Origin of the sequence: Siculibacillus lacustris, from assembly GCF_004328075.1 — a bacterium.
In the GTDB taxonomy this organism is placed as follows: domain Bacteria; phylum Pseudomonadota; class Alphaproteobacteria; order Rhizobiales; family Ancalomicrobiaceae; genus Siculibacillus; species Siculibacillus lacustris.
In genome coordinates this window covers 1-111,365 of the sequence record NZ_SJFN01000014.1, presented here as the reverse complement: position 1 = coordinate 111,365, position 111,365 = coordinate 1, and the positions used below count along the sequence as shown (strand labels likewise).

The 111,365-nt window shown below is 69.5% G+C and carries 105 protein-coding genes and 2 tRNA genes (1 of these 107 running past the window's edge); 47 read left to right on the top strand and 60 right to left on the bottom strand.

The window, feature by feature from the left end:
• Positions 1–959, top strand: the 3' portion of a protein-coding gene (locus EYW49_RS11225) for a methyl-accepting chemotaxis protein (RefSeq protein WP_165498213.1). 577 nt of this gene lie to the left of the window's left edge; only the last 959 of its 1,536 coding nucleotides appear in the window; its start codon lies beyond the left edge, outside the window; the stop codon is at positions 957–959.
• Positions 960–1,068: 109 nt separating this feature from the next.
• Here the strand turns inward: EYW49_RS11225 and EYW49_RS11220 are convergent, their stop codons facing one another.
• A complete protein-coding gene (locus EYW49_RS11220; protein ID WP_131309625.1) occupies positions 1,069–1,347 on the bottom strand; it encodes a LysR substrate-binding domain-containing protein in 279 nt (92 codons plus the stop codon).
• 6 nt (positions 1,348–1,353) lie between these two features.
• Positions 1,354–1,980 carry a TetR/AcrR family transcriptional regulator gene (locus EYW49_RS11215; RefSeq protein WP_131309623.1) on the bottom strand — a complete coding sequence of 209 codons (627 nt, stop codon included), beginning with the start codon at positions 1,978–1,980 and terminating at the stop codon, positions 1,354–1,356.
• A gap of 157 nt (positions 1,981–2,137) precedes the next feature.
• Here EYW49_RS11215 and EYW49_RS11210 point away from each other — a divergent pair, with 157 nt between their 5' ends.
• The gene (locus tag EYW49_RS11210; protein WP_131309621.1) at positions 2,138–3,103 is read left to right on the top strand and encodes an alpha/beta hydrolase family protein; all 966 of its coding nucleotides are present in this window, start codon (positions 2,138–2,140) and stop codon (positions 3,101–3,103) included.
• A 112-nt stretch (positions 3,104–3,215) separates the two neighbouring features.
• Here the strand turns inward: EYW49_RS11210 and EYW49_RS11205 are convergent, their stop codons facing one another.
• From EYW49_RS11205 to EYW49_RS11195, 3 genes are all read right to left on the bottom strand, one after another.
• Entirely contained in the window at positions 3,216–4,106 is an 891-nt protein-coding gene (locus EYW49_RS11205; protein ID WP_131309619.1) for a LysR family transcriptional regulator, read from the bottom strand.
• Positions 4,107–4,163: 57 nt separating this feature from the next.
• Positions 4,164–5,126, bottom strand: coding sequence for a thioredoxin-disulfide reductase (trxB, locus tag EYW49_RS11200; protein ID WP_131309617.1), 963 nt, complete (start codon positions 5,124–5,126; stop codon positions 4,164–4,166).
• Positions 5,127–5,218: 92 nt separating this feature from the next.
• Positions 5,219–6,127, bottom strand: a complete 909-nt coding sequence (locus tag EYW49_RS11195) for a lysophospholipid acyltransferase family protein (protein ID WP_165498212.1) — start codon at positions 6,125–6,127, stop codon at positions 5,219–5,221.
• A gap of 221 nt (positions 6,128–6,348) precedes the next feature.
• On the opposite strand from EYW49_RS11195, the gene EYW49_RS11190 reads away from it, so the two are divergent.
• Genes EYW49_RS11190 through EYW49_RS11180 form a run of 3 tightly spaced genes read left to right on the top strand, consistent with a single transcriptional unit; the run spans position 6,349 to position 10,171 of the window.
• Complete coding sequence (locus EYW49_RS11190) at positions 6,349–7,161, top strand: glycosyl transferase (RefSeq protein WP_131309613.1); 813 nt, start codon at positions 6,349–6,351, stop codon at positions 7,159–7,161.
• The gene (locus EYW49_RS11185) at positions 7,158–8,201 is read left to right on the top strand and encodes an ELM1/GtrOC1 family putative glycosyltransferase (RefSeq protein ID WP_131309611.1); all 1,044 of its coding nucleotides are present in this window, start codon (positions 7,158–7,160) and stop codon (positions 8,199–8,201) included. Before EYW49_RS11190 ends, EYW49_RS11185 begins: the two co-directional genes overlap by 4 nt.
• Positions 8,198–10,171 (top strand): acyltransferase family protein, encoded by a 1,974-nt coding sequence (locus EYW49_RS11180; RefSeq protein WP_131309609.1) that lies wholly within the window; start codon positions 8,198–8,200, stop codon positions 10,169–10,171. The genes EYW49_RS11185 and EYW49_RS11180 overlap by 4 nt, the downstream gene beginning before the upstream one ends.
• Before the next feature lie 8 nt (positions 10,172–10,179).
• On the opposite strand, the gene EYW49_RS11175 is transcribed toward EYW49_RS11180, so the two are convergent.
• From EYW49_RS11175 to carB, 4 genes are all read right to left on the bottom strand, one after another.
• Entirely contained in the window at positions 10,180–10,986 is an 807-nt protein-coding gene (locus EYW49_RS11175) for a glycosyltransferase family 25 protein (RefSeq protein ID WP_131309607.1), read from the bottom strand.
• A gap of 68 nt (positions 10,987–11,054) precedes the next feature.
• Complete coding sequence (locus EYW49_RS11170; RefSeq protein WP_131309605.1) at positions 11,055–11,891, bottom strand: glycosyltransferase family 25 protein; 837 nt, start codon at positions 11,889–11,891, stop codon at positions 11,055–11,057.
• 178 nt (positions 11,892–12,069) lie between these two features.
• The gene (gene greA, locus EYW49_RS11165; protein WP_131309603.1) at positions 12,070–12,543 is read right to left on the bottom strand and encodes a transcription elongation factor GreA; all 474 of its coding nucleotides are present in this window, start codon (positions 12,541–12,543) and stop codon (positions 12,070–12,072) included.
• A 286-nt stretch (positions 12,544–12,829) separates the two neighbouring features.
• Positions 12,830–16,327 carry a carbamoyl-phosphate synthase large subunit gene (gene carB / locus EYW49_RS11160; RefSeq protein WP_131309601.1) on the bottom strand — a complete coding sequence of 1,166 codons (3,498 nt, stop codon included), beginning with the start codon at positions 16,325–16,327 and terminating at the stop codon, positions 12,830–12,832.
• A 272-nt stretch (positions 16,328–16,599) separates the two neighbouring features.
• Between carB and EYW49_RS11155 the strand changes: the two genes are divergently transcribed.
• The 3 genes from EYW49_RS11155 to EYW49_RS11145 all read left to right on the top strand — a co-directional run bounded on the left by EYW49_RS11155 (position 16,600) and on the right by EYW49_RS11145 (position 21,553).
• Positions 16,600–18,288 carry a methyl-accepting chemotaxis protein gene (locus EYW49_RS11155; RefSeq protein WP_165498211.1) on the top strand — a complete coding sequence of 563 codons (1,689 nt, stop codon included), beginning with the start codon at positions 16,600–16,602 and terminating at the stop codon, positions 18,286–18,288.
• Between the two features lie 172 nt (positions 18,289–18,460).
• A complete protein-coding gene (gene ypfJ, locus EYW49_RS11150; RefSeq protein WP_131309597.1) occupies positions 18,461–19,420 on the top strand; it encodes a KPN_02809 family neutral zinc metallopeptidase in 960 nt (319 codons plus the stop codon).
• A 261-nt stretch (positions 19,421–19,681) separates the two neighbouring features.
• Positions 19,682–21,553: a methyl-accepting chemotaxis protein gene (locus EYW49_RS11145; protein WP_165498210.1), complete on the top strand. Its 1,872-nt coding sequence runs from the start codon at positions 19,682–19,684 to the stop codon at positions 21,551–21,553.
• Between the two features lie 51 nt (positions 21,554–21,604).
• Here EYW49_RS11145 and carA read toward each other — a convergent pair whose 3' ends face one another.
• Positions 21,605–22,834: a glutamine-hydrolyzing carbamoyl-phosphate synthase small subunit gene (gene carA, locus EYW49_RS11140; protein WP_131309593.1), complete on the bottom strand. Its 1,230-nt coding sequence runs from the start codon at positions 22,832–22,834 to the stop codon at positions 21,605–21,607.
• A 291-nt stretch (positions 22,835–23,125) separates the two neighbouring features.
• Here carA and EYW49_RS11135 point away from each other — a divergent pair, with 291 nt between their 5' ends.
• Both EYW49_RS11135 and EYW49_RS11130 read left to right on the top strand, forming a co-directional pair.
• Positions 23,126–23,581, top strand: coding sequence for a GatB/YqeY domain-containing protein (locus EYW49_RS11135; RefSeq protein ID WP_131309654.1), 456 nt, complete (start codon positions 23,126–23,128; stop codon positions 23,579–23,581).
• Between the two features lie 431 nt (positions 23,582–24,012).
• Complete coding sequence (locus EYW49_RS11130) at positions 24,013–25,596, top strand: putative bifunctional diguanylate cyclase/phosphodiesterase (protein WP_131309591.1); 1,584 nt, start codon at positions 24,013–24,015, stop codon at positions 25,594–25,596.
• A 9-nt stretch (positions 25,597–25,605) separates the two neighbouring features.
• Here the strand turns inward: EYW49_RS11130 and EYW49_RS23725 are convergent, their stop codons facing one another.
• Positions 25,606–25,836 (bottom strand): BrnA antitoxin family protein, encoded by a 231-nt coding sequence (locus EYW49_RS23725; RefSeq protein ID WP_131309589.1) that lies wholly within the window; start codon positions 25,834–25,836, stop codon positions 25,606–25,608.
• On the opposite strand from EYW49_RS23725, the gene dnaG reads away from it, so the two are divergent.
• The 7 genes from dnaG to EYW49_RS11090 all read left to right on the top strand — a co-directional run bounded on the left by dnaG (position 25,797) and on the right by EYW49_RS11090 (position 33,490).
• Entirely contained in the window at positions 25,797–27,806 is a 2,010-nt protein-coding gene (gene dnaG / locus EYW49_RS11120) for a DNA primase (protein WP_131309587.1), read from the top strand. The two genes, EYW49_RS23725 and dnaG, sit on opposite strands and share 40 nt — an antisense overlap.
• 391 nt (positions 27,807–28,197) lie before the next feature.
• Positions 28,198–30,183, top strand: coding sequence for an RNA polymerase sigma factor RpoD (gene rpoD / locus EYW49_RS11115; protein WP_131309585.1), 1,986 nt, complete (start codon positions 28,198–28,200; stop codon positions 30,181–30,183).
• 138 nt (positions 30,184–30,321) lie between these two features.
• A complete protein-coding gene (locus EYW49_RS11110; protein WP_131309583.1) occupies positions 30,322–30,990 on the top strand; it encodes a hypothetical protein in 669 nt (222 codons plus the stop codon).
• A gap of 15 nt (positions 30,991–31,005) precedes the next feature.
• Complete coding sequence (locus EYW49_RS11105; RefSeq protein WP_131309581.1) at positions 31,006–31,302, top strand: HlyU family transcriptional regulator; 297 nt, start codon at positions 31,006–31,008, stop codon at positions 31,300–31,302.
• A gap of 128 nt (positions 31,303–31,430) precedes the next feature.
• Positions 31,431–32,297 (top strand): urea carboxylase-associated family protein, encoded by an 867-nt coding sequence (locus EYW49_RS11100; protein WP_131309579.1) that lies wholly within the window; start codon positions 31,431–31,433, stop codon positions 32,295–32,297.
• 183 nt (positions 32,298–32,480) lie between these two features.
• A complete protein-coding gene (locus tag EYW49_RS11095; RefSeq protein WP_206365448.1) occupies positions 32,481–32,819 on the top strand; it encodes an acyl-CoA thioesterase in 339 nt (112 codons plus the stop codon).
• Between the two features lie 59 nt (positions 32,820–32,878).
• Positions 32,879–33,490: a LysE family translocator gene (locus tag EYW49_RS11090; RefSeq protein WP_131309575.1), complete on the top strand. Its 612-nt coding sequence runs from the start codon at positions 32,879–32,881 to the stop codon at positions 33,488–33,490.
• Between the two features lie 83 nt (positions 33,491–33,573).
• On the opposite strand, the gene EYW49_RS11085 is transcribed toward EYW49_RS11090, so the two are convergent.
• Positions 33,574–34,131 carry a septal ring lytic transglycosylase RlpA family protein gene (locus EYW49_RS11085; RefSeq protein ID WP_131309573.1) on the bottom strand — a complete coding sequence of 186 codons (558 nt, stop codon included), beginning with the start codon at positions 34,129–34,131 and terminating at the stop codon, positions 33,574–33,576.
• A gap of 734 nt (positions 34,132–34,865) precedes the next feature.
• Between EYW49_RS11085 and EYW49_RS11080 the strand changes: the two genes are divergently transcribed.
• Positions 34,866–34,941 (top strand) — tRNA-Ile (locus tag EYW49_RS11080).
• A gap of 186 nt (positions 34,942–35,127) precedes the next feature.
• Here EYW49_RS11080 and uxaC read toward each other — a convergent pair.
• The 6 genes from uxaC to EYW49_RS11050 form a co-directional block, all read right to left on the bottom strand.
• Positions 35,128–36,546 (bottom strand): glucuronate isomerase, encoded by a 1,419-nt coding sequence (gene uxaC, locus EYW49_RS11075; RefSeq protein WP_131309571.1) that lies wholly within the window; start codon positions 36,544–36,546, stop codon positions 35,128–35,130.
• A gap of 35 nt (positions 36,547–36,581) precedes the next feature.
• Positions 36,582–37,355, bottom strand: a complete 774-nt coding sequence (locus tag EYW49_RS11070; protein ID WP_131309569.1) for an SDR family NAD(P)-dependent oxidoreductase — start codon at positions 37,353–37,355, stop codon at positions 36,582–36,584.
• Complete coding sequence (locus EYW49_RS11065) at positions 37,352–38,566, bottom strand: UxaA family hydrolase (protein ID WP_131309567.1); 1,215 nt, start codon at positions 38,564–38,566, stop codon at positions 37,352–37,354. Before EYW49_RS11065 ends, EYW49_RS11070 begins: the two co-directional genes overlap by 4 nt.
• The gene (locus tag EYW49_RS11060; RefSeq protein WP_131309565.1) at positions 38,559–38,888 is read right to left on the bottom strand and encodes a UxaA family hydrolase; all 330 of its coding nucleotides are present in this window, start codon (positions 38,886–38,888) and stop codon (positions 38,559–38,561) included. Before EYW49_RS11060 ends, EYW49_RS11065 begins: the two co-directional genes overlap by 8 nt.
• A gap of 13 nt (positions 38,889–38,901) precedes the next feature.
• On the bottom strand, positions 38,902–39,555 hold the full coding sequence (locus tag EYW49_RS11055; RefSeq protein ID WP_131309563.1) for an RraA family protein: 654 nt from the start codon (positions 39,553–39,555) through the stop codon (positions 38,902–38,904).
• A 169-nt stretch (positions 39,556–39,724) separates the two neighbouring features.
• Positions 39,725–41,032 (bottom strand): MFS transporter, encoded by a 1,308-nt coding sequence (locus EYW49_RS11050; protein ID WP_131309561.1) that lies wholly within the window; start codon positions 41,030–41,032, stop codon positions 39,725–39,727.
• Positions 41,033–41,297: 265 nt separating this feature from the next.
• On the opposite strand from EYW49_RS11050, the gene EYW49_RS11045 reads away from it, so the two are divergent.
• The 3 genes from EYW49_RS11045 to EYW49_RS11035 all read left to right on the top strand — a co-directional run bounded on the left by EYW49_RS11045 (position 41,298) and on the right by EYW49_RS11035 (position 43,064).
• Positions 41,298–42,074 (top strand): FadR/GntR family transcriptional regulator, encoded by a 777-nt coding sequence (locus EYW49_RS11045; RefSeq protein WP_165498209.1) that lies wholly within the window; start codon positions 41,298–41,300, stop codon positions 42,072–42,074.
• A gap of 85 nt (positions 42,075–42,159) precedes the next feature.
• The gene (gene nikR, locus EYW49_RS11040) at positions 42,160–42,570 is read left to right on the top strand and encodes a nickel-responsive transcriptional regulator NikR (protein WP_131309557.1); all 411 of its coding nucleotides are present in this window, start codon (positions 42,160–42,162) and stop codon (positions 42,568–42,570) included.
• 110 nt (positions 42,571–42,680) lie between these two features.
• Entirely contained in the window at positions 42,681–43,064 is a 384-nt protein-coding gene (locus EYW49_RS11035) for a hypothetical protein (protein ID WP_131309555.1), read from the top strand.
• 110 nt (positions 43,065–43,174) lie between these two features.
• Here EYW49_RS11035 and EYW49_RS11030 read toward each other — a convergent pair whose 3' ends face one another.
• The 8 genes from EYW49_RS11030 to EYW49_RS10995 form a co-directional block, all read right to left on the bottom strand.
• A complete protein-coding gene (locus EYW49_RS11030; RefSeq protein WP_131309553.1) occupies positions 43,175–43,777 on the bottom strand; it encodes a dihydroxyacetone kinase family protein in 603 nt (200 codons plus the stop codon).
• A gap of 2 nt (positions 43,778–43,779) precedes the next feature.
• Positions 43,780–44,778, bottom strand: coding sequence for a dihydroxyacetone kinase subunit DhaK (locus tag EYW49_RS11025; protein WP_131309551.1), 999 nt, complete (start codon positions 44,776–44,778; stop codon positions 43,780–43,782).
• Positions 44,779–44,831: 53 nt separating this feature from the next.
• Positions 44,832–45,869: an ABC transporter permease gene (locus EYW49_RS11020; protein WP_131309549.1), complete on the bottom strand. Its 1,038-nt coding sequence runs from the start codon at positions 45,867–45,869 to the stop codon at positions 44,832–44,834.
• A gap of 11 nt (positions 45,870–45,880) precedes the next feature.
• Positions 45,881–46,897: an ABC transporter permease gene (locus EYW49_RS11015; RefSeq protein ID WP_131309547.1), complete on the bottom strand. Its 1,017-nt coding sequence runs from the start codon at positions 46,895–46,897 to the stop codon at positions 45,881–45,883.
• Between the two features lie 17 nt (positions 46,898–46,914).
• Positions 46,915–48,411, bottom strand: coding sequence for a sugar ABC transporter ATP-binding protein (locus EYW49_RS11010; protein WP_131309545.1), 1,497 nt, complete (start codon positions 48,409–48,411; stop codon positions 46,915–46,917).
• A 93-nt stretch (positions 48,412–48,504) separates the two neighbouring features.
• Positions 48,505–49,494, bottom strand: coding sequence for an autoinducer 2 ABC transporter substrate-binding protein (locus EYW49_RS11005; protein WP_131309543.1), 990 nt, complete (start codon positions 49,492–49,494; stop codon positions 48,505–48,507).
• Between the two features lie 106 nt (positions 49,495–49,600).
• Complete coding sequence (locus EYW49_RS11000) at positions 49,601–50,488, bottom strand: NAD(P)-dependent oxidoreductase (RefSeq protein WP_131309541.1); 888 nt, start codon at positions 50,486–50,488, stop codon at positions 49,601–49,603.
• Positions 50,489–50,540: 52 nt separating this feature from the next.
• Positions 50,541–51,557: a sugar-binding transcriptional regulator gene (locus tag EYW49_RS10995; protein ID WP_228259576.1), complete on the bottom strand. Its 1,017-nt coding sequence runs from the start codon at positions 51,555–51,557 to the stop codon at positions 50,541–50,543.
• Positions 51,558–51,776: 219 nt separating this feature from the next.
• Between EYW49_RS10995 and EYW49_RS10990 the strand changes: the two genes are divergently transcribed.
• Genes EYW49_RS10990 through EYW49_RS10975 form a run of 4 tightly spaced genes read left to right on the top strand, consistent with a single transcriptional unit; the run spans position 51,777 to position 56,578 of the window.
• Positions 51,777–53,273, top strand: coding sequence for an FGGY-family carbohydrate kinase (locus tag EYW49_RS10990; RefSeq protein WP_131309539.1), 1,497 nt, complete (start codon positions 51,777–51,779; stop codon positions 53,271–53,273).
• Positions 53,274–53,296: 23 nt separating this feature from the next.
• Complete coding sequence (locus tag EYW49_RS10985) at positions 53,297–54,313, top strand: thiamine pyrophosphate-dependent dehydrogenase E1 component subunit alpha (RefSeq protein ID WP_228259575.1); 1,017 nt, start codon at positions 53,297–53,299, stop codon at positions 54,311–54,313.
• Positions 54,314–54,323: 10 nt separating this feature from the next.
• Positions 54,324–55,301: an alpha-ketoacid dehydrogenase subunit beta gene (locus EYW49_RS10980; RefSeq protein WP_131309537.1), complete on the top strand. Its 978-nt coding sequence runs from the start codon at positions 54,324–54,326 to the stop codon at positions 55,299–55,301.
• Complete coding sequence (locus EYW49_RS10975; protein ID WP_131309535.1) at positions 55,298–56,578, top strand: acetoin dehydrogenase dihydrolipoyllysine-residue acetyltransferase subunit; 1,281 nt, start codon at positions 55,298–55,300, stop codon at positions 56,576–56,578. Before EYW49_RS10980 ends, EYW49_RS10975 begins: the two co-directional genes overlap by 4 nt.
• Before the next feature lie 77 nt (positions 56,579–56,655).
• Here the strand turns inward: EYW49_RS10975 and EYW49_RS10970 are convergent, their stop codons facing one another.
• Both EYW49_RS10970 and EYW49_RS10965 read right to left on the bottom strand, forming a co-directional pair.
• Positions 56,656–57,639, bottom strand: a complete 984-nt coding sequence (locus EYW49_RS10970; protein WP_131309533.1) for a Gfo/Idh/MocA family protein — start codon at positions 57,637–57,639, stop codon at positions 56,656–56,658.
• Positions 57,640–57,655: 16 nt separating this feature from the next.
• Complete coding sequence (locus EYW49_RS10965) at positions 57,656–58,690, bottom strand: Gfo/Idh/MocA family protein (RefSeq protein ID WP_131309531.1); 1,035 nt, start codon at positions 58,688–58,690, stop codon at positions 57,656–57,658.
• Between the two features lie 245 nt (positions 58,691–58,935).
• On the opposite strand from EYW49_RS10965, the gene EYW49_RS10960 reads away from it, so the two are divergent.
• On the top strand, positions 58,936–59,658 hold the full coding sequence (locus tag EYW49_RS10960) for a CDP-alcohol phosphatidyltransferase family protein (protein WP_228259574.1): 723 nt from the start codon (positions 58,936–58,938) through the stop codon (positions 59,656–59,658).
• A 21-nt stretch (positions 59,659–59,679) separates the two neighbouring features.
• Here EYW49_RS10960 and EYW49_RS10955 read toward each other — a convergent pair whose 3' ends face one another.
• The gene (locus tag EYW49_RS10955; protein WP_131309529.1) at positions 59,680–60,660 is read right to left on the bottom strand and encodes an aldo/keto reductase; all 981 of its coding nucleotides are present in this window, start codon (positions 60,658–60,660) and stop codon (positions 59,680–59,682) included.
• Positions 60,661–60,835: 175 nt separating this feature from the next.
• Here EYW49_RS10955 and EYW49_RS10950 point away from each other — a divergent pair.
• Both EYW49_RS10950 and EYW49_RS10945 read left to right on the top strand, forming a co-directional pair.
• A tRNA-Lys gene (locus tag EYW49_RS10950) sits at positions 60,836–60,910 on the top strand.
• Positions 60,911–61,176: 266 nt separating this feature from the next.
• Positions 61,177–62,406: a GGDEF domain-containing protein gene (locus tag EYW49_RS10945; RefSeq protein WP_131309527.1), complete on the top strand. Its 1,230-nt coding sequence runs from the start codon at positions 61,177–61,179 to the stop codon at positions 62,404–62,406.
• 74 nt (positions 62,407–62,480) lie between these two features.
• Here the strand turns inward: EYW49_RS10945 and EYW49_RS10940 are convergent, their stop codons facing one another.
• Positions 62,481–63,590 carry a methyl-accepting chemotaxis protein gene (locus tag EYW49_RS10940; RefSeq protein WP_228259573.1) on the bottom strand — a complete coding sequence of 370 codons (1,110 nt, stop codon included), beginning with the start codon at positions 63,588–63,590 and terminating at the stop codon, positions 62,481–62,483.
• A gap of 403 nt (positions 63,591–63,993) precedes the next feature.
• Between EYW49_RS10940 and EYW49_RS10935 the strand changes: the two genes are divergently transcribed.
• From EYW49_RS10935 to EYW49_RS10890, 10 genes are all read left to right on the top strand, one after another.
• Positions 63,994–64,359 (top strand): STAS domain-containing protein, encoded by a 366-nt coding sequence (locus EYW49_RS10935; protein WP_131309523.1) that lies wholly within the window; start codon positions 63,994–63,996, stop codon positions 64,357–64,359.
• Positions 64,331–64,699 carry a response regulator gene (locus tag EYW49_RS10930; protein WP_131309521.1) on the top strand — a complete coding sequence of 123 codons (369 nt, stop codon included), beginning with the start codon at positions 64,331–64,333 and terminating at the stop codon, positions 64,697–64,699. The genes EYW49_RS10935 and EYW49_RS10930 overlap by 29 nt, the downstream gene beginning before the upstream one ends.
• Positions 64,696–66,723, top strand: coding sequence for a chemotaxis protein CheA (locus EYW49_RS10925; protein WP_131309519.1), 2,028 nt, complete (start codon positions 64,696–64,698; stop codon positions 66,721–66,723). The genes EYW49_RS10930 and EYW49_RS10925 overlap by 4 nt, the downstream gene beginning before the upstream one ends.
• A gap of 106 nt (positions 66,724–66,829) precedes the next feature.
• Complete coding sequence (locus EYW49_RS10920; protein WP_131309517.1) at positions 66,830–67,366, top strand: chemotaxis protein CheW; 537 nt, start codon at positions 66,830–66,832, stop codon at positions 67,364–67,366.
• Between the two features lie 4 nt (positions 67,367–67,370).
• The gene (locus EYW49_RS10915) at positions 67,371–69,110 is read left to right on the top strand and encodes a methyl-accepting chemotaxis protein (RefSeq protein WP_131309515.1); all 1,740 of its coding nucleotides are present in this window, start codon (positions 67,371–67,373) and stop codon (positions 69,108–69,110) included.
• A 3-nt stretch (positions 69,111–69,113) separates the two neighbouring features.
• Positions 69,114–69,635, top strand: a complete 522-nt coding sequence (locus EYW49_RS10910) for a chemotaxis protein CheW (RefSeq protein ID WP_131309513.1) — start codon at positions 69,114–69,116, stop codon at positions 69,633–69,635.
• Positions 69,636–69,661: 26 nt separating this feature from the next.
• Positions 69,662–71,533 (top strand): methyl-accepting chemotaxis protein, encoded by a 1,872-nt coding sequence (locus EYW49_RS10905; protein ID WP_131309511.1) that lies wholly within the window; start codon positions 69,662–69,664, stop codon positions 71,531–71,533.
• Between the two features lie 122 nt (positions 71,534–71,655).
• A complete protein-coding gene (locus EYW49_RS10900; RefSeq protein WP_228259572.1) occupies positions 71,656–72,513 on the top strand; it encodes a CheR family methyltransferase in 858 nt (285 codons plus the stop codon).
• The gene (locus tag EYW49_RS10895) at positions 72,510–73,604 is read left to right on the top strand and encodes a protein-glutamate methylesterase/protein-glutamine glutaminase (protein ID WP_131309507.1); all 1,095 of its coding nucleotides are present in this window, start codon (positions 72,510–72,512) and stop codon (positions 73,602–73,604) included. The genes EYW49_RS10900 and EYW49_RS10895 overlap by 4 nt, the downstream gene beginning before the upstream one ends.
• Entirely contained in the window at positions 73,601–74,188 is a 588-nt protein-coding gene (locus EYW49_RS10890; protein ID WP_131309505.1) for a chemotaxis protein CheD, read from the top strand. The genes EYW49_RS10895 and EYW49_RS10890 overlap by 4 nt, the downstream gene beginning before the upstream one ends.
• Before the next feature lie 132 nt (positions 74,189–74,320).
• On the opposite strand, the gene EYW49_RS10885 is transcribed toward EYW49_RS10890, so the two are convergent.
• The 3 genes from EYW49_RS10885 to EYW49_RS10875 form a co-directional block, all read right to left on the bottom strand.
• On the bottom strand, positions 74,321–76,114 hold the full coding sequence (locus tag EYW49_RS10885) for a rhomboid family intramembrane serine protease (RefSeq protein ID WP_131309503.1): 1,794 nt from the start codon (positions 76,112–76,114) through the stop codon (positions 74,321–74,323).
• 7 nt (positions 76,115–76,121) lie between these two features.
• Positions 76,122–76,802 (bottom strand): hypothetical protein, encoded by a 681-nt coding sequence (locus EYW49_RS10880; RefSeq protein ID WP_131309501.1) that lies wholly within the window; start codon positions 76,800–76,802, stop codon positions 76,122–76,124.
• 279 nt (positions 76,803–77,081) lie between these two features.
• Positions 77,082–77,288 carry a hypothetical protein gene (locus tag EYW49_RS10875; protein ID WP_131309499.1) on the bottom strand — a complete coding sequence of 69 codons (207 nt, stop codon included), beginning with the start codon at positions 77,286–77,288 and terminating at the stop codon, positions 77,082–77,084.
• Positions 77,289–77,662: 374 nt separating this feature from the next.
• On the opposite strand from EYW49_RS10875, the gene EYW49_RS10870 reads away from it, so the two are divergent.
• Entirely contained in the window at positions 77,663–78,070 is a 408-nt protein-coding gene (locus EYW49_RS10870) for a rhodanese-like domain-containing protein (protein WP_131309497.1), read from the top strand.
• A gap of 74 nt (positions 78,071–78,144) precedes the next feature.
• On the top strand, positions 78,145–78,777 hold the full coding sequence (locus EYW49_RS10865; RefSeq protein WP_131309495.1) for a cysteine hydrolase family protein: 633 nt from the start codon (positions 78,145–78,147) through the stop codon (positions 78,775–78,777).
• A gap of 75 nt (positions 78,778–78,852) precedes the next feature.
• Here the strand turns inward: EYW49_RS10865 and EYW49_RS10860 are convergent, their stop codons facing one another.
• Positions 78,853–80,070 carry a 6-phosphofructokinase gene (locus EYW49_RS10860; protein ID WP_131309493.1) on the bottom strand — a complete coding sequence of 406 codons (1,218 nt, stop codon included), beginning with the start codon at positions 80,068–80,070 and terminating at the stop codon, positions 78,853–78,855.
• A gap of 313 nt (positions 80,071–80,383) precedes the next feature.
• Here EYW49_RS10860 and EYW49_RS10855 point away from each other — a divergent pair, with 313 nt between their 5' ends.
• Positions 80,384–82,171 carry a DEAD/DEAH box helicase gene (locus EYW49_RS10855; RefSeq protein ID WP_131309491.1) on the top strand — a complete coding sequence of 596 codons (1,788 nt, stop codon included), beginning with the start codon at positions 80,384–80,386 and terminating at the stop codon, positions 82,169–82,171.
• A 47-nt stretch (positions 82,172–82,218) separates the two neighbouring features.
• Here the strand turns inward: EYW49_RS10855 and EYW49_RS10850 are convergent, their stop codons facing one another.
• From EYW49_RS10850 to phnG, 10 genes are all read right to left on the bottom strand, one after another.
• Positions 82,219–82,833, bottom strand: a complete 615-nt coding sequence (locus tag EYW49_RS10850; protein WP_131309489.1) for an LbetaH domain-containing protein — start codon at positions 82,831–82,833, stop codon at positions 82,219–82,221.
• Positions 82,830–83,567, bottom strand: a complete 738-nt coding sequence (locus tag EYW49_RS10845; protein ID WP_131309487.1) for a DUF1045 domain-containing protein — start codon at positions 83,565–83,567, stop codon at positions 82,830–82,832. The genes EYW49_RS10850 and EYW49_RS10845 overlap by 4 nt, the downstream gene beginning before the upstream one ends.
• Complete coding sequence (gene phnN, locus EYW49_RS10840; RefSeq protein ID WP_131309485.1) at positions 83,564–84,157, bottom strand: phosphonate metabolism protein/1,5-bisphosphokinase (PRPP-forming) PhnN; 594 nt, start codon at positions 84,155–84,157, stop codon at positions 83,564–83,566. Before phnN ends, EYW49_RS10845 begins: the two co-directional genes overlap by 4 nt.
• A gap of 10 nt (positions 84,158–84,167) precedes the next feature.
• The gene (locus EYW49_RS10835) at positions 84,168–85,355 is read right to left on the bottom strand and encodes an alpha-D-ribose 1-methylphosphonate 5-triphosphate diphosphatase (RefSeq protein WP_131309483.1); all 1,188 of its coding nucleotides are present in this window, start codon (positions 85,353–85,355) and stop codon (positions 84,168–84,170) included.
• A gap of 62 nt (positions 85,356–85,417) precedes the next feature.
• Positions 85,418–86,137: a phosphonate C-P lyase system protein PhnL gene (phnL, locus tag EYW49_RS10830; protein WP_228259571.1), complete on the bottom strand. Its 720-nt coding sequence runs from the start codon at positions 86,135–86,137 to the stop codon at positions 85,418–85,420.
• A gap of 22 nt (positions 86,138–86,159) precedes the next feature.
• Positions 86,160–86,945: a phosphonate C-P lyase system protein PhnK gene (gene phnK, locus EYW49_RS10825; RefSeq protein WP_131309479.1), complete on the bottom strand. Its 786-nt coding sequence runs from the start codon at positions 86,943–86,945 to the stop codon at positions 86,160–86,162.
• A complete protein-coding gene (locus EYW49_RS10820; protein WP_131309477.1) occupies positions 86,942–87,841 on the bottom strand; it encodes an alpha-D-ribose 1-methylphosphonate 5-phosphate C-P-lyase PhnJ in 900 nt (299 codons plus the stop codon). The genes phnK and EYW49_RS10820 overlap by 4 nt, the downstream gene beginning before the upstream one ends.
• Entirely contained in the window at positions 87,838–88,962 is a 1,125-nt protein-coding gene (locus EYW49_RS10815) for a carbon-phosphorus lyase complex subunit PhnI (protein ID WP_131309475.1), read from the bottom strand. The genes EYW49_RS10820 and EYW49_RS10815 overlap by 4 nt, the downstream gene beginning before the upstream one ends.
• Positions 88,963–88,965: 3 nt before the next feature.
• Positions 88,966–89,580, bottom strand: coding sequence for a phosphonate C-P lyase system protein PhnH (phnH, locus tag EYW49_RS10810; RefSeq protein WP_131309473.1), 615 nt, complete (start codon positions 89,578–89,580; stop codon positions 88,966–88,968).
• Positions 89,580–90,056, bottom strand: a complete 477-nt coding sequence (gene phnG, locus EYW49_RS10805; protein WP_228259570.1) for a phosphonate C-P lyase system protein PhnG — start codon at positions 90,054–90,056, stop codon at positions 89,580–89,582. Before phnG ends, phnH begins: the two co-directional genes overlap by 1 nt.
• A 476-nt stretch (positions 90,057–90,532) precedes the next feature.
• Between phnG and phnF the strand changes: the two genes are divergently transcribed.
• The gene (gene phnF, locus EYW49_RS10800; protein ID WP_131309471.1) at positions 90,533–91,249 is read left to right on the top strand and encodes a phosphonate metabolism transcriptional regulator PhnF; all 717 of its coding nucleotides are present in this window, start codon (positions 90,533–90,535) and stop codon (positions 91,247–91,249) included.
• Between the two features lie 5 nt (positions 91,250–91,254).
• On the opposite strand, the gene EYW49_RS10795 is transcribed toward phnF, so the two are convergent.
• From EYW49_RS10795 to EYW49_RS10770, 6 genes are all read right to left on the bottom strand, one after another.
• Positions 91,255–92,313: a glycosyltransferase gene (locus EYW49_RS10795; RefSeq protein ID WP_131309469.1), complete on the bottom strand. Its 1,059-nt coding sequence runs from the start codon at positions 92,311–92,313 to the stop codon at positions 91,255–91,257.
• An 82-nt stretch (positions 92,314–92,395) separates the two neighbouring features.
• Complete coding sequence (gene phnE, locus EYW49_RS10790) at positions 92,396–93,325, bottom strand: phosphonate ABC transporter, permease protein PhnE (RefSeq protein ID WP_131309467.1); 930 nt, start codon at positions 93,323–93,325, stop codon at positions 92,396–92,398.
• Complete coding sequence (phnE, locus tag EYW49_RS10785) at positions 93,322–94,218, bottom strand: phosphonate ABC transporter, permease protein PhnE (protein ID WP_131309465.1); 897 nt, start codon at positions 94,216–94,218, stop codon at positions 93,322–93,324. The genes phnE (EYW49_RS10790) and phnE (EYW49_RS10785) overlap by 4 nt, the downstream gene beginning before the upstream one ends.
• Positions 94,219–94,322: 104 nt before the next feature.
• Positions 94,323–95,234, bottom strand: coding sequence for a phosphonate ABC transporter substrate-binding protein (gene phnD, locus EYW49_RS10780; RefSeq protein ID WP_131309462.1), 912 nt, complete (start codon positions 95,232–95,234; stop codon positions 94,323–94,325).
• Positions 95,235–95,308: 74 nt separating this feature from the next.
• Positions 95,309–96,136, bottom strand: a complete 828-nt coding sequence (gene phnC, locus EYW49_RS10775; RefSeq protein ID WP_131309460.1) for a phosphonate ABC transporter ATP-binding protein — start codon at positions 96,134–96,136, stop codon at positions 95,309–95,311.
• A gap of 109 nt (positions 96,137–96,245) precedes the next feature.
• Positions 96,246–96,758 carry a hypothetical protein gene (locus tag EYW49_RS10770; protein WP_131309458.1) on the bottom strand — a complete coding sequence of 171 codons (513 nt, stop codon included), beginning with the start codon at positions 96,756–96,758 and terminating at the stop codon, positions 96,246–96,248.
• A 153-nt stretch (positions 96,759–96,911) separates the two neighbouring features.
• Between EYW49_RS10770 and EYW49_RS10765 the strand changes: the two genes are divergently transcribed.
• Positions 96,912–97,244: a (2Fe-2S) ferredoxin domain-containing protein gene (locus EYW49_RS10765; protein WP_131309456.1), complete on the top strand. Its 333-nt coding sequence runs from the start codon at positions 96,912–96,914 to the stop codon at positions 97,242–97,244.
• A 22-nt stretch (positions 97,245–97,266) separates the two neighbouring features.
• Here EYW49_RS10765 and EYW49_RS10760 read toward each other — a convergent pair whose 3' ends face one another.
• Both EYW49_RS10760 and EYW49_RS10755 read right to left on the bottom strand, forming a co-directional pair.
• Complete coding sequence (locus EYW49_RS10760; RefSeq protein ID WP_131309454.1) at positions 97,267–97,605, bottom strand: P-II family nitrogen regulator; 339 nt, start codon at positions 97,603–97,605, stop codon at positions 97,267–97,269.
• A 164-nt stretch (positions 97,606–97,769) separates the two neighbouring features.
• The gene (locus tag EYW49_RS10755) at positions 97,770–98,327 is read right to left on the bottom strand and encodes a GNAT family N-acetyltransferase (protein WP_131309452.1); all 558 of its coding nucleotides are present in this window, start codon (positions 98,325–98,327) and stop codon (positions 97,770–97,772) included.
• Positions 98,328–98,525: 198 nt separating this feature from the next.
• Here EYW49_RS10755 and EYW49_RS10750 point away from each other — a divergent pair, with 198 nt between their 5' ends.
• Positions 98,526–99,029 carry a hypothetical protein gene (locus EYW49_RS10750; protein WP_131309450.1) on the top strand — a complete coding sequence of 168 codons (504 nt, stop codon included), beginning with the start codon at positions 98,526–98,528 and terminating at the stop codon, positions 99,027–99,029.
• A gap of 13 nt (positions 99,030–99,042) precedes the next feature.
• On the opposite strand, the gene EYW49_RS10745 is transcribed toward EYW49_RS10750, so the two are convergent.
• The 7 genes from EYW49_RS10745 to EYW49_RS10715 all read right to left on the bottom strand — a co-directional run bounded on the left by EYW49_RS10745 (position 99,043) and on the right by EYW49_RS10715 (position 106,551).
• Positions 99,043–99,558, bottom strand: a complete 516-nt coding sequence (locus EYW49_RS10745) for an NADH-quinone oxidoreductase subunit B family protein (RefSeq protein ID WP_131309448.1) — start codon at positions 99,556–99,558, stop codon at positions 99,043–99,045.
• 12 nt (positions 99,559–99,570) lie between these two features.
• A complete protein-coding gene (locus tag EYW49_RS10740; protein WP_131309446.1) occupies positions 99,571–101,121 on the bottom strand; it encodes a hydrogenase large subunit in 1,551 nt (516 codons plus the stop codon).
• Between the two features lie 11 nt (positions 101,122–101,132).
• Positions 101,133–102,602, bottom strand: coding sequence for a hydrogenase 4 subunit F (locus EYW49_RS10735; protein WP_407695472.1), 1,470 nt, complete (start codon positions 102,600–102,602; stop codon positions 101,133–101,135).
• A complete protein-coding gene (locus EYW49_RS10730; RefSeq protein WP_131309444.1) occupies positions 102,599–103,261 on the bottom strand; it encodes a hydrogenase-4 component E in 663 nt (220 codons plus the stop codon). The genes EYW49_RS10735 and EYW49_RS10730 overlap by 4 nt, the downstream gene beginning before the upstream one ends.
• Positions 103,261–104,214, bottom strand: coding sequence for a respiratory chain complex I subunit 1 family protein (locus EYW49_RS10725; RefSeq protein ID WP_131309442.1), 954 nt, complete (start codon positions 104,212–104,214; stop codon positions 103,261–103,263). The genes EYW49_RS10730 and EYW49_RS10725 overlap by 1 nt, the downstream gene beginning before the upstream one ends.
• Positions 104,205–106,226 carry a hydrogenase 4 subunit B gene (gene hyfB / locus EYW49_RS10720; RefSeq protein WP_131309440.1) on the bottom strand — a complete coding sequence of 674 codons (2,022 nt, stop codon included), beginning with the start codon at positions 106,224–106,226 and terminating at the stop codon, positions 104,205–104,207. Before hyfB ends, EYW49_RS10725 begins: the two co-directional genes overlap by 10 nt.
• Before the next feature lie 64 nt (positions 106,227–106,290).
• Positions 106,291–106,551 (bottom strand): helix-turn-helix domain-containing protein, encoded by a 261-nt coding sequence (locus EYW49_RS10715; protein WP_131309438.1) that lies wholly within the window; start codon positions 106,549–106,551, stop codon positions 106,291–106,293.
• A 715-nt stretch (positions 106,552–107,266) separates the two neighbouring features.
• On the opposite strand from EYW49_RS10715, the gene EYW49_RS10710 reads away from it, so the two are divergent.
• From EYW49_RS10710 to EYW49_RS10700, 3 genes are all read left to right on the top strand, one after another.
• Positions 107,267–109,357 (top strand): carbon starvation CstA family protein, encoded by a 2,091-nt coding sequence (locus EYW49_RS10710; protein WP_131309436.1) that lies wholly within the window; start codon positions 107,267–107,269, stop codon positions 109,355–109,357.
• Positions 109,323–109,550, top strand: coding sequence for a YbdD/YjiX family protein (locus EYW49_RS10705; protein ID WP_131309434.1), 228 nt, complete (start codon positions 109,323–109,325; stop codon positions 109,548–109,550). The genes EYW49_RS10710 and EYW49_RS10705 overlap by 35 nt, the downstream gene beginning before the upstream one ends.
• A gap of 526 nt (positions 109,551–110,076) precedes the next feature.
• On the top strand, positions 110,077–111,033 hold the full coding sequence (locus EYW49_RS10700) for a 2-dehydro-3-deoxygalactonokinase (RefSeq protein WP_165498208.1): 957 nt from the start codon (positions 110,077–110,079) through the stop codon (positions 111,031–111,033).
• 118 nt (positions 111,034–111,151) lie between these two features.
• Here the strand turns inward: EYW49_RS10700 and EYW49_RS10695 are convergent.
• Positions 111,152–111,365: ABC transporter permease subunit (locus EYW49_RS10695; RefSeq protein WP_407695471.1), on the bottom strand; the 214-nt coding region annotated here is incomplete at its 5' end.

The window sequence follows — 111,365 nt, the reverse complement described above, 5'->3', positions numbered from 1 at the left end:
GCGACGAGATCGGCGGGATCGCCGGGGCGATGGAGACGCTGCGCGACAACGGCATCGCCATGCAGCGGATGCGCGCCGAGACGGCGCAGCGCGAAGAGGCCGAACGGCAGACCCTGGCGCGCCGGGAGAAACTCGCCACCGATTTCGTCGGGCGGATGCAGGTGCTGGCGGCGAGCTTCACCCAGTCGTCGGGCGAGGTCGCCGATTCCGCCCGCAATCTGTCGGCGACCGCCGAAGAGACCTCGCGACAGGCCCAGGCGGTGGCCGGTGCGGCCGAGCAGGCGGCGGTCAACGTCCAGACCGTCTCCGCGGCGTCGGAAGAACTGGCGGCTTCGGTCCGCGAGATCGGGACGCAAGTCGGCCATTCCGCCCGGGTCGCCGACACCGCGTTCTCGGAAGCCGAAACCTCGAACGAGCGGATCGGGTCGCTGGCGACCGCCGCCGCGGCGATCGGCGACGTGGTCGGTCTGATCCGCGACATCGCCGGCCAGACCAACCTGCTGGCCCTCAACGCGACGATCGAGGCGGCCCGCGCCGGTGCGGCCGGCAAGGGCTTCGCGGTGGTCGCGGCGGAGGTCAAGCAACTCGCCGACCAGACGTCGCAGGCGACCGGCGACATCGGCGCCAAGGTTCAGGAGATCCAGAAGGCCACCGGTGAGAGCGTCGCATCGATGAGCGAGATCCTGCGGGTGGTCGGCGACATCAAGGAGATCGCCGCGACGATCGCCGGTGCGGTCGAGGAGCAGGGCGCGGCGACCGCCGAGATCGCCCGCAACTGCCAACAGGCGGCGAGCGGCACGCAGCAGGTCACCGAGAACATCTCCGGCGTCGGCCAAGCCGCCGAAATGACCGGCGCCGCGTCGCATCAGCTGATGGCGCTGTCGACCGGGCTGTCGGGGCAGGCGGTCGATCTCGGCCGGGTGGTCGAGGGCTTCGTCGAGGCCTTCGCGGCGGCGTGAGCGGCGGTACCCGTTCGATCCGTGACCGACGCCCCCGAGCGACACTGCGGGGGCGTTCGGCTCCTGGGGGGCGAGGGGTTGTGGCGCGCGCGTCGCGGGCGCGCGTCGCTCAATAGGTCCAGCGTTCCGCCTTGGAGATCAGGAAGTCGCGGAACACCTTGACGCGGGCGGTGTTGCGCATCTCTTCGGGGTTGACGAAGAAGCAGTCGAAGGACGGCACGTCGGCTTCCGGGATCCGCTGGACGAGATCGTTGTCGGGCTCGATCAGATAGTCCGGCAGCAGCGCGATGCCGACGCCCGTCTGCACCGCGCGCTCGATGGCGATGGCGACGTCGAATTTCGGTGACGGACGGCGCGGCGCGTTGAGAGCGGGCGCGCGCGGCCACATGCCTTCTCAGAGGGCGGTGGGCTTTGCGGCGGCGGTCGCGCCGAAGCGCAATCCGTCGATCAGCAGGTCGACGATGCTCGCCGCGTGGGCGTCGGCGCCGTCGCCCTGGGCACTCGACAGGTTGCCGATCGCGCGTAGGAGGTCGTAGGGCGCGATGTCGCCGCGGACCTCGCCGGCCGTCGCGGCGGCGTCGAGAAGCGACTTCAGGGCGGGCTCGAAATGGGCTCGGAAATAGACGGGGAGCCCGTCGAAGGCCGGATCACCGGAATGCAGCGCGGCGGCGAGGCCGCGCTTGGTCGCGATGAACCCGGCATAGCGCCTCAGCCAGTGAGCCAGGGCCTCGCCGGGCGGGTTCGTCGCCGCCAATGAGGCCGCCTCGGCGGCACAGGCATCGACCTCGTGGCGGAAGACCGCCGCCACCAGATCCGATCGGGTGGGGAAGCGGCGATAGAGCGTGCCGACGCCGACGCCTGCCGCGGTGGCGATCGCGCGGGCCGGAGCGTCGACGCCGGCGGTCAGGAAAATCGCTTTGGCGGCTTCGAGAACAGCGTCCTGGTTGCGCCGGGCGTCGGCCCGGACGCGCCGCCTCGCCGGCATCTCGGCGTCTCGCATCCCTCTCGGATCTTCCGACATCTGCGTTCCTTCGTCGACCCGGTCGCCTTGATAAGTGGACCGATGTTCCGTATATGAAAAAAAGGAACAACGTTCCTCTTAATGGCGGATCAGCGTTCCGTTTCGCACCATATGAGCAGACCGCGCCGGTTTGCCAGCCGAAACCATGGGGTCATCGATGAACAACCTGATCGGCGCAGCGCGCCATATTCCGGTCGCCGCGGCGACCACCACCATCTCGATCAGTCCGGTCACCCTGTCCGCTCCGGGTCGAGGGCTGCCGCTCGAACTGCGGATCACCGCGCCGGTGAGTGGTCGCGACCTGCCGATCGTCCTGCTGTCGCACGGCCATGGTCCGTCGCTCTATCTTCCGTCGAAGGACGGCTACGGACCGATCGTGAATTTCTATGCGGAGCGCGGCTTCGCCGTTATCCAGCCGACCCATGCGAATTCGAGAGTGGCCGGACTGCCGGCGGATGCCCCCGGCGGCCCCCTGTTCTGGCGCTCGCGGGTCGCCGACATGACGCTGATTCTGGACCGGCTCGACGAAATCGAAGCCGCGGTTCCGGCGATCGCCGGCCGCCTCGACCACGGCCGGATTGCGGCGGTCGGGCATTCGATGGGCGGGCAGACCGTCGCCATGCTGCTGGGCGCGCGGCTGACCGATCCGAACGACGACACCGCGCGCGACGTGAACCTGATCGAGCCGCGCATCAAGGCCGGCGTGCTGCTCGCCGCCCCCGGCAATGGCGACGGCCTCAGCGACTTCGCCGCAAAGACCTATTCGGCGCTGAACCCGGACTATGCGCACATGACCACCTCGGTGCTGGTGGTGGTCGGCGACAGCGACGTCAATCCGCATCTGACGGTTCGTGGTGCCGATTGGCACGCCGATCCGTATCGCCACGGGCCGGGCAGTGATGCCCTTCTGACTCTGATCGGGGGAAAGCACGGGCTCGGCGGGATCGCCGGCTTCGATGCGAAGGAGACCGACGACGAGGATCCCGATCGCCTCGCGGTCACGCAGCGCATGACCTGGGCCTATCTTCGTTCGGCGCTCTACGCCGACGATCCCACTTGGTCGCGAGCCTGCCGGGCCTTGGCGGAGAACGCTGGTTCGCTCGGCCGCGTCGACTGCAAGTGACGCCGGGCCCTACGCTCGGAGGGCGCGACGAACGCACCGCGCCCGCCACCATCGCGGACGCGCACCGCCCGCTGCGGCATCCGCTCGGCGAGCGGCGCGCCTCGCACGTCGCTCAATAGGTCCAGCGTTCCGCCTTCGAGATCAGGAAGTCGCGGAACACCTTGACGCGGGCGGTGTTGCGCATCTCTTCGGGGTAGACGAAGAAGCAGTCGAAGGACGGCACGTCGGCTTCCGGGATCAGCTGGACGAGGTCGTTGTCGGGCTCGATCAGATAGTCCGGCAGCAGCGCTATACCGACGCCCTTCTGGACCGCGCGCTTGATGGCGATGACGCTGTTGATCTTCAGCGACGGGCGGCGCGGCGCGTTGAGCGGGCGACCGGCGGTCTCCAGCCAGTTCATGTCGCGCAGGTACACCGGGGCGGCCGAGCCGAAGGTGACGATGCGGTGGTCGTCGAGGCTCTCGATGGTCTCGGGGCTGCCGTGGCGCTTGAGATAGGCCGACGAGGCGTAGAGGTGGTAGTGGATCGAGAACAGCTTGCGCTGGATCAGATCCGGCTGCACCGGCTGGCGCACCCGCAGCGCCACGTCGGCTTCGCGCATCGCGAGGTCGAGTTCCTGATCGTCGAGGATCAGTTCCAGCTCGACGTCCGGGTAGGTCTCGACGAATTCGTGGATGCGCGAGGTCAGCCACGAGGTGCCGAGCCCGACGGTGGTGGTGACGCGCAGCGTGCCGGTCGGCTTCTCGCGGGTCTCGACCAGACGCGAGCGCGCCTGTTCGAGCTTGAGCATCACTTCGCGGGCGGTGCGGAACAGGAGCTCGCCCTGTTCGGTGAGGATCAGGCCGCGGGCATGACGATGGAACAGGGGCACGCCGAGGTCGGTCTCGAGGGCGCTGACCTGACGGCTGACCGCCGACTGGCTCATCTCGAGGAATTCACCGGCATGGGTGAAGCTGCCGGCGTCGGCGGCAGCGTGGAATATCCGCAGTTTGTCCCAGTCCAAGCGTCTCTCCCTCGTCTTCTGTCGCCAGCGCGCGGAGGCGGCGCGGCCGGCGTTCGATCATTCGGTGGCGATGTGGGTCGGAATCCCGGCCAGGAACTTCTCGGCCTCGAGGGCCGCCATGCAGCCCATGCCGGCGGCGGTCACCGCCTGCCGGAAGACGTCGTCGGTGACGTCGCCGGCGGCGAAGACCCCGGGCACCGAGGTGGCGGTGGAGTGGTGCTCGGTCCAGATGTAGCCGGACGGCTTCAGCCGCAGCGCGCCGGCGAACAGTTCGACCGCCGGGGTGTGGCCGATCGCCACGAACACGCCGTCGCAGGCGAGGTCGCGGACCGCGTCGGTGCGCACGTCCTGGATCCGCACGCCGGTCACCGACGGCGGCATGCCGGTCTCGCCGAGCACGTCGACGACGCGGGCGTTCCAGATCACCTCGATCTTGGGATGCTCGAACAGGCGCTTCTGCAGGATGCGCTCGGCGCGGAACGACTCGCGGCGGTGGATCACCGTGACCTTGGAGGCGTGATGGGTGAGGTAGAGGGCCTCCTCGACGGCGCTGTTGCCGCCACCGACCACCACGACTTCCTTGCCGCGGTAGAAGAAGCCGTCGCAGGTGGCGCAGGCCGAGACGCCGTAGCCGCGGAAGCTGTTTTCCGAGGCCAGCCCGAGCCAGCGCGCCTGGGCGCCGGTGGCGATGATCAGGGCGTCGGCGGTCCACACCGTGCCGCTGTCGCAGGTCAGGGTGAAGGGGCGCTTCGACAGGTCGACCGAGGTCACGGTGTCGTAGACGAGATTGGTGCCGCAGTGTTCGGCCTGCAGGCGCATCTGTTCGACCAGCCAGGGACCCTGGATCGGTTCGGCGAAGCCCGGATAGTTCTCGACTTCGGTGGTGACCGTGAGTTGGCCACCGATCTGGATGCCGGCGATCAGCGTCGGTTCGAGCATGGCGCGGGCGGCATAGATCGCCGCGGTGTAGCCGGCGGGGCCGGAACCGACGATCAGGACGCGGGTATGATGATGCGACATGGGACCTCTCGGCGGGCGGCGCGGCACGTTCTCCTCATATAGTCTAACTCGACCGCCGCACCCAAGAGGTCATTCAACGAAAACATCACTTTTCACAACCATTTACGGTGCGCCCACATCCATTGCTCGGGATATTGGCGAATCCATCCCTCGAACACGGTGTGGATGGTGCGGGTGAGCTCGGCGGCGTCGGCCTCGGCGTCGGGGCCGCGGGGGACGTCGAGCCAGTGGCCGTCGACCCGGAAATGGGCGCCGCCGGTGCGGATGCTGCGGCCGACGAACAAGGGCAGGCCGAGGCGACGGGCGAGCAGGGCGGGAAACGGCGTGGCGCGGGCCGGCCGGCCGAAGAAGGTGATGTCCATCGAGGTCGAATCGCGCAGATCCGAGAGGATCGCCAGGGTCGAGCCGGTACGGGCGAGGCTGCGCAGGCGCAGCGCCACGCCGCGGTCGCGGGCGATCAGGCCGCCGGCGTAGAGGCTGCGACGGCGCTCGGCGAGATAGCGGTCGACCAGCGGATTGGTCAGCGGCTTGTAGACGGCGCGCACGTCGAAGGCGAGGCGCACCAGGGGGACTGCGACGATCTCCCAGTTGCCGGTGTGCAGCGATACGAAGACCGCGCCGTGGCGAGCCTTCTCCAGGCTCTCCGGCGGCACGTCGCAGACCACCCGCTCGGGTTCGGCGAGCAGGCGCGGCAACAGCAGCGTCTCGGCGAAGGTGCGGCCGAGATTCTCCCACATGTCGCCGAGCAGACGGCGGCGCGCCGCGGCGTCGAGCTCGGGCATGGCGGCGGCGATGTGCCGGTCGGCGCGGGCGTGGCGCGGATTGAACGGCGCGAAGGTCCGCCACAGGGCGCCCATCAGCGCCGAGGCGCGATCGAGGCCGAGGGCGAGGAGCAGCCCTTCGACGCCGCGCAGTGCGACATATTGGACGCGATGGGAGACCCGCCGACGGATCTGGCGGGGCAGGTGGCGGCGCAGGAACAGGGCAAGGAATCGCAACAAGGCCGGGGACCGTGACGGCCCGGCTCGCCGGGGGGCGAGGGGGCGGGAGGGCAGGGCGTCGGGCCCGTGCTTAGCGAAAGCCGACCGCGAGCGGAAGAGGGCGCGGCGGCCACCGCCGCCGATTTCGCCGCGGCGTGGCCGATCGGCTGCCGAGTATCCTCCTCCGATCCGGCATGATAGGAAGCCGCCCAGGATGTCTCGCAAATTCGGGAAGGGCTCGAATGTCGGCCGCCAACCTGTCCCCGGTCAACGTGGTCTGTATCAAGTGGGGCGACAAGTACCCGGTCGACTACGTCAACCGCCTGTTCCGCGGCGTGTCGCGTCACCTCGCCCGGCCGTTCCGCTTCCTGTGCTTCACCGAACGCCCGGAAGGGCTGGTGCCCGGCATCGAGGTCCATCCCCTGCCGGTCGAGCCCTTCGAGGCGGCGATGGTCGCGGCGATGAACGCGGAGGGGCGCAAGGGCGCGTGGCGCAAGGTGTCGCTGTTCCGCCCGGGCCTCGCCGACATGACCGGGCCGGTGCTCGGCTTCGACATCGACGTGGTGGTGACCGGGCCGCTCGACGACCTCCTCGACTTCGCGCCGGGCAAGGTGGCGATGCGCCGCGAGTGGCGCTATGAGCGGCGCGGCAAGGACGGCGGCCACGGCTCGGTGTTCCTGTTCGATCCCGCCCGGCACGCCTATCTCTACGACGAATTCGCCGCCGATCCGGAAGGGTCGGTCGCCCGTCACAAGGGCTCCGAGCAGTACTACACGTCGATGACCGCGCTGCGCCACGGCGACCTCGCCTATTGGCCGGGTCCCTGGATCGCCTCGTTCAAGCGCGACGCGATGCGCTGGCCGCCGGTCAATCTGGTGCTCGAGCCCAAGTTGCCCGAGGACGCGCGCGTGGTGTGTTTCCACGGCACGCCGAAGATGGAGGAGGCGGTCGAGGGCTGGCGCGGCTCGCTGTGGCGCTCGACACGGGCCTCGACCTGGCTGCGCGATCTGTGGATCGGCGAGGACGGCGCGAAGGTCGAGGAGCGTGAGCCGTGACCCGCCTGCGGATCCTGGTCCTGCTGATCGACAAGACCGGCCATCGCCATCAGGCCGAGGGCGTGGCCCATGTGCTGGCCCGCGCCACCCCGGCGGAGAGCGTGCCGCTCGAAGTCCGTCCGCGGCGCTGGGCGCCGCCGTTCCTGCGCAACCGGACGGTGGCGGCGGCGCGGTGGTTCGGGATCCCGCGCGTGCTGAAGGCGGTCTACGGCATCGATCCCGACGCGCTCGCGCCGCCCGACGTGATCGTCGGATCGGGACGGCCGGCGGTGCCGGTCGGCATCCTGCTCGGCCGCCACTTCGGCGTGCCCCACGTCTATTCCGGCCTCGCCGACGGGATGCGGCTGGCGTCCGCGATCGATCTGCGGCTGGTCTCGGTCGCCGCCTTCGCCGACGAGGCCAATGCGGTGCTGACCCCGGTGCCGTGTCTGGTCGAACCCGACCGGCTACCGCGGCCGCGGCCGCTGCGCACCCGCGCCGATTTCACCGGGGCGCGGGTGGCCTTGATGCTCGGCGGCGACGCTCATTCCCACCGTTTCGACGACGACGACTGGGCGGGCATCGCCCGACTGATCGGCGAGATGCGGACGGGCTTCGGGGTGCGCTGGATCGTCACCAATTCGCGCCGCACCGCGGCGAGCGCCGGCGACCGCATGGCGGCTTTGGCCCGCGAGGGTTTGATCGAGCGCTTCATCGACGTGCGTCGGCCGGGATCGGGCACGCTCGCCGAGCTGTTCGCCGCGGACGCCATCGTCGTGACCGAGGATTCGGTGTCGATGATGTCGGAGGCGGTGGCGGCGCAGCGGCCGGTGGTGGCGCTCCGGCCGCGCCGGATGGTGCCGACCCTGGTCGACGCGATCGTCGGCGATCTTGAGCGGGGCGGGGCGCTGCGGGTGATGCCGATCGCCGGTCGCAGTGCCGATGATCTCGCCGCGGCGCTGCTCGCGGTGATGCCGATCGCCCTCGACCATCGCGACGCCATCGCCGCGGCGATCCGCGGGCGGCTGCCGGCGCTGTTTTCCGGCCGGGACCCCGCATGAGCACGCCCGCCGATCGCGGCTGGCGCGCCGACATCGACGGTCTGCGCGCCGTCTCGGTGGTGGTGGTGATCCTGTTCCATCTCGGCACCGGCCTGATGCCCGGCGGCTATGTCGGGGTCGATTCGTTCTTCGTGATCTCCGGCTTTCTGATCACCGGGATCATCGCGCGCGAGGCCGACGAGGGACGCTTCTCGTTCCTGCGCTTCTACGAGCGGCGCATCCGGCGGATCTATCCGGCGCTGATCGTGGTGCTGGCGGCGACCTTCGCGGCGGCCTGGGTGATCCAGATGCCGCGCGACTTCCTCGGCTTCTCGCGCACCCTGATCGCCGCGCCGCTGTTCGCCTCGAACTTCATGTTCCTCGGCGCCGACGGCTATTTCGATCCGACCAGCATCACCAAGCCGCTGCTCCACACCTGGTCGCTGGGGGTCGAGGAACAGTTCTACATCGTCCTGCCGTGGCTGATCCTGGGGCTCGGCCGGGTCTCGGCCGCGACGCGGGTCCGGGGCGTGGCGCTGGTCGTCGCGGCGTCGCTCGCCGCCAGCATCGCCTCGGCGGCGGTCGGCTTCGACAAGGCCTATTACCTCCTGCCGATGCGCTTCTGGGAGCTCGGCTTCGGCGCCTTGATCGCGCTCGCCCGGCCGCAGCTCGGCCCGGGCGCCCGCGCGATCGCCAGCGTCGGCGGGCTGGCGCTGTTGATCGGTGGCTGTCTCGGGCTCGATGCGGCGACGCCGTTCCCGGGCTGGGCGGCGCTGCTGCCGGTGGTCGGGGCCTGCGGCATCCTGCTCGGCGAGGGCGGGCCGGCCAATCGGCTGCTCGCCACCTGGCCCTTCGTGTTCGTCGGGCGGATCTCCTATCCGATGTATCTGTGGCACTGGCCGCCGATCGTGTTCACCCTCTACGTCACCGGCCGGCCGATCGATCCGCCGACCGCTGCGGCGCTGTTCGCACTGGTGGTGGTGCTGTCGACGGCGACGCTTCATCTCGTCGAGACGCCGATCCGCTCGCGCCGCTGGTTATCCGCCCGCACCCGGCTGTTCGGCGTGAGTGCGGTGGCGAGCGCAATCCTGGTGGCGCTGGGCATCGTCGCCTTCGCCACCGACGGCTGGCCGTCGCGTTTGTCGCCCGAGGTTCGGCGGCTCGCCGAGGTCGGGTTGGAGCGGACGTTGCTCGAGGACGTCTGTCCGCATCGCCGCCGCGACTGGGCGGCCGATCTGCCGCCCTGCGTGCTCGGCGATGCTTCGGCGCCGCGCTTCGGTTTCGCGATCCTCGGCGATTCCCATGGCCGGGCGATCGCCGGGGCGATCGGCGAACAGGCGGCGCGGCTCGGCATCAAGGGTCTGTGGCTGGGGCGGGTGGCCTGCGCGCCGCTCGCCGGGGTCGAACGGCTCGGCGACGCTTCGCGGCGTTGTGCCGAGCACCTCGACTGGGCGCTCGGGCGCATCCGCGAGGTCGATCCGAAGACGGTGCTGGTGATCGGCCGCTGGGGCTCGCTGGTCGATCGCCGGGCGGCGGCGCAGGAACGCGGCGCGCCGCCGGCCTATGCGGTCGACGGGCGCCCGGTGCCGGCGGCGGAGACCGAAGCGGCGGTGACCGCCGGACTCGGCCGAACGCTCGACGCGCTCGGCGGGCGGCCGGTCGCTCTGCTGCTGTCGATCCCCGAACCGGGTTTCGACGTGCCGACGGTCGGCGCGGCGTCGCATCTGTTCGGCCGCACCCCGCCGGAGGGGCCGAGCGCCGCGGAATGGCGGGCGCGGATGGCGCCGGTCAGGGCGATGCTCGCCCCGGCCTTGGCGCGCCATCCGGAGATCGAGGTCATCGATCCGGCACTGGAGCTGTGCGGCAGCGGCCGTTGCGCCTGGGGCCGCGACGGCGCGGCGCTGTTCGTCGATTCCGATCACCCGAGCCGCGCCGGCTCGCGGGTGATCGCGCCGCTGTTCGCCGATTTCCTGGCGCGCGAGGCGCGCTGAGCCGCCCGTCAATCGGCGGGCGGGCCGAAGGGGACGGTGGTGCGTTCCCAGTCCTCGCGGCGCAGTTCGATCGTCTGACGGATCTCGCGGATCTTGCGCTTCAGCGCGTCGCGCGACGACTTGGTGGCGCCGCGCAGGCGGCCGAGGAGGCCGGAATAGCGCTCGGCGCGGCGCTCGCGGCGATCGGGCTCGATGGCGCTGGCGAGCCGCACCTCTGCGGGGGTGAAGAGCTTGAACTCCTGGATGGCGATCGCCGGGACCATCTGCAGGGTGACCATGTTCGGGTCGATCAGGTGGCGCGGGTTGAACAGCAGCGTGTCGATCGGCACGTCGATCCCTCGCGGATCGAGCGCGGCGAGGCGGACGGCGAGCCGGGCCGAGACGATGTAGGCGCCGCCGCCGAGGTGCTTGGCGAGCAGGCGCTTCAGGTCGTGGCCGTCGACCGTGGCGGCGGCGACGCGGGCGAGGCAGGTGACGGTCGAGAAGGTCTCGAGCTTGACCAGATCGACCCCCGCCGGGATCCAGTCGGCGTCACGCAGGAAGCGCGCCGCGTCGGCGGAGAAATGCAGATCGTCCTCGAAGATCGCGCCCCACGGTTCGCCCGATTCGGCGATCCGCCGGCAGGCCGCGAGATGCGAGGCGAGGCAGCCATAGGTGCCGGGACCGAGGCGCGGGTGGGGGCCGGAACGCGCCACCAGATCGCTGCCGAGCAGGCCGTCGACCCGTTCGAAGGGCAGGCCGAGCCGGGCGAAGGCGCGCGCCATGTGGGCGAGGCGGTCCGGGGCGGCGGCGAGATTGACGACCAGGCACAGCAAGGGCGGGTCTCCGTCTTCCGGCACGTCCACTCGCACCGCAGGCCGGCGGCCCGCGCCGCGGCGCGCGCTCAGCGGGGGGCGGTGCGCGTCCCGAAGGGGACCAGTTCCATGAACATGGCGACGGTGGCATAGCGGCCGGCGAGGCGGACGAAGCGCATCCGCATCTTCAGCCAGTCGCGGAAGCCCTTGGTGGCCATGCGCAGGCGACCGATCGGGCCGGCGTATTTCTTCTGCTGGCGCGGATCGGGACGCCAGCCGAATTCCTTGGTGAAGGTGCCGATGTCCGAGGGCATCTGCCGTTCGGCCTCCGGCAGCAGCACCATCTCCTGGACGGCGATGGCCGGGCGCAGCTGGTAGACCTTGGCGGCGGGGTTCGGCCAGCAGCGCGGCGAGAACAGGAGCTCGTCGATCTTGTGGCGCGCGGTCATCGGGTCGAGATCGCGCGCGAAGTCGGCGGCGAAGTCGCGGGCGACGATGTAGGCGGCCGAGCCGGTGTGCTTGTGCAGGAACTCGTGGGTGGTGTGGCCGGCATGCGTGCTGGCGGGGCGCCGGCGGAAATAGCCCATGGTGGCGTAGGTCTCGAGCTTCACCAGATCGGCGCCGGGCGGGATCCAGTCGGTGTCGCCGAGGAAGGCGGCGGCATCGTCGGAGAGCAGCACGTCGTCCTCGAAGATCGCCACATAGGGGTCGTCGCCGGCACCGATGCGGCGCAAGAGGTCGAGGTGGGAATAGCTGCAGGCGATGTGGCCGATGGCGTTGCGCGGCAGATGGATGCCGCGGGCCTCGAGGGCTCGCCAGTCGACCGCCTCGAAGCGCTCGAAGGTCAGGCCGAAGCGCCCGAACTCGCGCTCCATGTGGGCGAGGCGATCGGGGCGGGCGGCGAGATTGATGACGTAGCGCTTCATGGCGGGAAGTCTCGAGAGAAGGTCGCATCGAACCGGAGGCCGTCCGGGGCCGCGCGGGCGGTCCGGGCCCCGCGGCGGCTCGCCCTCGTCGGATCGCCCGGGCTCGCGCCAGCGGACGAATCCAGAGAGGGCGGCCCGGATCTCGCGCGGCGGGCGCCGCTCGAGCCCGAGCTTCGCGTCAGCCGAAGCGGACGCCCTTCACTTCGTAGGAGCGGGCGCCGCCCGGGGCCATCACCTCGACGGTGTCGCCGATGGTCTTGCCGATCAGAGCGCGGGCGATCGGCGAGGAGATCGAGATCCGGCCCTTCTTCGGCTCGGCCTCCATGTCGCCGACGATCTGGTACATCTTCTCTTCTTCGGTGTCCTCGTCGATCAGAGTGACCGTCGCGCCGAACTTGATCTTGGTGCCGGAGAGCTTGGACACGTCGATGATCTCGGCCCGGCCGAGCTTGTCCTCGAGCTCGGCGATGCGCCCCTCGTTGTGGCTCTGGGCTTCCTTGGCGGAATGATATTCGGCGTTTTCCGACAGGTCGCCGTGGGCGCGCGCTTCGGATATCGCCTGAATGATGCGGGGGCGCTCGACCTGCTGACGCATCTTCAGCTCGACCTCGAGAGCGGCATGGCCCCCCGCCGTCATCGGAATCTTCTCCATGGGATTCTGACTTTCTCTTTTCTTATCTGCTCGCAGAAAAAGAAAGCGCGAGCCCCTTGCGGGGCCCGCCTCTCGAAATACCGGAGGCAAATTATACGCGTGACGCGGCCTGCCTTCAAGCTTCGCGCGCCTCAGCGGGTCGGATGCGAGTTTTCCCCACGTTCGGAACGAGCGCAAGAGGAACTTGGATCCGCACTGTGCCGCAGGGCTTACCTCGCGTCGCAGACGAAAGCGCCGCCGTGCGGGGGCGCACGGCGGCGGATTCGATGGACGGGCGACGGGCCGATCAGGCGGCGTCGTCGGTGAAATAGGATTGCAGCGGGCGCACCTGGAGGTCGCCGGCGGCATAGGCGACGATCGCCTCGCCGGCGGCGATCGCCCCGGCCAGCGTGGTGTAGTAGGGTACCTTGTGCAGCAGCGCGGCGCGGCGCAGCGAGCGGCTGTCGGCGAGCGCCTGGGCGCCCTCGGTGGTGTTGACCACCAGCTGCACGCCGCCGTTCTTGATGGCGTCGACGATGTGCGGGCGGCCTTCCAGGACCTTGTTGATCTTGGTCGCCGGAACGCCCTGCTCCTCGAGGTAGCGCTGGGTGCCGGAGGTGGCGATCACCTTGAAGCCGATGTCGACCAGCGCCCGGATCGACGGCAGGATGCGGATCTTGTCGTCGTCGCGCACCGAGATGAACAGCGTGCCGGAGGTCGGCACCCTCGTGCCCGAGCCGAGCTGCGACTTGGCGAAGGCGATGGCATAGTCGGTGTCGAGGCCCATGACCTCGCCGGTCGACTTCATCTCCGGGCCGAGCACGGTGTCGACCCCGGGGAAGCGGGCGAAGGGGAACACCGCCTCCTTCACCGCGATGTGCTTCAGGTTCTTCTTCTGCAACCCGAAGGAGGCGAGGCTCTCGCCGGCCATGATCCGGGCGGCGATCTTGGCGACCGGCTCGCCGATCGTCTTGGCGACGAAGGGCACGGTGCGTGAGGCGCGCGGATTGACCTCGAGGATGAACACCACGTCGTTCTGGACGGCGTATTGGACGTTCATCAGCCCGCCGACGTCGAGCGCCAGGGCGAGCGCCTTGGTCTGGCGTTCGATCTCGGCGACCACCTCGGGCTTGAGGCTGTGGGTCGGCAGCGAACAGGCCGAGTCGCCGGAGTGGATGCCGGCTTCCTCGATGTGTTCCATGATGCCGGCGATGTAGACGTCCTTGCCGTCGCACAGCGCGTCGACGTCGACTTCGATGGCGCCGGCGAGATAGCGGTCGAACAGCAAGGGCGACTTGCCGAGCACCATGTTGATCTGGCCGGTCTTGTCGTTGGGGTAGCGCGCCTTGACGTCGGCCGGGACCATGCCCGGCAGCGTGCCGTGCAGATAGGAATCGAGGCCGGCGTCTTCGCGGACGATCGCCATGGCGCGGCCGCCGAGCACGTAGGACGGCCGCACGACCAGCGGGAAGCCGAGCTTCTCGGCGACCAGGCGGGCCTGTTCGATCGAGTAGGCGATGCCGTTCTGGGGCTGGCGCAGGCCGAGCTTGTCGAGCAGGCGCTTGAAGCGGTCACGGTCCTCGGCGAGGTCGATGGCGTCGGGCGAGGTGCCGAGGATCGGGATCCCGGCGCGTTCCAGCGCATCGGCGAGCTTCAGCGGGGTCTGGCCGCCGAACTGGACGATCACGCCCTTGAGCGTGCCGTTCTGCTTTTCGGTCTCCAGGATCTCGAGCACGTCTTCGGCGGTCAGCGGTTCGAAATACAGCCGGTCGGAGGTGTCGTAGTCGGTCGACACGGTCTCCGGGTTGCAGTTGACCATGATCGTCTCGTAGCCGGCGTCGGACAGCGCGAAGGCGGCGTGACAGCAGCAGTAGTCGAACTCGATGCCCTGGCCGATGCGGTTGGGGCCGCCGCCGAGGATGACCACCTTGGTCGCCGCGGTGGGCCGGGCCTCGTCGGCGGGGGCGCCGGCGAAGGGAACCTCGTAGGTCGAGTACATGTAGGCGGTCGGCGCGGCGAATTCGGCGGCGCAGGTGTCGATGCGCTTGTAGACCGGGCGGACGCCGAGCCGGACGCGCAGCGCCTTGACCTCGGCCTCTTCGAGACCGGCGAGTTCGGCCAGACGCGCGTCGGAGAAGCCCATGGCCTTGAGGCCGCGCAAGGATCCGGCGGTGCCGGGCAGGCCGTGGGTGCGGACCTTGGCCTCGGCGTCGACGATCGCCTGGATCTGCTCGATGTACCAGAGGTCGATCTTGCACGAGGCGTGGATCTGGTCGTGGGTCACGCCGTAGCGCAGCGCCTGGGCGACGTAGCGCAGGCGGTCGGGGGTCGGCGTGCCGAGGGCGGCGCGGATGGCGTTCTTGTCGTCGCCCTGGCCGAGGCCGGGGATCTCGATCTCGTTGAGGCCGGAGAGACCGGTCTCGAGGCCGCGCAGCGCCTTCTGCAGGCTCTCCGCGAAGGTCCGGCCGATCGCCATGACCTCGCCCACCGACTTCATGGCGGTGGTCAGGGTCGGTTCGGCGCCGGGGAACTTCTCGAAGGCGAAGCGCGGGATCTTGGTGACGACGTAGTCGATGGTCGGCTCGAAGGACGCCGGCGTGGCGCCGCCGGTGATGTCGTTGGCCAGTTCGTCGAGGGTGTAGCCGACGGCCAGCCGCGCCGCGACCTTGGCGATCGGGAAGCCGGTGGCCTTCGACGCCAGCGCCGAGGAGCGCGAGACGCGCGGGTTCATCTCGATGACGATCATCCGGCCGGTCGCCGGATCGACCGCGAACTGGACGTTGGAACCGCCGGTCTCGACGCCGATCTCGCGCAGCACCGCCAGCGAGGCGTCGCGCATGATCTGGAATTCCTTGTCGGTCAGGGTCAGCGCCGGCGCGATGGTGATCGAATCGCCGGTGTGCACACCCATCGGATCGATGTTCTCGATCGAGCAGACGATGATGCAGTTGTCCGCTTTGTCGCGGACGACTTCCATTTCGTATTCCTTCCAGCCGAGCACCGATTCTTCGATCAGCACTTCGGTGGTCGGCGAGGCGTCGAGGCCGCGCTCGACGATGTCGAGGAATTCGTCGCGGTTGTAGGCGATGCCGCCGCCGGTGCCGCCCATGGTGAAGGACGGGCGGATGATCGCCGGCAGGCCGATGACGTCGAGGGCTTCCATCGCCTCGACCAGGCCGCGGGAGATGTAACGGCGCTTGCGCCCCTCCTCGCCCTTGGCCCAGGTGTGTTCGAACTCGCGCAGGGCCTTGTCGCGCTCGGCCGGCGTCGGCGCGGTCGCGCGGATGCGGGCGATCTCGGCGTCGTGGGTGAGCTTGTCGGCGTGTTTCAACTGGCCGGCGTCGGCGAAACGCGCCATCGGCGTCTCCAGACCGATCTTGGTCATGGCGGCGCGGAAGCGTTCGCGATCCTCGGCCTTGTCGATGGCGTCGGCGGTGGCGCCGATCATCTCGACGCCGAATTCTTCGAGCACGCCCATCTTGCGCAGCGACAGGGCGCAGTTCAGCGCCGTCTGGCCGCCCATGGTGGGCAGCAGCGCGAAGCCCTTGGAACGGTCGCCGCGTTCCTTTTCGATGATCTTGGCGACGACCTCGGGGGTGATCGGCTCGATATAGGTCGCGTCGGCCAGTTCCGGGTCGGTCATGATCGTCGCCGGATTGGAATTCACCAGGACGATCCGGTAGCCCTCGGCCTTCAGCGCCTTGCAGGCCTGAGTTCCCGAATAATCGAATTCGCAGGCCTGACCGATGACGATCGGGCCGGCGCCGATGATGAGGATGCTCTCGATGTCGGTGCGCTTGGGCATGCGTGCTCGCAAACATGCCGGCGCGGTCGCCGATCGCAGCGGACCACACCGGTTCGTTCCAGGAGATAGTCGGAAGTACGTCCAGACCGGCGCGGTTTATACGGGAAAAGGCGGCGGCGGGGAAGGGGCGGCGGGTTTTCCACCTGCGATCGGCGCGGCGAGGTGATGGCGGAGAGGAGGCTGCATTAGAGGAATGTTTATGCTTCGGCGGATAAAATAGACCCAACGGAATGCAAGTAAAAACCCCGACATCACGCCGAGAGCCACCGTCCATGCCCAACCTTCATTCGATTTCCGCCAAGATCGCGCTGATCGTGGTCCTCGCCGTGGCCTCGATCGCCGGTGGTGGTGCCCTCGCCTATCGCTCCTTGTCCACGGCGCTCTATACGCAGAAGGAAGCCGAGCTGCGCCACGAAGTGCAGACGGTGATGACCATCATCGACGGCTTCCGGGCGCGCGCCGCCAAGGGCGAGATGACCGACGCGGCGGCACAGGAGGCCGCCAAGGCGGCGATTCGGCCGGTGCGGTTCGGGGAAGATCTCAACTACTTCTTCGCCTACGACTTCTCCGGCAACAACATCATGCTGCCGGTGAAGCCCGAGCTCGAAGGCAAGAACCTGATCGAGATGAAGGACACCTCCGGGCGTCCGATCGTTCGCGACATGATCGACATCGCCAAGCGGGGCGGCGGCCTCTACACCTACGAGTGGGTCAAACCGGGCGACAAGGATCCGAGCGTCAAGCTCGCCTATGCCGACAAGGTCGACAATTGGAACTGGATGGTCGGCACCGGCTTCCACATCTCCGACATCGAAGCCTCGCTCGCCCGCAGCTCGCGCGACCTGATGATCGGCACCGCGGCGGTCCTGGTGCTGATCGCCCTGGTCGCGGCGGTGGTCACCCGTGGCATCGCCAAGCCGCTCGGCGGGCTGACCCATTCGATGAACCGCCTGCGCGACGGCGATCTCGACGCCGAGATCGAAGGCGCGCTGCGCCGCGACGAGATCGGGGTGATCGCCCGGTCGGTGGCGCTGTTCCGCGATCTCCAGCGGACCCGTCTGCACGAAGAGGCCGAGGCCGAGCAGGCCCGCCATCTCGACGCCGAACGGCGTCGCCGCGAAGTGCTCGCCGGCATCGCCGCCGACTTCGACGGCACGGTGAAGAAGACCGCGATCGGCATCGAGGCGACGGCCGTCGGCTTCGAATCGGTGGCCGAAGGCCTGACCGCGGTGTCGCACCACACCCGCGCCCAGGCCGAAGCCAGCGCCGAAGCCGGACGCACGGCGCGCGAGAACGTCCAGGCGGTGTCGAGTGCCGCGGAAGAACTCTCGGCGTCGATCGCCGAGATCGTCGGTCAGGTCGATCATGCCGCCGAACTCACCGGTGGTGCGGTGCGCGAGACGGCGCGGGCGACGGAAGTCATCCGCAGTCTCGACGCTGCGTCCGCCGAGATCGGCAAGGTCGTCGCGCTGATCCAGGAGATCGCCGACCAGACCAATCTGTTGGCGCTCAACGCGACCATCGAGGCGGCGCGGGCCGGCGACGCGGGCCGCGGCTTCGCGGTGGTGGCCGCCGAGGTCAAGGCGCTGGCCGGGCAGACCTCCAAGGCGACCGCCGAGATCTCGGCGCGGATCGGGGTGATCCAGACGGCGACCCGCGAAGCGGTGGCGGCGACCGGCACGGTGGAGCAGAGCATCGAGCGGGTCAGCGTGATCTCGACTTCGATCGCCGGCACCCTCGACCAGCAGAACGCCGCGGTGTCGGAGATCTCGCGGGCGATCGCCGGCACGCTTGCCGCGGTCGGCGGGCTCGCCGCCGAGATGGAAGGCTTGAAGCGCAACGCCGCTTCGACCGACGAGAAGTCGCAGGACGTCGCCCAGTCGGCGCGGCGGATGCGCGGCGACACCGACCTGCTCAAGGCCCAGGTCGACCGGCTGATGAACGAACTGAAGGTCGCCTGAGGCGATCCGACGACGATCCGATCGAACCGACGGCGGCGCGAGGGGAACCTCGAGCCGCCGTCGGCGCTTGCCCCCGAGGCGGCCGCACGACGTCTTCCGTGTGGCTGCCTCGGCGCGGTATAAGAGCGCGGTTCGGGCGCGCGACGTCCGGCGGCGGCGAAGGGGCACGGCGATGCGTTGGGACGGCCATCGGGAGAGCGGCAACATCGAGGATCGTCGCGACGAGGGTGGCGACGGCGGCGACGGGGGCCCGGGCGGCGGCTTCGGCGGCGGCGGTTTCGGCGGTCTGCCGATCAACCTCGGCGGCGGCGGCATCGGCACGATCGTCATCATGCTGATCGTCGCCTGGGTGCTGGGCATCAATCCGCTGACGCTCTTGTCGGGGATGCCGGTCGGCCCCGGCCAGCCGCGGATGGCCCAAGGCCCGTCGCACGGGAGCGCGCCGCGCAGCCCGGCGCGCACCGACCAGTTGACGCGCTTCGTGGCGGTGGTCCTCGGCGACACCGAAGATCGCTGGGCCGAGATCCTGCCGGCCCAGGCGGGTGAACTGGTGCCCAAGGCGGCCGGCATGCGCTACCGCGAGCCGACTCTGGTGATGTTCACGGGGTCGACGCGGTCGGGCTGCGGTCAGGCCGATCGCTCCTCCGGGCCGTTCTATTGCCCGGCCGACGGCAAGGTCTACATCGACCTCGCCTTCTACGACGAGCTCAAGACGCGCTTCAAGGCGCCGGGCGACTTCGCCCAGGCCTATGTCATCGCCCACGAGATCGGTCACCGGGTGCAGGATCTGATCGGCATCCTGCCGGCCTTCAATCAGGCGCGCGCCAAGATGAGCGAACGCGAGCAGAACCGCGCCTCGGTCAAGGTCGAGCTGCAGGCCGACTGTTTCGCCGGAGTGTGGGCGCACGAGGCGCAGAAGGAACGCGACTTCATCGAGCCGGGCGACATCGAGCAGGCACTCAATGCCGCCAGCCGGATCGGCGACGATTCGATCCAGAAGTCCACGCGCGGCTACGTCGTGCCCGACAGCTTCACCCACGGCTCGTCGGAACAGCGGGTGCGGTGGTTCAAGATCGGCTTCGAGAGCGGTCGCATGAAGTCCTGCGACACGTTCAAGGCGCCCAACCTGTGAGTGGCGGCGCAGGATCCGGTCGCGGCGCGCAGAGGACTCGTCGCGTCGACATGACCTTGGGTCAAGCATCGACCTGTCAGACGAGTTAACGGATATTTCTCGAATGGCAGACTAGGCTCTCTCCCAAAGATCACATGATTGGGAGTGGGTCCGTTGAATCTCTTATCCGGCGTGCGGCTGACCAGTATCCGTTGGAAGTTGTTGGCTTCGGTCATTACCGTTCTGATGCTGACGGCCGCCGCCGTGGGACTCGCGGGGTACTTGCAACAGAAGTCGCTCAGCGAAACGGCGATCGAAGGGGCCCTGACCCAGCGCTACGAGGCGGTGGTCGCGACGATCGGCGAACGCGGGGCGCGGGCGCTGGCCGCGAGCTCCATCGTCGCCAACGATCCGCGGGTGGCCAAGGCCTTCGTGACCAAGGACCGCGCCGGGCTGATCGAGGCGATGAAGGGGGTCTTCGCGAACGCCCGGGAGCGGCTGCGTCTCAGCACGATGAGCTTCCAGAACCTCGACGGCACCAATTTCGCCCGGGTCCATCTGCCGGCCAACTTCGGCGACGACGTGACGGCCCGCCGCCTGATGGTCCGCGACGTGATCGATTCCGGCCAGCCGCGGGTCGGCATCGAACCCGGTCTCGACAACCTCTCGATCTTCGCCTCCGTGCCGGTGCTCGCCGACGGCAAGCTGGTCGGCATCGCCGACGTCGGTTCGGCCTTCGACGCGAACTCGCTGGCCGATCTGAAACAGATCATCCACGTCGATCTGGCGGTGCATGTGGTCACCCCCGGAAAGCTGCAGACGATCGCTTCGACCTTCCCGGAAAAGAGCCTGCTCGACATCGGCACCCACACCGGGGCGATGACCCAGGTGTCGCAGTTGGTGATGACCGAGCTCGCGGGACGCCCCGTGGCGGTGGCCGCCGGGCCGCTCAAGAACTATTCCGGCAAGGTGATCGGCACGATCGAGATCGCCATGGACGCCACGACCTTCGTCGAGGCCCACAATACCGCGGTGCGGACGCTGCTGATCGTCCTCCTGGGCGTGGCGATCCTCGGGGTGGTGACGGCGCTGGCGCTGGCCAAGCACCTCGGCACGCCGATCCGGGCCCTCGACGTGTCGATGGACGAGTTGGCTGCCGGCCGCTACGACGGGGCGATCGCTTCGCTCGAGCGTCGCGACGAGATCGGCGAGATGGCGCGGTCGCTCGAGAAGCTGCGCATCGCCCTGGCCGAGGCCGCCGAGATGCGCGCCGCCCAGGAGCGCGGGCGGACCGAAGAGGCGACGCGTCTGCGGGTGCGCAACGAGGCGGCGCAGCACTTCGCCCTCCAGATGGCGGAGATCTCCAACAGCTTCGTCGAGTCCTCCAACGACGTGCAGGTCGCCGCCCAGAGCCTGTCGGCGACCGCGGAAGAGACGGCGCGCCAGACCCAGACGGTGGCCGGTGCGGCGGAAGAAGCCTCGGCCAACGTGCGCACGGTCGCCTCCGCGGCGGAAGCGATGAACGCCGCGGTGCACGACATCTCGACCAAGGTCGGGCAGGCGGCGCGGATCGCCAATCAGGCGGCCGAAGAGGCCGGGGCGACCAAGTCCAACATCGACGAGCTGTCGCAGTCGGCGGAAGCGATCGGTCAGGTCGTCGAGCTGATCAATTCGATCGCGGCGCAGACCAACCTGTTGGCGCTCAACGCGACGATCGAAGCGGCCCGGGCCGGCGACGCCGGCAAGGGCTTCGCGGTGGTCGCGGCGGAAGTGAAGCAGCTCGCCAATCAGACCACCAAGGCGACCGAGGTGATCGGCGCCAAGATCGGCGAGATCCAATCGGCGACCGAGCGGACCGTCGGATCGATCGGCACCATCGCCGCGACGGTCGAGCAGATCCGCGCGATCTCCGATCAGGTGGCCTCGGCGGTCGAGGCGCAAGGGTCGGCGTCGCGCGAGATCGCCGGCAACACGCTGCGGGCCGCGCAGGGTACCGAGATGGTGACCGACAACATCGCCGGGGTGGGTCAGGCCGCGGAGATGACCGGCGCCGCCTCGACCCAGCTGATGGATCTCTCCAACAGCCTGACCGCGCGGGCGGGCAAGCTCAAGGACGAGGTCGCCACCTTCGTCGCGACCCTCGGGGCGGCGTGATCGACGTTCGACCGGCGGCGGGCTTCGTGCCGGCCGCCGCTCTGCGGGGCTTCAGCCCCGCTCGGGCAGCGCCGGCTGACCCTTGCGCGCCCGAATCAGGTTCATGAAGCGGGTGAACAGGTAGTGGCTGTCGCGGGGGCCGGGCGAGGCCTCGGGGTGGTACTGCACCGAGAACACCGGCTTGCCCTCGACGGCGATGCCGCAGTTGGTGCCGTCGAACAGCGACACGTGGGTCTCGACGACGCCGGCCGGCAAGGTGTCGCGGTCGACCGCGAAGCCGTGGTTCATCGAGGTGATCTCGACCTTGTCGGTGGTGAAGTCCTTGACCGGGTGATTGGCGCCGTGATGGCCCTGATGCATCTTCAGGGTCTTGGCGCCGAGCGCCAGACCGAGCATCTGGTGGCCGAGGCAGATGCCGAAGGTCGGCAGGCCGGCATCGATCACCGCGCGGATGGTCGGCACGGCATATTTGCCGGTCTCGGCCGGGTCGCCGGGGCCGTTCGACAGGAACACGCCGTCGGGCGCGAGCGCGAACACCTCCTCGGCGGTGGCGGTGGCCGGCAGCACGGTGACGCGGGCGCCGGCGTCGGCGAGCAGCCGCAGGATGTTGCGCTTGACCCCGAAATCGATGGCGACGACGTGGGCGGTCTCGGCGCCGCGGTGCCCGTAGCCCTCGGGCCAGGCCCAGGTGGTCTCGTCCCAGGTGAAGGACTGGCCGCAGGTGACCATCGGCACCAGATCCATGCCCTCGAGGCCCGGCCAGGCCGCGGCTTCGGCCTTCAGCCGGTCGAGATCGAAGACGCCGTCGGGGGCGTGGGCGACCACCGCGTTGGGCATGCCCTTCTCGCGGATCAGCGCGGTCAGCGCCCGGGTGTCGATGCCCGACAGGCCGACGATGCCGCGGGCCTTCAGCCAGGCGTCGAGATTGCGGGCGGCGCGCCAGTTCGACGGCTCGGTGATCGACGCCTTGAGGATGCAGCCGCGCACCCCGGAGCTCGAGGCCATGTTGACGGTCTCGATGTCCTCGTCGTTGACGCCGATGTTGCCGACGTGGGGGAAGGTGAAGGTGATGATCTGTCCGGCGTAGGACGGATCGCTCAGGATCTCCTGGTAGCCGGTGATGGCGGTGTTGAAACACACCTCGCCGACCGCCTCGCCGACGGCGCCGAAGCCGACGCCCTCGATGACGGTTCCGTCGGCCAGGACCAGCACGGCGGTCGGCTTCGGCTCGGCCCAGGCGTCGCTCGCCGGAACGGTGCCGGCTCCGATGGTCTCGGTCATGTCTTCGTCCCGCCGGGGGTCGGCTCTTCGAGGGAGCCACGCGGATCGCCCGGGATCGATCCACCGATCTCCGGGCACACGACGTCCGACCCCGCGAAGGTCGTCGTCCGCTCATCGCCCGGGGTATATCGGGAAGGCCCCGGCGCGGTCAACACGGGCGCCGCGCTCGGCAGCCCCCTCGCTCCGGCGCGCTCGCGCGGGCGTCGCGTCGCCGACGGGCAAGGTGTAGACATCGAGCCTCGAACGACGACGAGGCGACCGTGCCCGGGGCAGGTCGGTGAAATGGAGGGTGTGATGCGCGACGAACTGAACGCGGCGGTGAAAGTGGCGATGAAGGCGGGCGAAAAGGCCCGCCTGTCGACGCTCCGGATGATCGGCGCGGCGATCAAGGACAAGGACATCGCCGGGCGGACCGGCGGCGCCGAGCACATTTCGGACGCCGAGATTGCCGAGTTGCTCGCCAAGCTGGTCAAGAGCCGCGAGGATTCGGCGCGGCTCTACGACGAGGGCGGGCGCCCGGAACTGGCGGCGAAGGAGCGCGAGGAGATCGCGGTGATCCGCGAATTCATGCCGCGCCAGATGGACGAGGCGGAAGCCGCGGCGGCGATCGCCGCGCTGGTCGGCGAACTCGGGGCGGCCGGCCCGAAGGACATGGGGCGGGTGATGGCGGCGCTCAAGGAGCGCTTCGCCGGACGCATGGACTTCGGAAAGGCCAGCGGTCTGGTCAAGGCGGCGCTGACCGCCTGAACGCCGCGCCGCGACGGGGCGCGCCCGCGATCATGCCCCGAACGGCGCCGACCGGTGCGACGGGAGGCGATTCGCCCGTCGCGACGCCGGTCTCGGCGAGCGCCCGTTCCGGTGGGTCGGCGGAGCTCACTGCAACGCAGTAGTTGCGGCGTCGGCGCGCACGGTCGGCAATACGTCCAAGTTTACGCTAGGTAATAAATAGATATACCTATGTGAGATCCTGCAAGTCCCATGCCTCATCGTGCAATCTTACGTAAATATTCGAATGCGACATCTTTTCAAAGCTGCCGTTGTGTGAAATCCTTCTCTTTACAACGTTCGACACGTAAGGCTTTCGTTTGCCGGCCAGTGTGGCATCCCGTGAGACCGAGCGCGGGGAGGACTGTAAACCCCCCGCCTCTGGGGTCTAGCGGCAGGAGAGCTGGCTACAGATGTCGGGCCGAACATCCGAACGAACCTTCTTGGGCTTCCGCCTGCGCACTCCGAGGCTCTATCTCTTGTTCGGTGCGGCGTTCGGCGGCAGCTTCGTCGTGTTGGGGGTGATGATCTCGCTCGCCGAGCGCGGACTGCCGGTCACCGCGCTGACCACCGAGGCGATGTTCGTCGGCAACCCGCTCCTGTGGATCATCGCTCTGTCGCCGCTGGTGCAGGGGGCGTCCTTTTATCTGGTGGGTCGGTCGCGGGCGTCGCTCGAGGACGAACTCGCCGCCCGCCGCGCGGCGGAAGCCGAGATGCGCCACCGCGCCTTCCACGACGACCTCACCGGCCTGCCCAACCGCGCCTTCCTGTTCGACGTGCTCGACGGCGGAACGGCCTGCGCCGGCGTGCTGATGATGTTCGACCTCGACAAGTTCAAGAACGTCAACGACACGCTCGGCCACGTGGTCGGCGACGCCCTGCTGAAGGAGATCGCCGGCGAATTGCGGCGGGTGTTCGAATGGCGCGGGTGGTTGCTGCATCGGCTCGGCGGCGACGAATTCGCGATGATCGTGCCGCCCGACACGCTGACCCCCGACAGCGAACCGGCCTCCGAAGTCGGGGCGCTGTTCGAACGGCCGTTCATGGTCGGCGATGCGGCGATTCAGATCGGCGTCAGCGTCGGCGTCTGCCGAATCACCGAAGATCTGTCGTCGCGTGAACTGTTGCGGCGGGCCGACGTGGCGCTCTATGTCGCCAAGGCTCGCACCGGCAACAGCTGGGTGCGGTTCGACGACGAGATGGACGCCGCGATGCGACGGCGCTCCGATCTCGAGCGCGATCTGGCGCGGGCGCTCGAGGCCGGCGAATTCGTCCTGCACTATCAGCCGATCTACGACATCGCCAGCGAGCGGGCGGTCGGCTGCGAGGCGCTGATCCGTTGGCGGTCGCCGTCGCGGGGGCTGGTGACGCCGATCGAGTTCATCGACATCGCCGAGGAGACCGGGCTGATCGTCGACATCGGCCGCTGGGTGCTGAACGAGGCCTGCGGCGTGGCGGCGGGGTGGCCGCGTTCGGTCGGGGTGGCGGTCAACGTCTCGCCGGTGCAGTTCCGCAACTGGGCGTTCCTGTCCGACCTCGGGCGGGCCCTGTCGGCTTCGGGGCTCGCGGCGGAACGGCTGACCCTGGAGATCACCGAGAGCCTGCTGATCGACGACATCGAGGAGACGGTGCGGATGCTCGAGCGGATCCGCGCTCTCGGCATCAAGGTGTCGCTCGACGACTTCGGCACCGGTTATTCCAACCTCGGCTATCTCCAGCGCATCCCGGTCGACCGAATCAAGGTCGATGCCTCCTTCGTCCGGCGGATGCTGGAGAACGAGGCCGACGCCCAGATCGTCGCGGCGGTGGTGCGGCTCAGCCGCGGCATCGGCAAGCGGGTGACCATCGAGGGCATCGAGCGGGTCGAGCAGCTCGAGCACGTGCGCGCCCTCGGCGCCGACGAGGCCCAGGGCTTCCTGTTCTCGCCCGGCGTGCCGGCCGACGAGCTCGCCGCGCTGCTCGCCCCCCGTGCCGGGTCGCGCCCGAGCTCAGCCTGAGGCGGACGGTCATTCGGCGACGTCGGAGTCCGGCGGAGTCCGCGCGCGGGCATGGGTCATGTAGGCGCGCAGCACGGCGTTGATGCGTTTCTGGTAGCCGGGCCCGGCCTCGCGAAAGAAGGCGAGGATGTCGTCGTCGAGGTGGACACCGGCGTCTCGCGCGTCGCATCGCGCCGCGTCCTCCCCTATACTCCCCCTCCATGAAGGTTCCTCCGCACATCCTCGACGAGATCCGCGCACGGCTTCCGGTTTCGGAAGTGGTGGGGCGGCGCGTCAAATTGCGGCGCCAGGGGCGCGAGTTCGCCGGGCTGTCGCCGTTCAACCCCGAGAAGACCCCGTCGTTCTTCGTCAACGATCAGAAGGGCTTCTACCACTGCTTCTCGTCGGGCAAGCACGGCGACCAGTTCCGCTTCCTGATGGAGACCGAAGGCCTGACCTTCCCGGAAGCGGTCGAGCGGCTGGCCGCCGAGACCGGGGTGACGCTGCCGCGCCCGGATGCCCGCGAGGAAGCGCGCGAGCGCCAGCGGGCGAGTCTCGCCGACGTGGTCGAGATGGCGGCGCGGTTCTATGAGGATACGCTGAAGATGTCGGCCGGCGCCGCGGCGCGGGCCTATGTCGAGCGGCGACGGCTCGAGCCGCGCACCGTCAAGGAATTCCGCATCGGTTGCGCGCCGGCCGAGCGCGACGGCCTGAAGCGCCATCTCCTGGGCAAGGGGGTCGACGAAGCGGCGATGATCGACGCCGGCCTGATCATCCAGCCGGAGGACGGGCGACCGTCCTATGATCGCTTCCGCAACCGCCTGATGATCCCGATCCAGGACGACAAGGGCCGGGTGATCGCCTTCGGCGGCCGGGCGATGGCCCCGGACGATCAGCCGAAGTACCTGAATTCGCCCGAGACCGAGCTGTTCCACAAGGGTCTCGGCCTGTTCAACGGCCATCGTGCCAAGGCCGCGGCCTATGACCAGGGCACGGTGGTGGTGGTCGAGGGCTATCTCGACGCCATCGCGGTGTGGCAGGCGGGAATGGCCGGGGTGGTGGCGACGCTCGGCACCGCCTTCACCGAGGAGCAGATCCAGCGGATGTGGCGCTTCGCCGCCGAGCCGCTGGTGTGTTTCGACGGCGACAAGGCCGGCATCAAGGCGGCGCATCGCTCGCTCGACCGCATCCTGCCGCATCTGAAGAGCGGCTTCTCGTTCAACTTCGTGTTCCTGCCCGACGGCAAGGACCCGGACGAACTGATTCAGCTCGGCGGGCGCGCCGCCTTCGAGCGCGAGATCGCCCGCGCCGTGCCGCTCGCCGACGTGCTGTGGGACCGCGAGACCCGCGAGGCGCCGATCGACACGCCCGAGCGCAAGGCGGCGCTGGAGAAGCGGCTCGACGATCTGGTCCGCGAGATCCGCGACGGCCGCGTCCAGCGCGCCTATCAGCTGCGCTACCGACTGCGGCTCTCCAATCTGTTCTGGACCTCGGAACGGCGCGGGCGCGACGCCGCCTTCACCGCCGGCCGCGGCAACGGCGCCTTCGGCCAGACCGCATTCGGGCAGGGCAAGGGCAACGGCCGCGACCGCCCCGAAGTCGGATCGATGCAGGTGCCGCCGATGCCCGGCGGCGATCTGGTCGGGCTCGAGCGGGTGGTGCTCGGCTTGTGCGTCGAGTTCCCCGACCTGTTCGAGGCGGCGGCCGAGCGAATCGTCGGCCTCGACTTCGCGCTGGACCAGCACGAGGCCTTCAAGCGCGAGCTCTACCGCATGGCGACCGAGGTCGCCGACCTCTCGGTGTCGTCCTTCTACGAGGGCATCGACCCGCGCTTCTTCTTTCTCCTCAAGGAGCTGCACGGCGAGGAGGTGGTCGATGCGAGCGGCCGGGTGATCGAGCAGCGCGGCGATCGGCTGCGCGAGCGCTTCCAGGTCTTGAAATTCCACCCCCCCGAGACCTATGTGGAGACCTGCTTCTGGCACTTCCTCGACCGCATCGAGCTGCGCCAGATGGAACGCGAGCTGAAGGCCGACGGCGAGATGGTCGGCACCGAGATCGACCAGCGGACCTGGGAGCGGGTGCTCGAACTGACCAAGGACATCGCCCGGCGCAAAGAGGAATTCGCCCGGCGGGAGCAGGAGTTGGCCGAGGAGGCCAAGGAGATCCGGGCCGTCCACGGGCCGGCGGCGACCGGCGGAATCGCGGTCGGCGGCATCCCGACCAAGGGCTGAGGGGCCGATCCGAGGCGCGGGGTCAACCGCATGATTCGCACGTCTCGGCGAATCATGCGACGAATCACCCTTGCGAAAACCGATTCGCTCGTTAAATAACCACGCTCCGGAACCCTTCCCGTATCGGCGCCGTCCCAGTTGCGCGATCGAAGGACCTTTCGCGAGGCGCGACCCACGCGCGCATCGACCGCAGGCCGTCATCCCGGATCGGCGCGACACCCTCGCGGCGATCACGACACAGTTAATCGGAGCTTAGGACAAGCGCCGTAAACCAACCTTTCGGACCTTCGCTCCGAGCGTTGCTTCCGCCCCTTCGTCGCGCGCCCCTCCCGGCGCCCGGGGGTGGTGGCGATGCCCGGCGCGGGGCCGGTTCCACGAGGAGATCTTTTCCATGGCGACGAAGACGGGCGAGCAGGAAGAGACCGAAGTGGTCGTCCCGGAGACCCAGGACGGACCGCTTCTCGATCTGTCGGATGCCGCCGTCAAGCGCATGATCAAGCTCGCCAAGAAGCGCGGCTTCGTGACCTACGACGAGCTCAACGACGTGCTGCCCTCCGAGCAGGTGGCCTCCGAGCAGATCGAGGACATCCTCGCCATGCTCAACGAGATGGGCATCAACGTCGTCGAGACGGAGGAGGCCGAGGAGCAGGAAGAGGGCGCGGCCAAGGCCGAGGACGACGAGCCGGAGAGCGCCGATCTGGTCGAGACGACCTCGGCGGTGCCGGCGCGCACCACCACCGCCCGCGAGCCCGCCGACCGCACCGACGATCCGGTCCGCATGTACCTGCGCGAGATGGGTTCGGTCGAGCTCCTGTCGCGCGAGGGCGAGATCGCCATCGCCAAGCGGATCGAAGCCGGCCGCGAGGCGATGATCGCCGGCCTGTGCGAGAGCCCGCTGACCCTCCAGGCGGTGATCATCTGGCGCGACGAACTCAACGACGGCAAGATTCTGCTGCGCGACATCATCGATCTCGAAGCGACCTACGCCGGGCCCGACGGCAAGAACGCCGGCCCGCCGATGGTGCCGGTCGACGAAGTCGCGGCCGAGACCGAGGAAGAAGTCCCCGAGCCCGAGACGGGCGAAGAGGGCGAGGACGACATGGAGGGCAACGTCTCCCTGTCGGCCATGGAAGCCGAGCTGAAGCCGAAGGTGCTCGAGACCTTCGACCGGATCGCCGACGACTACAAGAAGTTGCACCGCCTGCAGGAGCAGCTGGTCGAAGGCCGGCTGAAGAACGAGACCCTGTCGCCCTCCCAGGAGCGGCGCTACAAGAAGCTCAAGGACGACCTGATCACCGAGGTGAAGGGTCTGTCGCTCAATCAGGCGCGTATCGACAGCCTGGTCGAGCAGCTCTACGACATCAACAAGAAGCTGATGGGCTTCGAGGGGCGCCTCCTGCGTCTCGCCGAATCCTTCAGCGTCGGCCGCGAGGACTTCCTCAAGAACTACCAGGGCTCCGAGCTCGATCCGCACTGGCTGCGTCGCGTCGCCAATCTCGGCACGCGCGGCTGGCGCGACTTCGTCAAGAACGAAGGCGACACGATCAAGGAGTTCCGCGGAGCGATCCAGAATCTCGCCTCCGAGACCGGTCTCGAGATCGTCGAGTTCCGCCGCATCGTCCACATGGTGCAGAAGGGCGAGCGCGAAGCCCGGCAGGCCAAGAAGGAGATGGTCGAGGCCAACCTGCGTCTCGTCATCTCGATCGCCAAGAAATACACCAATCGTGGTCTGCAGTTCCTGGATCTGATCCAGGAGGGCAACATCGGCCTGATGAAGGCCGTCGACAAGTTCGAGTACCGCCGCGGCTACAAGTTCTCGACCTATGCCACCTGGTGGATCCGTCAGGCGATCACCCGCTCGATCGCCGATCAGGCGCGCACCATCCGCATTCCCGTCCACATGATCGAGACGATCAACAAGATCGTGCGGACGAGCCGCCAGATGCTGCACGAGATCGGCCGCGAGCCGACCCCGGAAGAACTGGCCGAGAAGCTCGCCATGCCGCTCGAGAAGGTCCGCAAGGTCCTCAAGATCGCCAAGGAGCCGATCAGCCTCGAAACCCCGATCGGCGACGAGGAGGACAGCCATCTCGGCGACTTCATCGAGGACAAGAACGCCATTCTGCCGATCGACGCGGCGATCCAGAGCAATCTGCGCGAGACGACGACCCGGGTTCTGGCCTCGCTGACCCCGCGCGAGGAGCGTGTGCTGCGCATGCGCTTCGGCATCGGCATGAATACCGATCACACGCTGGAAGAGGTCGGCCAGCAGTTCTCGGTGACCCGCGAACGCATCCGCCAGATCGAAGCCAAGGCGCTCAGGAAGCTCAAGCACCCGAGCCGCAGCCGGAAGCTGCGGAGCTTCCTGGACAACTGAGGCGGCGACGACGCCCACTTCGAAAAACCCCGGTCGAAAGGCCGGGGTTTTTCGGTTTTCGGAGGCGAGGGGGGGCGTCGTTGCAATTTCTGAGCGCATCGCCTACATCACCGCAGGACATCTCCGGGGGGCGGTGGCATGCGCGCGGGCGTGGTGGTTGCGGCGACGATGGCGCTGGCGATCGGTTCGGGGGCGGCACAGGCCGACCCTCAGTGCCGGTCAGGGCGCGACGCGGGAGTTCCCGCGACGACGGTTCCGTTCAAGTCGGGGGAATTTCGGCGGACCGGACCGGCGTTGGCCTGTTCCCTCGCGAAAGAGACCGTCGATCGGATCGGGTCGGGAAACCTCGAGCGATTGGGAAATGCCTGCAATCGCATTGGGCCCCTGGAAATCGCCATGGAACGGAACCAGGTTGCCCCGACCCTCGGAACCGCGCCCTGGAAGGTTCTCCGAAACGATGGTGCGGACGTCGACGTCTACCTCATCCGCGACTCCGCCCAGCCGATACCCGTCGGCTATTGGGTCGTCTCGTCCGTCGGCGGCCGGGTGACGGCGCTGCAGGAGACGGCGGTGCGCGAGGGTTGGGCATCCCCCCTGCCGCATGCCTTCTCATCGATACGGCCGGGGGATCCGGTCCAGCGCGCCCTCGATGTTCTGGGGACGCCGGCCAGAATCTGTACTGGACCCGAGATCAAAGGTGACCTATGGCGGTGGGATCCCTACGGCATCTCCATGGAGATGTCGTCGGGCCGTGTCTTTTCCATTCGGACACAACCGAGTGGCGCCGAACGGCGCCCTTCCATGTAATTCGGGGTCCTGCCCATGTCCTTCCTGAAACGACTGTTCGGCCTGGGTGGCGGTGCCGACGAGGCGGGTGCGGCGGCGCCGAAGGCCGCGGCGAGCCTCGAGCACGAGGGCTACGTGATCCGCGCCACGCCGTTCAAGGACGGCGGTCAGTGGCAATTGTGCGGCGTCATCGCCAAGGAGATCGACGGCACGCTGCGCGAATATCGCTTCGTGCGCGCCGATCGCTTCGGCGACGTCGACACCGCGGTCGAGATGGCCTTCGTCAAGGCGCGCCTGATCATCGCCGAACAGGGCGACCGCATCTTCGGCTGAGGTCCGCTCCTGCCAGCCCGCCGCGCCATCGCCGGAGGATCCTCTCCGCGCTCGAGGGCTCTTGCCGGCGGGGGAGGGGGCGGCCATGCTCGGGGCCCGCCCTCGCGCCGCCTTCCACGGAGACCCCCATGCCGCGCCTCACGCGCCCCGCGCCGCCGCCCGATGCCGATGCCCGCCGCGCCATGCCGCCGGTCGTCACCTATGCGGTCGAGAACCTGCCGCCGGTCGACTTCGCCTTCCTGGCCCGCCTCCGCGAGGGGATGGAGACGATCGACGAGGTGATCGTACCGCCGCGCGAGGCCGGCGCCTTCCGGGTGCCGGCCGGCCACGTCTTCCGGGTGGTGTCGATCGAGGGGCCGCAGGTCGGCGATCTGAACCTGTGGAACGCCGCGGATCCGACCGAGCACTTCTGGTCGGGCAAGACGCGGGCGCTGGCCGGCACTCACGTCGGGGTCGGCGATCGGCTGTGGAGCAATCTGCCGCATCTGAGGCCGCTCGCCACGATCCTCCACGACACGCTCGGCTGGTACGGGTTCGACGCCGACGGGGCGGGGGTCCACGACGTAATCGGCACGCGCTGCGATCCCTATACCAACCGCCTGCTGACCGGCACCGACTATCACCACTGCTGCCATTCGAACCTGACCCGGGCCTTTGCGGGCGCGACCGGGCGCAGCCTCGCCGAGGCCGAGCCCTTCGTCCACGACGTCCTCAACGTCTTCATGTGCACCGGCTTCACGGCCGACACCCATCGCTATTTCATGAAGGCGAGCCCGGTGCGGCCGGGGGATTTCCTGGAGATCTTCGCCGAGATCGATCTCCTGGGCGCGATTTCGGCCTGCCCGGGCGGCGATTGCGGCTCGACCCATTCGAGCGATGCGGTGCGCTGCCATCCCCTGCGCGTCGAGATCCTGCGGCCGCGCCCCGAGGCGCTGCGCGGCTGGGCACCGGCGGTCGCCAACCCCTACCCGCGCAGCCACGGGGTGACGGGGTGAGCCGGGGAACGGCGCGCGGCGAGGCCGCCGAGATGGCGATTTCGGCTGCAACCGATCTGTGTTACCCCTGACCCTGCGTCGCTCGACCATGGGGGGCGACGACAACCCGAGGTGGACGTCATCGTGGCCAGTGAAGTGAACACCGACGAACCGCGCGGCGAACTGACCGTCCGAGTGATTGCCATGCCCGCCGACACCAACGCCAACGGCGACATCTTCGGCGGCTGGGTGCTGAGCCAGATGGACTCGGCCGGCGGCATCGCCGGGGTCGAGCGGGCCAAGGGCCGGGTGGTGACGGTCAAGGTCGACGCCATGACCTTCCACCGGCCGGTCAAGATCGGCGACGTGCTCTGCGTCTACACCGAAGTGGAGAGCGTCGGGCGCACCTCGATGAAGATCCACATCGAAGCCTGGTCGAAGCGTTTCCTCACCCATGTGCGCGAGAAGGTCACCGACGCCACCTTCATCTTCGTGGCGATCGACGACGCCGGCCGGCCGCGGGTGATTCCGGCCGACGACTGATCGGCGGCGCGGCCGTCTTCCGCCCGCGGCGGTGCGGGCCTTTCCCGGAGGTTCGCGAGATGAGCTGGGAATTCCTCGTCACCACGCTGATCGTCGTCGCCTCGCCGGGCACCGGCGTCGTCTATACGCTGGCCGCCGGGCTGGCGCGGGGGCGGCGGGCGAGCCTCGTCGCGGCTCTCGGCTGCACGCTCGGCATCCTGCCCCATCTCGCCGCGGCGATGGTCGGGCTGGCGGCGGTGCTGCATGCCTCGGCGGTGGCCTTCGCGGTGGTGAAATATGCCGGCGTCGCCTACCTCCTGTGGATGGCCTGGCACACGCTCGGCGAACGCGGCGGCCTCACCGTCGCGGCAGGCGACGACCGGCGCTCGTCGGGCCGGGTGGTGATCGACGGGATCGTCGTCAATCTGCTCAATCCGAAGCTGTCGATCTTCTTCGTCGCCTTCCTGCCCCAGTTCATGGCGCCCGAGGATGTTCACCCGCTCGCCACCATGGCGGCGCTCGGCGGGATCTTCATGGGCGTCACCTTCGTGGTCTTCGCGATCTACGGCGCCTTCGCCGCCGCGATGCGCTCGCAGGTGATCGGCCGCCCGGCGGTGATGGCGTGGCTCCGGCGGTCGTTCGCCGCCGCCTTCGTGATGCTCGGGGCCAAACTGGCGATCACCGAGCGCTGAGGCCGCGGATCGCGCCCCTCGAGACACGAGAGCCCCGCACCTGGGGTGCGGGGCTCGGGGTCGTGGGTCGGTGTCACGGGGGCTCAGTGGCCGGTGGAGCGGGCATTGCGCTCGATCAGCAGACGATCGACGTCGGTGAGGCCGGGGGCGTCGGAGACGATCGCGCTCGGGGCCGGATCGGCTTCGGCGACGCGGATCGCCGTTTCGGCTTCGGCGGTGGCGGCTGGTTCGAGGCGCACCCGGGTGACCCCGGAGCGGATGAAGCCGAGGGCTTCGGCGGCGCTGCGCGACACGTCGATGATGCGCGAGCGCACGAAGGGTCCGCGATCGTTGACGCGGACCACGACGCTGCGGCCGTTGGCGAGATTGGTGACCTTCAGGCGAGACCCGAAGGCGGCGCTGCGATGGGCGGCGGTCAGGGCGTGCATGTCGAAGCGCTCGCCCGAAGCGGTCGGCCCGCCGTTGTGTTCGCGGCCGTAGAACGAGGCCATGCCTTCGACCGTTGTGCGGCCGGGCGATCCGGCGAGGGCGGCAGAGGCGCCGCAGGCGACGAAGCCGGAGGCCACGAAGCTCGAGGCCACGAAGGCGCGACGCAAAGCTCCGCCTCGCCGCAACGCGGCGCCGGTTTTGTGAAGTGTCATGCTATTCCCTCCGATGATGCGCCGGGCGGGTCACGCGGACCTTCTTTCCCGGTGCCATGGGCGACGGTGGCGACCCGGCATCACGCGCGGGGAATGGTCGCCGTCCGTCTCGTCGATGGCCGTCCTCGGGGTCGCACACCCACGAGCGGATCCATCGGCTCTGGGCCGGACCGGACGATTCGGACGTCCGCCGGCGCCTCGGAGCGCGCCTCGGCGCTCCCTTCGCCCCGGCCGCGGCCTGTGGCCGACGGTGGGCGGAAACTCGTGTGTGTCGCCCCGCCTAGGGGGCGACGATCGGACCCGAAGGGGCCGTGACGCGGAAGGATGTGGAGCGGTGGCGGGCGGGTTCGGCGGACGCGAGGACGCGGGAGGGGGAGAGCGCCCTCGGACGATGGCCACTGCCGACGACGGGCTGCCGTCGACGACGTTCGATCTCCGGATCTCGCATCCTCGCCTCTCCGTTCGCCGCCAATCCGTACCCTCGCGTTGCGGGCCCTCGCGCTGTGCGGGGGCCGAAATCTCTGATCCGAGCCCGGCGAAACCCTTTCGAAGGCTCCGCGGCGAACTCTCGACGCCCTTTTCGCCGTTTCTCGGCGGCGGAGGGCGGGATGTCGTTCTCGTGACGGTGGGTGAAGAAAGTGTCCTCAGCGTGGCACGGCCTTGTCGGCCCCGGGGGCTCATGCTAGGCACGGCGCGACTCGGAGGGCGCGCGACGCTGGCGCCGGCCCCCCGCCGGGCCCGTAGCTCAATGGTCAGAGCTGGCCGCTCATAACGGTCTGGTTGCAGGTTCGAGTCCTGCCGGGCCCACCAGAGTTCTTCCCATCCGATCACGGCACAGCGCTCGCGCGAGCGGGCGGGCGACGGGGGCGATCCCCTCGCGCCTATGCGACGACGCCCGCGCCGGCGGCCGGGGTGACGGCGGTCGGGCGGGCGTTCGGGGGAGAGCCGCGGCGGCAACCGGGCGACCGACGCGCAGGGCGCCGGCCGCCCGTCCGATCACAGGCGATAGGCCTTCTTGACCAGCCGGTAGGTCAGGTCGTGGGCGACCTCCAGGGCGTCGTCCATGTCGATGCGGTGCTCGGCGACGAGGCGGCCGAGATAACCGCAATCGATGCGGCGGGCGACGTCGTGGCGCGCCGGGATCGACAGGAAGGCGCGGGTGTCGTCGTTGAAGCCGACGGTGTTGTAGAAGCCGGCGGTCTCGGTGACCTGTTCGCGGTAGCGGCGGATGCCTTCCGGGCTGTCGTGGAACCACCACGCCGGCCCCAGCTTCAGCGCCGGATAGTGGCCGGCGAGCGGCGCGAGCTCACGCGAATAGGTGGTCTCGTCGAGGGTGAACAGGATGATGGTGAGGTCGCGCTCGTTGCCGAAGCGGTCGAGCAGCGGCTTCAGATCGTGGACATAGTCGGTCGCCGACGGCCAGTCGTCGCCCTTGGCCTCGCCGAACACCCGCTTGACCAGCTCGTTCTGGCTGCGCATCGCGCCGGGATGGATCTGCATCACCAAGCCGTCGACGAGGCTCATCGCCGCCATCTCGGTGAGCATCTGACCGCGGAACAGTTCGACGTCGTCGGGGGCGGCGTCCCCGGCCATGATCCGCCGGAACAGCGCCTCGGCCTCGTGCCGGGGCAGGTCGGCGGTGAAGGCGGTGGGATGGCCGTGGTCGGTCGAGGTGCAGCCGCCGTATTCGATGAAATAGCGGCGACGGTCGGCCAGCGCCGCGAGATAGCCGTCCCACGAGGCGACGTCGCGGCCGGTGATGCGGCCGAGCTCGGCGACGTCGGCGTGGAAGCGCGGCATGTCGGGATCGCACACGATGTCCGGGCGGAAGGCGGTGACCACCCGGCCGGTCCAGCCGCTGGCGGCGATCGCCCGGTGGTGGCGCAGATCGTCGAGGGGCGTCTCGGTGGTCGACAGGACCTCGATGCCGAAGCGCTCGAAGAGCGCGCGGGGGCGGAACTCGGGGCGCTTCAGGCAGGCGTCGATGTGGTCGTAGATGGCGTCGGCGTTGCCGGCCTCCAGCCGCTCGTCGATGCCGAGCACCTCGTGGAAGGCGTGGGCCAGCCACATGGCGCTGGGGGTGCCGCGCAGGACGTGGAAGTTCTCGGCGAAGCGGCGCCAGATGCGGCGCGGATCGGTCTCGATTCTGCCGCCGTCGATGCGCGGCACGCCGAGGTCCTCCATCTTGACGCCCTGGCTGTAGAGCATCCGGAAGACGTAGTGGTCCGGGACGATGAACAGGCTCGCCGGATCGGCGAAGGGCTGGTTCTCGGCGTACCACGCCGGGTTGGTGTGGCCGTGCGGGCTGACGATCGGCAGCTTCGCGACCGACTCGTAGAGGGTGCGGGCGGCGGCACGGGTGGTCGGATCGGCCGGCAGCAACCGGTCGGGATGGAGCGTGAGCGGACGGGACATGACGGAAACCGATTCCTCTTGGAGTGGAGAACGCCTCAGAAGCCCTGGCTGGCGCCGCCGTCGACCGGCAGCAGCACGCCGGTGACGAAGCGGGCGGCCGGCGACGACAGGAACACCGCCGCCCAGCCGATGTCGTCGGGCTCGCCGAAGCGGCCCATCGGGGTGCGCGACAGGATCTTGGCGGTGCGCTTCTCGTCGCCGGCCAGCGCCTTGCGCAGCATCGGCGACTCGATCCAGCCGGGGGCGACGGCGTTGACCCGCACGCCGTGCTCGGCGACTTCCGACGACAGCGCGCGGACCATGCCGAGATAGGCGGATTTGGCCGCCGAATAGGCGATCACCTGGGTCATGCCGATCAGCGAGGTCATCGAGGCGGTGAACAGCACCGAGCCGTGGCGGGCCGCGATCATGCCGGGCAGGACGTGGCGGGTCAGGTTGTGGGCGGCCAGCACGTGGGTGTTCATGACTTCGGCGAAGGCTTCGACGGTGGTGTCGACCGCCCATTTCTTCAGGTGCACGCCGGCGTTGTTGACCAGGATCGAAATCGGCCCGACCCGCTCGCGGACCCGCGCGACCAGCGCCTCGACCTTGTCGAATTCGGTGATGTCGGCGACCTCGTAGGACGCCGAAGGGCCGATCGCCGCGCAGGCTTCGGCGAGTGGCGCCTCGCGCCGGCCGACCACCACCACGCGCGCGCCGGCCGCGGCCATGCACTGCGCCACGGCGAGGCCGAGGCCGCTGCCGCCGCCGGTGATCAGCGCCACCTCGCCGTCGAGGCGGAACACGCGGCTCGCTTGATCTTCGCTCATTTCTCGCATTCCCGTCTCGTTTGGGGTTCATCCTGATGCTTGTACATCACGAAATATTCGCGGTGCCCGAGCGCCTCGGGGCGGCTCTGGGCGCCGGCGGCGACGGCGCCGATCATGTCGGCGAGTTCGAGGGCGGCGGCGTCGAGGGAGACCGCCCCGGTCAGCACCCGGCCGGCGTCGAAGTCCATGTCCTCGATCATCCGCCGGTAGGTGCGGCTGTTGCCGGTGACCTTGACCAGGGGTGCGACCGGCGAGCCGATGACGCTGCCGCGACCGGTGACGAACAGCACCACCTGGGAGCCGCCGCTGATCAGGTCCATGATCCCTTCGGTGTCGTTGGGATTGGTGTAGCCGAAGCCCATGAAATGCGGGTCGGGCACGCTGTCCATCACCCACAGGCCCGGCCACGGCGGCGTCTCGCCGACCTTGATCACCCCCTGGATCGGCCGGGAGCCGCTCTTGGCGAAGGCTCCCATGCTCTTTTCCTCGATGGTGGTGAGGCCGCCGGCGAAGTTGCCCGGCGACACCGAATATTGGCGCACCTCCTGGCAGTAGCGCACGGCCTTGGCATAGGCCGTCTCGAGCTCGCCGCGGGCGCGGACGTCGACGGCGCGGTCGAAGATGATGTCGGAAAGCCCGATCATCTCGACGATCTCCTCGACGATCGCCGTCCCGCCGGCATCGACCAGACGGTCGAAGAAGGCGCCGACGGTCGGGTTGCCGACCAGGCCCGAGGTGCCGTCCGAGCCGCCGCATTCGCAGCCGATGGTGAGATCGGCGAAGCCCATCGGCACCCGCGGCACTTCGCGGGCGATCTGGGCGCGCAGGTCGGCGACGATCGCCTTGCCCTTGTCGATCGAGCTGCGGGTGCCGCCGACGTCCTGGATGAAGAACGACGCGGCGGGGCGGCCGCTGCGCTCGACCACGTCGGCGATGCGGGCCGGCTGGGTGTATTCGCAGCCGAGTCCGACCGCCAGCACCGCCCCGACGTTGGGGTGGCGGGCGAGCGACAGGATCAGGCGGATCGCGTAAGGGTTGTCGTAGCAGCCGGGGAAGCCGATCACCTGGGTGTCGGGCTCGCCGGCGGCGATCGCCTGGGCGACATGGGCGGCGCATTCGACGGTGTAGATCACCAGCACCAGATTGCGGATGCCCTTGCGCCCGTCGCCGCGCAGGTGGCCGGTCCAGGTGGTTTCGCGCAAGTCATTCATAGCGGGTGTCCGTGGCGGCGCCGGTGTGGAGATCGAGGGTGCCCGAGCGGGCGTCGAAGGCACTGCGGCAATTGTGGAGATGGACCCAGTCGCCACGGCGGATCGGTCGGCTCGCGAGGCCGATGGCGACGCCGAACTTGACCACCGTCGCCCCCTCGGCGATGTCGGCGAGCGCGACCTTGTGACCGAGTTCGATCGGCTCGTTGGCGGTCACGGCGTCGGTCGTGCCGCCGCCCTGCACGGCGATCGGCCCGGCGGGGGCGTCGGCGAGCAAGGTGGCGACGTTGTCGTGCGTATGGATCCGGAAGGCCACGATCGCCATGGTCGCCTCCACCTCACAGGATCCCGTATTTGCGGAAGGCGTCGGTCGACGACAGACCGGCTTCGATCTCCTTGCGCACCAGTTTCTCGCCGCGCGCCTTGGTCAGCGCCCGCTCGATCACTTCGGCCTCGTGGCGCTTGGGCACCACCAGCACGCCGTCGAGATCGCCGAACACCAGATCGCCCGGCTCGATCCACACCGACCCGACCTCGATCGGGCAGCGGTAGTCGACGACCTTGGTGCGCACGCCGGAATCCTGGGCGAAGCGGCCGCGGCTGAACACCGGCCAGTCCTGTTCGAGCACCTGCGGCGTGTCGCGATGGAAACCGTTGATCACCGCGCCGGCGGCGCCGCGGGTGCGGGAAGTGGCGGTGAGGATCTCGCCCCAATAGGCGCAGCGCATGTCGCCGCCGCTGGCCAGATAGATCTCGCCGGGCTGCAACTGGTCGAGCGCCTCGGTGAGCTTGCCGAAGGGCTCTTCCTGGCGGCCGTAGACGTCGATCATCACCACCGGCATGGCGCGGCCGACCAGCTTCATCGTCTCGCGCATCGGCTGGATCGGCTGGGGCAGGAACTGATGGAACAGGCCGAGGTCGTCGAGGATGTCGCCGACCACCGGGGTGTAGAGCTCGGACTTCACGAGGGCGAAGAGTTCCGTATCGGTCATGTCGACTCCATGGATTGCAGAGGCCGGCGGGTCGCATCGGTGCCGCGCCGCTCCCCTCCCGGATCGCGGGCAGGGGGGATGAGGGCGGATCGGCGGCGCCCCGGGGGTCGCGCCACCGCCGTCCGGGGCGACGGACCGAGGGTATCCCCTCCGTCCGCCGCCGTCGCGGTCACTCCGTACCGGCTTCGGTACGGGCGTATTTGGGCAGGATCAGGTGCATGATGAACACCGCGGTCGGGTACATCACCGAGGCCCCGACGAACAGGACCATGTAGTTGCCGCCGGTGGCGTCGAGAATGCGGCCGACGGCCAGCGCCACGAACATGCCGGCGATGCCGGCGGCGAAGCCGCCGATGCCGACCACCGACGAGACGGCGTTGGCCGGGATGGTGTCGGAGACGATGGTGTAGAGGTTGGCGGCGAAGCCCTGATGGGCGGCGGCCGCGAGGCTGATGAGCAGCACCGCCGCCCACATGTTGGAGACCTGCGACACCAGCGCCACCGGCACCACGCAGCCGGCCATGCAGAACATGGCGATGCGGCGGGCCCGGAGGGTGCGCATGCCGCCCTTGATCAGATGCGAGGAGATCCAGCCGCCACCGATCGAACCGACGTCGGCGAGGAAGTAGATGGTGACCAGCGGCGCCATGGCGGCCATCAGATTGACGCCGTACTGCTTGTTCAGATAGCCCGGAACCCAGTTGAGATAGAACCACCACACCGGGCTCGACATCAACATGCCGACCAGATAGGCCCAGGTGCCGCGATAGGTCAGCAGCGACAGCCACGGAACCTTGGTCTCGGCGATGATCGGGTCGGAGCGGACATAGGCCAGCTCGGCGGCCGACAGCAGCTTCTGCTGCTCGGGGTGCTCATAGAGGATGCCCCAGGCCACCACCCAGATGAAGCCGAGGGCGCCGACGACGATGAAGGCGAGCTGCCAGCCGACCAGGGCGACGATCAGCGGCAGGATGATCGGCGTGACCACCGCGCCGATGTTGGAGCCGGCGTTGAACAGGCCGGTCGCCAGCGCCCGCTCCTTGGCCGGGAACCATTCGCGGATGGTGCTGATCGACGCCGGGAAGTTGCCGCCTTCCATCAGGCCGAGGCCGCCGCGGGCGACCTTGAAGCCGAGGACGGTCGACATCAGGCCCTGCAGGCAGGCGAAGATCGACCAGCCGACGACGGCGATCGGCAGGCCGATCTTGACGCCGACCTTGTCCATGAAGCGGCCCATGCCGACGTAGCCGAGCGCATACATCAGGGAGAAGGCCGCGACGATGTCACCGAAATCGGTCTCGGTCCACACCAGATCCTTCATCAAGAGCGGTTTCAGGAGACCGAGAACCTGGCGATCCATGTAGTTGATGGTGGTCGAAAAGAACAGAAGGGCGCAGATCGTCCATCTGTAGTGTCCAACTTTCTCGACCACCTTGGCGGTGAGGCCGGATGGCGCCAGACTCTCGATTCGAGACATTTCAGACTCCCTGTCGTTCGATCTTGAGATCTTGTTTCCTGGCGGCGCTCGCCGAACGGGAGGCGGTCTCACGGGGGATCCGAGTCCGGTGGCGCCAAAGGCTGTATGACAGGTTTGATCTCTAGGCCGTCCCAACCTGTCAGGCAAGTTGGTAATTCATCTATCTCCGCGACGGTTGGTCTGCGCTAAACTCCGAGGAGAGGGCTTGCGATCGGCGGCGGCTCGGGTTCGGATGGCGATCGCACAACGACAGGGAATTCATCGCGTGCTCGAACCCATCAAGACCCCCTCCGAGGACTCGGCGCCCGCCCGCCGCGAAGGCGGGGAATCGCGCGCCGATCAGGTGGTCGCCTACCTGCGCGACCACATCGCCGCCCACCGGTTGCGACCGGGATCGCGGCTGCCCAGCGAATCGGTGATCGGCGCCAGTCTCGGCATCAGCCGACCGATCGTCCGCGAGGCGATGCGGACGCTCGCCGCCACCGGTCTGATCGAGATGGCGGTCGGCAAGCGCGCGACGGTCAGCCCGCTCGACGGCGCGACCTTGCGCAACGTCATCGAGAACGCCGTGCTGATCGGTCAGGCCGACGTCGGTCACGTCATGGAGATGCGGCGCGGCATCGAGATCGCCATGGTCGCGGTCGCCGCCGAGCGCTGCACGCCGGAGACTGCCGCGGCGCTGGAGGCGATCGTCGCCGAGATGGCCGGCAAGCTCGACGACGTCGTGGCCTACACCACGCTCGACATGCGCCTGCATCTGACCTTGGCCGAAGCCGCCGACAATCCGCTCTATCTGATGCTGGTCGAGGCCTTCCGGCAGATCTTCCAGACGTCGATGATGATCGGCATCGAGCGCTGGGCCGAGACGCCCGAGTTGAACCGGGTGCAGCAACTGCACGAGGAGATCGTCGCGGCGGTGGTCGCCGGCGATCCGGCGGCGGCGAGCACCGCGATGGCCCAGCATTTCGACAACGCCATCCGGGTGATGTTCGCCACCACGGCGCAGGCGCCCGGCGGCGACGGGCCGACTTCGGGCGCCTGAGCGGTGGCGACGATGCCGCCTCGACGGCGCGGCGCGATCGGATAGGATCGGGCGATCGGGGCGCGCGCCTCGGGGAGACGCCACCGTGCAGCGACTGACCGTGACCTTCGACGACGATCTGATGGGCGAGATCGACCGGTTCATGGAGTCGCGCGGCTATTCCAACCGCTCCGAGGCGCTGCGCGACCTCGCCCGGGCCGGGTTGGTGCAGGCCGGCGAGGGGGTCGACGAGACCCGCGACTGTCTGGCGCTGCTGGTCTACGTCTACGAGCCCGACACCCGCGAATTGCCCAAGCGCCTCGCCGCGGCGCAGCTCGAGCGCCGCGATCTCGTCGTGACGACACTGCAGCGGCCGCTCGACGCCGACCGTTTCGTGCAGGTGGCCCTGCTCGAGGGGGCGACCACCGAGGTCCGGGCCTTTTCCGAACGGATCACCGCCGAGCGCGGAGTGAAGAACGGTCGGCTGGTGGTGGTGCCGAAGACCGGCGCCGACTGACCGGTTCGGCCACGCCTTCATCGCGATGGGGATGGCGAACCGATCCGAACCGGATAAGGTCGCCATCCGTAGTTTCCCGAGGAATCGGGACATCGCCAACGAGGTCGCCCATGTCACCCCACGCTCTGATCGAAGCCCATCGGGGGCTCGCCATGCTCGCCGTCCTCGCCACCGTCGGCTGGGCCGCCGCGGCCCTGTTCACGCCGCTCGCCAGCGGCGGGCTCGGGCGGCTCCACCGTCTGTCCTATGTCGCGGCGATGGCGACGACCGGTCTCGCCGGGCTGACCGGGCTCGTGGTGGTGGTGCTCGGCACCGCCCCGGCGGCGCTCTATCCGTGGTTCGGTCTGGTGGCGATCATCGGTCACGGCGTCGCCGGGGCGCGGGCGCGCCGGGCGCTGGTGGTCGGCCGGCGCGACACGGTGGTCGCCGGGGTGGCGGTCCAGGGCCTGCTGCTGCTCGCCGCCTATGGGGTCATGACCGTCAAGCCGTTCTGACCCGCGCCGCGTCTGTCCCGCGGCGTTTCGCCGCCGGGGCCGCGGTCCGAAATGCCGACGCCGGCCGGAGGGGGCTCCGCGCCGGCGTCGTCGTGTCGTCTCATGCAGGCTCAGCCGAGCCCTTCGAGGACGCGCAGCAGCGCGAGCTGGCCGGGATCGTCGAGGCCGACGCTCTTTTCCGCGAAGATCCGGGCGCGGCCGATCTTGGCCGGCCAGGTGCGGCAGGTCGCCATGGTCTCGGTGACCGCGGTGCGCGCCGCGGCGAGGATCGCATGGGGATCGTCGAGACCGGCGGTGGCCCTTGCGGCGGCATCGAGGGTGTCGAGCACCGTCTTGTCGCCGAGCGAGGCCTTGCCGCGGCTGCGCATCTGCTCGAAGGCGGCGGCGAGCAGCGCCGACATCTCGGTCCACGGCACTTCGGTGCGGCCGCGGGTCAGCTTGGCCGCAGCCATCAGGCCCGAGGCGACGAGGGTGCCGTAGCTCGATCCGGAGACACGGGTGAAGGCCTGGGCGACCTTCATCAGCGCTTCGCCGATCTCCGGCGGCAGCTCGCCGAGGATCGCCTTCACCTCGCGGCCGCCGCGCACCATGGTGATGCCGAGATCGCCGTCGCCGAGCTGGCCGTCGAGGGTGTTGAGCTCGTCGGCGACGATCTCCATGTGGTCGGCGATGCGGCCGAGGCCGGCGGCGAGTTCGGCTCTGGTCAAGGTCATCGTCACACTCTCCAGAAGGCGCAGGCGGCCGGCGCGGTGAGGTAGCCTTCCAGGCGCGGGTCGAGGCGGCACAGGGTGAAGGACACGCCGGTCATCTCCATCGAGGTGGCGTAGCGGCCGATCAGCGGCATGACGATGGTGCCGCCGGCGGCGTCGATGCGGGCCTTGACCCGGCGATAGAGGATGTAGAGCTCTTCCGGCGGGGTGGCGCCGAGCGAGTTGACCATCACCGACAGCCGTTCGCCCTTCTCGACCGGGCGGTCGGCGAGGAGGATGTCGAGCATCTCGTCGGCGATGGCGTCGGCGCCGACCAGCGGTCCGATGCGCACGCCCGGCTCGCCATGGATACCCATGCCGATCTCCATCTCGTTCTCGCCGATCGAGAAGGTCGGCTTGCCGGCCTGCGGCACGACGCAGGGAGTCAGCGCCACGCCGACCGAGCGGCAGGCGTCCGCCGCGGCCTGCGCCACCTCGGTGACGGCGTCGAGATCGAGCCCGGCTTCGGCGGCCGCGCCGGCGATCTTGAAGGCGTAGACCATGCCGGCGACGCCGCGGCGCTTGTGGGCTTCGGCGGTCGGGGCCGAGGCGACGTCGTCGGCGACGATCACCGTGGTGGTCCGGATGTCCTCCATCTCGACCACGTCGCCGGCCATGTCGAAGTTCATGATGTCGCCGCCGTAGTTGCCGTAGAGGCGGAGCACGCCGGCGCCGGCATTGGCCGCACGGATCGAGTCGGCCATCTGATCGACGCTCGGCGAAGCGAAGACGTCGCCGACCGCGCAGGCGTCGAGCAGGCCGGGGCCGACGTAGCCGGTGAACACCGGCAGATGGCCGGAACCGCCGCCGGTGACGATGCCGACCTTGCCGGGCTTCGGCGTGCCGGCGCGGGCGATGACGCGGCCGTTGGCGCCGAGGCGGCGGTAATATTCGGGATGGGCGGCGACCAGCCCCTCCAGCAGTTCGTCGACGTAAGAGTAGGGGTCGTTGAGGATCTTCTTCATGGGACGTTTCCTGTGGTTGGACGGCCGGGGTTCGCTCCCGGCATTCTTGTGGTTCAGCGACGGTGGCGGACGAGTTCGAAGGTGTTGACGACCATGACGATCAGCAGCAGGCCGCCCCAGATGAACTCGCGGGCGAAGTTGGAGACCTGCAACATGTTGAGCCCACTCGACAGGAACTGCAGCGACAGCACCGCCAGCACCAGACCGGAGACCTTGCCGAAGCCACCGTTCGGATTGATGCCGCCGAGCACGCAGATCAGGATCGACAGCAGCATGTAGGACGAGCCGTAGTCGGCCTTGGCGGAATTGGCGCGGCTCATCACCACGAGGCCGGCGAGCGCGGCGAGCATGCCCGACAGCACGTAGGTCTTCACGGTCACCATGAAGTCGTCGATGCCGGCGAAGCGGCTGGCGAGCGGGTTGGTGCCGAGCAGTTCGATGCGGATGCCGTAGGCGGTGCGGCCGAGCAGGAAGGCGACGCCGACGGCGGCGACGGCGAACAGGATCAGCGGCACCGGCACGATCCCGAGGCTGCCGTTGCCGATGATCGCGAAGGCGGCCGGGAAGCCGAGCACGGCGCTGCCGCCGGTGATGGCGACGCCGAGGCCGGTGTAGATCAGGCCCGAGCCGAGGGTGGCGAGGATCGGCGGCAGGGCGAAACGGCCGATGGTCAGGCCGTTGATCACCCCGCAGACCGCGCCGACGGCGAGCGACACGACGATCGCCGCGCCGATCGCCAGGGTCGCGGTGCCGGCCGAGGCCTCGGGGCCGGCGGCGTGGAGGGCGAGGCCGGCGAGAATCGCCGAGAGATTGGCGATGCCGACCACCGACAGGTCGATGCCGCCGGTCAACATCGCCAGCATCATCGCCAGCGACAACAATGCGAACTCCGGAAACTGGAAGGCCATCGAGGTCAGATTGCCGACCGAGACGAAGCGCGAGGGCGCGAGCAGCGCCAGGGCGACGAAGATCAGCACGGTGATCACCGCCAGGCGACCGATCGGCGAGGCGAGGAGGCGGAACGTCGGCGAGGCGGTCCGCCGCAGCGTGGCATCGGGGGTCGGTCCGGCGCCGTCGAGGGGCTCGTTCATGGCCATCTCCTTCACCCTGCCCGCAGCGCGGTCCGGCGCGCCTGCCAGGCGGGGACACCGGTGCCGACCAATATCAGAGCGCCGATCACCACCATCTGCCAAGTCGAGGGAATACCGAGCAGGATCAGGCTGGTGTTGACGAGCACGATGAGCACGACGCCGAGCAGCGTGCCGGTGATGGTGCCGTAGCCGCCGGCCAGCCGGGCGCCGCCGAGGACCACCGCGGCGATCACCGACATTTCGAGCCCGACCAGATCGAAGGGATTGGCGACGCGTGCGAGCGAGGCGTGGATGATGCCGGCGAGACCGGCGAGCGCGCCGACATAGGCATAGACGAAGGTCTGGACGGCGCGCACCGGGATGCCGATGCGCCGGGCGCTCTCCGGCGAGCCGCCGATCGCGAAGATCGAGCGGCCGAGGGTGGTGTACTGGAGCAGCACCCAGGTCACGGCGACGACGCCGACCAGCGCCGCGAAGGCCCAGGGCAGCGAGAAGAAATAGCCCTCCGCGGTGGTGCCGCGGATCATCACCAGACGGGCGAATTCCTTGAGGCCCACCGGCAGATTGGAGATCAGGGTCGAGCCGACGAAGGTGAGCAATACGCCGCGGATCACCGACAGGGTGCCGAGGGTGACGATCAGGGTCGGCAGACCGAAGCCGGCGATGAACAGGGCGTTGACCAGACCGAGCGCCGTGCCGATGGCGATCGACAGCAGGAACGCCGCCCACCACGGCACCGGCACGCCGAGGCGGGTGAGGATCAGGGTGGTGGTGTAGAGCGAGAACACCGCGATGCCGGTGAAGCTGACGTCGATGCCGCCGGAGATCAGCACCAACAGCACGCCGATGGCGAAGATGCCCATGACGATCGAGTTGCGCAGCAGATCGAACAGGGTCGGCAGCGACAGGAAGCTCGGCGCGACCAGCGCGGTGACCGCCGAGAAGGCGAGAATCACCAGGACCAACAGGGTCTCGTTGCGACCGAAGTCGATCCGGGCGAGGAGCGAGGGGCGGGACGTGCCGGGCATCGGGTCTTCCTTCCGGCTCAACTGGCGAGACGACGAGCGAGATCGGCCTCGCCGATCGCCCCGCCGGCGAAGGTGTCGACGATCCGTCCGGCCTTCATCACCAGGATGCGATGGCTGACGGCGAGGATCTCGGGCACGTCGTCGGAGATGACGATCAGCCCCATGCCGGCGGCCGCGAGGCCGGCGACGATGGCGTGGATGTCGCTCTTGGAGCCGACGTCGACGCCGACGGTCGGGCCGTTGAGGATCAGGATCTTGGGGTTGGTGGCGAGCCAGCGGGCGAGCACGACGCGCTGCTGGTTGCCGCCCGACAGGGACTGCACCGGGGTCGCGGCGTCGGGGGCGGCGATGCGCAGCCGCTCCAACCACTGGTCGATCTCGGTGGCATAGGCCGGGCGGTCGAGGATGCCGGCGAAACCGGCGTGGGCGTCGAGCCGGCCGACGGCGATGTTGCGGCCGATCGACTGGGCGAGGAACAGGCCCTCGGTGAGGCGATCTTCCGGCACGTAGCCGATGCCGGCGGCGATCGCCGCGCGCGGCGAGCGGATGGCGATGTCGCGGCCACAGATCCGGATCGTGCCGGAATCGATCGGGGTCAGGCCGAACAGCGCCTTGGCGAGTTGGGTGCGCCCCGAACCGAGCAGGCCGGTGATGCCGAGGACCTCGCCGGCGTGGAGGGTGAAGCCGACGTCGTCGAGCTGGCCGGCGCGGGTGAGGTGGGCGGCCTCCAGGATCGGCGGCGCATCGGTCGACCCGGGGGTCGGCGGTGCCGGTTCGAAGCGGCGGCCGGTCATGTGGAAGGCGAGGGTGGCGGGGTCGAATTCGGCGGCCGGGGCCTCGATCACCTTGCGACCGTTGCGCAGGACGACGATCTTCTCGCAGACCTCGAAGATCTCGGCGAGCTTGTGGCTGACGAACAGCACGGCGACGCCGTCGCCCTTGAGGCGGCGGATGATGGCGATCAGGGCGCGGACCTCGCGTTCGGTCAGCGCGCTGGTCGGTTCGTCCATGATGATCAGACGGGCGTCGGAGACCAGAGCGCGCGAGATCGCCACCAGTTGCTTGTCGGCGACCGCCAGTTTCTCGACCGGCGTGTCGAGGTCGATGGTCACGCCGACTCGGGCCAGCGCCGCGGCGGCGATTTCGCGCATGCGGCCGCGCCGGACCCAGCGGCTGCCGGCGGCGAGGCTGGTGGAGAAGGCGATGTTCTCGGCGACCGTCAGGTTGGGGAACAGCGAGAAGTCCTGGAAGATCACCTGGATGCCGGCGGCGACCGCGGCGCGGGGGCCGAGCCGGTGGTGGACGCGGCCGTCGATGGTGATGGTGCCGTCGTCGGGGGCCTGGGCCCCGGCGAGGATCTTGATCAGGGTGGACTTGCCGCTGCCGTTCTCGCCGGCGAGGCACACGACCTCCCCCGGCGCGATGGAGAAGCCCACGTCGGTCAGAGCCTTCACGCCGGCGAAGGTCTTGACGAGGTGATCGAGTACGATGAAGGGAGCCGGCACGTCGGGCATGGCTGTGGCGCATCCTCGGGCGGGACCAGGGACCATCCGACCGCGCGGGGTGCGCGGCCGGAGGCTCGTGGCGAGAGGGGTAGAGGCGATCCGTCAGAACGGATACTTCGACGCGTTCTCCTTGGTCACGTCGATCCACGCCTGACCGTAGATGACGTTGCCTTCGATGGTGATCTTGCCGTAGCCGGGCACCTTGAGGTCCTGGCCGGCGGCGGGCTTCTTGCCGTTCAGCAGGTCGACCGCGATCGTGTCCATGGCGTAGGCCGCGTCGGCCGGATCCCAGAACGAGATCATGTCGACGGCGCCGGTCTCGAGGTACTGGGTGGAGATCGAGGGCAGCGAGGTGCCGACCACGCAGGTGTCCTTCGACATGCCGCGTTCCTCGAGGGCGAGGCCGATGCCGGCGACGTCGGTCGAGGCGGAGCCTTCGAAGCCGCGGACGTTCGGGAAGGCGCGCAGCAGTTCCTGGGTCTTGGCATAGGCCTGCTGCTGGTCGTCGAAGGTCTCGTTCTTCGAACCGACCATCTTCATGTTGGGATAGTTCTTCTTCTGATAGGCGATCGCCGCGTCGACCCATTCGTTGTGCGACTTGGAGGTCAGCGAGCCGACGAAGGTGGCGTATTCGCCCTTCTCCTTCATGCAGGCGGCGAGCGCCTTCATGAAGTGCTCGCCATAGGCGGCGTTGGAGAAGGCTTCGAGGTCGTAGTCGACGTTCTTCAGGCCGGCGGCTTCGTGCGAGATCACCTTGATGCCCTTGTCACGGGCCTTCTTCAGCACCGGCTCGAGCGCTTCCGGCGAGAAGGGCACGACTGTCAGGGCATGGACGCCCTTGGCGATCTGATCTTCGATGATCTGGACCTGGATCTGGGCGTCGGCCTTCGGCGGGCCGACCTGATAGGCGTTCATGCCGGTGGCCTGGGCGAACTTCTTGACGCCCTGTTCCATGCGGTCGAACCACTGGATGCCGCTGATCTTGACGATCGTCGGGATGGTGTACTTGGTGTCGGCGGCGGAGGCGACCGAGCCGACCACGGCGACGGTGAGCGCGAGGGCACTCGAGGTGAGCAGGAGCTTCTTGAGCATGGCGTTTTCCTCGGCCGTTTCTGGATCGACGTCGTCCGTCCGGTGAAGGCGGTGCGCGTCTTGCGTCGGCGGCCCACGGCCACGGATCCGCGACGTTCTTCGTGGCTCAGGCGAGGCCGGACATCTCGAACATCATCCGGTGCAGCGCCGAAGCGTTGAGCTTGCCGAGGCCGCGGTTCATCGCGGCCTGGTAGAGTTCGCCGATCACCGCGGAATTGGGTGTCGGAACCGCCAGCGAGCGGGCGTAGGCGCCGATCAGGCGGGCGTCCTTGAGCATGTGCTCGAGGTAGAAGCTCGGGGCGAAGTCGCCCGCGAAGGAGGCGCGGCCGACGCCGCGGATCAGCGCCGAGGAAAAGTCGGTGACGTCGAGCACCGACATCACCGCGTCCGGCGCGAGCCCCGCTTTGCGGGCCATCGACAGGGCCTCGCCGAGCGAGGCCATTTGTGCTGCGACCAGCAGGTTGCCGACCAGCTTCATGCTGGCGCCGGCCGGGGAGGGACCGAGCCGGTGGACGGTGGCGGCCATGGTCGCGAGGATCGGGCGGATCTCTTCGAAGCGGGCTTCGTCGCCGCCGCACACGAAGTCGAGCCGGCCGTCCCAGGCCTCGCCCTTGGAGCCGAACACCGGCGTGTCGAAATAAATGAGCCCGCGGGCGGCCGCCGCCGCCGCCAGTTCGGCGGTGAGGTGGGGATCGGTGGTGGTGGCGTCGGCGATCAGGGTGCCGGGAGCGGCGCTCTCGAAGACGCCGCCGGGGGCGGTCAGCGTCGCCCGCTGAGCGTCGGGCCCGGTCAGGCAGATCATCACGAAGGGCTTGCCCGCCACCGCCTCGGCGATCGTGGCGGCGAGCGGCAGGCCGGCGAGTTGCGGCGGCAGAGCGCGGGCGGTGCGGTTCCACGCCGTCACCCGGTGCCCGGCGGCCACCAGGTTGCGGACCATGCCTCGGCCCATGATGCCGAGGCCGATGAACCCGATGTCCACGGCTGGTTGCGTCATCGTCGTTTCCTCCGTTGCCGCCCCCGATCTTGCGCCGGGGGTCGGCCGTCCTTCAGCGCCGGCCGTTCGAGGCGCGGCTGAATTCGTCGAGTTCGAGTGCGGTGTCGCCGTCGATCACCAGACCGTCGACGACGCCGGAGCGCAGCAGGGCGGTGATCGCCCGGACCTTGCAGATGCCGCCGGCGATCAGCACCACCGGTGTCTCGCGCAGGTCGGCGAGGCCGATCGCCAGCGTGCGCCGCGACAGCGGATGGTCGATCTCGCCGCCGTCGGCGTCGAAGAAGTGGCCGAGGGTGTCGGCGACGGCGCCGGCGGCGTGCAGGCTGGCGAGGTCCTCCTTGGACAACATGCCGCGTTCGGTGAGGAAGGCATCGGCGGCGAGCTCGCCCACGCCGATCATATGGAGGTCGGCGGCGCGGGCCACCGCGAGGGTGCCGGCGACGGTCCGCTGCGACATGAATACGTCGCGGTCGGACTCGGTGTCGGCGACGAAGGGGAGCGCGAGGAAATGACCCTGGCCGCCGACCCGTCCGGCCAGCAGCTGGATCACTTCGAAGGAATTGGAGGCGAGGTTGCGGTCGAGCGAGCCCATCAGCGAGACGAAGCGCGCCTCGGGGTTGCGCACCCCGGTGAGCTGCATCGCCATCTGCTCCAGCGTGCGGCCCCAGCCGACGCCGATGGTCGCCGGGCCCTTCTCGAGCTTGCCTTTCAGAAAATGCGCGGCGGCGGCACCGACGGCGCGGCGGGCCACGGCGGCCTGGAGGGCGGTGGTCTCGCGGCGGCGGCCGATCCGTTCGAAGCCGATCGGCGGGGTGGTGACGCAGAAGTCGAGCCCGAACTGCGCCTCCAGGCGATGCTCGACCTCGAGCAGGCGCACCAGATCGGATTGGATGGTGATGCTGACCAGACCCTTGTCACGGGCCTCCGACAGCAGCCGATTGACCCGCGAGCGATGCAGACCGAGACGTGCCGCGGTCTCCTCCTGATTCAGCCCGCCGACATAGTACAGCCACGCGGCCCGCACCATCAGGGCGTCGTCGGAATCGTGGTTGAGGTCGAGTGCGATCATCGATCGGTGTCCGGTCGGCGGCGCGGCGAGCGTGTCACCTTGACAAATGTCGCGGCTGACGGCAAGTGTTATGTCTATTGTCGTCGTCTACGACAAAAGTGCAGACGAAGCTTCCGGCCGGGTCGATCGCGATCGGCGCGCGCGGGGCGAGGCGACGACACGGAGGACGTGCAGAGACGGTCGCCGATGCGCGCGCGGCGCGACCGACGGGAGGAAGCCATGAGCCTGGTGATCGGCGTCGACGGTGGCACGGAGAGTCTGCGGGCGCGGGTGTTCGATCTTTCCGGGCGATGTCTCGGCACCGCGGCGTCGCCCTACGAGACCCGGTTTTCGGCCGGGGCCCGCGCCGAACAGGATCCCGACGACTGGTGGCGGGCGATCGGCGTGGCGGTCCGCGGCGCGGTCGCCGACGCGGGCGTCGCTCCGACCGAGATCGCCGCGATGTCGCTGGCCACCACCTGCTGCAGCGTCGTGGTGCTCGACGCCGCCGGCCGGGCTCTGCGCCCGGCGATCATCTGGATGGACGTGCGCGCCAGCGCCGAGGCCGACGCGGTGCTGGCCACCGGCGACGAGGCGCTGGCGGTCAACGGCGCCGGTCACGGGCCGGTGTCGGCGGAATGGATGATCCCCAAGGCGCTGTGGCTCGCCCGCAACGAGCTCGAGGTGTTCGCCCGCGCCGTGACGGTGTGCGAATATCAGGATTTCCTGAATCTGCATCTGACCGGACGACGGGTGGCGAGCCTCGACAACGCGTCGATCCGCTGGCACTGGTCGTCGCGGCGGCCCGGCGGGGCGCCGCTCGGCCTGCTGGAGAAACTCGGTTTGTCGGCCCTGGCCGTCAAGTGGCCGGCCGAAGTGCTGGCCCCGGGCGCGCCGATCGGCCCGCTGACCGCGGCCGCCGCGGCCCATCTCGGTCTGCCGCAGACCGTGCAGGTGGTGCAGGGCGGGGCCGACGCACTGATCGGCATGATCGGCCTCGGCGTCGCCCAACCCGGGCAACTGGCGCTGATCACCGGATCGTCGCATCTGCAGTTCGGCGTCGCCGATCGGCCGGTGTCGATCGCCGGCCTGTGGGGCGCCTATCCGGACGCGGTCTATCCCGGGCGCTTCGTGATCGAAGGCGGGCAGACCTCGACCGGATCGATCCTCGCCTGGCTCGGCCGCCTGTCGGGCGGCACCCTCGACTACGCCGCCCTCGAACCGCTGGCGGCGGCGCTCGAGCCGGGCTCGGACGGGCTGTTCGTGCTCGATCACTTCCAGGGCAACCGCACGCCGCACACCGATCCCCTGTCGCGCGGGGCGATCGTTGGGCTGACGCTGGCCCACGGCCTGCCGCATCTGATGCGGGCGGTGATGGAAGGCATCGCCTTCGGCACCCGCGCCATCCTCGACCGCATGGCCGAGGCCGGTTTCACCAGCCGCGAGCTGGTGGTCGGCGGCGGCGCCACCCAGTCGAACCTGTGGCTGCAGATCCACGCCGACGTCGCCGGTCTGCCGGTGGTGGTGCCGGAATCGACCGCGGCGCCGGCGCTCGGTTGCGCGGTGCTGGCCGGGGTCGGGATCGGTGCCTTCGCCACCATCGACGACGGTATCGCCGCGATGGTCCGCCCCGGCCGTCGCATCGAGCCGCGACCGCGGGAAGTCGCGCTCTACGACGCCCTCCATCGCCGCTGGCTCGGGCTCTATCCCGCGCTGAAGCCGTTCCGTCCGTCGTGACGGCGGAACCTCGAGAGGTCCCCATGCCGATCAATACCCCGCTCCTCGACTTTTATCGCACCATGCGCCGCATCCGCAGCTTCGAGGAGCACGTCGCCGATCTCTACGTCCGCGGCGGCACCGCCGGGTCGATGCTGCATCTGTCGATCGGCGAGGAGGCCGCCGCTGCCGGGGTCTCGGCGGCGATGAAGCCGGAAGACCGCTTCACCACCCACCATCGTGGTCACGGCATCTTCCTCGCCCGCGGCGCCGCGCCCGACCGGATGATGGCCGAGATCGCCGGCAAGGAGGTCGGCTACTGCCGCGGCAAAGGCGGCTCGATGCACATCGCCGACATGGCGCTCGGCCATCTCGGCGCCAACGCCATCGTCGGCGGCGGCATTCCCCACGTGGTCGGCGCCGGGCTGTCGGCCAAGCGCCTCGGTACCGGCGCGGTGGCGGTGGCCTTCTTCGGCGACGGCGCGATGCAGCAGGGCCTGCTCTACGAGAGCATGAACATGGCGGCGCTGTGGGAGCTGCCGGTGGTGTTCGTCTGCGTCAACAATCAATACGGCATGGCCACCCGCATCGACCACGCCACCAAGGTCACCGCCTTCGACCAGCGGGCGCGCGCCTTCGGCCTCGCCGCGGCGATGGTCGACGGCGAGGACGTCGAGGCGGTCCATGCCGCGGCGAGCGAGATCGTCGACGGCGCGCGGGCCGGGCAGCCGGGGTACCTTGCGGTGACTTGTTACCGCTTCTTCGGCCACGGCCGGATGGACAAGAGCCCCTATCGCTCGCCGGAGGAGGAGGCGGCGGGGCGCAAGCGCGACCCGATCGCCTTCGCCCGCGCTCGGCTGATCGAGCGCGGCCTCAGCGAGGCCGCCGCTCTCGACGCCATCGACACGGCGGCACGCGCCGAAATGGCGGCGACCGTCGACTTCGCCACCGCCGCGACCGCGCCGGCGCTCGCCTCGATGTTCCGCGACGTCTTCGCCGTCGGCGAACCCGAACCCGAATCCGTCCGCACCCGCATCGCGCGCGTGCTGGCCCGTAGTTGAGGAAGCGACGATGGTCGAGATCACTTATCGCGACGCCCTGCGCGACGCTCTGCGCGACGCCATGGCGGCCGACGACCGGGTCGTGGTGATCGGCGAGGAGGTCGGCGCCTATGGCGGGGCCTATGGCGTCACCAAGGGACTGATCGAGGAATTCGGACCCGAGCGGCTGATCGACACGCCGATCTCCGAGCCCGGCATCGTCGGCACCGCGGTCGGCGCGGCGATGACCGGGCTCCGGCCGGTCGCCGAGCTGATGTACGTCGACTTCCTCGGGCTGGTGATGGACCAGCTCGCCAATCAGGCGGCCAAGATCCGCTACATGTTCGGCGGCCAGATCGGCGTGCCGATGGTGCTGCGCACCCAGGGCGGCACTGGCCGCTCGGCGGGCGCCCAGCATTCCCAGAGTCTCGAGGCCTGGGTGATGCACACGCCGGGGCTGCGGCTGGCCATGCCGGCCACCGCGGAAGACGCCTATCACCTGCTGCGCCAGGCCCTGACGTTGTCCGACCCGGTGGTGTTCATCGAGCACAAGGCGCTCTACGCGCGCAAGGAAACCGCCGATCTGACCCGGGCTCCGGCGCCGTGGGGCAAGGCGATCGTGCGGCGTCCCGGCCGCGACGCGACGATCGTCACCTATTCGCGGATGGTCCATGTGGCGCTCGAGGCGGCAAACCGTCTCGCCGCCCTCGGCCACGACGTCGAGGTGATCGACTTGCGCACCCTGGCGCCGCTCGACATCGAGACGGTGATCGCTTCGGTCAATCGCACCGGCCGGGCGGTGGCCCTGTCGGAAGGGCCGTTGACCGCCGGGGTGGCGGCGGAACTGGCGGCGCGGATCTCGGAGGAGTGTTTCGACTACCTCGAAGATCCGGTGATCCGCATCGCCGGCGAGGACATTCCGATTCCAGTTTCGCCCGAGCTCGAAGCCGGGTCGGTGCCGTCGGTGGAACTGGTGGTCGAGACCCTGACGCGGATGTTGAGCCGATGAGCGAGATCCTGAGCCTGCCGCGCCTCGGCGAGACCATGGAGACCGGGCGCGTGGTCGCCTGGCTGAAGAAGCCGGGCGAGAGCTTCCGCCGCGGCGAAGTGATCGCCGAGATCGAGACCGACAAGACCACGGTCGAACTGCCGGCCTTCGAGGACGGGCGGCTCACCGAGATTTTGGTCGCCGAGGGCGACGACGCCGAGGTCGGCGCGCCGATCGGCCGCTGGGAACGCGCCGGTGGGGCCGCGACCGCGGTGCCGGCCGAAACCCCGGCCTCGGTCGAAGTGCCGGCGGTGGTGCCGACCGCCCCGTCCATGCCGGCCGCGGTGCCGGCGGTCGATCGACCCGAACCGCTCGCCGCCGAAGCCGCCCCGCGGCCGCGGGCGACGCCGCCGGCCCGCCGCCTCGCCCGCGAGGCCGGGCTCGGGCTCGACGCGATCGTCGGCAGCGGGCGGCGCGGCCGCATCGAACGCAGCGACGTGGCGGCGGCGATCGGGGGAACGCCGCTGCCCGCCGCCCCGGACGTCGCCTTCGTCGAGACCGCGGTCGGGCGCCTCGCCTGGCGCGGGGTCGGGCCGGTCGATGCGGCACGCCGGGTGGTGCTGGTGCACGGCTATGCCGGCGACGGTTCGGTCTGGGCCGGGCTCACCGCCGGGTTGGCGCGGCGTGGGGTGCGGGTGATCGCCGTCGATCTGCCGGGCCATGGCGCGACGCCGGTGGCGGCCGAAAATCTCGACGATCTGGTCGCGGCGCTCGGCGCCTTCGCGGCCGCCCTCGGCCTCGACGAGGCCGAGTTCGTCGGCCATTCGCTGGGCGGCGCGGTGGTGGCCCGCGCGGCGGCGGCGAAACTGATCCGGCCACGCTCGCTGACGCTGATCGCGCCGGCCGGGCTCGGCGGCGAGATCGACGCCGATTTCGTCGCGGGCGTGGCGCGGATCTCCTCGGGCGGCGGGCTGGCGCACTTGTTGCGGCGGGTGGCGCGGCGGCCGCCGGTGCTCTCAGCGATCGAGCTCGACCGGATGGCGGCGAGCCTCGGCGACGGGCGGCTCGATGCGCTCGCCGCCGCCTTCGTCGCCGACGGGCGCCAGCAGATCGACGTGATCGGCGATCTGGCGCGGATCGCCGTGCCGGTGCGGGTGATCTTCGGCCTCGACGACCGGATCATCCCGTGGACGCAGGTGACGGCGCTGCCGAGCCGGGTGGCGATCCATCTGATCGCCGATGCCGGCCATCTGCCGCAGTGGGACGCGCCTGCGGCGGTCGACGCGTTGCTCGGCTGACTCCGAGCGGGGCGAGTTCGGCGCCGGACAGGCGCATCGGATGGGCCGGCATCACGATCGGCATCGGCGCGTCCGGGTCAGGGGCGGGAATCGGCGAGGATGCGCTCGACCACCGCGGCGGTGCGGGCGGCGGAGCGGCCGGTGCTGGGACAGGTGCCGAGGCCGAGCAGTTCGTCGACGATGGTCTGAATCAGCGGTTGCTGGACATGGGCGGGGGAGGGGATCGCGAAGCGTTCGACCTCGCCGCGGCGCACCAGGGTGATCGGCGCGAAGGTGAAGGGGTGGAAGGTCAGGCTGCCGTCGCTGCCGATCACTTCGATGCCCTCGTCGGCGCGGTCGGCGGCAAACGCCCAGGTGCCCGAGCCGAGCGTGCCGTCGGCGAAGCGCCAGCAGGCGGCGACGGTGTCGGCGGCCGGCGAGAGACCGCGGCGGTTCGCCGCGAAGCCGTGGACGGCGTCGATCGGCCCGAACAGGAAGTCGAGGGCGTCGATCGCGTGGCAGGCGGTCTCGAAGAACAGGCCACCGCGGCCGAAGGCCGGATCGAGCCGCCACGGCAGGCGGCCGTCGGCGATCTCGGCTGCCGCCGGCGGCCGGGCGAACTGGGTCACCCGCACCGCGAGGACCCGGCCGATCGCCGCTTCCGCGAGAAGGTGGCGGACCTGAAGCAGATAGGGCATGGCGCGGCGATAATAGGCGACGAACAGCGGCACGCCGGCCGCCTCGCAGGTCGCGATCATGGCGAGTCCTTCGGCGTGATCGAGCGCCATCGGCTTTTCGACATAGACCGCCTTGCCGGCGGCGGCGGCGCGGCGGACGTAGTCGGCGTGGCTGTCGGGGCGGGTCGCGACATAGACCGCGTCGATGTCGGGGGCGCCGAGGATCGCCTCGGCGTCGTCGCTCCAGCGCGGCACACCGTGGCGGCGGGCGTAGTCCTCGGCGCGGGCGCCGTCGCGGCGCATCACCGCCACCAGCCGCGAGTGCGCCGCCTTCTGGAAGCCGGGGCCGCTCTTGACCTCGGTCACGTCGCCGCAACCGATGATGCCCCACCGAATTTCGCGCATGGATCGCTTCCTCTGTTCACGCCGCGGCGTGCGGCGCCACGGCGCGCCGCTCGGCGGCCGAGCGCAGCAACGCCTCGATCAGACGATGGACGGCGAGCGCCGAGCGTCCGCTGGTCTCGGGGTCGCGGCCGTCCGCGATCGCCGTGGCGAAGTCGGCGATCAGCGCGCGATGGGGGCCGTGGTCGAAGGCCATCGGGTCGGCGCCGCCGCCGGTCGCGCCGCTACCGTCGTGGATCTCGTCGCGGCCGTCGCTCCAGTGCAGGCGCAGGGCGTCGCCTTCGAGGGTGGCGGTGCCGCGGGTGCCGGTGATCTCGATGCGCTCGGGAAAGCCCGGGTCGGCGGCGGTGGTCGCGCCGAGGGTGCCGATCGCGCCGTTTCCGAAGCGCAGCGCCGCGGCGACCACGTTCTCGGTGTCGACGGCGCGGTTCGGGCTGGTCGCCGTGTAGGCGAACACCTCGGCCGGCAGCCCGACCAGGGTACAGAACACGTCGAGGGTATGGATCGCCTGGCTGAGCAGCACGCCGCCGCCGTCGCGCGCCCGGCTGCCGCGACCGTCGACGTAGTAGCTCGCCGGCCGCCACCAACGGACCTCGACGGAGGCCGCGATGAGATCGCCGAGCGCGCCTTCGGCCATCACCGCGCGCAGGCGCTGGACCACCGGGCGGAAGCGATGCTGGAACACCACGCCGAGGCGACGATCGGCGGCCTCCATCCGGGCGACCAGCGCAGAGGCGCGCGGCAGGGTCACCTCCAGCGGCTTTTCCAGCAACACGTGTTTGCCGACGCTGGCGCAGCGCGCGACCAGATCGAGATGGCTCGGCGGCGGCGTCAGGATCAGCATCGCCGCGACACTCGGATCGGCGATCAGCGCGTCGAGGTCGTCGGTGACGGGGAAGCCGGTGGTCGCGGCGAAGGTGGTGCGGCGGGCGGGCGAGGGTGCGTAGCCGCCGACCACGGTGATGCGATCGGCGAGATCGGCGAGCGCCGCGGCGTGCGGCTTGACCGCCATGCCGAGCCCGACGATGCCGAGACGGAGAGGGGCGGGCGACATGGCGGACTCCGGCGAGGCGAGGGCATCGGGCGGCGGGGCCTCTCGGAGGGGCCGAGCGGCGGCCGGGCAGCTTCGCCTCTCCGGGCGACTTCGTCCAGTCGACGACGCGCTTTTCCGCGGCCGACGGGGAAGATCGCGGTCGTCCCGGATTGCTCGAAGCGCCCGCGCGTGCTTTTTAGCCGCGGAGCCGATCCGGCTCGCAGGGGCGCACGGGGGTGCCGCCCGATCGGCAGGGGCTGAAGCGGATGACGATGGGGCACGACGGGCCGGCACCGGTGCGGCGAGCGGCCGGGTTCTCGGTCCATCTGTTCACCGCTTCGGGCGGCGCGGTGGCGCTGCTCGCCCTCTATGCGGCGATCGAACGGGATTTCGCGACCTGTTTCGCCTGGCTCGGCCTCGCCCTGTTCATCGACGGCATCGACGGGACGCTGGCGCGCGCCGCCAAGGTCACCGAGACGGCGCCGCGCATCGACGGGGTGGTGCTCGATCTGGTGGTCGACTTTTTGACCTATGTTCTGGTGCCGGTGATCGCCCTGTGGCGCTCCGATCTGATGCCGACGCCGGTGGCCTTCTGGCTCGGGCTGATCGTCACCCTGGCCTCGGCGCTCTATTTCGCCGACACCCGGATGAAGACCGCCGACCACTGGTTCCGCGGTTTCCCGGCGATCTGGAACGTCGCGGTGCTCTATCTCTTCGTGCTGCGGTTGCCCTGGCCGATCGCCGCCGGGCTGTTGGTGATCGGCACCGCGGCGATGTTCGCGCCGGTGGTGTTCGTTCATCCTTTGCGGGTCGAACGCGTGCGGGTGGCGACGGTGCTGGTCTCGGTCGCCTTCTTCGGCCTGTCGGCGGCGGCGATCCTCCAGGACCTCGCGGTCGGGTGGATGATCAAGGCCGGTTTCGTGGCGGTGGCGATCTATTTCCTGGCGCTGCCGCTGGTGGTGCGCGCCTCGCCCTGGGCGGAGGACTGAGCCCTCCGCCCGCGCGGGGCTTCAGCGGAATCCGGCGACGGCGTGGGGAAGGTAGGGCGCCTCCAGCGTGGCGATTTCTTCCGGCGTGAGGGCCAGCGACAGGGCGGCGACGGCGTCGTCGAGATGCTGCGGCTTCGAGGCGCCGACGATCGGCGCGGTGACCGGGCGCTTGGTGGCGACCCAGGCCAGCGCGACCTGGGCGCGCGGCACGCCGCGGGCGGCGGCGACCGCGGCGACCGCCTCGATCACCCGGCGATCGGATTCGACGGTGGCGTCATAGAGCGTATGGCCGAAGACGTCGGAGTTCTGGCGCTCGCTGGTCTCGGTCCAATCGCGGGTCAGGCGGCCGCGGGCGAGCGGGCTCCACGGCAGCACGGCGATGCGCTGATCGGCGCAGAGCGGCAGCATCTCGCGCTCCTCCTCGCGATAGAGCAGGTTGAGATGGTTCTGCATCGACACGAAGCGGCTCCAGCCCTCGGTGCGCTGGATGCCGAGCGCCTTGGCGAACTGCCAAGCGTACATCGACGAGGCGCCGAGGTAGCGCACCTTGCCGGACTTGACCACGTCGTTGAGCGCCTCCAGCGTCTCCTCGATCGGGGTGCCGTAGTCCCAGCGGTGGATCTGCCACAGGTCGATCCAGTCGGTGCCGAGGCGGCGCAGCGACGCGTCGATTTCGGCGAAGATGGCGCGGCGCGACAGGCCGGCGCCGTTGGGGCCGGGGCGCATGCGGGTGAACACCTTGGTGGCGATCACCACCTCGTCGCGGCGGGCGAAATCGCGCACCGCGCGGCCGACGATCTCTTCCGAGGTGCCGTCCGAATAGGCGTTGGCGGTGTCGAGGAAGGTGATGCCGAGCTCGAGCGCCCGGCGGATCAGCGGCCGGCTCGCCTCCTCGGGCAGCGTCCAGGGATGAGCGCCGCGCTCGGGCACGCCGTAGGTCATGCAGCCGAGGCACAGGCGCGAGACTTCGAGACCGGTCGAGCCGAGTTTGACGTAGTCCATGGGATCCTCCGAGAGGCGGGGCCGCATCGGGCCGCGAGGGGCGATGCGCGCGAGGGGTGCGGCATGGTGGGACGGCGCGCGCGCCGAGGCAAGCCCCGCGGAAGCGCACGCGCGGCGCGCGCGACGGCGGTCTTGACCCGCCCGACCCCTCCCCCTATGGTCCGCGCGCCTTCGGGGGCCGGTAGCTCAGTGGTAGAGCACGTGACTTTTAATCATGTGGTCGCGGGTTCGATCCCCGCCCGGCTCACCAAGAATGCGAATCGATCACTCCTGTTCCGGCACGAGACGACCCCGCGGCGATATCGCGTGGGACCCCGTCTCGGCACGACGTCGCGCCGCCGACGGCGGGCGAGCGACAGCCGGCCGCCGCCGTCCTCGGTTCGATTTGTGATGGATTTCATTACAGAAAATTCAGTCGTGTGGCCTAGGTTTCGAACTGAGGCGCCGTCGCATCGCTAGATACGCAATTCTGCTTGCGCGGCATGCGGCCGCATTCGGAACACGGGTCGGGTCATCGTGGGTGCGTTTCTCCATATTCCGACTCTGTTGATCACCATATCGGTGGCCTGCCTGTGTATCTGCATCAGTCTCGTGCTGATCTGGCGGGTTGCGCGCAGCGATGTCTTCATTCTCTACTGGAGCCTCGGCTATTTCTTCGCCACCGCGACGATGTTGATCGTGTCGCTGCGCCGTCTGCTCCCCGCACTCGTCGCGATCCCGGCGCCCGGGGCCCTGCTCCTCGCCAGCTTCGGCGCGCTGTGGCTCGGGTATCGGCGATTCGCCGGTCGCACCGGCCGGTTCGATCGCCTCGCGGCCGGTGCCGGTGCGCTGATCTGGCTCGCCGTCTCGCTGACCGGCGAGGCCTTCGCCGACATGACCCTGCGCGCGCTGGTCAATGCGGCGATCGAGCTGGTCTATCTCCTGGCGATCGTCTGGGGGCTGCTCGGCCTCCATCGCAAGACCCCGTCGACGGCGGTCGGGCTGACCATCGGTCTGGTCGTCGTCCACGCCGGAAAGCTGGTGCTCGAGATTGCGTCGAGCCTCGTCACCACCCTCGGCCCCGCGGCGATCGTCACGCCGTCGTCGTTGTTCGGCGGTCTCGGCCTGATCGAATCCTCGATCTTCGCGGTGTTCCTCGGGCTGCTGCAGCTGGTGCTGATCGGACAGCGCTCGCAGCAGCGCTTCCGCATCGCCGCCGAGACCGATCAACTGACCGGGCTCGCCAATCGTCGCCACTTCCTCGACCGCAGTCTGCCGCTCCTCGCCGAGGCCAGTGGCCTCGGCGCCCTGATCCTGTTCGACATCGACCATTTCAAGCGGGTCAACGACACCCATGGACATCCGATCGGCGACCGCGCGCTCGCCGAATTCGCCGCCACGCTGGCGGCGGCGGCGCCGGCCGGCAGCATCGCCGCACGCGTCGGCGGTGAGGAATTCGCGCTGTTCCTGCCCGATGCCGCGCTGATCGAGGCCGCCGATCTCGCCGAACGGATCCGCGGTGCGATCGCCGATCTGCGGATCGCCACCCCGGTCGGCGAATTGCGCATGACGGTCAGTTGCGGGGTCGCCGGCGTCGGCGAAGCCGGTCGCGACTACGACGGCCTGCATTGTGCCGCCGACGGTGCGCTCTACGCCGCCAAGAGCGGCGGTCGCGACCGGGTGGTGGTTCATCGGGGGCGTCGTGCTGCCCCGGCCAAGCCGGACGCCGCCGCCCCGCCGACTCCGGCGCTGGTCTCCGGGTTCTGACGGCACAGGGGGTGGGCGCGCGGTGGCGTGCCACCCGCGGGTCTCACCCGGAGCGGCGACGTGCGTCGTCGATCTCAGAAGAATTCGATGCCGTCGTCGTCGGCGATCGGCGCGGCGAGAGGGCCGGCGCGGGTCTCGACGAGCGGCGTGCCGAGCAGGGCGGCGCTCAGGCGCTTCTTGACCTCGCTCAGGGTGCAGCCGGCGAGGATCCGGTCGGCGAGGGCGCGATCGAGGGTCGCCGCGTCGCGGTCGAGGTCGGTGCCCTCGACGGTGTCCGCGGACAGGCCGGACTGGGCGTCGGCGAGCGTCCGCAGCACGCCGGCGACGTTCTCGAGCTGCTGCTTGGCGAGATCCTGGAACTGCATGCCGACCACCGCGGCGGAGACGTCGCCGGTGATCTTCTCCGTGGTCGCCGCGGTTTCGCGCAGTACGTCGGCGAAGCGACTGTTCTGGTCGATCAGGCTGCGCATCACCGTGCGCACGCGGACGTCGGCGGCGTGGTTCTCGGCCGACATGTCGACCGCGGCGATCTCTTCCAACAACCCGTGGCTCTTGCGCAGGCCGCCGGCGATCGAGCCGATCTGGCCGCGGATCACCGAGGACAGCGTATTGACCGCCTTGGCCAGATCGCGGACCTCGTCGGCGACGACGGCGAAGCCGAGCCCGGCGGTTCCGGCGCGGGCCGCCTCGATCTTGGCGTTGAGCGCCAGAAGGTTGGTCTGGCGGTTGATCTTGTCGATCTCGGCGACGCTGGTCTCGACCGACTTCAGTTCATCGAGGACACCGTCGAGCGCGCCGACCAGGGCGCCGCCGCGCGACGACAGGCCGGAGACCTTGTCGATCAGGCCGTGGAGCGTCGCGCCGAGCCCGGCGGCGACGTCGGCGAGCGGGATCTCGGCGCCGTCGATGCGGACCGTGCGGATCGAGGTGACCATGTCGTGGACGGTGGTCGCCTGCTGGCGGGTGGTCGCGGCGATCTGCTGGAAGCGGACCGACAGGTCCTGAACATTGCTCTCGGTGTGATCCGAGGTCAGGCCGACCTCGTCGATCAGCGCCCGCAGGGCCCGCTGCTGAGTCAGCGACAACCCGAGCCAGCGCTCCAGGAAGGCGGTGCCATCGGGGGGCGGGTTCCAGTCCGGCGCGGCGCGGATCGGATCGGCGGGACGTGTGCTCGGCGTGACCATGACTTCCAATTCTCGCATCACGAACGATGAAGCCCGCCGCCGTCGTGGCCTGCGCTTCGATGGCGAGCGCCGCCGGGGCCTCGTCCGCCCACGGCGTAGGTCTGCCGATCCACCGGGAGGATGCGGCCGCAGGGGTAAATGTCGCGTCAATACCCGGGCGTATGGCCATGCGGTGTCATGCGTAAGAGTACCCCCTCGGGCCGCCTGCGACGATTGATCGGCATCGCGCGAATACCTCGCTTAAACAGTGAGCCCCGAATCAAACTGATATTTAACTTTTTCAGGTTGTATCTCAGTAACAAGGCCGGTCGCCTTTGAAGCAAAACCCGGCATATGTAGAAATACGAGAGTCAGAAATGACAATTGTCTGAAACCGATCCGCGGGCCGAAACGAGGAAAAGACATGTCGGAATCCAAAGAGAGACACCGGATATCTTTGGCCGGAAATCTGACGATTCGGAATTCGGCAGAAATTCACGCGACCATTTCAGAATTTCTTGAGTCGAATCAAACGGTCGATCTCGATTGTACCGACGCGACCGAGGTCGATTTCAGCTTTCTTCAGCTGCTCCTGGCGGCTCGCAAGACCGCTTCTCTGACGGGCCGCAGCCTGTCGATCACCCACACTCGCCATGGTGTCCTGCACGATGCGGCAACGCGCGCCGGCCTGGTCGGCACGGCCGCCGTCGCGTCCGATGCCGATCGCGCCTTCTGGGCCACCCTCGACAAGGAGACGGACGATGCCCAAGACCATCCTCACCGTGGATGACTCCGCGAGCATGCGGCAGATGATCAAGATGACGCTGTCGGGTGCCGGCTACGCCGTGCTCGAGGCCGCCGACGGCGCCCAGGGGCTGGCCGCGGCGCGCGGCGCCAAGGTCGACATGGTCCTGACCGATCTGAACATGCCGGTCATGGACGGCGTCACCCTGGTGCGGGCGCTGCGCAAATTGCCGGCCCTGACCGGCGTGCCGATCGTCCTGGTCACCACCGAATCCGACGGTGACAAGAAGGCCGAGGCCAAGGCGGCCGGTGCGACCGGCTGGATCACCAAGCCGTTCCAACCCGCGCAATTGTTGTCTCTCGCCAAGAAGGTGTTGGGCCAGTGAACATTTCCGACCCCAAAGAGATCTTTCGCCAGGAGGCGCAGGATCTGCTGGCACTGCTCGAAACCACCCTGCTCGATCTCGAGCGGGCCCCCGGCGACGGCGCTCTGATCGACACCGCCTTCCGCGCCCTGCACACCATCAAGGGATCCGGATCGATGTTCGGATTCGAAGTGGTGGCCGGGTTCACCCACCACGTCGAGACCGCCTTCGACAAGGTCCGCCAAGGCACTCTGGCGCCCAACCGCGAGCTGATCGCGGTGGCGCTCCGGGCCCGCGACCATATGCGCATCCTGATCGAAGAGCCCGAAGCCGCCGATTCGGCGGCGGGCGACGCGGTGCTCGACGACCTGCGGCGGATCATCGCACCTGCCGGTGCTGGTGCCGCCACCGTGGCCACCACCGTGGTCGCGGCGGCGCCGAGCGGCGCGCCTGAGGTCGCGGCGACGTGGCGCATCCGTATGAAACTGCCGGCCGACGCCATGGCCAACGGCACCAACCCGCTGTTGATTCTCGACGAATTGCGCAGCCTCGGTGCCGCCACGGTCACCGCCGTCACCGATGCCGTCCCCGGCCTCGCCGATATCGACCCCTCGGTCTGCCACGTCACCTGGGAGGTCGACCTCACCACGTCGGAGCCGCTGTCGACGATCGAAGACGTCTTCATGTTCATTCGCGACGAAATGACGCTGGAGATTTCGCCGCTCGAGGTCGCCGCGGCCACGCCGTCCGAGGGGGCGACCGTCCCGGCGCCGGGCCCCGCCGCGTCGGCGAAGATCGCCGCGCCGGCCCCGGCCACCGCTCCGTCGACCGCCACGCCCGATGCGCGCCGCGATGCCGCCGCCGCCCGCGCCAATTCCAGCGTCCGCGTTCCCGCCGAACGGCTCGACGAGCTGATGGAGCGGGTCGGCGAACTGGTGATCACCCAATCGCGCCTGCGCCAGATCTCGGTCGCGTCGAGCGATCCGTCGGTCAAGGCGGTCGCCGAAGAAATCGAACGGCTGGTGCTGGAACTGCGCGACACGACGATGGGCATCCGCATGGTGCCGATCGGTTCGCTGTTCGGGCGGTTCCGCCGCGTCGTCCACGACCTGTCCCGCGATCTCGGCAAGCAGGTCGAATTGATCATGCAGGGCGAGGAGACCGAACTCGACAAGACGGTCATCGAGCAGCTCAACGACCCGCTGGTCCACATGATCCGCAACGCCATCGACCACGGTCTGGAAGATCCGCAGGAGCGTCTCGCCGCCGGCAAGAGCCACAGCGGACGGATGGTGCTGTCGGCCGAACATGCCGGGACCGAAGTGCTGATCCGTCTCTCCGACGACGGCCGCGGACTCGATCGCGATCGGATCCGCGAACGGGCGGTCCAGCGCGGCCTCATCGCCGCCGATGCGGTGCTGAGCGACGCCGAGTTGTTCCAGGTGTTGTTCCTCCCCGGCTTCTCGACGGCCGCGACGGTGACCAGCATGTCGGGCCGCGGCGTCGGCATGGACGTGGTCAAGCGCACCATCGAGGGCCTGCGCGGCAGCATCGATCTGGCGAGCACCGCCGGACAGGGGACTCGGGTGACGCTGCGTCTGCCGCTGACCCTGGCGATCATCGACGGGCTCCTGGTCCGGGTCGGCAACGGCCGCTACGTCGTGCCGCTCAACGCGGTCGAGGAATGCGTCGAGTTGTCGAGCGAAGAGGACGCGCGGTCGCGGGGCCTGAGCTTCCTCAACATCCGCGGCGATCTGGTGCCGTTCCTGCGGCTGCGCGAGCTGTTCGCGGCCAAGGTCCCGGCCGACCGCTATCAGAAGGTGGTGGTGGTGTCGTCGGGCGACCTCAAGGTCGGCCTGGTCGTCGACCAGGTGATCGGCGACCACCAGACGGTGATCAAGTCGCTGTCGAAGCTGCACGCCGACATCCAGATGTTCTCGGGCGCCACGATCCTCGGCGACGGGGCCGTCGCCCTCATTCTCGACGTCGCGCAACTGGTCGGCTTCGGCCAGGCCCAGGAAGAGCGCCTGAAGGCGGTGGGGTGAGCGGGCCGACGGCGGCCGCGATCTCCCGCGACCGACACGATGGATCGACGGTCCGTGCCACGGCGCGGACGGGCTCCGGTGGAGCGAACAGGCCCTGGGGGCAACGATGAACGAAACGACCGATCGCAGCGCATTGGAAGTCCTCACCTTGAGCCTGGACGACAACGTCTTCGCTCTGGAGGCCAAATACGTCCGAGAGATTCTCGATCTCGTGCCGATCACCGAAGTGCCGACGAGCAATCCCTTCGTCGGCGGGCTGATCAACGTCCGCGGCAAGGTCGTGCCGCTCGCCGACCTGCGCCACAAGTTCGGCATGACCAAGCGGCCGGACTCCCTCGACACCCGGATCGTCGTCCTCGAGATCGATCTCGACGGCGATCAGACGACGGTCGGCCTGCTCGCCGACAAGGTCTACGAGGTCACCGAGATGGCCGCCTCCTCGCTCGAAGAAACGCCGCGGATCGGCATGATGTGGCGCCATGAATTCATCCACTGCATCGCCAAACGCGACGACGCCTTCGTCGTCGTGCTCGACCTCGCGGCGGTGTTCTCGTCGATCGGACGGGACCGGCCGGAGTTCGCGAACGACGTCGCCGCCGGGCGGAGTACCGCTCGTCAATCCGATACGAGCCTGAGGGACTGAGACCATGCGCGTGACCATCAAACAGAAACTCGCCGCCACCTTCGCGATCGTCATTCTGCTCGCCGGTGCGATGGCTTGGCTCGGCATCTCCAGCCTCGGCTCCCTCAATACCGCCATGGGTGACTTGTTGAGCGGCCCGGTCGAACGTTCGACGCTGGCGTCTTCGTTGCAAAACGACATGCTGACGATCCTGCGGGCCGAAAAGAACATGTTGCTGTCCGACACCGCGACGGACGTCGCCAAATATGCGGCGCAGGAACTGGAGAGCCGCAACAAGTTCGTCGATCGTCTCGACAAGCTGAATGCGATCGCCTCTCCCGAGGGCAAGAAGAAGATCGCGATCATGCAGGGTCCCTGGCAGAAGTGGGTCGCGGTGCAGGATCGTGCTCGGGAGCTCATGAAGACCGGCCAGTTGGCCGAAGCCAAGGATCTCGCCATCGGTCAGGCGCGGATCTTTACCGCCGAGATCGACAAGGAACTCGTCGAAATCATCGATTTGAACAATCAGGTCGTGCAGCAGACGCGGGAAAAGACGTCGTCCGACTTCGCATCGATGCGCCAGCTGTTGGTGATCGCCTGCGGGCTGGTGCTGGTGGTCGGTATCGGCGCCGGGGTGTGGATCTCCTACACGATCAGCCGCGGTCTCTCGAGCGCCGTGACGCTCGCCAATGCCGTCGCCGGCGGCGACCTCAATCAGACGATCACGGTGAGCAGTCGCGACGAGATCCGCGATCTCGTCGACGCGCTCAATGTCATGACCGGGAAGCTTCGGACGATCGTCGGGGAGACTCTCGCGGCGGCGGAGAACGTGTCGGCGGGCAGCCAGGAGCTGTCGGCCGGGGCCGAGGAACTGTCGGCCGGTGCCACCGAGCAGGCGAGCGCCGCGGAAGAGGCCTCGTCGTCGATGGAAGAGATGGCCGCCAACATCAAGCAGACCGCCGACAACGCCACTCAGACCGAGAAGATCGCCCGCCAGTCGTCGGCCGATGCCCAGGCCTCGGGGACCGCGGTCAATCGCGCGGTCCAGGCGATGCAGACGATCGCCGAGAAGATCGGTTTCGTCCAGGAGATCGCCCGTCAGACCGACCTTCTGGCGCTCAACGCCGCGGTCGAAGCGGCGCGGGCCGGCGAACACGGCCGCGGTTTCGCGGTGGTCGCCTCGGAAGTGCGCAAGCTCGCCGAACGCAGCCAGACGGCGGCGGCGGAGATCAGCACGCTGTCGACCCAGACCGTCACGGTCGCCCGCGAAGCCGGCGAGATGCTGGCCAAGCTGGTGCCCGACATCAAGAAGACCGCCGAATTGGTCGAAGAGATCAGCGCCGCCTGCCGCGAGCAGGACATCGGCGCCGATCAGGTCAATCAGGCGATCCAGCAGCTCGACAAGGTGATCCAGCAGAACGCCGGCGCCTCCGAGCAGATGTCGGCGACCTCGGAAGAGCTCGCCGCCCAGGCCGAGCAGTTGCAGTCGTCGATCGCCTACTTCCGCATCGACGGCACCGACGCCGCCCCGGCGCGTGCGCCGGTGCGGGCCGCGGCTCCGGCTCCGGTGCGGGCGCCGGTGCGCACCGCGGCGTCGGCCGGGCTCGCCACCAAGCTCGGCTTCACCTCGGCGGCGCCGGCGGCCAAGTCGTCGCGCCCGACCGTCGCGACCAAGCGGCCGGGCTCGGCGCGCATCGCCGGGGTCGCGCTCGACCTCGGTTCGGCCGGTGCCGACGCCCGTGACGCCGAATTCGAACGGTATTGAGCCATGAGCAAAGCCCCCACGACGCTGCGGACCTCCAGTGAGAGCCAATTCGTGTCGCTCGGCATCGGCGCGGAGGTCTTCGCCGTGCCGGTCGACACGGTGCTCGAGATCCTCGACATGCAGCCGGTGTTCCGGGTTCCCGAGACCCCGACCCATGTCCTCGGCCTGATCGATCTGCGCGGCCGCAGCGTGCCGGTGCTGGATCTCAGGACCAAACTCGGCCTGCCGGCGATTCCGGCGACCGAGACCACCCGCATCCTGGTGTTGGAGGTCGCCGTCGCCGGACGTCGCCTGGTACTCGGCCTGGTGGCCGACCGGGTGATCGAGGTGATGGCCCTCGACGCCGCCGACATCGAGCCGCCGCCGGACGTCGGCGTCGGTTGGCGCTCGGCCTATATCGCCGGCGTCGGCCATCGCGACGGGAAATTCGTCGTCATCTTCGACCTCGCCCAACTCTTCTCGACCGAGGACACCAACGCCCTCGGAGTCGTCTCCCCCTCGCCCGAAGTTCGGGCCGTCGCCTGAGCGTCCTCTCAAGAAGGTGTGTTCCCATGCGTCTGACCATCAAACTCAAGTTGGGGCTCACCTTCGTGTTGCTCATATTGCTGGCCGCCGGAATGGCGGTCCTGGGCATCCAGAGTCTCGGCATTCAGAATCATCTCTCCGATACGATGATGGAGGGACCGGTCAAACGCGTCGAGCAGACGACCGCCCTGCAAGATGCGCTGCTGCGCACCCATCGGGCCGAGAAGAACCTGATCCTGTCGCGCAACGCCGACGAGATCCAGAGCAATGCGGCCGAGCTCACCAAGATCCGGGCCGACTTCCTCGCCCAGATCGAGAAATTCCGCTCGACCACCGGCCCCGAAGGCAAGGTGATCCTGACCGACGTCGACGAATGGCTGAAGGTCTGGCAAGGGGCACAGGCGCAGATCCTGGCGCTGGTCGCCAAGAACGATCCGGCAGCGCAGGACGAGGCCACCGGAATTTCAAAGACCAAGGCTGAAGAAGCCACCGTCGTCATCACCAAGGATTTCGACAAGCTCATCGCCATCAACCATGGTCGCATGACCACGGCGCAGGCGCAGATGGACGAGACCTTCGAGGGCGCTCAGCGCCTGCTGATCCTGTCGGCGATCGGATCGGTGCTGATCGCCATCGGTGCCGGCCTGTGGATCCTGTTGTCGATCAGCCGCGGCCTCAAGCGGGCCGGCGCGCTCGCCGATGCGGTTGCGCTCGGGGATCTCGGCCAGACCGTCGATCACGGCGCCAACGACGAAATCAAGGATCTCGTCGTCGCGATGAACCGGATGGTCGCGAACCTCAAGGCGACCTCGGACATTGCCGATGCGATCGCCGCCGGAGATCTGAGCGTCGAGCCGACGCCGCTGTCCGACAAGGACACGCTCGGCCATGCCTTGAGCCGCATGGTGGAAAAGCTGCGCAGCGTGGTCGGCGATGCCTTGGCCGCGGCGGAGAACGTGTCGGCGGGCAGTCAGGAGCTGTCGGCCGGGGCCGAGGAACTGTCGGCCGGCGCCACCGAACAGGCGAGCGCGGCGGAAGAGGCCTCGTCGTCGATGGAAGAGATGGCCGCCAACATCAAACAGACCGCCGACAACGCCACCCAGACCGAGAAGATCGCCCGCCAGTCGTCGGCCGATGCCCAGGCCTCGGGGACCGCGGTCAACCGCGCCGTCCAGGCGATGCAGACGATCGCCGAGAAGATCGGCTTCGTCCAGGAGATCGCCCGTCAGACCGACCTGTTGGCGCTCAACGCGGCGGTCGAAGCGGCGCGGGCCGGCGAACACGGCCGCGGTTTCGCGGTGGTCGCCTCGGAAGTGCGCAAGCTCGCCGAACGCAGCCAGACGGCCGCGGCGGAGATCAGCACGCTGTCGACCCAGACCGTCACGGTCGCCCGCGAGGCCGGCGAGATGCTGGCCAAGCTGGTGCCCGACATCAAGAAGACCGCCGAGTTGGTCGAAGAGATCAGCGCCGCCTGTCGCGAGCAGGACATCGGCGCCGATCAGGTCAATCAGGCGATCCAGCAGCTCGACAAGGTGATCCAGCAGAACGCCGGCGCCTCCGAGCAGATGTCGGCGACCTCGGAAGAACTCGCCGCCCAGGCCGAGCAGCTGCAGTCGTCGATCGCCTACTTCCGCATCGACGGCACAGAGGCCGCCCCGGTCCGCGCGCCGGTGCATGCCCCGGTCGCGGTCCGATCGACGGGTGCGCCGAAAGGCTCGTCCTATGCGACCGAGCGGGCGGCGATCGCCGTCAAGCTCGGCTTGGCCCCGGCGTCGGAGGGACGGACGCCGGGTTCGGCCGCGGTCTCCCGCCATCGTCCGGCGGCCCGGCGGGCCAACGGCATCGCCCTCGATCTCGGCGGCAACGACTCCCGCGACGCCGAATTCGAACGCTATTGAGCTCCGACGTCTCCGGCGCTGCGGCGCCGGGGACGCCGATCCCACCTGCCGGGGGGGGCGCCGCACGGCGGCTCCCTTGCGCCGTTCCTACCCGCCATCACCCAGCAGGCCAGGCGATGACCATGACGCTCGAATCCCTCGATCATCTGAGTGCGCGTGACTTCCAGCGTCTGTCGGAGTTCATCCACAGCTACAGCGGCATCAAGATGCCGGTGTCGAAACAGTCGATGGTCGAAGGCCGTCTGCGTCGGCGGGTGCGGGCCCTGGGGGTCGCGACGCTCGGCGACTACTGCCGCTATCTCTTCGACCAGGATGGGCTCGAGAGCGAAGCGGTCGGTCTGATCGACGCGGTCTCGACCAACAAGACCGATTTCTTCCGCGAACCCGACCACTTCGAGTTCCTCGCCGAGCAGGCCGTCCCGGCGCTGCTCGCCGCCCAGCAGGTGTCGCGGCGCGCGCCGCTGAAGATCTGGAGCGCGGCCTGTTCGATCGGCGCCGAGCCCTATACGCTGGCGATGGTGGCGGCCGAGATCGCTCGCGCCAATCCGGACGTGCGGACGTCGATCCTGGCGACCGACATCTGCACCGAAGTGATCGAAACGGCGACGCTCGGGATCTATCCCGAGAGCATGATCATGCCGGTGCCGGTCGATCTGCGCCATCGCTACGTGATGCGCGCCAAGTCGGGCGCCCGCGACCGCGTCCGCATCGTGCCGGAGTTGCGGGCGATGGTCGGGTTCGGCCGGCTCAACCTGATGGACCGGACTTATCCGGTCGATCACGACATGCATGTGATCTTTTGCCGCAATATTCTGATATACTTCGACAAGAAGACGCAGCAGCAGGTGCTGTCGCAACTCTGCGATCATCTTCGGCCGGGTGGCTATCTGTTCCTCGGCCATTCGGAGACACTGGCGGGATTCGGCCTGCCGCTGCGTGCCGTCGCAACCACGGTGTTTCAACGCCTCGGTGACACATGATCCGCCCTGTCCGCGTGCTGATCGTCGACGACTCGGCATCGGTCCGGCAGACCCTGACCGAAATCCTCTCGGCCGATCCGGACATCGAGGTGTTGGGGGCCGCCGCCGATCCCTTCGTCGCCGCCAAACGCATCCAGCAGGAACTGCCCGACGTCATCACCCTCGACGTCGAGATGCCGCGCATGGACGGCATCACCTTCCTGCGCAAGCTGATGGCGCAGCGACCGATCCCCGTGGTGATGTGTTCGAGCCTGACCGAGGAGGGGTCGCAGACCCTGATCGAGGCGCTCGAGGCCGGCGCTCTCGACATCATCCTGAAGCCGCGGGTCGACACCAAACAGTTCCTGCTCGAATCGAGCGTGCGGATCTGCGATGCGGTCAAGGCCGCCGCACGTGCCGATCTCCGCCGTCTGCCGCGCCGCGGTCACGCGGGGGCGCCGTCGCGGCTCGAGGCGCGGCCGAAACTCACCGCCGACGCGATGCTGGCGGCGCCGGTGCGTCGCGACGCCATGGCGCGGACCACCGAGACGGTGGTGTGCATCGGCGCCTCGACCGGCGGCACCGAGTCGCTGCGGGTGGTGCTCGAGGCCCTGCCGGCCGACTGTCCCGGGATCGTCATCGTCCAACACATGCCCGAACATTTCACCGCGGCCTTCGCCAAGCGTCTCGACGGGCTGTGTCGCGTCGACGTCAAGGAGGCGGCCGACGGGGACACGGTGTTGCCGGGCCGGGTGTTGATCGCCCCGGGCAATCGCCACACCCTGCTGCGCCGCAGCGGCGCGCGCTATCACGTGACGGTCGAAGACGGTCCGCTGGTGTCGCGCCACCGCCCCTCGGTCGACGTGCTGTTCCGCTCGGCGGCGCGCTTCGCCGGCAGCAACGCCACCGGGATCATCATGACCGGGATGGGGGACGACGGTGCCCAGGGCCTGAAGGAGATGCAGACCGCCGGCGCCCTGACCATCGCCCAGGACGAAGAGACCTCGGTGGTGTTCGGAATGCCGCGCGAGGCGATTCTCCTCGGCGCCGCCGATCGCGTGCTGCCGCTCGATCTCCTGGCGATGCAGATCATGCAGGCGAGGCGCCGGTGACCGGCCCCCCCGACGAGGATCCGGCGGCGGTTGCGAGGCCGCGGGCCCGTGCCTTCCTGCTGCCCGGGATGATGCACTGCAACAGGCGGCGGGCCGAAGTGTCGACCGTGCTCGGGTCCTGCGTGGCGGTGTGTCTGACCGACCGCTGCCGCGGCATCAGCGGGATCAACCATTTCGTGCTGCCGACCTGCGACGGCGACGGCACCAGTCTGCGCTACGGCGACGTGTCGATCGCTCGGTTGGTCGCGTCGATGAAACGCCTGTGCGGGACTCTCGAGACGGTCGAGGCCAAGGTCTTCGGGGGCGCCGAGATCCTGGCGCCGCTGGCCAGTCCCGGTATCGGCGTCGGCGCGCGCAATGTCGCTCTGGCGCTGGAACGGCTCGACCAGTTGGGTCTGCCGGTGGTGGCCCGGCGGACCGGCGACGTCCATGGTCTGCTCATTCGTCTCCACACCGATACCGGCGAGGTCATGGTTCGACCGGTTCAGTCGACCTGGCCCGCCGGTCGGGTGCAGGCGCGCGCGGCGATCGCCGCCGCGGCGCGACGTATGGCGGTGTGGCCGTTCACGGTCGACCCCCACTGATCACGGCCGACGTGCCGCGGCGCGGACGGTGCGACGCGACTCGCGATCACGACCGGTCGTCGCGCCGATCGGGTCGGTCGGAACGCGGCTCCGGGATGTCGCCGGAGCCGGCGGCCCATGGCAAATCGCCGCTCAGTTGCACAGGCCTTCCGCTCGCGCCTTGGGGCCGATATTGGGCGAACCGCAGATGTCGGGGAGGTATGGCGCGATCTGATCTCTTCGCCCTTGAGCGATCAGGACGGCGACGAGGAGGGCTTCCGCGGCCGTATGGAGTTCCTTGGGAGCCTCGAAGGCCGCGTAGACGTCGTCCAACGCCAGAGCCTTCCGCGCTTCGCGCTCGGCCTCGGCGAAGCGCTTCTGCTCGACGAGATAGTCCCCGACGTAGATGTGGCCCCGTGGGTCCCGTGGATATTCGGTCGTGAAGCGCTCGCCGCCGGCGTAGGCGTCCAACCGAAGCGTTGGTAAAATGGTGTTGGGCGCGAGCGCCCGTACCAGCATGACGGCGCGGTACTCTCGCTGCAGGCTGGGCGCCCCGATCACGACGACCGCGAGCGCGGCCGCCACGACACCGATCGCCGCGCGGCGCATCGGCGGCAGCGGTTCGTCGCGCGACCAGAACCGGAGCATCAGGGCGGCGAACGCGATTCCCGTCAGGGCGCCGCCGAGATGCGCGGCGAAATCGACGATCGAACCGTCACGCGCCTGGTTGCCGGTCATCAGGGTCGGGACCAGCATGTAGAGCGAGCCCGTCATCATCCGGCTCCGCACCGGCCCGGGTGGAAACCGGAAGGCCATGACGACCAGACTTCCGGCTTCGGCCATGATCGCGCCCGAGGCGCCGACACCGACGACGTTCGGCGGATTGAAGACCATCGAAATCAACGAGGCACCGATCGCGCCGATCACATAGATCGCGAGGGTCCATACCCCCCCGACGACCCGCTCGAGCGCCTTGCCGCCGATGTAGAGGGCGATGAGGTTGAACGCGAGGTGGATCAGACTGAGGTGCAGGAAGGCGGCGGTCAAAAGGCGGAGCCACTGGCCGCTCTCGACGACCAGCATGCGGGCGGATCCACCCATCGCCGCCAAGGTCGCGCCGTCGAAGCCCGTAAAGATACGCCGTGCGGGGTCGAGCCAGATCTGCACGACGAAGACCGCGACGAGGACGGCCATGAGCCCATAGGTCGCCCAGGGCGGGCGCGGGCTCGGCATGGCGACGTGGCGCCGCGCCTCGATCTCCGCTTCGGTGAGCGGCGCCGCGGCGACCGCGCGGGTGAGAAATCTCTGCCAGATCTTGTTGTTTGCCCAGACCCGCCCCGTCGTCGACTCGACCACGGAGGCCGAGAGAAACCGGCGGTCGAAGATATGGGCGCGCCGGAAGGGAGCGAGGGACGCGGCCCGTTCGTCGAGCGCCGTCGGCCCCACTTCGACGACGTGGACACGAACCGGGTGCGACCCTCGGCGCAGGTCGTCGGCGAGAAGCTGCAATTCGTAGAGGGACGTCGTGAACTGCTTGCCGGGATGACGGTCGCCGTCCACCAGCCCCACGAAGGACCGGGTCAATCCGTCGTCGGCGACCAGGAGCTCGTCGAAACGGGCGGCGAGCGGCGCCGCGTCCGCATCCTCGCAGCGGACATAGCCCATCTCGAGCCGACAGCGCAGCGCGATCTTGTCCGCCAGCGTCTGTTCTGCGTCATCTGCCATGGCGACCCCATCCCCTTCCGAAGCGGTCATCGCGTCGCTCGGCCGGGGGCGACACCGCGCGTTCAACGCTCGATTGCAGGTCGGTCTCGGCCCGCACGAAACTGAAATCATCGATTGTCGGCGGCCACAATACAGCCCGAATACGGAGGCCGGCGGGTGGGGCTGGTGGAGCAGGGAATGTGCCCCGGGATCGGGGGATGACCGCGCCGACCCTTTCGGCACGGCAGCCTCACGCCACCACCGCCCATCCGGTGCCCGGATTGCCGATGGTGCCGCCGCCGATCAGGCTGGTGCCCGAGAGATCCCAGGACGCCAGCGTGCCGTCGGTGTTCCGGAACAGCAGGTCGGACTTGCCGTCGCCGTCGAAGTCCTTGCCCTCGCTGAGGAGGCCCATGCGCTGGCCCCCGGTCGGCAGACGGATGGTGCCGTCGGTGAAGGACAGGACTTCGACGTCGACCAGTGTGTCGGTGCCGTCGGTACCGGCCAGGACGGTGAAGCTGCCGTCGGCGCTGCGGCTCCAGGACGCTGCGCTCTCGGCGACGTCATGAACCGTGGTGTCGCGCCCGGCACCGCCGAGCGGGATGTCGTTGCCGGTGCCGCCCTTCTGGGTGTCGTTGCCGAGGCCGACCACCGAGTAGGGAACCTGGACCGTCGTCCCCAGTTCGGTCGGGCCGAGGTCGCCGACCCGTGCCTGCCCGGTGATCCCCCAGGTCTCGGTCACCAGCGGATCGCCGGTCGAGGACGCCGCGGCAGCTGCGGCGTAAGCGGCGTCGTCGACGAAGACATCGGCGATCAGCGCATCCCCGCTCCAGCCGTAGCTCTTCGGCCGGTACCAATGGACGGAGGCCGAGCCACCGACCGACGTGCGGTGGAAGATCGACGCAGATCCGGACCACAGGTCGAACGCCATGGCGGTATCCCCGGAGCGCATATGTTTTGCTGGAAATGCGCCGCGACGTAATCATGTGTCGAATTGCACACAACTAGAGACTGTCTTCTGTCCGGGCCTTCCGTGCAGGGCTGCCTTGCCGTCGCGACGGGGGGCGAAGGTCGCCGCAATCGGCGTCACGCGGGAACCGCGGCAGCTCGCCCGGCGTCGGGAGGGTTCGGCCGATCGGCGGGGGCGGTGGTTCGATCGTGTGGGCGACGTGTCCGCCGGCGCGTCAGGCCGCTGTCCGGCCGCGCGTCCTCACCCCGCCTTCAGCGCGGTCTTGAGGTCGGCGAGTTCGTGCAGGGTCAGGGGCTGGTCGTCGTGGAAACGGGCGAGCAGACGGGCCTGCCGAGACGGCAGACGGGTGGCGGGATCGGCGTCGTGCCAGCCGGCACGGCACAGATCGGCGACCATCTCGTCGCGCAGTTCGTCGGTCCAGGCGTCGATGTCGGCGGCTCCGAGCATCCTCGAACTCCTTCTCTCCTCCGGTCCCCAAGGCGGCGGGAGACCGTCGTCGGTTCGGGTCGTGGCCGGTCGCAGGGCGCGGGCCGGTCGGGTGCGGCGGGTCCCTCGGGACCCGATGCGGCGCGCGCAGGCCGGTGCCGAGGTACGGACCTCGAGCGGATGCCTGAGATATTTCTGACAATGCTGCACTGCAATGTCAATGCTGCTTTGCACAATTCACCGGGTCGTGATGCCGCAGAGACGGCGGGGCAGGTGACCAGCGGGCGTTCTCGAGCCAAGCTCGCGGCTCGAAGCGACAACGCCCGGGGCCGCCCTATGTTCCCTCGCGGGCCGAGGATGCGGCAAAGCGCGCGACACGAGCGGAGGTGAAGGCCATGACGGGGCATCGAACGGGCGGCCGGGGCTTCGCGGTCGCGGTGACGTTGGCGGTGATCGCCGGGCTCGGCGTGCCGCAGCGAACGGCGGCGGCCGAACGGACCACCTACGAGGCGGTCGGCGCCGGGCTGGCGGCGGGGCGGATCGTGCTGATCGACGTGCGCGAGCCGGAAGAATTCCGCACCGGTCATGTGCCCGGGGCGGTCAACATGCCGCTCTCGGCGTTCAAGCCGGCGGCGGTGCCGGCCCCCGGCGACAAGACGGTGGTGGTGATGTGCCGCTCGGGCGCGCGCTCGGCGCGGGCGATCTCGGCGCTGGCCACCATCGGCCGTACCGACGTCGTCGACTATTCCGGCAGCCTCAACGACTGGACCGCCCATGGCGGCGCGCTGGTCGGGGAGCCGTGACGACACCAACGAACCGAGGCGCCGCCGGCCGCCGCGGCGCAAACCACGACCGGCGTCCAAGGGGGAGAAACGCAATGACATCCAGGTTCGCGCGGCTGCGCCTCGCGGCATTCGCAGGCCTCGCCTTCGCCGCCGGCCCGCTCTCGGCCGAGACCATCGTCGACGATTGGGCGAAGATCGCCGTCCCTCCGGCGCCGGTACTGTCGCGGGTGACGCTCGATCCGGCGACCACGGCGCTCCTGGTCCTCGACATCTCCAAACAGACCTGCAACGCGCAACAGCGGCCGCGCTGCATCGCCATGCTGCCCGGAGTCGCGTCGCTCTTGAAGCTCGCCCGCGCCAAGGGGGTGTTCGTGGTCTACACGCTGGCGGGCACCGCCAAGCCGGCCGACATCCTGCCCGAGGCGGCGATGCTCGGCGACGAGCCGCTGTTCGTCTCGGGTCCCGACAAATACGTCGACACGACGCTCGAGAAGACCTTGAAGGACAAGGGCATCAAGACCGTGGTGACGATCGGCGCGGCGGCCCACGGGGCGGTGTTGCACACCGCGGCGGGGTCGGTGTTCCGCGGCTTCGATGTGGTGGTGCCGGTCGACGCGATGGCCTCGGAGACGCCCTATCCCGAGCAATATACCGCCTGGCACCTGACCAATGCGCCGCGCATGGCCGGCAAGGTCAAGTTGACCAGCGTCGGCCAGATCGACTGACGGGCCCTGGATACGACGACGGCGCGGAGCCGGGCTCCGCGCCGATCGAGGGGCGTTCGACGGGGGCGCCCGCGCTCAGTCGGGATTGAGGATCTTCGGCACGCGGTTGAGGCGCAGGCGGTAGGCATCGGGCATGCGCGAGCCGAGCAGCGGCCGCAGATAGAGGCGGAAGGCGTCGGTGACGTCGTTGCCGGACGCGGCGATGAACTCGTCGGGCATGTGGCGGGTCTTGCCGGCGACCTCGAGCAGCGGGGTCAGCTGGTAGTCGACCGAATAGAAGCCGGTGCGGTGGATGGTCACCGATCCGTCGGTCTTGTCCCACATGGCGTATTGCACCGCCTTCTCGCCGACTTCGCGGGCCTCGCGCTGGTCGACGTCGGAGACGCAGCCGATGAACGAGCGCTGCAGGTAGCCGAAGGTGTCGCCGCGCACGCGGGAGATCTTGAGCTTGGTCTTGATCTCTTCGCAGAGCAGATCGGCGAGCGCGCCGGTGCCCGAGAGCTGAACGTTGCCGTGGGCGTCGCGTTCGATCTCGGCGGCGAGCTTGGTGATGATCGGCACGCCCTTCTCGTCGTGGATGCCTTCGGAGACGGCGACGACGCAGCGGCCGTACTTCTCGTAGGTCGACTTGACGTCGGCGAGGAACTTGTCGAGCACGAACACCCGTTCCGGGATGTAGATCAGGTGCGGGCCGTCGTCGGGGAACTTCTTGCCGAGCGCCGAGGCGGCGGTCAGGAAGCCGGCGTGACGCCCCATCACCACGGCGATGTAGACGCCGGGGAGCGCCGCATTGTCGAGATTGACGCCCATGAAGGCCTGGGCGACGAAGCGCGCCGCCGAGGGGAAGCCGGGGGTGTGGTCGTTGACGGTCAGATCGTTGTCGATCGTCTTGGGGATGTGGATGCAGCGCAGGTCGTAATTGGCCTTCTTGGCCTCTTCCGAGACGATCCGCACCGTATCCGACGAGTCGTTGCCGCCGACGTAGTAGAAGTGGCCGATCTCGTGGGCCTTCAGGACCTTGAAGATCTCCTGGCAATATTTCAGGTCGGGCTTGTCGCGGGTCGAGCCGAGGCCGGACGACGGCGTGTTGCCGACCATCTCCAGGTTGTGGCTGGTCTCCTGGGTCAGATCGAGAAAGTCCTCGTCGACGATGCCGCGCACCCCGTGATAGGCGCCGTAGACCAGATCGACGTTGCGGAACTTGCGGGCCTCGAGGACCGCGCCGACGATCGATTGATTGATGACGGCGGTGGGGCCGCCACCCTGGGCGACGAGAATCTTGGTGACGGACATGGGAACGTCTCTCTCTTGCGAGGACCCGGACCGACCGCGGCACGATCGGCGGCACCCCTTGGAACTAACATGAATTCCTGCTGTCCGGCCATGGCGATGTCCTACGACGGTGGTCGTAGAGCGATGCCGTAATTGCAGTGCAGCACGGCTTCGGTCGAGCGACTGGGCCGGGAAGCCCCGCACCGCGGACGGCGTCGCGGCTTCCCCCCTCGACCCTCGGGCCCGGACGCGGTATAGGCAGGGAACCTCCCGCGCGAGCGCCGTCGGACATCCGATCGGGACGCGCGCCCCGGATCATCAGGACATTCATCCCTTGGCCTTTCCTTCCGCGAGCCCGGCGCTCGATCGCGCGCTCGTCGCGCGCAACTACGACGAACCGACTCCCGTCCAGGCGGCGGTGCTCGAGGCGGTCGCGCATGAACGCGATCTCCTCGTCTCGGCCCAGACCGGTTCGGGCAAGACCGTCGCCTACGGGCTGGCGATCGCTTCGACCCTGCTCGGCGGCGCCGAGATGCTGCCAGAGGCGACCGCGCCCCTGGCGCTGGTGGTCGCCCCGACCCGCGAACTCGCCCTGCAGGTCGAGCGCGAGCTCGCTTGGCTGTGGGAGGGCGCCGGGGCGCGCATCGTCTCCTGCGTCGGCGGCATGGACCCGCGTGCCGAACGGCGCAAGCTGGCGGCGGGCGCCCATATCGTGGTCGGCACGCCCGGCCGGTTGCGCGACCATCTCGAGCGGCACGGGCTCGACGCCTCGCAGCTGCGCGCGGTGGTGCTCGACGAGGCCGACGAGATGCTCGACCTGGGCTTCCGCGAGGATCTCGAATTCATCCTCGACGCCACGCCGGTCGAGCGGCGCACGCTGCTGTTCTCGGCGACCCTGCCCAAGGCGATCGTGACGCTGGCCTCGCGCTATCAGCGCGACGCGCTGCGCATCGCGGTGGCCGGTGGCGAACGCGGCCACGCCGACATCGAGCATCGGGCGATCCGGGTCTCGGCCAAGGAAGTGGAATCGGCGGTGGTCAACCTGCTGCGTTTCCACGAGTCACCGGCGACCCTGGTGTTCGCCAACACCCGCGAGGCGGTGCGCCATCTCCAGGCGACGCTGCAGGAGCGCGGCTTCGCGGTGGTGGCGCTGTCGGGCGAGCTCGGCCAGCACGAACGCAATCAGGCGCTCCAGGCGCTGCGCGACGGGCGCGCCCGGGTGTGCGTGGCGACCGACGTGGCGGCGCGCGGCATCGATCTGCCCAATCTCGATCTGGTGATCCACGCCGAACTGCCGCACGACCGCGAAGTGTTCCAGCACCGCTCGGGCCGCACCGGCCGGGCCGGGCGCAAGGGCGTCAGCTGCCTCCTGGTGCCGCATCCGCGCCGGCGCCGCGCCGAGCGGCTGTTGATGGACGCCGGGCTGAAGCCGGAATGGTCGGGCCCGCCGACCGTCGAAGAAATCCGCGATCTCGACCGCCTGCGCTTCCTCGCCGATCCGATCGTCACCGAGCCGGTCGACGAGGAAGATCACGAATTGGCGCGCCTGCTGGTCGCCGAACGCAGCCCCGAGGAGATCGCCGGCGCCCTGGCGCGGATCTGGCGGATGCGTCTGCCGCCGGCCGAAGAGGTCACCGATCCGGGTTCCGACGAGGGCCGGCGCGAGCGCCGGCGCGAGTTCGATCCGATCGCCGCCGATCGTCCGAGCCACGGCGGCCATGGCGGCGGCGGCACCGGCGTGTGGTTCCGCGCCGACGTCGGCCGGCGCCAGAACGCCGATCCCAAGTGGGTGCTGCCGATGCTGTGTCGGCGCGGCGGCATCGATCGCGGCGACATCGGCAGCATCCGCATCTTCGATCAGGAGACGCGGTTCGAAGTGTCGGCGGGCGCGGCGGCGACCTTCTGGGCCAATGCGCGCAAGCCGGACGACGAGAACATCCAGATCATCCCCGCCGACGGTGCGCCAGAAGGGGCACCCGCGCCGCGCCGGGGCCCGCGTGGGCCGCGACCGGAGGGCGCCGGCGAGTCCCGGGGTCCGCGGCCGGCCGGCGGCGAATCCCGCGGTCCGCGGCCGGGCGGCGAGAAGCCGGCGCGGCCGCCGCGGCGGCGCGATCGCGGCTGAGCGACCGCACACGAAACGACATCACGGCGCCGACCGGGCTCTCCCGGTCAGGCGCCGTATTTGTCCAGGAAGGCCGGAACGCCGAGCGACCGGAAGTCGGGCAGGCGGGCGCGCAAGGTGGCGTGGTCCCAGTCCCACCACGCGAGCCGTTCGATGCGCGCGGCGGTCGCCTCGTCGAAGCGGCGGCGGATCGGCCGGGCCGGATTGCCGGCGACGATGGTGTAGGGCGCGACGTCCTTGGTGACCACCGCGCCGCCGGCGACCACCGCGCCGGTGCCGATCGCCCGGCCGGCCAGCACGATCGCCCCGTGGCCGATCCACACGTCGTGGCCGATGGTCACCGCATGATCGCGGCGCCAATCGAAGAAGGCGTCGTCGTCGGATTCGCCGTCGAAATAGGCCGAGGCGCGATAGGTGAAATGGGCCTGGGTGATGCGCTCCATCGGATGATTGCCGGGATTGATCCGGGTGTGCGCGGCGATCGAGCAGAACTTGCCGACGGTCGTGTAGATGATCTGGGCGTCCTGGACGACGTAGGAATAGTCGCCCATCTCGGTCTCGACCACCGAGGTACGGGCGCCGACCTCGGTGTAGCGGCCGAGGCGGCTGGCGCGCACCGTGGCGGTCGGATCGATGGTCGGGGTCTCGGAGAGCTTGGTCATCGGGTGAGGCCTGCGTGAGGGAAATCCGGCGCTCGGGCGCCGAAGGGGCAACGTTCGACGATGTGGAACGGGCCGTCGCGGTCGTCCTGACGGAAGATCGCCAGCGCATCGATCGTGAGTGGTCGAATGGTGTCGCCGAGGAGCTCGGCGAGCGCCGCGCGCACGCTCTCGCGGCGCTCGGCCGGCAGCGGTCCGGTCAGCGTCATGTGGAAGCGGAAGTCCTCGAACACGTAGGGATAGCCCCAGCGGTGCACCGCCGCGGCCTGGCGCTCGGTGAGGTTGGCGGCGAGCCGACGGGCGAGGTCGGCGGGGGCGAGCGGCGCGCGGAACGGTTCGAAGGCGACGACGGCGTCGGCGGCGAGGGACGCGAGTTCGGCGCTCGCCGCCCCCGGCTGGACGGCGACGAAGGACCCGAGGGTGGCGACGGTCGGCTGCGGCAGATCGAAGGGCCGGCGAGTGGCGGCGAAGGCGCGGGCGGCGGCGATCAGCATCGCTTCGTCGGCGGCCGCGTCGAGTTCGAACGGCGCCTTCAGCGTGGCGTGGAAGCCGTAGCGGCGCGGCTCGGCGGTCAGCGCCGGCCAATCCGCGGCATTGCACGGTTCGGAATCGGGGAAGGGCAGGGCGCGGGCCGCGGCGGCGTCCCAGCCGATGATCGCCGAGGCGAGGGACCACAGCGGACCGTCCGAGGGCGGCGCGAAATAGATCGCATGGCGCGGGCGCGGCATCGCGGTCATGGCCGGGGGGCTCCTTCGGTGCCGCTGCCGAGGGCGGCGAGAAAAGCGGCGACCGCCTCGTCGAGCGGACCGGCGTTGTCGACGCGATGGTCGGGGACGAGGCCGGCGTCGTTGGGCAGGCGCCGGGTCAGGCGTTCGGCACCGGCGGCGTCCGAGCCGCGGGCGCGGGCGGCGATGCGGGCAGCGAGGATCTCGGTCGGCGCCGTCACCTCGACCACCGCGACGCGGTGCCAACGGGCGCGTGCCGCGGCGACCACGGTGCGCGAGACGTTGACCACCACGGTGGCGCCGCGGGCGAGATCGGCGTCGATCGCCGCGGGGATGCCGTAGGCGTGGCCATGGGCGGTCCAGGCGAGGGCGAAGGCGCCGCGTTCCTGCGCGGCGGCGAAGGCCTCGGCATCGACGGTGTCGTTGTCTTCGGCCGGGCTCGGCGGCCGGGTCACCACCCGGCGCGGGAAGGCGAAGCGCGGATCGCCGGCGAGCTCGCGCCGCGCCGCGTCGATCAGCGTGTCCTTGCCGGCCCCCGACGGGCCGACCACCAGCACCAGGCGGCCGGGGGCGGGGTCATCGCAACGGTCGTTCGCGGGCATGATCGGCTCCTCACGACACGCGGCGGCCGAGGCGGTAGACCTCGCGCACCACCGGATGGCCATCGAATTCGGCGACGCGGACCACGTCGCCGCGGCGGCCGACGACGATCTCGCCGCGATCGGTCATGCCGGTGGCTTCGGCCGGGTTCTTCGAAACGGTGCGGATGGCGCCGGCGAGCCCGCCGACCGCGGCGATCGGCGCAAGGGCGAAGGCGCCTTCGATCAGGCTGATCGGCACGTAGTCGGAGGACAGGATGTCGAGGACGCCGGCCTCGGCGAGATCGATCGCCGAGACGTTGCCGGAATGCGACCCGCCGCGCACCACGTTGGGGGCGCCCATCAGCACCGCGAGGCCGCGGGCGTGGGAGGCGCGGGCGGCCTCGACGGTGGTCGGGAACTCGGCGACGGCGACCCGATCGGCGACCGACTCCAGCACGTGCTCGACGGTGGTGTCGTCGTGGCTGGCCATGGCGATGGCGTGTTCATGGGCGAGATCGACCAGGGCGCGGCGGAACTCGACGGCGTGGGCGCGGTGCAACTCGCGGCGGCTCTCGAAATAGGCCTCGAGCTGCTCCTCGTTCTTCAGGCTCTTCTTGCCGCGATAATAGTCCTTGAGCTTCTCGACGTCGCGGAACTGGCGCTGGCCGGGGGTGTGGTCCATCAGCGACAGGAGGCGCACGTCGAAGCGCGCGACATAGTCGCGGGCGTGCTCGACGACGTCGTGGGAGCAGATCTCGCAGCGCAGATGGGTGTGGTGGTCGACGCGCAGGAAGCCGCTGGAGCGGGCGCGGTCGATCGCCTCGCCGAGTTTGAACAGGCCGGAGCCGAGCGAATGGCGGTCGCCGTCGGAGCCGGCGCGCAAACTGTCGAAGACGGTGGTGATGCCGGCGCCGGCGATCTGGGCGTCATAGGCGAAGACCGCCGAGAAGGGGTCCCAGAACACCTTGGGGCGCGGCGAATAATGCGGCTCGAGGTGGTCGGTGTGGAGCTCGACGAGGCCGGGGATGACCAGATCGTCGCCCCAGTCGAGGGCCTCCGGCCGCATCCGATCCTCTTCGATCGCCACGATCAGGCCGTCCTCGATCACCACCGTGCCGGGGACGATGCGGTCCGCGAGCACGATGCGGCGCGAGGCGACGGCGAGGCTGCCGGTCGCCTCGGGCGGGGCGGGGTGCGGGCTGGGACGGGGGTCGGTCATGGGGCTTCGATGGTCTCCGGTGGCGGCGGTGTCGGCGAAGTCGCGGGGGTCGGTCGATTCGGTCATGCGGCGATCCGTCCGGCGGCGAAGGTGGTGACGTCGACGATGCGGGTGGCGACGCGGTCGCGCACGTCGGTGTCGTGGAAGATGCCGAGCAGCGCCACGCCGGCGGCCTTTTCGGCCTCGATCAACTCGACCACGGCGGCGCGATTGGCGGCGTCGAGCGAGGCGGTGGGCTCGTCGAGGAGCAGCAGGGCGCGGCGCGCCACCAGCCCGCGGGCGATGTTGACGCGCTGCTGTTCGCCGCCGGAGAAGGTGGCCGGCGCGAGGCCCCACAGCCGTTCCGGCACGTGCAGACGGGTGAGGAGATCGCCGGCGCGGGCCCGCGCCGTCGCCGCGTCGTCGCCCTGGGCCAGCGCCGGCTCCATCACCACGTCGATGGTCGCGACGCGCGGCACGGCGCGCAGGAACTGGCTGACGTAGCCGATGGTCGAGCGCCTGAGCGCCAGGATCTCGCGCGGCGTGGCGGTGGCGACGTCGACGACGCCGGCGGGGCCGCCGATGCGGATCGCGCCGCGGTCGACGCCGTAATTGCCGAACACCATCTTGAGGATCGACGACTTGCCGGCGCCCGAGGGGCCGCCGAGCACCACGCATTCGCCGCCGCGGACGTCGAAGGACACGTGGTCGACCACCGGGATCTCCAGGCCGTCGCGCAGGTGCATGACGAAGCGCTTGGCGACGTCGCGGACCGCCAGGACGGGTTCGGCGGACAGGGTCATGGCTTCGGACATCGGGCGCCGCTCACGGTTGCAGGATCGAGGAGACGAGGAGCTGGGTATAGGCCTCGCGCGGGTCGTCGAGGACCCGGTCGGTCAGGCCCTGCTCGATCACCCGGCCATCCTTCATCACCATGGTCCGGTGTGACAACAGCCTTGCGACGGCGAGGTCGTGGGTGACGACGATCACCGCCAGACCGAGATCGGCGACCAGCCCGCGCACCAGATCGAGCAGGCGCGCCTGGACCGAGACGTCGAGACCGCCGGTCGGCTCGTCCATGAACACCAGACGCGGCGCGGTGACCAGATTGCGGGCGATCTGCAGGCGCTGGCGCATGCCGCCGGAATAGGCCGTCGGCTTTTCGTCGATGCGGGTGGTGTCGATCTCGACGCGGCCGAGCCAATCCTCGGCGGCGGCGCGGATGCGGCCGTAGTGGCGCTCGCCGACCGCCATCAGCCGCTCGCCGACGTTGCCGCCGGCCGAGACGCCCATGCGCAACCCGCGGGTGGCGTCCTGGTGGACGAAGCCCCAGTCGGTGCGGAACAGGAAGCGACGCTCGGCTTCCGAGAGGCTGCCGAGATCGCGGGTGGCGCCGTCGCGCATGCGATAGGCGACGCGGCCGGCGGTCGGCGCCAGTTGCCCCGACAGCAGGTTGAGCAGCGTCGACTTGCCCGAGCCGGATTCGCCGACGATCGCCAGGACTTCGCCCTCGAAGAGGTCGAAGGCGACGTCGCGACAGCCGATGCGGGCGCCGTAGTCGCGGCCGAGGTTTTCCGCCGAGAGCAGCGGCGTGGAGAGGGTGTCGGTCACGCGGTCGCCTCCGTCGCTTCGCCGGCCCACTCGGTGCCGTGATGGCCCTCGGCACGGCGGGTTTCGCAATGGTCGGTGTCGGAGCAGACGAACATCCGCCCGCCGGCGTCGTCGGTCACCACCTCGTCGAGATAGACGCCGGTCGCGCCGCACAGCGCGCAGGGCGCGTCGAAGCGGGTCGGCTCGAAGGGATGATCCTCGAAGTCGAGGCTGACGACGTGGGTGAAGGGCGGCAGCGCATAGATGCGCTTCTCGCGGCCGGCGCCGAACAGCTGCAGGGCCGGGGAGAGGTGCATCTTGGGATTGTCGAACTTCGGGGTCGGCGAGGGATCCATCACGTAGCGACCCTCGACCTTGACCGGATAGGCATAGGTCTTGGCGATGCGGCCGTGGGTGGCGATGTCCTCGTAGAGTTTGACGTGCATCAGGCCGTAGTCGGCGAGCGCATGCATCACCCGGGTCTCGGTCTCGCGCGGCTCGAGGAAGCGCAAGGGCTCGGGGATCGGCACCTGATAGACCAGGATCTGCCCGGGCCCGAGCGGCGTCTCGGGGATGCGGTGGCGGGTCTGGATGACGGTCGCTTCGGTCGTGCGGGTGGTCACCGCGACGTTGGCGGTGGTCTTGAAGAACTTGCGGATCGACACGGCATTGGTGGTGTCGTCGGCGCCCTGGTCGATGACCTTGAGGACGTCGGCGGGACCGAGGATCGCCGCGGTGACCTGGATGCCGCCGGTGCCCCAGCCGTAGGGCATGGGCATGTCGCGGGCGGCGAAGGGCACCTGATGGCCGGGGATGGCGATCGCCTTGAGGATCGCCCGGCGGATCATCCGCTTGGTCTGGTCGTCGAGATAGGCGAAGGCATAGCCGCCGGCGGCGGTGGCGGTGGATGCGGTCATTCGGCGGCCTCCCGGTCGGCGAGGGTGTCGGCGGCGGCGTCGCGGGCCTCGCGGCGGGCGGTCCATTCGGCGCGCAGCTTGCGGACGAGCCCGAGCTCGGCCTGGAAATCGACGTAATGAGGCAGCTTCAGGTGCTCGACGAAGCCGGTCGCCTGGATGTTGTCGGCGTGGGACAGGACGAATTCCTGATCCTGGACCGGGGCGACCACCTCGCCGCCGAGTTCCTGCGTTCTGAGCGCCCGGTCGACCAGGGCCATGGCCATGACCTTGCGCTCGGCGTGGCCGAAGGCGAGGCCGTAGCCGCGGGTGAAGGCCGGGGCGGCGTCGGCCGAGCCGGCGAACTGATTGACCATCTGGCATTCGGTGACGGTGATCGACCCGAGCGGCACGGCGAAGCCGAGATCGGCGCAATCGAACTCCAACTCGACCTCGCCCATGCGGATCTCGCCGGCGAAGGGATGGGTCGAGCCGAAGCCGCGCTGGCTGGAATAGGCCAACGCCAGCAGGAAACCTTCGTCGCCGCGCGCCAGTTGCTGCAGGCGCAGGTCGCGGGCGGCGGGGTAGGTCACCGGCTCGCGGGTGAGATCGCCGACCGGCGCCTCGGGGTCGTACGGGGAATCGGCCTCGAGCAGGCCCTCGCCGGCGAGGAGGTCGGTGACCCGTGGCATCGCGGCCGCGTCGGCGGGGGCGGTCGGGGCGCGCGGCGGCTCGCCGTCGGCGGCGAGCGCGAAGTCGATCAGGCGATGGGTGTAATCGAAGGTCGGCCCGAGGATCTGGCCACCGGGCAGATCCTTGTAGGTCGCCGAGATGCGGCGGGCGACGGCCATCGCCCCGGTGTCGAGCGGTTCGGTGGCGCCGAAGCGCGGCAGCGTGGTGCGATAGGCGCGGACCAGGAAGGCCGCTTCGATCAGATCGCCGCGGGATTGTTTGATCGCCAGCGCCGCGAGATCGCGGTCGTAGAGCGAACCCTCGTTCATCACCCGGTCGACCGCCAGCGTCAGCTGTTCGCGGATCTGGTCGGGGGCGATTTCGGCCACGGCGCGGTCGCCGCGGCGGCGATCGGCGAGCCAGGCATGGGCATTGTCGATGGCGGCCTCGCCACCCTTCACCGCGACATACATGGATCAGATCCTCTCGATGCGGGTGGTGCGGGGCAGTCCGAGGACGGCGTTCGGTCCGGCGAGCAGCAGATCGAGGCCGCGCGGATAGAGTGCGAGATCGGCGGCGCGGCGTTCGGCGAGATCGACGGGGGCGCCGGCGATCGTGACGTCGCGGGTGCCGTCGATGCCGGGGCCGGCGAGGCGGAAGGCGACGCCGCCCGTGTCCGCACCGAAGCCGGCGACGGTCAGGATCACCGTGGTCGAAGCCTCGGGCGCGAGGTCGCTGCCGTGGGAGAAGCGGTCGAGATCGCCGAGGGCCTCGGCGCCGGAGACCAGGGCGAAGGCGGCGGCGTCGGGCGCGTCCGAGAAGGGCGCGCCGGTGTGGAAACGCAGCCAGGCGTCGATCTCCGGCGTCGCGAGGAGCGCGTCGCGCCACAGCGGCGTCTCGTAGTCGGCGAGCGCCAGGATCAGCGCCGCGGCGATGGACCCGAGCGGCGCGGGGGCGTGGTCGAGGCCGGCGAGCGAGCGGATCGTGCCGGGCTCGGCGAGGGCGCTCATGGCGGCGCGGAAGGCGGCTTGGGCGTCGAACACCGGATCGGCGAAGCCGGGGCGCAGGGTCGCGGCGAGAGGGGCGGGCATCAGTCGTCTCCGCGCACGAGGGTGAAGAAGTCGACGCGGGTGGCCGCGGCCTTCTCGGCCTCGGCGCGTCGCGCAGCGTCGAGGCGGGCGGCGAGCGGCGCCAGGATCTCGGCCTCGAGGGTCGGGCGCAGGGCTTCGCGCGCCCACAGGGCATCGAGCAGGGCGGCGCGGCGGGCCTTGAGGCGGTCGCGGCCGAGGACATGAGCAAAGCCGGTTTCACCCGCGGCGAGCCGCACCGCGGCGCGGGTGACGGTGGCTTCGCCGAGGTTGAACGGTCGGCCCGAGCCGCCGGCGCGGCCGCGGACCATGACCAGGCCGATCTCTGGGACGCGCAGATCGGTGACGCCGGGGCCGGCGAGGGCCTCGACCGGGGCGAGCTCGTCGACACGGGCCGCGGCGGCGAGCGCCATCACGGCGCGGCGCGCATCGGTCGCGGGATCGGCGGCGGGGCGGGGCGGTACGGCGCGCGTCGGCATCGGCGACCTCGGGGCGAGAGGGAAGCGGTCGGGAGCGCCCGATCGGGCGGCGGCGGTGATGCCGGAAGCGGCGGCGATCGGCGGGTTGGAAACGCCGTCGGCGGGTGTGATTTGTCTATAGATCTAGATGACTACACTTTTGTGACGCGGTCCACGCGAAGAGGCTTCGCCCGGGATCACGAACATGCGATGACGAGGCGAACGGGGCGGGCCGGGGGGCGAGGACGACGCGGCGCCGGATCGGGGCATCCCTTCTCCCCTCGTGGGAGAAGGTGGCCGAAGGCCGGATGAGGGGTTGGGCCTCTCCGCCGGCAGGGTGTCGAAGACGCAACGCCGCGCCCCCTCATCCGCCCCCTTCGGGGGCACCTTCTCCCACGAGGGGAGAAGGGAAGGGCGCCGTGCCTCGGGTCGGGTGACCGGCGAGGGGCAAGGGAAGACGCCGGGCTTCGGGCGGCGGCGCAACGTGGGGAAATCGCATGCTGGCGCGCGGGACGGGCATCGCGGTGTGGCGACAGGTGGCGGAGATCCTGGAGACGGGAATCGCCGACGGCGAATGGCGCGCCGGCGGGCGCCTGCCGACCGAGGCCGAGATGGCGCTGCGCTTCGGGGTCAATCGCCACACGGTGCGCCAGGCGATCAAGGATCTGGTCGAGCGTGGGTTGGTACGCTCGGTGCAGGGTTCGGGGACCTTCGTCGAAGCGCCGCCGCTCGCCTATCCGATCGCCGAGCGCACCCGATTCTCCGACATCGTCATGGCCCAGGCGCGCGAACCGTCGGGGCGGCTGATCTCGGCGACGCGCGAGGTCGCCAATCCGGCGGTGGGCGCCGCTCTGGAGCTGGCGGCGGGCGCCGAAGTGATCCGGCTGGAGACGGTGCGGGCGGCCGACGGGGTGCCGATCTCCTGGGCGCTGTCCGCCTTCCCGGCGGCGCGATTTGCCGACGTGGCGGAGAGTTTCGCGACGACCTCGTCGTTCACGGCGGCGTTTCGGGCGGCCGGGGTCGCCGACTATGTCCGCGCCTTCACCCGGATCGGGGCGCGCAACGCCGATGCGATCGACGCCGAACGGCTGGAGATCGCCCTCGGCCGGCCGGTGATCGAGATCGAAGGCGTCAACACCGATCTCGACGGGCGGCCGATCCAATGGGCGCGCGCCCGCTTCGCCGGCGATCGGGTGCGGGTGACGGTCGGCTGAGGGGATCAGAGCGCGCGGTAGTCGGCGAGCAGCGCGGCGGTGGCGAGCGACTTGGCGCGCGGCGCGACCGCATCGGCGATGGTCGCGGCGTCGAGGCCGGCGTCGAGATCGGCGCGCAGGGCGGCGATGGCATCGAGGAAGGCGTCGGCGTCGAAGCTCGCGACGAAGCGCACGCCGGGATTGCCGCCATAGGCACCGGTCAGGGTCGGCAGGCTCGACAGCACATAGGGCCGGCCGCAGGCCAGCGTCTCGACCACGATGAAGGGCGAGCCCTCGCCGAAATGCGAGCACATCAGCCCCATGTGGCAGCCGGCGATCGCCGCGGCGAGGCCGGGGGCGTCGAGCAGGCCGCCGAAGGTGACGAGCGGCGCGACCCCGGCTTCGACCAGCCGGTCGCCGTCCTTGCCGAAATAGCGGAATTCGATTGCCTCTCCGAAACGCGCCTTGCCGCGGCGGATGATTTCGAACAGCAACTCGGGGTTCTTCTGCTCGACGATGCGGCCGGCGTAGAACACCACGGTCGGCCCGCCGGCGGGCACCGGTTTCGCGCGGAAATGGTCGTCGTACCAGGCGTCGACATGGGCGAGGCGGGACCCGAGGCGGCGGCGGACGCTCGGCGACAGGCCGGAATCGTCGCGGCCGACCACCTGGACGCGGTCGGCGACCCAGGGCAGGAACCAGCAGGCGAGGTCGTGGATGCGGCGCTTGGCGCCTTCGCTCGCCCCCGGGCCGGTGCCGTGGATGGTGAAGACGCGTTTGCCGGGCAGGGCCCAGGCGAAGACCACATATTCGGGCCGGCTGAACTCCAGGACGGCGGCGGTTGTGGCGGCGAGGCGCCGGCGGATCGCTCCGAGCCGGGCGAAGACCGCGAGCGCGTAAGGGATCCACTTCGGCCCCGGCAGGCGCGGCAGGGAGAGCGCCATCCGGCGCGCATCGGCCGGGCGATCGCTCGCCTCGGTGACCAGCAGGCCGTCGTCGCCCGATGCCGCGAGGAGCGTCGCGACATAGCGCTCGATGCCGCCCTGCGCGCCGTCGACCTCGTTCTGGTGGAAGAAGACGATCATGATCCCGCCCCGTCGGCGCGCCCGTGCCGATGCGCTCCGTTCTAACCGGGCGGTCTGAAGATCGGGTTGACGCGCGCTCGGCTCACAGGTCGAGGCGGCGGTCGCCGATGATCGCGAAGCGGATGCGCGCCGAGATCTGGTCGATCGCCGCGACGGCGACCAGGATCATCAGGACGAGGAGCGAGACCTGCTGCCATTCGAGGGTGCGGATCGCTTCGGTCAACCACAGTCCGATGCCGCCGGCGCCGACGATGCCGATGATCGTCGCCGAGCGGGTGTTGCTCTCGAAATAGTAGAGCACCTGACCGGCGATCACCGGCAGGATCTGCGGCAGGATGGCGAAGCGGATCTGGGCGAGGCGGGAGCCGCCGGTCGAGACGACCCCCTCGATCGGCTTGCCGTCGACCGATTCGATGGCTTCCGAGAACAGTTTGCCGAAGGCGCCGAAGTCGGAGCACATGATCGCCAGGATGCCGGCGAAGGGGCCGAGCCCGACCACGTTGATCCAGATCAGCGCCCAGATCAGGGTGTCGACGCCGCGGATGGTGTCGAGGCCGCGGCGGGTGAAGAAATGCACCAGCGGCTGCGGCACGACGTTCTTGGCGGCGAGGAACCCGAAGGGAAAGGCGAAGGTCGCCGCGGCGAGGGTGCCGAGGAAGGCGATCGCCAAGGTCTCGCCGAGGGAGTTCAGAAACAGCCAGAAGCGCGCGACGGTGCCCGACGAGGGCGGCAGCATCAGCGTGGTGAAATGGGCGAGCTGGACGAGGCCCGAGCCGATCCGCGCGAAGGAAAAGTCGAGCCGCCACAGCGCGAAGGCGAACAGGCCGACCAATCCGACCACCACGCCGATGGTGGTCAGGCGGTCGCGGCGCGAGCCGGCGAAGATCTCGGGGTACTGTCGCTCGAGGTCGGGGCGGGCGGCCCGTGCCGCGGGGCCGAGCGCGCTGCGCACCCGGCGGGTGTTGGAGATCGGCCCGTCGGGATGGCCGGCGGTCTGCACGACGACGCTCATGCGTGGGCCTCCCGGGCGATGAAGCGATGGCGCAGGCGTTCGGTTCCGAGATCGATGACCATCACGGTGAGGATGATCAGCACCAGGATCGCCGAGACGTCGGCATAATAGAACTTGCGGATCGCCTCGATCAGGTCCTGGCCGATGCCGCCGGCGCCGACGAAGCCCATCACCGAGGCACCGCGCACGTTGATCTCGAAGCGCAGCAACGTGTAGCTGGCGAAGTTCGACAGCACCTGCGGCACCACCGCGAAGCGCACGGTCTGCCACCACGAGCCGCCGGCGGCGGTGGTGCCCTCGACCGGCTTCATGTCGATGTTCTCGACCACTTCGGCGAACAGCTTGCCGAGCGCGCCGGTGGTGTGGATGGCGATGGCCAGCACGCCGGGCAGGGCGCCGAGGCCGAAGGCGATGACGAAGACCAGCGCGAACACCAGTTCCGGCACGGTGCGGCAGATCTCCAGCAGGCGCTTGACGCCGCCGCGCATCAGCGGCGCGCGGCCGAGGTTGCGGGCGGACATGAAGGACAGGACGAAGCCGCCGATCGCGCCGAGGATGGTGCCGGAATAGGCGATCAGCAGGGTCTCGAGGATCAGCTTCGACCAGTGGGCGAGGCCCCACATCCATTCGCCCGGCGCCACCAGCACGAAACGGCCGACGTTGTCGCCGTTGTCGAAGACGAAGATGCGGCCGATGTAGTCGGTGAAGGTGCCGATGCGGCCGAACATGCGGACGAGGTCGACCTCGGCGAACCAGCCCGACACCAGCACCAGGGCGACGATCCCCCCGGCACCGATCCAGATGCGGGTCCGCGCCGCGGCGAGCGAGGTCGCATAGGCGGCGGCGAGCGGGCGCAGGCGGTCGTCGGAGAGGCGCGGCAGGGCGGTCGGCATGGGCGCGGGCGCTCCTCGCGGGTCGGTCGTCGGAAGGCGGCGGTCGGGACGACGGAAGCTCCGCCGACGCGCGCGGCGCCGGCGGAGCCTTCGGAAGCCGAGGCTCAGGACTTCTTCTTGCGCAGCTCGTCGACGAACTTGTTCAGTTCGACGACCGGCTTGTAGGCGTCGTGGGTGACCGGCTGCCACGGACGCTGCTTGCCGTCGGTCATCTTCTTGAAGGCTTCCGGCTCCTTGATCGGGAAGGCGAGGATCGCGTCGGCGATCTTCTTCTTCAGGTCGGCGGGCAGGTCGGACATCACGGCGATCGGCGAGTTCACGATCTGCTCGGACTTGAAGATGATCCGGTAGTCGTCGTACTTGGCCATGCCCTTGCGCTCCATGCGCTTGAGCATCGACTCGTTCTCGTCGTTCCACCAGTTGGCGGCGACGTCGACGGTGCCCTGACCGAGGGCGATCACGGCGTTCTCATGGGATCCGGTGTAGACCACCTTGGAGAAGAAGGTCTCCGGGTCGATGCCCATCTTGTTCAGCGAGAAGCGCGGCACGTTGTTGCCCGAGGTCGAGTTCGGGTCGACGAGACCGAGGTTCTTGCCCTTCAGGTCTTCGATCTTCTGATAGGGACTGTCCTTCTTCACGTAGAAGACCGAGTAGTAGCCCTTGGTGCCGTCTTCGTTGACTTCGATGGCCACCGGCTCGATCTTGGCGCCGACCATGGTCGCGCGGGCATAGGACGCCGGGCCGTAGTAGCCGATCTGGATCTGACCGGCGCGCTGGCCCTCGATCACCGCGGCGTAGTCCTGGGCGATGCGCAGGGTCACCTTGGTGCCGATCTCCTTGGACAGGAAGTCCATGAAGGGGCCGTAGCGGTCGGTGGTGCCCGAGGCGTTCTCGTCGGGGATCTTGCCGAAGACGATCTCGGGATACTTGGCCTTCCAATCCTGCGCCATGGCGCCGGAGGCGGAGAGCGCGACGGCGCCGGCGACGAGGCCGAGGACGGAACGACGGACGATCATGGGCAGAGCTCCTCTCGAGGGGCGCGCGCCGCGAGGGAGCGGTCGCGCGGGAAGGGACATCGAAACGATGGGGGTCACACCGGCTCCCGGGCGCGGGCGGCGTCCCAGGCGGCGCGGATCTCGTCGGGGGTCGGGTCGGCCGCGCTCGGGATCTCGATGACGTCGGCGGCCTCGAGCCCGTAGAGTTCGGTCACCGCGGCGTCGGTGAGTTCGGCCGGGGTGCCGTCGAAGACGATCCGCCCGGCCTTCATGCCGATCAGGCGGTCGCAATAACGCTTGGCCAGCTCGATCGAATGGAGATTGGTCAGCACGGTGATGCCGAAGTCGCGGTTGACCCTGAGCAGGGCGTCCATCACCAGCTGGGTGTTGCGCGGGTCGAGCGAGGCGATCGGCTCGTCGGCGAGGATCATCCGCGGTTCCTGGACCAGGGCGCGGGCGATCGCCACGCGCTGCTGCTGGCCGCCGGAGAGCGCCCCGGCGCGGTTGGCGGCGAGGCTGCCGATGTCGAACAGTTCCAACGCCGACAGCGCGATGGCCTTGTCGTCGCCGGTCCACAGCTTGAGCAGCGAGCGCCACACCGGGGTGTGGTCGAGGCGGCCCATCAGCACGTTGGTCAGCACGTCGAGGCGATCGACCAGCGCGAACTGCTGGAAGACCATGGCGCAGTCGCGCCGCCAATGGCGCAGGGACGCACCCTTCAGGGCGGTGATGTCTCGGTCTTCGAAGCGGATGCGGCCCTCGCTCGGCTCGATCAGGCGATCGATCATGCGCAGGAGCGTCGACTTGCCGGCCCCGGAACGCCCGATCACCGCGACCATCTGGCCGGTGGGAATCGTCAGATCGACGCGATCGACCGCGGTGAAATCGCCGAATCGTCGGGTCAGGGCCTCGATCGCGAGCATGAGTCTCTCCGTTTCCGGACACGGCGAACCGCATCCGGAGTCCCGACGGAGGCCGCAGCGGCCTCCGCCCTCGCAAGATCTTCGATGCTCTTCGAATAGGCGGGGGAGGCTACGGTTTTGTGACGTCGGTCGCCCGGGCGAGGTCGTCGACCACCCGCGCCCCGACCCCGTCGTCGGGATCGAGGGCGGCGAGACGGTCGAGAATGCGGCGCGCCGCTTCGCCGTCGCCGCGGCGCAGGGCGACGAAGGCCAGCGCCTTGGCGGTGTAGAGCGCAAAGCGCACCGGGCCGTCGAGCACGAGATCGTCGGCCGACCAGGTGGTCCAGTCGGGATCGCGGCCGGCCTGTCGGGCGGCTTCGACGATGCCGGCTTCGGCCGCGGCGCGGGCGGCGTCGAGATCGCCGGAATAGGCGTGGATCTTGTAGAGACAGAAATAGGCCGCCAGACAGGTCGGATCGATCGCCAGGGCGCGGCGGAAGGCGACGTCGGCGGCCGCCCGATCCAGTCGGTAGAGGGCGACACCGGCCTGTAGGATATCGTTCACGGCGTCGGGAAGATCACCGAAGTCGATCGCGTCGTGGTCGCGCGCCCGCTCGGCGCCGTCCCGTCCCTGCGTTTCCATGGTCGCCCCGCCCCCTCGCACAATCCGCGGAATTCTGCCGCCGCGCGGGCGCGGTGCAGCAAGAAGCCCACCGATAGTGCGGTGCGGCACGCGCTTTGAATAGGAAAAATTTCAGAGGCCGTCCCGGCCCGAACCGACAGGAGCGTCGCCGCGATGCAGACGGACATTCCGCAGGTCTATCGACACCACGTCTTCGCCTGTTTTCAGAGCCGACCGGCCGGTCATCCGCGCGGTTCTTGCGGCCAACAGGGGTCCGAACCGTTGTGGAAGCGGCTCGGCCAGGCGATCGAGGGCTTACGCGATCCGCGCGTCGCGATGACCGCGACCGGCTGCCTCGGCTTCTGTCGGGCGGGGCCCCTGATGGTGATCTACCCCGCCGGGGTGTGGTACGCGGTCCGCACCGAGGCCGACGTCGACGAGATCGTCGCGAGCCATCTCGGCCGCGGCGAGATCGTCGAACGGCTGGCGATCGTGCCGCAACCGTGAGCCGAGGGATCGACGGATCCGCTCAGAGGGCGGATTCGCCGGATTCGCCGGTGCGGATGCGCATCGCCTGTTCGACCGGGGTCACGAAGATCTTGCCGTCGCCGATCTGGCCGGAATGGGCGGCCGAGCGGATCGCCTCGACGGTCGCTTCGACCAGTTCGTCGGCGACCGCGACTTCGACGCGCACCTTGGGGATGAAGCTGACCACATATTCGGCGCCGCGGTAGATCTCGGCGTGGCCCTTCTGGCGGCCGTAGCCCTTGACCTCGGTGATGGTCATGCCGTGGATCTCGAGGCGGGTGAGCGCATCGCGGACTTCGTCGAGTTTGAACGGCTTGATGACGGCGATGACGAGCTTCATGGAATCCCCCGACGAGCGGCGACTGGGTGGCGACGGTCGTGGGGCCGTCGCGGGCGTCGAGCTTGCACGGCTCGCCCCCGCTCGGCAAGCGGGCGCAGGCGTCGGAGAGGCGGTTGATGGCGGTGTTTCCCCTCGACCTTCGCAGGGGAGGGGGCGACGGCGGCTCAGCGCGCGGTCGGCGGGGCGTCGGGGGCGGTCTCGTCGCCCGGTCCGAGGGCGCGTTGCATCAGCACGCTGTCGAGCCAGCGGCCGTGCTTGTAGCCGACCGAGGTGAAGACGCCGGCATGGCGGAAGCCGAGGGCGGCGTGGAGGCCGATCGAGCCGGTGTTGGCGCTGTCGCCGATCACCGCGATCATCTGGCGGGCGCCGCGCGCCTCCTCGGCCGAGATCAACGCCGCGAGCAGCCAGCGGCCGAGGCCGCGACCCTGGGCCTCTTCGGCGACGTAGATCGAATCCTCGACGGTGTGGCGATAGGCCGGGCGGGGCCGATAGGGGCCGGCATAGGCATAGCCGACCACCGCGCCGTCGAGCTCGGCGACCAACCAGGGGTGCCCGGCGTCGACGATCTTGGCGATGCGGGCGGCCATCTCGGCGGCGTCGGGCGGGTCGATCTCGAAGGAGGCGCAGCCGGTCAGCACCGCGCGGCCGTAGATCGCGGCGATCGCCGGGGCGTCGGCGAGGGTGACCAGACGGAGGCGGGGCAGCGAAGCGGCGGTGGTCATGGGGACTCCTCAGCGACGGGCGGGGCGGCCCATGTTGCGCGATGCGCCGCGCCGATCAAGCCGGGCGCGCGCCGGCGTGATGTGCGCGAGCGGGACACCTCGGCGGCTGCGACCGGGCGGCCGGCGACGCGCAACGCTCCCGTGTGCTAGGAAGAGGCGAGGCGGCGCCTCGGCGCCGGTGTGCTTCGGGAGGCGACGATGACGACGACGAGACGGGCGGGTGCAGGGGTCGCGATCGCGGCGGCGATCGCGGTGACGTCGGTGCTCTGTGGCGGACTACCCGCGGCGGCCAAGGATGCGACGCCGGTGTCGGCGGCGTTCACGGTCGACGTGTCGCTGTCGCCGCGGGCGCTGGCCCGGCTGACGCAATTGCGCGAGGGCATCGTGGTCTCGGCGCTCTATTACGGCGAGGCGACGCGGGCGGCGCGCAAGAAGGCCGACGAGATGGGCCAGATCGCGCTCGGCGACGAGAAGGCGCTGTTGCCGGCCACCGGCGGGCGGGCGGCGATCCGCGGCGCCAATTTCGATCCGCGCAAGGTCGACTGGGTGGTCGACCGCAAGGCGATGGTCAACATCAACGTGTTCACCGCGCGGCGCAGCGATCCCAACAACCTGTTGTCCTGCGATCTGTTCGACGACGCACTGACGCTCGCGGTCGCCGGGCCGATCCCGATCTCCTGCAAGCTGATCGAGGAACACTGAAGGGCGGCCCGGTTCAGGCGCTGGTCTCGATCAGCGCCACCAGGCCTTCGAGCAGGGCGACCGGGGCGGGCGGGCAGCCGCGGACGTGGAGATCGACCGGGATCACCGTCGAGACGCCGCCGAGCACCGCGTAGCTGCCGGCGAACTCGCCGCCGTCGAAGCCGCATTCGCCGACCGCCACCACCCATTTCGGCTCGGGCGTGGCGACATAGGTGCGCTCCAGGGCCTCGCGCATGTTGCGGGTGACCGGGCCGGTGACCAGCAGCACGTCGGCGTGGCGCGGCGAGGCGACGAAGCGCAGGCCGAAGCGCTCGAGGTCGTAGAAGGAATTGCCGAGCGCGTGGATCTCGAGCTCGCAGCCGTTGCACGAGCCGGCGTCGACCTGCCGGATCGACAGGCTGCGGCCGAGGCGGAAGCGCGCCACCGCATCGAGGCGGCCGGCGAGGGTCGCCAGCACCGCGTCGTCGAGGCGCGGGGGCGCTTCGGTCAGCGGGCGGCGGAGGAGGCTCTCGAACAGGAGCTTGCGCATGGGGAGCCGATCTCAGAGGTCGTGGCCGGAATAGGAACAGTTGAACGACTTGTTGCACAGCGGGAAGTCGGCGACGATGTTGCCTTCGATCACCGCCTCGAGCAGCGGCCACTGGAACACCGAGGGGTCGCGCAGATGGCAGCGGGCGATGTGCCCGTCGTCGTCGACCCGCACCCACACCAGGACGTCGCCGCGGAAGCCTTCGACCAGGGCGATGCCTTCGCGGGAGCGCGCGGCAGAATCGCCCTCGTCCTCGCCGCTGGTGCGGCCGACCACGGTCGGGTCGAAGGGGCGCAGCACCGGTCCGGGCGGCAGGCGGTCGAGGATCTGTTCGATCAGGCCGAGCGAGACGCCGATCTCCTCGATGCGGATCCAGATGCGGGCGTCGACGTCGCCTTCGGTGCGCACCGGCACGGTGAAGTCGAGTTCGTCGTAGGGCGCGTAGCCGGGGCTGCGGCGGGCGTCGAAGCTGCGGCCGGAGGCGCGGCCGATCGGTCCGCCGACCGCCCAGTGGCGGGCGAGGTCGCGATCGAGGACGCCGGTCGACACGGTGCGGTTCTGCAGCGAGGCGGTGGCGTCGTAGAGCTCGATCAGTTCGGGGAAGGCGTCGCGCAGGTCGGCGATCAGCGCGCGCAGCGGCGCCGGGTCGGCGAGATCGACGGCGGCGCCGCCGGGCACGATGCGGTCCATCATCAGACGGTGGCCGAAGGTAGTGCGGGCGGCGCGCAGCACCCGTTCGCGTAAGATGCCGCACTGGGCGAGCATCAGCGAGAAGGCGGCGTCGTTGCAGATCGCGCCGAAGTCGCCGAGGTGATTGGCCAGTCGCTCCAACTCGGCCATCAGGGCACGCAGCCACACCGCACGGCGCGGCACGGCGACGCCGAGCGCGGCCTCGGCGGCACGCGCAAAGGCCAGCGAGAAGGCGACGGTCGAGTCGCCGGAGACGCGGGCGGCGAGACGTGCGGCGCGGTCGAGGGAGGCGCCGATCATCAGGCCCTCGATGCCCTTGTGGACATAGCCGAGGCGCTCCTCCAGGCGGACCACGGTCTCGCCGTTGGCGGTGAAGCGGAAATGGCCGGGTTCGATGATCCCGGCATGGACCGGCCCGACCGGGATCTGGTGCATCGGCGGGCCTTCGGCGCGCAGGAACGGATAGGCGTCGGGCGTGGTGTCGTGGGGGGCGCGATCGCCGAGCGGATGGCGCAGGCCCCAGCGGCCGTGGTCGAGCCAGCGGCGCGGGTCGGGGGCGGCCTCGGGCTCGAGGCCCCAGAGGTCGCGGATCGCCCGTTCCGGACGCTGGGCCGGCGGATGGGTGACGCCGACCGACGGGAAGGTCCCGTCGGGACAGGCGAGGCTGATCACCAGCAGGGCGCCCGTGCCGTGTTCGGCGAGTGCCAGATGGACGGCGGCGCCGTCGCTCCACAGGCCGGCGAGGTCGGCCTGACCCGAGGCGATGCCGAGGATCGCCCGGCGCCAGGTCTCGGCGTCGACGCGAATGCGCGGCCAGGGATGCTGGGGCTCGATCGCCACCGCTTCGCCGATCAGATCCGAACGCAGGCTCATCCGATCCTCCCTCAGCCGAGCATCCGCGCGACGTTCTGGAACCACGCTACCAGGGGGCCGGGCAACCACAGGCCGGCGGCGAAGACCAGCGCGAGATGAACCAGCAGCGGCAGTACCGAGATGCGATGGGTCTGGGTGATGCTCGGGCTCGGCTTGCCGAAGGCGATGCCGGAGAGCCGCATCAGCAGCGCCCCGAAGGCGATCACCATGCCGAACACCAGGGGCAGCGCCAGCAGCGGCTGGCGGGCGAAGGTCGAGGTGACCAGCAGGAACTCGCTGGTGAAGATGCCGAGCGGCGGCAGACCGGCGATCGCCGCGACGCCGACGACCAGACCCCAGCCGAGCACCGGGTGGCTCTCGGTGAGGCCGCGGATGTCGGCGATGCGCTGGGTGCCCTTGACCTGGGTGATCTGGCCGACGGCGAAGAAGATCGCCGATTTGGTCAGCGAATGCATGGTCATGTGGAGCAGGCCGGCGAAGTTGGCGAGCGGCCCGCCCATGCCGAAGGCGAAGGCGATGATCCCCATGTGCTCGATCGAGGAATAGGCGAACAGCCGTTTGATGTCGCGCCGCAGGTACAACATGAAGGCCGCGAAGATCAGCGAGATCAGACCGAGGGTGACCATCAGCGGTCCCGGGGCGACGGCCAGCGGATTGGCGGCGAGCAGCATCTTGAAGCGCAACAGCGCGTAGAGCGCGACGTTGAGCAGCAGGCCGGACAGCACCGCCGAGATCGGCGTCGGGCCCTCGGCATGGGCGTCGGGCAGCCAGGCGTGGAGCGGGGCGAGGCCGACCTTGGTGCCGTAGCCGAGCATCAGGAAGACGAAGGCGACGTTGAGCAGTTCCGGGCTGAAGGCATGGGCATGCGCCACCAGCGCGGTCCAGACCATGGCGTCGTGGCCCTCGCCGATCACCGGACGGGCGGCCATGTAGACCAGGATGGTGCCGAACAGGGCGAGCGCGATGCCGACCGAGCCGAGGATGAAGTATTTCCAGGCGGCCTCGAGGGCGTCGTGGGTGCGGTAGATGCCGACCATCAGCACGGTGGTCAGGGTCGCCAGCTCGATCGCCACCCACATCAGGCCGATGTTGTCGGCGAGCAGGCCGAGGTTCATGGCGAAGCTCAGGGCCTGATACATGCCGTGGTAGAAGCGCAGGTGCAGCGGCGTCAGGCGGCCGATCTCGATCTCGTGGCCGATGTAGCTCGCCGAGAAGCTCGAGGTGGTGAAGCCGACGAAGGTACCGAGCACCACGAAGACGATGTTGAGATCGTCGACGAAGAGGTAGCCGCCGGAATCGCCGGGCGGGCGATGGACCAGCAGGGTCAGGGCCGCCAGGAAGGTCAGGCCCGAGGCGATGACGTTGAGGCGGGCGCCGATCCGATAGGCCGGGACCAGGGCGAGCACCACGGCGGCGATCGCCGGGATCACCAGGAGGGTCTGCAGCGGCACCACGGGCAGTGCGGCGATCAGGTCCATCATTCGCGGCCCCCCCGGTAGTCGTCGATCGCCTGGGTGTCGACCGAGTCGAAGCGCTCGCGGATGCGGAACAGGAACACGCCGATCACGATGAAGGCGACCAGCACCGAGAAGGCGATCGAGATCTCGACCACCAGCGGCATGCCGCGGGCGCCGGTGGCGGCGAGGATCAGGCCGTTCTCCAGGCTCATGAAGCCGACGATCTGGCTGACCGCGTTGTGGCGGGTGACCATCATCAGGAGGCCGAGCAGGATCACCGACAGGGCCAGCGCCAGATCCTCGCGGGCGATCGGGTCGGCGTCGGCGGCGGCGTGGAGCATCACCACCATCGACAGGGCGACGAGGCCGATGCCCATCAGCATGGTCGGGCCGATGCCGCCGACCGTCTCGATGGTGCGATGGACGCCGAGGCGGATCACCATGCGGCGCAGCGCCACCGGAATGACGATCGCCTTCAAGACCACGGCGATGGTCGCGGTGACCCACAGATGCGGCGCGTCCTGGACGTGGGCCTGCCAGGCGACCGACAGCGACAGCACCACGGCGTGGAGCGCGTAGACGTTGAGCAGCCCGAACATGCGGTTCTGGTAGAGCAGCATGAAACTGACCAGAACCATGCCGCCGGCGAGCATGTGGGCGGCGTCGAGGGCGAAGCGATCCATCAGAAGCTCCTCGAGACGAACAGCAGGAGCGTGCCAAGGAAGCCGAGCATCAGCGCCGAACCGAGGAACTCGGGGGCGCGGAACACCCGCATCTTGGCGATCGAGGTCTCGAACAGCACCAGGAGGAAACCGCCGGCGGCGAGTTTGACGACATAGGTTGCGACGCCGATCACCAGCGGCAGGAAGCCGGACGACGGCCGCGCCATGCCCCAGGGCACGAAGATGCAGCCGATCAGCGACATGTAGAGCAGGAGTTTCAAGGCCGCGGCGAGCTCGATCACCGCGAGGTGGCGGCCGGAATATTCCAGGATCATCGCCTCGTGGACCATGGTCAGCTCGAGGTGGGTCGCCGGATTGTCGACCGGAATGCGGGCGTTCTCGGCGAGCGCGACGATGATCAGGGCGATCAGCGCCAGCCCCAGCGAGACCCGCAGGGTGGCGTGATCGACCATGAACACGGCGATCTCGGAGAGCTGGGTGGAGCCGGCGACCAGCGCCACCACGAAGACGATCATGATCATCGCCGGTTCGGCCAGCGTCGAGAACAGCATCTCGCGGCTCGAGCCGATGCCGCCGAAGGCGGTGCCGACGTCCATGCCGGCGAGCGCCAGGAAGAAGCGCGACGAGCCGAGCAGCGCGGTGACGACGATCAGATCGGCGGCCCAGCTGAAGTGCAGGCCGGTGGCGAAGGTCGGCACCAGGGCGGCGGCGACCCAGGTCGCCGAGAAGATCGCGTAGGGCGCGTTGCGGAACAGCCACGAGGCGTCGTCGGCGAGCACCGCCTCCTTGCGCACCAGACGCAGGAGATCGCGATAGACCTGGGTCACCGGCGGCCCGCGGCGGCGCAACAGGCGCGACTTCACCGTGCGGGTGAAGCCGAGGAGGAGCGGGGCGAGGGCCAGCACCAGGATCATCTGGGCGCCCTGGACGAGGAGGTCGAGGATCATGCCCATACGGCCACCATCAGGAGAAGGCCGACGAGGGCCGCGAAGACCAGACTGAGATAGCTGCGGATGGTCAGGAACTGGAGGTGGTTGAGCTTCTCGGCGATGGCCAGGACGATGCCGGCGATCGGCGCATAGAAGGTGTCCCAGACCAGATCGCGCAGCGACAGGACCAGCCGCGCCGGGCTCGGATCGCCGGGCGGCGGCATGGTCGCCTCGATGCGCGAACGGAAGGCCATCGGCCCGAAGACCCGGCGCAGCGGCTGGGCGAAACTGTCGGCGGTGTACTGGGTGGCCGGGTTCGGATCGGGCCAGCCGCAGTCCCAGGCCGGCGCACGGCGGACCCGGCGCGAGGCGAAGTCGTGGATCACCCGGATCGCCAGACGGGTCGAGATCAGGATGAACAGGAACACCAGGAGGCCGCTGTAGGAGCTGCGGCTCTCGGAGATCGGCACGATCGACAGGTGCGGCAGCAGCGACTGGGCCGGCATGGCGCCGCCGACCAGGAGATCGGAGACCGGGTGCAGCGCGTCGATGACGAAGTTCGGCAAGATGCCGACGACGAGGCACAGGCCGAGCAGGGTCTTCATCACCCCGGTCGACCAGCGATCGCCGTCTTGCGCCCCGGCGGCCTCGGGCGAGCGCGGCCGGCCGAGGAAGGTGATGCCGAAGGCGCGCACGAAACAGGCGCCGGCCAGCGCCGCGGCGAAGGCCAGCATCGCGCCGGCGGCCGGCACCAGGAACTTCAGTCCCCATTGCGGCAGGGCCGGCGACAACAGGATCGCCTGGAGGATCATCCATTCCGAGACGAAGCCGTTGAGCGGCGGCAGGGCGGCGATGGCGAGGCAGCCGCCGAGGAAGGCATAGGCGACGTGCGGCATGCGGCGGATCAGGCCGCCGAGCGCTTCGATGTCGCGCTTTCCGGTGGCGGTCAGCACCGCGCCGGCGCCGAAGAACAGGATCGACTTGAACAGCGAATGGTTGAAGGCGTGGAACAGCGCGGCGGTCAGCGCCAGCGCCGCCGGTCCGGCCATGGCGTTGGCCTTGAAGGCCAGCGCCAGGCCGAGGCCGATGAACACGATGCCGACGTTCTCGACGGTCGAATAGGCGAGGAGCCGCTTGAGGTCGCGTTGCATCACCGCATGGAGGACGCCGAGCACCGCGGTGATCGAGCCGAGCGTCAGCACCACGACGCTCCACCACCAGGCCGGCGGACCGGCGAGGTCGAAGACCACGCGCACGAAGCCGTAGATCGCCACTTTGGTCATCACCCCCGACATCAGCGCCGAGACGTGGGACGGCGCAGCAGGATGGGCGAGCGGCAGCCAGACGTGGAGCGGCACCAGACCGGCCTTGGAGCCGGCGCCGAGCAGCATCAGCCCGAGCACCGTGCCGGCGACCCAATCGGCGTGGGCGGCGCCGCGCATCGCGGCGAAGGCGTAGTCGCCCTGGGCGCCGGCGAGCAGGCCGAAGGCGAGCAGCAGCGACAGCGTGCCGAAGCTCGCCATCACCAGATAGACGTAGCCGGCGCGGCGGTTCTCGGCGTCGTGGTGATGGGCCATCACCATCGCCCAGGAGGTCAGCGACATGAATTCCCAGGCGACCAGGAAGGAGAAGGCGTCGGCGGCGACCACCACCAGATTCATGCCGGCGAGGAAGGCCGGGTAGAACGGCAGGACGCGGCCGGGCGCCGATTCGTGGCGGCCGTAGCCGATCGCATAGAGGCTGGCGGCGACCCCGCCGAGATCGACCAGCACCAGGAACACCGCGGCCAGCGCATCGATGCGGAAACGAGCCCCGAGCCAGGGCAGACCGAGCGGCAACACCAGCGTGCCGCCGGCGTCGACCGCCCCGAGCAGCGCGGCGAGGGCGATCACCAGGATCAGGGTGCAGGCCGCCGCACAGGCGCCGTAGATCAGGGTGCCGGCCTCGGCGCGGCGGCGGGAGAGCGTCATCGGCGCCAGGGCGGCGATGGCGAACAGCGCGGCGACCGCGACGAGGACCCAGGCGATCGGCATCATCGGGCCTCGCGTCGCGCAGTGGGGGCAGGCACGGCGGAGTGCCGCGGCGGGTCGATCGATCGGTTCATGGTTCCCCCCGATCCTTCATCAGCCGCACACCGCGACCGGTCGCCGCACTGGCGGCGCCTTCGCCCAACAGCTCGATTCCCGCCGTGGTCAGACCCGCCACCAGCTTGGTCAGCGAATCGACGTTGCCGCGGATCAGGCCGGACGAGGCCTCCATCCGCTGGATGGTCGGCAACGACAGGCCCGACAGCTCGGCGAGCTGCCGTTGATCGATGCCGAGGAGGGCGCGGGCGGCGCGCAGTTGGGCGGCGGTTATCATGCGTCAGACATCACTGTTCACGGCTCGGACATGATAGCGGCCCGATGTCGCGCTGGCCACCCCGATGACGGGGCCGCCGTGACGGGGGCTCCGGCGTCCCGACGCGGCGCATTCCTCCGCCGCCCCGATCGGCGAACAGTAGTTCAGGCGAATCCGCCGTGATACAATCGATTGTATTGGACGTTGGTAGCGTCGCCGGCCCGGTGGTGCGGTCGTCGGGGGCCGCCGGGGAGAGGCGCTGCGGCGCATCGTCTCGGCGCGGCGGCGGTCGTCCCGGAAAGTGCGCAGGGCCGGCGGGTTCGCGCGGTCGGTGCGGCGACTGGCCGCGCCTCGGCAACGCGGAACGATCACCGTTGTGTGAAGCTGAAAAGCCGGGATGGTTTCTGCCGATGGCGCGCTCGTGCGCGCATTGTCGTCGACGAACATCGCTGCCATGCGCGCGACGACATAGGGTGTTTAAAATTGTGTTTCGATGGTGTGGCGTGCTGCTGCGACGACACCGGCGAGGCGCCCGTACCGGTGAACTATTGTCGGGAATTACTTGAATTCCAGCAATCCAGCCCAAGTGTACCACGTGTTCGGGAGGGGAGCTGGCGATGTAGTGCTCCACCGTACTTGGCTTCGCTTCCGGAAGGGAATATTCCACTCGAAGTACGTGGCATGGGGGAAGACTCTGGTCGCCTCGAAAAAAAACGTCACGCCAAGGGAGGCTGGAATGGCCGCACAAGCAGTCGGACGCCGCTCACCGTTCGAGTGGCTCATCTGGATCGTCATCGCCGGGCTCGGAGCCCTGGCGCTCGCCGTGGTGGCTCTGAAGCGTGGCGAACCGATCAACGCTCTGTGGTTGGTGACGGCGGCGGTCGCGGTCTATCTGATCGCCTTCCGCTTCTACGCCCTGTTCATCGCCGAGAAGGTGCTCGGGGTCGATCCGGCCCGCAAGACCCCGGCGATCCGTCACAACGACGGCCTCGACTACGTGCCGACCGACAAATACGTGCTGTTCGGCCATCATTTCGCGGCGATCGCCGGTGCCGGACCCCTGGTCGGGCCGGTGCTCGCGGCGCAGATGGGCTATCTGCCCGGCACGATGTGGCTGCTCGCCGGTGTCGTGTTCGCCGGTGCGGTGCAGGACTTCGTGGTCCTGTTCGCCTCGACCCGGCGCGACGGCCGTTCGCTCGGCGACATGATCAAGACCGAATTCGGACCGATTCCGGGCGTCATCGCCTCCTTCGGCATCCTGATGATCATGGTCATCCTGCTCGCCGTGCTGGCGCTGATCGTCGTCAACGCGCTGAAGGGCAGCCCGTGGGGCACCTTCACGGTGTTCGCGACCATCCCGATCGCCTTCCTGATGGGCATCTACAGCCGCTTCTTCCGGCCCGGCCGCATCGCCGAGATGTCGCTGATCGGCATCGTGCTGCTGCTCGCTTCGATCGTCTTCGGTCAGACCGTCGGCACCGATCCGACGCTCGCGCCGCTGTTCACCTACAAGGGCGAGACCCTGGCGCTGATCCTGATCGCCTACGGTTTCGTCGCCTCGGTGCTGCCGGTGTGGCTCCTGCTCGCGCCGCGCGACTATCTGTCGACCTTCCTCAAGATCGGCACGATCGTCGGTCTGGCGCTCGGCATCGTCTGGGTCCGTCCGGACCTGCACATGCCGGCGATCACCAAGTTCGTCGACGGCACCGGCCCGGTGTTCTCCGGCGATCTGTTCCCCTTCCTGTTCATCACCATCGCCTGCGGCGCGATCTCCGGGTTCCACTCGCTGATCTCGTCGGGCACCACCCCGAAGATGATCGAGAACGAGAACCAGCTGCGCTTCATCGGCTACGGCGCGATGCTCATGGAGAGCTTCGTCGGCGTGATGGCGATGGTCGCGGCGACGGTGCTCGACCCGGGCGTCTATTTCGCGATGAACACCGGCGCCGGCGTGATCGGCACCACCGCCGCCAATGCGGCGCAGGTGATCTCCGGCTGGGGCTTCGTCGTGACGCCGGATGCGCTCACCGACATGGCCAAGAACGTCGGTGAAGCGACCATCCTGAGCCGGGCCGGCGGCGCGCCGACCCTCGCGGTGGGCATGGCGCAGATCCTGTCGAGCGTCATCGGCGGCGTCACCCTGATGCCGTTCTGGTACCACTTCGCGATCCTGTTCGAAGCCCTGTTCATCCTGACCACCGTCGATGCGGGCACCCGCGTCGCGCGGTTCATGATCCAGGATCTGGTCGGCACCGCCTTCCCGGCGTTCAAGCAGACCCATTCCTGGCCGGCCAATCTCTGTGCCACCGCGATCGCGGTCGGCGGCTGGGGCTACTTCCTGTACCAGGGCGTGGTCGATCCGCTCGGCGGCATCAACACCTTGTGGCCGCTGTTCGGCATCGCCAACCAGATGCTGGCGGCGATCGCCCTGTCCTTCGTGACGGTGATGCTGTTCAAGATGAAGCGGCAGTCCTTCGCCTGGGTGACCATCGTGCCGCTGGCCTGGCTGTCGGTCTGCACCATCACCGCCGGCTGGCAGAAGCTGTTCGACGCCCGTCCGGCGATCGGCTTCATCGCCCAGGCCCGCCGCTTCGGCGCGGCGGCCGCGGAAGGCAAGATCCTGGCCCCGGCCAAGACCGTCGAGCAGATGAATCAGGTCATCGTCAACCAGTGGGTCGACGCCGGTCTGACCGCCCTGTTCATGGTCATCGTCGTCGGCATGCTGGCGTTCGGCCTGCAGGCGGCGCTGAAGGCGATCGGCAATCCCGGAGTTTCGACGAAGGAGGTCGGCGATGGCCTGTCGGGTATGCGGCCTCACGCTTCCTGATGCGGGCGAGGTCGGCCGCTTCATGCGGCAGACCGCACGCCTGATGGTCGGGGTGGGCGACTACGACACCTATGTCGCCCATGCCGCCGCCAATCACCCCGACAAGGTGGTGATGACGCGGACGGAGTTCTTCCGGCGCAGCCAGGACCGGCGCTACGGCGGCGGTCCGGAGGGCACCTTCCGGTGCTGTTGAGTGACTTTTCGGCCACGGTCGCGGATGCGGTGGGGCGCGAGCCCCCCGCATACCCCGAATGGGAGATGCCGCAGCGGCGGCTTCGCCTGCATCTTGGGCGTGCCTTCCGGCGGTGCGACGGTTCCTGACCGTCCGCCCCGGAGAGCCGATCCGGGCGACAGGTTGGGGCCGGAACGTTGCTTTTCATCTCGCGATTTCGACTGAGCCATGCTGGAGGAGAGAAACCCGGTTTCTCTCCTCCTTTTTTCGCCGCGACCGCGGTGGCCGGGACGGTCGCGATCGCGCCGACGGCCGGTCGGCGGCCTCCGATGCGCGAACCGGGCGGCGATTTCGGCGGCGGTGGCGGAAGTCCCCGCTTTTTGCTTGCCAAGTGCGTCGGCGAACCGCAAGAAATGGGCATCCGCCGGCCGACGCGGAGTGCCGGAGCCTCCGGCGATCCGCCGTAGGCCTCTGGCGCACAATGAGAATGCCGAAGGGCCGCGGGCCATGCGCCCCGCGCCGCGAACGGCGGACCACGGAGGAACCGATGCAGATCCAGCCGTCTCTCGTCGCCGTCGATTGGGGCCTGTCGTGGCTGCGGATCTGGGCCGTCGCCGCCGACGGCACGGTGCTCGCCGAGTACCGCTCCAAGGACGGCTTCAACGTCGTGCCGAAGGACGGGTTCGAAGCGATCCTGCGCGACCGTCTGGTGGCGATGGGGGTGCGGCTCGACGGCGCCGGGCCGGCGCTGCCGGTGATCGCCTGTTCGATGGTCGGGGCGCGCAACGGCTGGAAAGAGGCCGGCTACATCGACGTGCCGGCGCCGCTCGACCGGCTCGCGGCGGGCGCGGTGCGGGTCGAGGCGCCGGGGCTCGACGTGCGGATCCTGCCGGGTCTGGCGCGTCGCGACCGGGCACGGGCCGACGTGATGCGCGGCGAGGAGACCGAGCTGCTCGGCATCACCCTGGCGCGGCCCGGCCTGTCGGGCACCGTGGTGCTGCCCGGCACCCATTCCAAGTGGGTGACCCTCGACCGCGGCTCGGTGGTCGACTTCATCACGGTGATGACCGGCGAACTCTTCGCGGTGCTGACCGAGCATTCGCTGCTGCGCCACACGGTGGGCGGCGCGCGGCCGTCGGCCGATCCCAAGTCGCCGGCCTTCCGGCGCGGCCTGCTGCGCGGTCTGGCGCGGCCGGCGGGGGTGGCGGCGGCGGCCTTCTCGATGCGGGCGACCGGGCTGCTGTTCGATCTGCCGGGCGAGGAGATCGCCGACGAACTCTCCGGCATCCTGATCGGCGCCGAGATCGGCCATCGCATGGCCTCGGCCAACGGGTTGGTGACCCTGGTGTGCTCGGGACCGCTGTCGGCGCTCTACGAGGCGGGCTTCGACGCCGCCCAGGTCGATTTCGACGTGATCGACGCCGAAACGCTGGCCTTCGACGGGCTGGTGCGGGCGGCGCGGTCGCTGTGGCCCGACCTGATCGGCGCGCGGATCTCCGCCTGAGAGCGCGGCGCGCCACCGGCGCGCGCTTCCCCCCGACATGCGAGAGGCGGCACCGTAAGGTGCCGCCTCTGTTCGTTTCCCACGCCCCCCGGGCTTCTTTCCCGGGGGTTGGGTGTTTTCAGCGTTTGACCTTGTTGTAGACGTCGAAGAAGACGGCTGCGAGGAGGACGGAGCCTTTGATGACCTGCTGCCAGTCGATGCCGATGCCGAGGATCGACATGCCGTTGTTCATCACGCCCATGATGAAGGCGCCGATCACCGCGCCGGTGACCTTGCCGACGCCGCCGGTGGCGGAGGCCCCGCCGATGAAGCAGGCGGCGATCACGTCGAGC

Excerpts from the sequence above, each read along its gene's own strand:
- EYW49_RS11100 (WP_131309579.1), top strand. The coding sequence starts at position 31,431 with ATGCCGCGCCTCACGCGCCCCGCGCCGCCGCCCGATGCCGATGCCCGC.
- carB (WP_131309601.1), bottom strand. The coding sequence starts at position 16,327 with ATGCCCAAGCGCACCGACATCGAGAGCATCCTCATCATCGGCGCCGGC.
- EYW49_RS11215 (WP_131309623.1), bottom strand. The coding sequence starts at position 1,980 with ATGTCGGAAGATCCGAGAGGGATGCGAGACGCCGAGATGCCGGCGAGG.
- phnF (WP_131309471.1), top strand. The coding sequence starts at position 90,533 with ATGCTGGCGCGCGGGACGGGCATCGCGGTGTGGCGACAGGTGGCGGAG.
- EYW49_RS11155 (WP_165498211.1), top strand. The coding sequence starts at position 16,600 with ATGCCCAACCTTCATTCGATTTCCGCCAAGATCGCGCTGATCGTGGTC.
- hyfB (WP_131309440.1), bottom strand. The coding sequence starts at position 106,226 with ATGATGCCGATCGCCTGGGTCCTCGTCGCGGTCGCCGCGCTGTTCGCC.
- EYW49_RS11210 (WP_131309621.1), top strand. The coding sequence starts at position 2,138 with ATGAACAACCTGATCGGCGCAGCGCGCCATATTCCGGTCGCCGCGGCG.
- EYW49_RS10955 (WP_131309529.1), bottom strand. The coding sequence starts at position 60,660 with ATGGACTACGTCAAACTCGGCTCGACCGGTCTCGAAGTCTCGCGCCTG.
- EYW49_RS10905 (WP_131309511.1), top strand. The coding sequence starts at position 69,662 with ATGCGTCTGACCATCAAACTCAAGTTGGGGCTCACCTTCGTGTTGCTC.
- EYW49_RS11060 (WP_131309565.1), bottom strand. The coding sequence starts at position 38,888 with ATGGCGATCGTGGCCTTCCGGATCCATACGCACGACAACGTCGCCACC.
- EYW49_RS10910 (WP_131309513.1), top strand. The coding sequence starts at position 69,114 with ATGAGCAAAGCCCCCACGACGCTGCGGACCTCCAGTGAGAGCCAATTC.
- EYW49_RS11180 (WP_131309609.1), top strand. The coding sequence starts at position 8,198 with ATGAGCACGCCCGCCGATCGCGGCTGGCGCGCCGACATCGACGGTCTG.
- EYW49_RS10845 (WP_131309487.1), bottom strand. The coding sequence starts at position 83,567 with ATGACCGCGATGCCGCGCCCGCGCCATGCGATCTATTTCGCGCCGCCC.
- phnE (WP_131309465.1), bottom strand. The coding sequence starts at position 94,218 with ATGCCGACCGCCCTGCCGCGCCTCTCCGACGACCGCCTGCGCCCGCTC.
- EYW49_RS11110 (WP_131309583.1), top strand. The coding sequence starts at position 30,322 with ATGCGCGCGGGCGTGGTGGTTGCGGCGACGATGGCGCTGGCGATCGGT.
- phnL (WP_228259571.1), bottom strand. The coding sequence starts at position 86,137 with ATGACCCTGTCCGCCGAACCCGTCCTGGCGGTCCGCGACGTCGCCAAG.
- EYW49_RS11035 (WP_131309555.1), top strand. The coding sequence starts at position 42,681 with ATGTCACCCCACGCTCTGATCGAAGCCCATCGGGGGCTCGCCATGCTC.
- phnE (WP_131309467.1), bottom strand. The coding sequence starts at position 93,325 with ATGAGCGTCGTCGTGCAGACCGCCGGCCATCCCGACGGGCCGATCTCC.
- EYW49_RS11030 (WP_131309553.1), bottom strand. The coding sequence starts at position 43,777 with ATGACCTTGACCAGAGCCGAACTCGCCGCCGGCCTCGGCCGCATCGCC.
- EYW49_RS11190 (WP_131309613.1), top strand. The coding sequence starts at position 6,349 with ATGTCGGCCGCCAACCTGTCCCCGGTCAACGTGGTCTGTATCAAGTGG.
- EYW49_RS10835 (WP_131309483.1), bottom strand. The coding sequence starts at position 85,355 with ATGACCGACCCCCGTCCCAGCCCGCACCCCGCCCCGCCCGAGGCGACC.
- EYW49_RS11015 (WP_131309547.1), bottom strand. The coding sequence starts at position 46,897 with ATGCCCGGCACGTCCCGCCCCTCGCTCCTCGCCCGGATCGACTTCGGT.
- EYW49_RS10985 (WP_228259575.1), top strand. The coding sequence starts at position 53,297 with ATGCCGATCAATACCCCGCTCCTCGACTTTTATCGCACCATGCGCCGC.
- EYW49_RS10710 (WP_131309436.1), top strand. The coding sequence starts at position 107,267 with ATGGCCGCACAAGCAGTCGGACGCCGCTCACCGTTCGAGTGGCTCATC.
- EYW49_RS10760 (WP_131309454.1), bottom strand. The coding sequence starts at position 97,605 with ATGAAGCTCGTCATCGCCGTCATCAAGCCGTTCAAACTCGACGAAGTC.
- EYW49_RS10715 (WP_131309438.1), bottom strand. The coding sequence starts at position 106,551 with ATGATAACCGCCGCCCAACTGCGCGCCGCCCGCGCCCTCCTCGGCATC.
- rpoD (WP_131309585.1), top strand. The coding sequence starts at position 28,198 with ATGGCGACGAAGACGGGCGAGCAGGAAGAGACCGAAGTGGTCGTCCCG.
- EYW49_RS10730 (WP_131309444.1), bottom strand. The coding sequence starts at position 103,261 with ATGGATCGCTTCGCCCTCGACGCCGCCCACATGCTCGCCGGCGGCATG.
- EYW49_RS10755 (WP_131309452.1), bottom strand. The coding sequence starts at position 98,327 with ATGACCACCGCCGCTTCGCTGCCCCGCCTCCGTCTGGTCACCCTCGCC.
- EYW49_RS10705 (WP_131309434.1), top strand. The coding sequence starts at position 109,323 with ATGGCCTGTCGGGTATGCGGCCTCACGCTTCCTGATGCGGGCGAGGTC.
- EYW49_RS11105 (WP_131309581.1), top strand. The coding sequence starts at position 31,006 with ATGTCCTTCCTGAAACGACTGTTCGGCCTGGGTGGCGGTGCCGACGAG.
- EYW49_RS10935 (WP_131309523.1), top strand. The coding sequence starts at position 63,994 with ATGTCGGAATCCAAAGAGAGACACCGGATATCTTTGGCCGGAAATCTG.
- EYW49_RS11220 (WP_131309625.1), bottom strand. The coding sequence starts at position 1,347 with ATGTGGCCGCGCGCGCCCGCTCTCAACGCGCCGCGCCGTCCGTCACCG.
- EYW49_RS10975 (WP_131309535.1), top strand. The coding sequence starts at position 55,298 with ATGAGCGAGATCCTGAGCCTGCCGCGCCTCGGCGAGACCATGGAGACC.
- trxB (WP_131309617.1), bottom strand. The coding sequence starts at position 5,126 with ATGTCGCATCATCATACCCGCGTCCTGATCGTCGGTTCCGGCCCCGCC.
- EYW49_RS10725 (WP_131309442.1), bottom strand. The coding sequence starts at position 104,214 with ATGGGCATGATCCTCGACCTCCTCGTCCAGGGCGCCCAGATGATCCTG.
- EYW49_RS10740 (WP_131309446.1), bottom strand. The coding sequence starts at position 101,121 with ATGAGCCTGCGTTCGGATCTGATCGGCGAAGCGGTGGCGATCGAGCCC.
- phnN (WP_131309485.1), bottom strand. The coding sequence starts at position 84,157 with ATGCCCGCGAACGACCGTTGCGATGACCCCGCCCCCGGCCGCCTGGTG.
- EYW49_RS10735 (WP_407695472.1), bottom strand. The coding sequence starts at position 102,602 with ATGATGGACCTGATCGCCGCACTGCCCGTGGTGCCGCTGCAGACCCTC.
- EYW49_RS10990 (WP_131309539.1), top strand. The coding sequence starts at position 51,777 with ATGAGCCTGGTGATCGGCGTCGACGGTGGCACGGAGAGTCTGCGGGCG.
- EYW49_RS11085 (WP_131309573.1), bottom strand. The coding sequence starts at position 34,131 with ATGACACTTCACAAAACCGGCGCCGCGTTGCGGCGAGGCGGAGCTTTG.
- EYW49_RS10870 (WP_131309497.1), top strand. The coding sequence starts at position 77,663 with ATGACGGGGCATCGAACGGGCGGCCGGGGCTTCGCGGTCGCGGTGACG.
- EYW49_RS11170 (WP_131309605.1), bottom strand. The coding sequence starts at position 11,891 with ATGAAGCGCTACGTCATCAATCTCGCCGCCCGCCCCGATCGCCTCGCC.
- EYW49_RS11065 (WP_131309567.1), bottom strand. The coding sequence starts at position 38,566 with ATGAATGACTTGCGCGAAACCACCTGGACCGGCCACCTGCGCGGCGAC.
- EYW49_RS10750 (WP_131309450.1), top strand. The coding sequence starts at position 98,526 with ATGACGACGACGAGACGGGCGGGTGCAGGGGTCGCGATCGCGGCGGCG.
- EYW49_RS10920 (WP_131309517.1), top strand. The coding sequence starts at position 66,830 with ATGAACGAAACGACCGATCGCAGCGCATTGGAAGTCCTCACCTTGAGC.
- EYW49_RS10940 (WP_228259573.1), bottom strand. The coding sequence starts at position 63,590 with ATGGTCACGCCGAGCACACGTCCCGCCGATCCGATCCGCGCCGCGCCG.
- EYW49_RS11070 (WP_131309569.1), bottom strand. The coding sequence starts at position 37,355 with ATGAGCGAAGATCAAGCGAGCCGCGTGTTCCGCCTCGACGGCGAGGTG.
- EYW49_RS10915 (WP_131309515.1), top strand. The coding sequence starts at position 67,371 with ATGCGCGTGACCATCAAACAGAAACTCGCCGCCACCTTCGCGATCGTC.
- EYW49_RS10965 (WP_131309531.1), bottom strand. The coding sequence starts at position 58,690 with ATGTCGCCCGCCCCTCTCCGTCTCGGCATCGTCGGGCTCGGCATGGCG.
- EYW49_RS10820 (WP_131309477.1), bottom strand. The coding sequence starts at position 87,841 with ATGACCGCATCCACCGCCACCGCCGCCGGCGGCTATGCCTTCGCCTAT.
- EYW49_RS11025 (WP_131309551.1), bottom strand. The coding sequence starts at position 44,778 with ATGAAGAAGATCCTCAACGACCCCTACTCTTACGTCGACGAACTGCTG.
- EYW49_RS11090 (WP_131309575.1), top strand. The coding sequence starts at position 32,879 with ATGAGCTGGGAATTCCTCGTCACCACGCTGATCGTCGTCGCCTCGCCG.
- EYW49_RS11130 (WP_131309591.1), top strand. The coding sequence starts at position 24,013 with ATGTCGGGCCGAACATCCGAACGAACCTTCTTGGGCTTCCGCCTGCGC.
- EYW49_RS10795 (WP_131309469.1), bottom strand. The coding sequence starts at position 92,313 with ATGATCGTCTTCTTCCACCAGAACGAGGTCGACGGCGCGCAGGGCGGC.
- EYW49_RS10930 (WP_131309521.1), top strand. The coding sequence starts at position 64,331 with ATGCCCAAGACCATCCTCACCGTGGATGACTCCGCGAGCATGCGGCAG.
- ypfJ (WP_131309597.1), top strand. The coding sequence starts at position 18,461 with ATGCGTTGGGACGGCCATCGGGAGAGCGGCAACATCGAGGATCGTCGC.
- EYW49_RS10860 (WP_131309493.1), bottom strand. The coding sequence starts at position 80,070 with ATGTCCGTCACCAAGATTCTCGTCGCCCAGGGTGGCGGCCCCACCGCC.
- EYW49_RS10970 (WP_131309533.1), bottom strand. The coding sequence starts at position 57,639 with ATGCGCGAAATTCGGTGGGGCATCATCGGTTGCGGCGACGTGACCGAG.
- EYW49_RS11095 (WP_206365448.1), top strand. The coding sequence starts at position 32,481 with ATGCCCGCCGACACCAACGCCAACGGCGACATCTTCGGCGGCTGGGTG.
- EYW49_RS11010 (WP_131309545.1), bottom strand. The coding sequence starts at position 48,411 with ATGCCCGACGTGCCGGCTCCCTTCATCGTACTCGATCACCTCGTCAAG.
- greA (WP_131309603.1), bottom strand. The coding sequence starts at position 12,543 with ATGGAGAAGATTCCGATGACGGCGGGGGGCCATGCCGCTCTCGAGGTC.
- dnaG (WP_131309587.1), top strand. The coding sequence starts at position 25,797 with ATGAAGGTTCCTCCGCACATCCTCGACGAGATCCGCGCACGGCTTCCG.
- phnH (WP_131309473.1), bottom strand. The coding sequence starts at position 89,580 with ATGCCCGCCCCTCTCGCCGCGACCCTGCGCCCCGGCTTCGCCGATCCG.
- EYW49_RS11005 (WP_131309543.1), bottom strand. The coding sequence starts at position 49,494 with ATGCTCAAGAAGCTCCTGCTCACCTCGAGTGCCCTCGCGCTCACCGTC.
- EYW49_RS10865 (WP_131309495.1), top strand. The coding sequence starts at position 78,145 with ATGACATCCAGGTTCGCGCGGCTGCGCCTCGCGGCATTCGCAGGCCTC.
- EYW49_RS10700 (WP_165498208.1), top strand. The coding sequence starts at position 110,077 with ATGCAGATCCAGCCGTCTCTCGTCGCCGTCGATTGGGGCCTGTCGTGG.
- EYW49_RS11050 (WP_131309561.1), bottom strand. The coding sequence starts at position 41,032 with ATGTCTCGAATCGAGAGTCTGGCGCCATCCGGCCTCACCGCCAAGGTG.
- EYW49_RS10765 (WP_131309456.1), top strand. The coding sequence starts at position 96,912 with ATGCAGACGGACATTCCGCAGGTCTATCGACACCACGTCTTCGCCTGT.
- EYW49_RS10880 (WP_131309501.1), bottom strand. The coding sequence starts at position 76,802 with ATGGCGTTCGACCTGTGGTCCGGATCTGCGTCGATCTTCCACCGCACG.
- phnC (WP_131309460.1), bottom strand. The coding sequence starts at position 96,136 with ATGCTCGCGATCGAGGCCCTGACCCGACGATTCGGCGATTTCACCGCG.
- EYW49_RS10875 (WP_131309499.1), bottom strand. The coding sequence starts at position 77,288 with ATGCTCGGAGCCGCCGACATCGACGCCTGGACCGACGAACTGCGCGAC.
- phnG (WP_228259570.1), bottom strand. The coding sequence starts at position 90,056 with ATGCCGACGCGCGCCGTACCGCCCCGCCCCGCCGCCGATCCCGCGACC.
- EYW49_RS10980 (WP_131309537.1), top strand. The coding sequence starts at position 54,324 with ATGGTCGAGATCACTTATCGCGACGCCCTGCGCGACGCTCTGCGCGAC.
- phnD (WP_131309462.1), bottom strand. The coding sequence starts at position 95,234 with ATGATCGTCCGTCGTTCCGTCCTCGGCCTCGTCGCCGGCGCCGTCGCG.
- EYW49_RS11055 (WP_131309563.1), bottom strand. The coding sequence starts at position 39,555 with ATGACCGATACGGAACTCTTCGCCCTCGTGAAGTCCGAGCTCTACACC.
- EYW49_RS10895 (WP_131309507.1), top strand. The coding sequence starts at position 72,510 with ATGATCCGCCCTGTCCGCGTGCTGATCGTCGACGACTCGGCATCGGTC.
- EYW49_RS10900 (WP_228259572.1), top strand. The coding sequence starts at position 71,656 with ATGACGCTCGAATCCCTCGATCATCTGAGTGCGCGTGACTTCCAGCGT.
- EYW49_RS11000 (WP_131309541.1), bottom strand. The coding sequence starts at position 50,488 with ATGACGCAACCAGCCGTGGACATCGGGTTCATCGGCCTCGGCATCATG.
- carA (WP_131309593.1), bottom strand. The coding sequence starts at position 22,834 with ATGACCGAGACCATCGGAGCCGGCACCGTTCCGGCGAGCGACGCCTGG.
- uxaC (WP_131309571.1), bottom strand. The coding sequence starts at position 36,546 with ATGTCCCGTCCGCTCACGCTCCATCCCGACCGGTTGCTGCCGGCCGAT.
- EYW49_RS10960 (WP_228259574.1), top strand. The coding sequence starts at position 58,936 with ATGACGATGGGGCACGACGGGCCGGCACCGGTGCGGCGAGCGGCCGGG.
- EYW49_RS10770 (WP_131309458.1), bottom strand. The coding sequence starts at position 96,758 with ATGGAAACGCAGGGACGGGACGGCGCCGAGCGGGCGCGCGACCACGAC.
- EYW49_RS11020 (WP_131309549.1), bottom strand. The coding sequence starts at position 45,869 with ATGAACGAGCCCCTCGACGGCGCCGGACCGACCCCCGATGCCACGCTG.
- EYW49_RS10745 (WP_131309448.1), bottom strand. The coding sequence starts at position 99,558 with ATGCGCAAGCTCCTGTTCGAGAGCCTCCTCCGCCGCCCGCTGACCGAA.
- EYW49_RS10850 (WP_131309489.1), bottom strand. The coding sequence starts at position 82,833 with ATGACCAAGCTCTCCGAGACCCCGACCATCGATCCGACCGCCACGGTG.
- EYW49_RS10995 (WP_228259576.1), bottom strand. The coding sequence starts at position 51,557 with ATGATCGCACTCGACCTCAACCACGATTCCGACGACGCCCTGATGGTG.
- EYW49_RS10815 (WP_131309475.1), bottom strand. The coding sequence starts at position 88,962 with ATGTATGTCGCGGTGAAGGGTGGCGAGGCCGCCATCGACAATGCCCAT.